Annotated in this window: 109 protein-coding genes, 1 tRNA gene, 1 other RNA gene and 1 pseudogene (2 of these 112 running past the window's edge); 58 read left to right on the top strand and 54 right to left on the bottom strand. The window is 65.5% G+C overall.

Annotated elements, in window-relative coordinates; translation table 11 throughout:
* The 6 genes in view from ACYQ0R_RS09790 to ACYQ0R_RS09765 are tightly spaced (at most 45 nt apart) and all read left to right on the top strand, a layout consistent with a single transcriptional unit that may run on beyond the window.
* Positions 1-1,674, top strand: partial view of an ABC transporter substrate-binding protein gene (locus ACYQ0R_RS09790; RefSeq protein WP_459823015.1) — the 3' portion only. The gene continues 24 nt to the left of window position 1, outside the view; only the last 1,674 of its 1,698 coding nucleotides appear in the window; its start codon lies beyond the left edge, outside the window; the stop codon is at positions 1,672-1,674.
* Between the two features lie 45 nt (positions 1,675-1,719).
* A complete protein-coding gene (locus ACYQ0R_RS09785) occupies positions 1,720-2,670 on the top strand; it encodes an ABC transporter permease (protein WP_459823013.1) in 951 nt (316 codons plus the stop codon).
* Between the two features lie 2 nt (positions 2,671-2,672).
* Positions 2,673-3,743: an ABC transporter permease gene (locus ACYQ0R_RS09780; RefSeq protein ID WP_459823011.1), complete on the top strand. Its 1,071-nt coding sequence runs from the start codon at positions 2,673-2,675 to the stop codon at positions 3,741-3,743.
* The gene (locus ACYQ0R_RS09775; RefSeq protein WP_459823008.1) at positions 3,743-4,816 is read left to right on the top strand and encodes an ABC transporter ATP-binding protein; all 1,074 of its coding nucleotides are present in this window, start codon (positions 3,743-3,745) and stop codon (positions 4,814-4,816) included. Before ACYQ0R_RS09780 ends, ACYQ0R_RS09775 begins: the two co-directional genes overlap by 1 nt.
* On the top strand, positions 4,800-6,116 hold the full coding sequence (locus ACYQ0R_RS09770; RefSeq protein WP_459823006.1) for an ABC transporter ATP-binding protein: 1,317 nt from the start codon (positions 4,800-4,802) through the stop codon (positions 6,114-6,116). Before ACYQ0R_RS09775 ends, ACYQ0R_RS09770 begins: the two co-directional genes overlap by 17 nt.
* Positions 6,117-6,158: 42 nt before the next feature.
* Positions 6,159-6,692, top strand: coding sequence for a DUF7974 family protein (locus tag ACYQ0R_RS09765; RefSeq protein ID WP_459823003.1), 534 nt, complete (start codon positions 6,159-6,161; stop codon positions 6,690-6,692).
* A gap of 36 nt (positions 6,693-6,728) precedes the next feature.
* Here ACYQ0R_RS09765 and ACYQ0R_RS09760 read toward each other — a convergent pair whose 3' ends face one another.
* Complete coding sequence (locus ACYQ0R_RS09760) at positions 6,729-7,100, bottom strand: winged helix-turn-helix domain-containing protein (RefSeq protein ID WP_459823000.1); 372 nt, start codon at positions 7,098-7,100, stop codon at positions 6,729-6,731.
* A 132-nt stretch (positions 7,101-7,232) separates the two neighbouring features.
* Here ACYQ0R_RS09760 and ACYQ0R_RS09755 point away from each other — a divergent pair, with 132 nt between their 5' ends.
* Positions 7,233-7,631, top strand: coding sequence for a DUF7975 family protein (locus ACYQ0R_RS09755; RefSeq protein ID WP_459822998.1), 399 nt, complete (start codon positions 7,233-7,235; stop codon positions 7,629-7,631).
* Between the two features lie 57 nt (positions 7,632-7,688).
* Here the strand turns inward: ACYQ0R_RS09755 and ACYQ0R_RS09750 are convergent, their stop codons facing one another.
* The 5 genes from ACYQ0R_RS09750 to ACYQ0R_RS09730 all read right to left on the bottom strand — a co-directional run bounded on the left by ACYQ0R_RS09750 (position 7,689) and on the right by ACYQ0R_RS09730 (position 10,873).
* Positions 7,689-8,234, bottom strand: a complete 546-nt coding sequence (locus tag ACYQ0R_RS09750) for a DUF1684 domain-containing protein (RefSeq protein ID WP_459822996.1) — start codon at positions 8,232-8,234, stop codon at positions 7,689-7,691.
* A 79-nt stretch (positions 8,235-8,313) separates the two neighbouring features.
* Entirely contained in the window at positions 8,314-9,018 is a 705-nt protein-coding gene (locus tag ACYQ0R_RS09745) for a helix-turn-helix domain-containing protein (protein ID WP_459822993.1), read from the bottom strand.
* 64 nt (positions 9,019-9,082) lie between these two features.
* Positions 9,083-9,355: a DUF7521 family protein gene (locus ACYQ0R_RS09740; RefSeq protein WP_459822991.1), complete on the bottom strand. Its 273-nt coding sequence runs from the start codon at positions 9,353-9,355 to the stop codon at positions 9,083-9,085.
* A 2-nt stretch (positions 9,356-9,357) separates the two neighbouring features.
* Positions 9,358-9,735, bottom strand: a complete 378-nt coding sequence (locus ACYQ0R_RS09735) for a helix-turn-helix domain-containing protein (RefSeq protein ID WP_459822988.1) — start codon at positions 9,733-9,735, stop codon at positions 9,358-9,360.
* Positions 9,736-9,808: 73 nt separating this feature from the next.
* Positions 9,809-10,873: an AIR synthase family protein gene (locus tag ACYQ0R_RS09730; RefSeq protein ID WP_459822985.1), complete on the bottom strand. Its 1,065-nt coding sequence runs from the start codon at positions 10,871-10,873 to the stop codon at positions 9,809-9,811.
* A gap of 329 nt (positions 10,874-11,202) precedes the next feature.
* Here ACYQ0R_RS09730 and ACYQ0R_RS09725 point away from each other — a divergent pair, with 329 nt between their 5' ends.
* Positions 11,203-12,039: a deoxyribonuclease IV gene (locus ACYQ0R_RS09725; protein WP_459822982.1), complete on the top strand. Its 837-nt coding sequence runs from the start codon at positions 11,203-11,205 to the stop codon at positions 12,037-12,039.
* Between the two features lie 173 nt (positions 12,040-12,212).
* Positions 12,213-14,036, top strand: a complete 1,824-nt coding sequence (locus tag ACYQ0R_RS09720; protein WP_459825734.1) for an SLC13 family permease — start codon at positions 12,213-12,215, stop codon at positions 14,034-14,036.
* Positions 14,037-14,073: 37 nt separating this feature from the next.
* Here ACYQ0R_RS09720 and ACYQ0R_RS09715 read toward each other — a convergent pair whose 3' ends face one another.
* Positions 14,074-14,493 (bottom strand): universal stress protein, encoded by a 420-nt coding sequence (locus ACYQ0R_RS09715; protein WP_459822978.1) that lies wholly within the window; start codon positions 14,491-14,493, stop codon positions 14,074-14,076.
* Between the two features lie 75 nt (positions 14,494-14,568).
* On the bottom strand, positions 14,569-16,686 hold the full coding sequence (locus ACYQ0R_RS09710) for a DUF7997 domain-containing protein (RefSeq protein WP_459822975.1): 2,118 nt from the start codon (positions 16,684-16,686) through the stop codon (positions 14,569-14,571).
* Between the two features lie 117 nt (positions 16,687-16,803).
* Here ACYQ0R_RS09710 and ACYQ0R_RS09705 point away from each other — a divergent pair, with 117 nt between their 5' ends.
* Entirely contained in the window at positions 16,804-19,107 is a 2,304-nt protein-coding gene (locus ACYQ0R_RS09705; protein WP_459822972.1) for an alpha-amylase family glycosyl hydrolase, read from the top strand.
* Positions 19,108-19,147: 40 nt separating this feature from the next.
* Here ACYQ0R_RS09705 and ACYQ0R_RS09700 read toward each other — a convergent pair whose 3' ends face one another.
* A complete protein-coding gene (locus ACYQ0R_RS09700; RefSeq protein ID WP_459822969.1) occupies positions 19,148-20,089 on the bottom strand; it encodes a glycosyltransferase family 2 protein in 942 nt (313 codons plus the stop codon).
* A 38-nt stretch (positions 20,090-20,127) separates the two neighbouring features.
* The gene (locus tag ACYQ0R_RS09695) at positions 20,128-20,400 is read right to left on the bottom strand and encodes a MarR family transcriptional regulator (RefSeq protein WP_459822966.1); all 273 of its coding nucleotides are present in this window, start codon (positions 20,398-20,400) and stop codon (positions 20,128-20,130) included.
* A 209-nt stretch (positions 20,401-20,609) separates the two neighbouring features.
* On the opposite strand from ACYQ0R_RS09695, the gene ACYQ0R_RS09690 reads away from it, so the two are divergent.
* Positions 20,610-21,323 (top strand): class I SAM-dependent methyltransferase, encoded by a 714-nt coding sequence (locus ACYQ0R_RS09690; RefSeq protein WP_459822963.1) that lies wholly within the window; start codon positions 20,610-20,612, stop codon positions 21,321-21,323.
* Here ACYQ0R_RS09690 and ACYQ0R_RS09685 read toward each other — a convergent pair whose 3' ends face one another.
* Positions 21,324-21,734 (bottom strand): TRAM domain-containing protein, encoded by a 411-nt coding sequence (locus ACYQ0R_RS09685; protein WP_459822961.1) that lies wholly within the window; start codon positions 21,732-21,734, stop codon positions 21,324-21,326.
* Positions 21,735-21,856: 122 nt separating this feature from the next.
* Positions 21,857-22,717 carry a YkgJ family cysteine cluster protein gene (locus ACYQ0R_RS09680; RefSeq protein WP_459822958.1) on the bottom strand — a complete coding sequence of 287 codons (861 nt, stop codon included), beginning with the start codon at positions 22,715-22,717 and terminating at the stop codon, positions 21,857-21,859.
* A gap of 189 nt (positions 22,718-22,906) precedes the next feature.
* Between ACYQ0R_RS09680 and ACYQ0R_RS09675 the strand changes: the two genes are divergently transcribed.
* Positions 22,907-23,350: a DUF5788 family protein gene (locus ACYQ0R_RS09675; protein WP_459822956.1), complete on the top strand. Its 444-nt coding sequence runs from the start codon at positions 22,907-22,909 to the stop codon at positions 23,348-23,350.
* 75 nt (positions 23,351-23,425) lie between these two features.
* On the opposite strand, the gene ACYQ0R_RS09670 is transcribed toward ACYQ0R_RS09675, so the two are convergent.
* The 3 genes from ACYQ0R_RS09670 to rocF all read right to left on the bottom strand — a co-directional run bounded on the left by ACYQ0R_RS09670 (position 23,426) and on the right by rocF (position 26,006).
* Entirely contained in the window at positions 23,426-23,896 is a 471-nt protein-coding gene (locus tag ACYQ0R_RS09670) for a Rieske (2Fe-2S) protein (protein WP_459822954.1), read from the bottom strand.
* 96 nt (positions 23,897-23,992) lie between these two features.
* Complete coding sequence (locus tag ACYQ0R_RS09665; protein WP_459822951.1) at positions 23,993-24,907, bottom strand: serine/threonine-protein kinase RIO2; 915 nt, start codon at positions 24,905-24,907, stop codon at positions 23,993-23,995.
* A 193-nt stretch (positions 24,908-25,100) separates the two neighbouring features.
* The gene (gene rocF, locus ACYQ0R_RS09660; protein ID WP_459822948.1) at positions 25,101-26,006 is read right to left on the bottom strand and encodes an arginase; all 906 of its coding nucleotides are present in this window, start codon (positions 26,004-26,006) and stop codon (positions 25,101-25,103) included.
* Between the two features lie 170 nt (positions 26,007-26,176).
* Here rocF and ACYQ0R_RS09655 point away from each other — a divergent pair, with 170 nt between their 5' ends.
* On the top strand, positions 26,177-26,710 hold the full coding sequence (locus ACYQ0R_RS09655) for an Rrf2 family transcriptional regulator (protein ID WP_459822946.1): 534 nt from the start codon (positions 26,177-26,179) through the stop codon (positions 26,708-26,710).
* Between the two features lie 193 nt (positions 26,711-26,903).
* Here ACYQ0R_RS09655 and ACYQ0R_RS09650 read toward each other — a convergent pair whose 3' ends face one another.
* Positions 26,904-27,635 carry a DUF5781 family protein gene (locus ACYQ0R_RS09650; protein WP_459825732.1) on the bottom strand — a complete coding sequence of 244 codons (732 nt, stop codon included), beginning with the start codon at positions 27,633-27,635 and terminating at the stop codon, positions 26,904-26,906.
* A 504-nt stretch (positions 27,636-28,139) separates the two neighbouring features.
* Between ACYQ0R_RS09650 and ACYQ0R_RS09645 the strand changes: the two genes are divergently transcribed.
* Positions 28,140-28,499 carry a helix-turn-helix domain-containing protein gene (locus ACYQ0R_RS09645; RefSeq protein WP_459822943.1) on the top strand — a complete coding sequence of 120 codons (360 nt, stop codon included), beginning with the start codon at positions 28,140-28,142 and terminating at the stop codon, positions 28,497-28,499.
* 3 nt (positions 28,500-28,502) lie between these two features.
* Entirely contained in the window at positions 28,503-28,832 is a 330-nt protein-coding gene (locus tag ACYQ0R_RS09640) for a hypothetical protein (protein ID WP_459822940.1), read from the top strand.
* A gap of 108 nt (positions 28,833-28,940) precedes the next feature.
* Here the strand turns inward: ACYQ0R_RS09640 and ACYQ0R_RS09635 are convergent, their stop codons facing one another.
* A complete protein-coding gene (locus ACYQ0R_RS09635; RefSeq protein WP_459822937.1) occupies positions 28,941-29,285 on the bottom strand; it encodes a DUF5615 family PIN-like protein in 345 nt (114 codons plus the stop codon).
* A 1-nt stretch (position 29,286) separates the two neighbouring features.
* Positions 29,287-29,580, bottom strand: coding sequence for a DUF433 domain-containing protein (locus ACYQ0R_RS09630; protein ID WP_459822934.1), 294 nt, complete (start codon positions 29,578-29,580; stop codon positions 29,287-29,289).
* A gap of 155 nt (positions 29,581-29,735) precedes the next feature.
* Here ACYQ0R_RS09630 and ACYQ0R_RS09625 point away from each other — a divergent pair, with 155 nt between their 5' ends.
* From ACYQ0R_RS09625 to ACYQ0R_RS09615, 3 genes are all read left to right on the top strand, one after another.
* Positions 29,736-30,233 carry a hypothetical protein gene (locus tag ACYQ0R_RS09625; RefSeq protein WP_459822932.1) on the top strand — a complete coding sequence of 166 codons (498 nt, stop codon included), beginning with the start codon at positions 29,736-29,738 and terminating at the stop codon, positions 30,231-30,233.
* 672 nt (positions 30,234-30,905) lie between these two features.
* Positions 30,906-33,284, top strand: a complete 2,379-nt coding sequence (locus ACYQ0R_RS09620; RefSeq protein ID WP_459822929.1) for a DEAD/DEAH box helicase — start codon at positions 30,906-30,908, stop codon at positions 33,282-33,284.
* Between the two features lie 63 nt (positions 33,285-33,347).
* Positions 33,348-33,785, top strand: a complete 438-nt coding sequence (locus ACYQ0R_RS09615) for a universal stress protein (protein WP_459822927.1) — start codon at positions 33,348-33,350, stop codon at positions 33,783-33,785.
* Positions 33,786-33,871: 86 nt separating this feature from the next.
* Here the strand turns inward: ACYQ0R_RS09615 and ACYQ0R_RS09610 are convergent, their stop codons facing one another.
* Positions 33,872-34,819, bottom strand: coding sequence for a D-2-hydroxyacid dehydrogenase (locus ACYQ0R_RS09610; RefSeq protein WP_459822924.1), 948 nt, complete (start codon positions 34,817-34,819; stop codon positions 33,872-33,874).
* A gap of 153 nt (positions 34,820-34,972) precedes the next feature.
* On the opposite strand from ACYQ0R_RS09610, the gene ACYQ0R_RS09605 reads away from it, so the two are divergent.
* Both ACYQ0R_RS09605 and ACYQ0R_RS09600 read left to right on the top strand, forming a co-directional pair.
* The gene (locus ACYQ0R_RS09605; RefSeq protein ID WP_459822921.1) at positions 34,973-36,151 is read left to right on the top strand and encodes a dihydropteroate synthase; all 1,179 of its coding nucleotides are present in this window, start codon (positions 34,973-34,975) and stop codon (positions 36,149-36,151) included.
* 95 nt (positions 36,152-36,246) lie between these two features.
* On the top strand, positions 36,247-36,957 hold the full coding sequence (locus tag ACYQ0R_RS09600) for a 6-hydroxymethylpterin diphosphokinase MptE-like protein (protein WP_459822918.1): 711 nt from the start codon (positions 36,247-36,249) through the stop codon (positions 36,955-36,957).
* A gap of 120 nt (positions 36,958-37,077) precedes the next feature.
* Here ACYQ0R_RS09600 and ACYQ0R_RS09595 read toward each other — a convergent pair whose 3' ends face one another.
* The gene (locus ACYQ0R_RS09595; RefSeq protein ID WP_459822916.1) at positions 37,078-37,437 is read right to left on the bottom strand and encodes a response regulator; all 360 of its coding nucleotides are present in this window, start codon (positions 37,435-37,437) and stop codon (positions 37,078-37,080) included.
* Between the two features lie 230 nt (positions 37,438-37,667).
* Between ACYQ0R_RS09595 and ACYQ0R_RS09590 the strand changes: the two genes are divergently transcribed.
* From ACYQ0R_RS09590 to ACYQ0R_RS09570, 5 genes are all read left to right on the top strand, one after another.
* Positions 37,668-38,699 (top strand): PhoU domain-containing protein, encoded by a 1,032-nt coding sequence (locus ACYQ0R_RS09590; protein ID WP_459822913.1) that lies wholly within the window; start codon positions 37,668-37,670, stop codon positions 38,697-38,699.
* Positions 38,700-38,836: 137 nt separating this feature from the next.
* Positions 38,837-39,019: a DUF7525 family protein gene (locus tag ACYQ0R_RS09585; RefSeq protein WP_459822910.1), complete on the top strand. Its 183-nt coding sequence runs from the start codon at positions 38,837-38,839 to the stop codon at positions 39,017-39,019.
* A 51-nt stretch (positions 39,020-39,070) separates the two neighbouring features.
* Entirely contained in the window at positions 39,071-39,295 is a 225-nt protein-coding gene (locus tag ACYQ0R_RS09580) for a DUF7123 family protein (RefSeq protein WP_459822907.1), read from the top strand.
* 89 nt (positions 39,296-39,384) lie between these two features.
* Positions 39,385-39,813 (top strand): SRPBCC family protein, encoded by a 429-nt coding sequence (locus ACYQ0R_RS09575; RefSeq protein ID WP_459822904.1) that lies wholly within the window; start codon positions 39,385-39,387, stop codon positions 39,811-39,813.
* Positions 39,810-40,616: a carbon-nitrogen family hydrolase gene (locus ACYQ0R_RS09570; protein WP_459822901.1), complete on the top strand. Its 807-nt coding sequence runs from the start codon at positions 39,810-39,812 to the stop codon at positions 40,614-40,616. Before ACYQ0R_RS09575 ends, ACYQ0R_RS09570 begins: the two co-directional genes overlap by 4 nt.
* A gap of 478 nt (positions 40,617-41,094) precedes the next feature.
* Here the strand turns inward: ACYQ0R_RS09570 and msrA are convergent, their stop codons facing one another.
* Positions 41,095-41,631, bottom strand: a complete 537-nt coding sequence (msrA, locus tag ACYQ0R_RS09565) for a peptide-methionine (S)-S-oxide reductase MsrA (protein ID WP_459822898.1) — start codon at positions 41,629-41,631, stop codon at positions 41,095-41,097.
* 259 nt (positions 41,632-41,890) lie between these two features.
* Here msrA and ribH point away from each other — a divergent pair, with 259 nt between their 5' ends.
* From ribH to ACYQ0R_RS09550, 3 genes are all read left to right on the top strand, one after another.
* Positions 41,891-42,295: a 6,7-dimethyl-8-ribityllumazine synthase gene (ribH, locus tag ACYQ0R_RS09560; protein WP_459822895.1), complete on the top strand. Its 405-nt coding sequence runs from the start codon at positions 41,891-41,893 to the stop codon at positions 42,293-42,295.
* Positions 42,292-43,494 carry a pyridoxal phosphate-dependent aminotransferase gene (locus ACYQ0R_RS09555; RefSeq protein WP_459822892.1) on the top strand — a complete coding sequence of 401 codons (1,203 nt, stop codon included), beginning with the start codon at positions 42,292-42,294 and terminating at the stop codon, positions 43,492-43,494. The genes ribH and ACYQ0R_RS09555 overlap by 4 nt, the downstream gene beginning before the upstream one ends.
* Before the next feature lie 73 nt (positions 43,495-43,567).
* A complete protein-coding gene (locus tag ACYQ0R_RS09550; RefSeq protein ID WP_459822889.1) occupies positions 43,568-44,746 on the top strand; it encodes a M24 family metallopeptidase in 1,179 nt (392 codons plus the stop codon).
* Positions 44,747-44,760: 14 nt separating this feature from the next.
* On the opposite strand, the gene ACYQ0R_RS09545 is transcribed toward ACYQ0R_RS09550, so the two are convergent.
* Positions 44,761-45,729 (bottom strand): D-2-hydroxyacid dehydrogenase, encoded by a 969-nt coding sequence (locus tag ACYQ0R_RS09545; RefSeq protein ID WP_459822887.1) that lies wholly within the window; start codon positions 45,727-45,729, stop codon positions 44,761-44,763.
* Between the two features lie 123 nt (positions 45,730-45,852).
* Between ACYQ0R_RS09545 and ACYQ0R_RS09540 the strand changes: the two genes are divergently transcribed.
* Positions 45,853-47,151 (top strand): amidohydrolase, encoded by a 1,299-nt coding sequence (locus ACYQ0R_RS09540; RefSeq protein ID WP_459822885.1) that lies wholly within the window; start codon positions 45,853-45,855, stop codon positions 47,149-47,151.
* Here the strand turns inward: ACYQ0R_RS09540 and ACYQ0R_RS09535 are convergent, their stop codons facing one another.
* Positions 47,152-48,513 carry an aminotransferase class III-fold pyridoxal phosphate-dependent enzyme gene (locus ACYQ0R_RS09535; protein ID WP_459822882.1) on the bottom strand — a complete coding sequence of 454 codons (1,362 nt, stop codon included), beginning with the start codon at positions 48,511-48,513 and terminating at the stop codon, positions 47,152-47,154.
* A 204-nt stretch (positions 48,514-48,717) separates the two neighbouring features.
* Positions 48,718-50,352 carry a BCCT family transporter gene (locus tag ACYQ0R_RS09530; RefSeq protein ID WP_459822879.1) on the bottom strand — a complete coding sequence of 545 codons (1,635 nt, stop codon included), beginning with the start codon at positions 50,350-50,352 and terminating at the stop codon, positions 48,718-48,720.
* Positions 50,353-52,102: 1,750 nt separating this feature from the next.
* On the opposite strand from ACYQ0R_RS09530, the gene ACYQ0R_RS09525 reads away from it, so the two are divergent.
* The gene (locus ACYQ0R_RS09525; protein ID WP_459822876.1) at positions 52,103-52,429 is read left to right on the top strand and encodes a cupin domain-containing protein; all 327 of its coding nucleotides are present in this window, start codon (positions 52,103-52,105) and stop codon (positions 52,427-52,429) included.
* Here ACYQ0R_RS09525 and ACYQ0R_RS09520 read toward each other — a convergent pair whose 3' ends face one another.
* Positions 52,430-54,592 carry a PGF-CTERM sorting domain-containing protein gene (locus ACYQ0R_RS09520; RefSeq protein WP_459822874.1) on the bottom strand — a complete coding sequence of 721 codons (2,163 nt, stop codon included), beginning with the start codon at positions 54,590-54,592 and terminating at the stop codon, positions 52,430-52,432.
* Positions 54,593-54,635: 43 nt separating this feature from the next.
* Positions 54,636-56,072: an IS66 family transposase gene (gene tnpC / locus ACYQ0R_RS09515; RefSeq protein WP_459822871.1), complete on the bottom strand. Its 1,437-nt coding sequence runs from the start codon at positions 56,070-56,072 to the stop codon at positions 54,636-54,638.
* Between the two features lie 987 nt (positions 56,073-57,059).
* Here tnpC and psmA point away from each other — a divergent pair.
* Both psmA and ACYQ0R_RS09505 read left to right on the top strand, forming a co-directional pair.
* Complete coding sequence (gene psmA / locus ACYQ0R_RS09510; protein WP_459822868.1) at positions 57,060-57,890, top strand: archaeal proteasome endopeptidase complex subunit alpha; 831 nt, start codon at positions 57,060-57,062, stop codon at positions 57,888-57,890.
* A gap of 86 nt (positions 57,891-57,976) precedes the next feature.
* Positions 57,977-58,894, top strand: coding sequence for an MOSC domain-containing protein (locus tag ACYQ0R_RS09505; RefSeq protein ID WP_459822866.1), 918 nt, complete (start codon positions 57,977-57,979; stop codon positions 58,892-58,894).
* Between the two features lie 72 nt (positions 58,895-58,966).
* Here the strand turns inward: ACYQ0R_RS09505 and pstB are convergent, their stop codons facing one another.
* The 4 genes from pstB to ACYQ0R_RS09485 are packed head-to-tail and all read right to left on the bottom strand — an operon-like array spanning position 58,967 to position 63,020.
* The gene (gene pstB, locus ACYQ0R_RS09500) at positions 58,967-59,896 is read right to left on the bottom strand and encodes a phosphate ABC transporter ATP-binding protein PstB (RefSeq protein WP_459822863.1); all 930 of its coding nucleotides are present in this window, start codon (positions 59,894-59,896) and stop codon (positions 58,967-58,969) included.
* A 24-nt stretch (positions 59,897-59,920) separates the two neighbouring features.
* Positions 59,921-60,952: a phosphate ABC transporter permease PstA gene (pstA, locus tag ACYQ0R_RS09495; RefSeq protein WP_459822860.1), complete on the bottom strand. Its 1,032-nt coding sequence runs from the start codon at positions 60,950-60,952 to the stop codon at positions 59,921-59,923.
* Positions 60,949-61,977 (bottom strand): phosphate ABC transporter permease subunit PstC, encoded by a 1,029-nt coding sequence (gene pstC / locus ACYQ0R_RS09490; protein WP_459822857.1) that lies wholly within the window; start codon positions 61,975-61,977, stop codon positions 60,949-60,951. The genes pstA and pstC overlap by 4 nt, the downstream gene beginning before the upstream one ends.
* Entirely contained in the window at positions 61,974-63,020 is a 1,047-nt protein-coding gene (locus ACYQ0R_RS09485) for a PstS family phosphate ABC transporter substrate-binding protein (protein WP_459822854.1), read from the bottom strand. Before ACYQ0R_RS09485 ends, pstC begins: the two co-directional genes overlap by 4 nt.
* Before the next feature lie 212 nt (positions 63,021-63,232).
* Between ACYQ0R_RS09485 and ACYQ0R_RS09480 the strand changes: the two genes are divergently transcribed.
* Complete coding sequence (locus tag ACYQ0R_RS09480; RefSeq protein ID WP_459822851.1) at positions 63,233-64,231, top strand: PhoU domain-containing protein; 999 nt, start codon at positions 63,233-63,235, stop codon at positions 64,229-64,231.
* A gap of 142 nt (positions 64,232-64,373) precedes the next feature.
* Here ACYQ0R_RS09480 and ACYQ0R_RS09475 read toward each other — a convergent pair whose 3' ends face one another.
* On the bottom strand, positions 64,374-64,631 hold the full coding sequence (locus ACYQ0R_RS09475) for a hypothetical protein (protein ID WP_459822848.1): 258 nt from the start codon (positions 64,629-64,631) through the stop codon (positions 64,374-64,376).
* A gap of 138 nt (positions 64,632-64,769) precedes the next feature.
* On the opposite strand from ACYQ0R_RS09475, the gene ACYQ0R_RS09470 reads away from it, so the two are divergent.
* The 4 genes from ACYQ0R_RS09470 (at position 64,770) to ACYQ0R_RS09455 (ending at position 67,871) form a co-directional block, all read left to right on the top strand.
* On the top strand, positions 64,770-65,585 hold the full coding sequence (locus tag ACYQ0R_RS09470) for an inositol monophosphatase family protein (RefSeq protein WP_459822845.1): 816 nt from the start codon (positions 64,770-64,772) through the stop codon (positions 65,583-65,585).
* A gap of 145 nt (positions 65,586-65,730) precedes the next feature.
* Positions 65,731-66,261, top strand: a complete 531-nt coding sequence (locus ACYQ0R_RS09465) for a DUF5817 domain-containing protein (RefSeq protein WP_459822842.1) — start codon at positions 65,731-65,733, stop codon at positions 66,259-66,261.
* Positions 66,262-66,359: 98 nt separating this feature from the next.
* A complete protein-coding gene (locus ACYQ0R_RS09460) occupies positions 66,360-67,433 on the top strand; it encodes a DUF7490 domain-containing protein (RefSeq protein WP_459822839.1) in 1,074 nt (357 codons plus the stop codon).
* Positions 67,434-67,448: 15 nt separating this feature from the next.
* Positions 67,449-67,871, top strand: coding sequence for a DUF8060 family membrane protein (locus ACYQ0R_RS09455; protein ID WP_459822838.1), 423 nt, complete (start codon positions 67,449-67,451; stop codon positions 67,869-67,871).
* Between the two features lie 20 nt (positions 67,872-67,891).
* On the opposite strand, the gene ACYQ0R_RS09450 is transcribed toward ACYQ0R_RS09455, so the two are convergent.
* Together ACYQ0R_RS09450 and ACYQ0R_RS09445 are read right to left on the bottom strand one after the other, a co-directional pair.
* The gene (locus ACYQ0R_RS09450; RefSeq protein WP_459822835.1) at positions 67,892-68,224 is read right to left on the bottom strand and encodes a DUF8113 family protein; all 333 of its coding nucleotides are present in this window, start codon (positions 68,222-68,224) and stop codon (positions 67,892-67,894) included.
* Positions 68,225-68,329: 105 nt separating this feature from the next.
* Positions 68,330-69,163 (bottom strand): ubiquinol-cytochrome c reductase iron-sulfur subunit, encoded by an 834-nt coding sequence (locus ACYQ0R_RS09445; RefSeq protein ID WP_459822833.1) that lies wholly within the window; start codon positions 69,161-69,163, stop codon positions 68,330-68,332.
* Between the two features lie 153 nt (positions 69,164-69,316).
* On the opposite strand from ACYQ0R_RS09445, the gene ppc reads away from it, so the two are divergent.
* Positions 69,317-72,019, top strand: a complete 2,703-nt coding sequence (gene ppc / locus ACYQ0R_RS09440; RefSeq protein ID WP_459822831.1) for a phosphoenolpyruvate carboxylase — start codon at positions 69,317-69,319, stop codon at positions 72,017-72,019.
* Positions 72,020-72,080: 61 nt separating this feature from the next.
* Here the strand turns inward: ppc and hemA are convergent, their stop codons facing one another.
* From hemA to ACYQ0R_RS09410, 6 genes are all read right to left on the bottom strand, one after another.
* Entirely contained in the window at positions 72,081-73,394 is a 1,314-nt protein-coding gene (gene hemA, locus ACYQ0R_RS09435; protein WP_459822828.1) for a glutamyl-tRNA reductase, read from the bottom strand.
* A complete protein-coding gene (locus tag ACYQ0R_RS09430; protein ID WP_459822825.1) occupies positions 73,391-74,053 on the bottom strand; it encodes a precorrin-2 dehydrogenase/sirohydrochlorin ferrochelatase family protein in 663 nt (220 codons plus the stop codon). Before ACYQ0R_RS09430 ends, hemA begins: the two co-directional genes overlap by 4 nt.
* Before the next feature lie 18 nt (positions 74,054-74,071).
* Entirely contained in the window at positions 74,072-75,157 is a 1,086-nt protein-coding gene (gene ahbB / locus ACYQ0R_RS09425; RefSeq protein ID WP_459822823.1) for a siroheme decarboxylase subunit beta, read from the bottom strand.
* 61 nt (positions 75,158-75,218) lie between these two features.
* Positions 75,219-75,686, bottom strand: a complete 468-nt coding sequence (locus ACYQ0R_RS09420; RefSeq protein ID WP_459822820.1) for a DUF7112 family protein — start codon at positions 75,684-75,686, stop codon at positions 75,219-75,221.
* A gap of 10 nt (positions 75,687-75,696) precedes the next feature.
* A complete protein-coding gene (locus ACYQ0R_RS09415; RefSeq protein ID WP_459822818.1) occupies positions 75,697-76,086 on the bottom strand; it encodes a 30S ribosomal protein S6e in 390 nt (129 codons plus the stop codon).
* 166 nt (positions 76,087-76,252) lie between these two features.
* Positions 76,253-76,987: a lipoyl protein ligase domain-containing protein gene (locus ACYQ0R_RS09410; RefSeq protein ID WP_459822816.1), complete on the bottom strand. Its 735-nt coding sequence runs from the start codon at positions 76,985-76,987 to the stop codon at positions 76,253-76,255.
* Between the two features lie 110 nt (positions 76,988-77,097).
* On the opposite strand from ACYQ0R_RS09410, the gene ACYQ0R_RS09405 reads away from it, so the two are divergent.
* Positions 77,098-78,366, top strand: coding sequence for an amidohydrolase (locus ACYQ0R_RS09405; protein WP_459822813.1), 1,269 nt, complete (start codon positions 77,098-77,100; stop codon positions 78,364-78,366).
* A 64-nt stretch (positions 78,367-78,430) separates the two neighbouring features.
* On the opposite strand, the gene ACYQ0R_RS09400 is transcribed toward ACYQ0R_RS09405, so the two are convergent.
* The 6 genes from ACYQ0R_RS09400 to rnpB form a co-directional block, all read right to left on the bottom strand.
* The gene (locus ACYQ0R_RS09400; RefSeq protein ID WP_459822810.1) at positions 78,431-80,764 is read right to left on the bottom strand and encodes a transglutaminase TgpA family protein; all 2,334 of its coding nucleotides are present in this window, start codon (positions 80,762-80,764) and stop codon (positions 78,431-78,433) included.
* The gene (locus ACYQ0R_RS09395; RefSeq protein ID WP_459822808.1) at positions 80,761-81,831 is read right to left on the bottom strand and encodes a DUF58 domain-containing protein; all 1,071 of its coding nucleotides are present in this window, start codon (positions 81,829-81,831) and stop codon (positions 80,761-80,763) included. Before ACYQ0R_RS09395 ends, ACYQ0R_RS09400 begins: the two co-directional genes overlap by 4 nt.
* Positions 81,832-81,949: 118 nt before the next feature.
* Entirely contained in the window at positions 81,950-82,975 is a 1,026-nt protein-coding gene (locus ACYQ0R_RS09390) for an AAA family ATPase (protein WP_459822805.1), read from the bottom strand.
* A gap of 852 nt (positions 82,976-83,827) precedes the next feature.
* Positions 83,828-84,997, bottom strand: coding sequence for a tubulin/FtsZ family protein (locus ACYQ0R_RS09385; RefSeq protein ID WP_459822803.1), 1,170 nt, complete (start codon positions 84,995-84,997; stop codon positions 83,828-83,830).
* A 176-nt stretch (positions 84,998-85,173) separates the two neighbouring features.
* Complete coding sequence (locus tag ACYQ0R_RS09380; RefSeq protein WP_459822801.1) at positions 85,174-86,145, bottom strand: radical SAM protein; 972 nt, start codon at positions 86,143-86,145, stop codon at positions 85,174-85,176.
* 169 nt (positions 86,146-86,314) lie between these two features.
* Positions 86,315-86,670, bottom strand: an RNA gene (gene rnpB, locus ACYQ0R_RS09375) — RNase P RNA component.
* Positions 86,671-86,833: 163 nt separating this feature from the next.
* Between rnpB and ACYQ0R_RS09370 the strand changes: the two genes are divergently transcribed.
* Complete coding sequence (locus tag ACYQ0R_RS09370) at positions 86,834-87,436, top strand: TIGR00296 family protein (RefSeq protein ID WP_459822800.1); 603 nt, start codon at positions 86,834-86,836, stop codon at positions 87,434-87,436.
* Between the two features lie 37 nt (positions 87,437-87,473).
* On the opposite strand, the gene ACYQ0R_RS09365 is transcribed toward ACYQ0R_RS09370, so the two are convergent.
* Together ACYQ0R_RS09365 and ACYQ0R_RS09360 are read right to left on the bottom strand one after the other, a co-directional pair.
* Entirely contained in the window at positions 87,474-88,640 is a 1,167-nt protein-coding gene (locus tag ACYQ0R_RS09365; protein WP_459822798.1) for a nicotinate phosphoribosyltransferase, read from the bottom strand.
* An 84-nt stretch (positions 88,641-88,724) separates the two neighbouring features.
* A complete protein-coding gene (locus ACYQ0R_RS09360) occupies positions 88,725-90,338 on the bottom strand; it encodes an Hvo_1808 family surface protein (protein WP_459822795.1) in 1,614 nt (537 codons plus the stop codon).
* 155 nt (positions 90,339-90,493) lie between these two features.
* Here ACYQ0R_RS09360 and ACYQ0R_RS09355 point away from each other — a divergent pair, with 155 nt between their 5' ends.
* The gene (locus ACYQ0R_RS09355) at positions 90,494-91,072 is read left to right on the top strand and encodes a cysteine hydrolase family protein (protein WP_459822792.1); all 579 of its coding nucleotides are present in this window, start codon (positions 90,494-90,496) and stop codon (positions 91,070-91,072) included.
* A gap of 96 nt (positions 91,073-91,168) precedes the next feature.
* Here ACYQ0R_RS09355 and ACYQ0R_RS09350 read toward each other — a convergent pair whose 3' ends face one another.
* On the bottom strand, positions 91,169-91,714 hold the full coding sequence (locus tag ACYQ0R_RS09350) for a DedA family protein (RefSeq protein WP_459822789.1): 546 nt from the start codon (positions 91,712-91,714) through the stop codon (positions 91,169-91,171).
* 246 nt (positions 91,715-91,960) lie between these two features.
* On the opposite strand from ACYQ0R_RS09350, the gene ACYQ0R_RS09345 reads away from it, so the two are divergent.
* The gene (locus tag ACYQ0R_RS09345; protein WP_459822787.1) at positions 91,961-92,491 is read left to right on the top strand and encodes a redoxin domain-containing protein; all 531 of its coding nucleotides are present in this window, start codon (positions 91,961-91,963) and stop codon (positions 92,489-92,491) included.
* Here the strand turns inward: ACYQ0R_RS09345 and ACYQ0R_RS09340 are convergent, their stop codons facing one another.
* Positions 92,492-93,670 carry a KaiC domain-containing protein gene (locus ACYQ0R_RS09340; protein ID WP_459822784.1) on the bottom strand — a complete coding sequence of 393 codons (1,179 nt, stop codon included), beginning with the start codon at positions 93,668-93,670 and terminating at the stop codon, positions 92,492-92,494.
* 167 nt (positions 93,671-93,837) lie between these two features.
* Between ACYQ0R_RS09340 and ACYQ0R_RS09335 the strand changes: the two genes are divergently transcribed.
* Positions 93,838-94,497: an alpha/beta hydrolase gene (locus tag ACYQ0R_RS09335; RefSeq protein WP_459822781.1), complete on the top strand. Its 660-nt coding sequence runs from the start codon at positions 93,838-93,840 to the stop codon at positions 94,495-94,497.
* 57 nt (positions 94,498-94,554) lie between these two features.
* Here the strand turns inward: ACYQ0R_RS09335 and ACYQ0R_RS09330 are convergent, their stop codons facing one another.
* Positions 94,555-95,070 (bottom strand): GNAT family N-acetyltransferase, encoded by a 516-nt coding sequence (locus ACYQ0R_RS09330; protein ID WP_459822778.1) that lies wholly within the window; start codon positions 95,068-95,070, stop codon positions 94,555-94,557.
* A gap of 87 nt (positions 95,071-95,157) precedes the next feature.
* Positions 95,158-95,907, bottom strand: a pseudogene (locus ACYQ0R_RS09325) (ornithine cyclodeaminase family domain); the annotation flags it as partial.
* Between the two features lie 130 nt (positions 95,908-96,037).
* Here ACYQ0R_RS09325 and ACYQ0R_RS09320 point away from each other — a divergent pair.
* Together ACYQ0R_RS09320 and ACYQ0R_RS09315 are read left to right on the top strand one after the other, a co-directional pair.
* Positions 96,038-96,967 carry a 1,4-dihydroxy-2-naphthoate polyprenyltransferase gene (locus tag ACYQ0R_RS09320; protein ID WP_459822775.1) on the top strand — a complete coding sequence of 310 codons (930 nt, stop codon included), beginning with the start codon at positions 96,038-96,040 and terminating at the stop codon, positions 96,965-96,967.
* 3 nt (positions 96,968-96,970) lie between these two features.
* On the top strand, positions 96,971-98,119 hold the full coding sequence (locus ACYQ0R_RS09315) for a mandelate racemase/muconate lactonizing enzyme family protein (protein ID WP_459822774.1): 1,149 nt from the start codon (positions 96,971-96,973) through the stop codon (positions 98,117-98,119).
* Positions 98,120-98,617: 498 nt separating this feature from the next.
* Here the strand turns inward: ACYQ0R_RS09315 and ACYQ0R_RS09310 are convergent, their stop codons facing one another.
* The gene (locus ACYQ0R_RS09310; protein WP_459822771.1) at positions 98,618-99,115 is read right to left on the bottom strand and encodes a redoxin domain-containing protein; all 498 of its coding nucleotides are present in this window, start codon (positions 99,113-99,115) and stop codon (positions 98,618-98,620) included.
* A 192-nt stretch (positions 99,116-99,307) separates the two neighbouring features.
* Here ACYQ0R_RS09310 and ACYQ0R_RS09305 point away from each other — a divergent pair, with 192 nt between their 5' ends.
* Both ACYQ0R_RS09305 and ACYQ0R_RS09300 read left to right on the top strand, forming a co-directional pair.
* Entirely contained in the window at positions 99,308-99,583 is a 276-nt protein-coding gene (locus ACYQ0R_RS09305) for a Sec-independent protein translocase subunit TatA/TatB (protein WP_459822768.1), read from the top strand.
* Between the two features lie 100 nt (positions 99,584-99,683).
* Positions 99,684-99,756 (top strand) — tRNA-Arg (locus ACYQ0R_RS09300).
* A 101-nt stretch (positions 99,757-99,857) separates the two neighbouring features.
* Here ACYQ0R_RS09300 and ACYQ0R_RS09295 read toward each other — a convergent pair.
* Complete coding sequence (locus ACYQ0R_RS09295) at positions 99,858-100,529, bottom strand: DUF1405 domain-containing protein (RefSeq protein ID WP_459822765.1); 672 nt, start codon at positions 100,527-100,529, stop codon at positions 99,858-99,860.
* Positions 100,530-100,691: 162 nt separating this feature from the next.
* Here ACYQ0R_RS09295 and ACYQ0R_RS09290 point away from each other — a divergent pair, with 162 nt between their 5' ends.
* Genes ACYQ0R_RS09290 through ACYQ0R_RS09260 form a run of 7 tightly spaced genes read left to right on the top strand, consistent with a single transcriptional unit; the run spans position 100,692 to position 109,157 of the window.
* Positions 100,692-103,583, top strand: coding sequence for a type II/IV secretion system ATPase subunit (locus tag ACYQ0R_RS09290; protein WP_459822762.1), 2,892 nt, complete (start codon positions 100,692-100,694; stop codon positions 103,581-103,583).
* A gap of 26 nt (positions 103,584-103,609) precedes the next feature.
* Complete coding sequence (locus ACYQ0R_RS09285; protein ID WP_459822759.1) at positions 103,610-105,643, top strand: type II secretion system F family protein; 2,034 nt, start codon at positions 103,610-103,612, stop codon at positions 105,641-105,643.
* On the top strand, positions 105,633-106,181 hold the full coding sequence (locus tag ACYQ0R_RS09280) for a DUF7287 family protein (protein ID WP_459822756.1): 549 nt from the start codon (positions 105,633-105,635) through the stop codon (positions 106,179-106,181). Before ACYQ0R_RS09285 ends, ACYQ0R_RS09280 begins: the two co-directional genes overlap by 11 nt.
* Position 106,182: 1 nt before the next feature.
* Complete coding sequence (locus ACYQ0R_RS09275; protein ID WP_459822753.1) at positions 106,183-106,809, top strand: DUF7288 family protein; 627 nt, start codon at positions 106,183-106,185, stop codon at positions 106,807-106,809.
* Positions 106,797-107,855, top strand: coding sequence for a DUF7261 family protein (locus ACYQ0R_RS09270; protein ID WP_459822750.1), 1,059 nt, complete (start codon positions 106,797-106,799; stop codon positions 107,853-107,855). The genes ACYQ0R_RS09275 and ACYQ0R_RS09270 overlap by 13 nt, the downstream gene beginning before the upstream one ends.
* Positions 107,848-108,330, top strand: a complete 483-nt coding sequence (locus ACYQ0R_RS09265; RefSeq protein WP_459822748.1) for a DUF7266 family protein — start codon at positions 107,848-107,850, stop codon at positions 108,328-108,330. The genes ACYQ0R_RS09270 and ACYQ0R_RS09265 overlap by 8 nt, the downstream gene beginning before the upstream one ends.
* Positions 108,327-109,157, top strand: a complete 831-nt coding sequence (locus ACYQ0R_RS09260) for a DUF7289 family protein (protein ID WP_459822745.1) — start codon at positions 108,327-108,329, stop codon at positions 109,155-109,157. The genes ACYQ0R_RS09265 and ACYQ0R_RS09260 overlap by 4 nt, the downstream gene beginning before the upstream one ends.
* Here the strand turns inward: ACYQ0R_RS09260 and ACYQ0R_RS09255 are convergent.
* Positions 109,147-109,536, bottom strand: a complete 390-nt coding sequence (locus ACYQ0R_RS09255) for a VanZ family protein (protein WP_459822742.1) — start codon at positions 109,534-109,536, stop codon at positions 109,147-109,149. The genes ACYQ0R_RS09260 and ACYQ0R_RS09255 overlap by 11 nt on opposite strands.
* Positions 109,537-109,656: 120 nt before the next feature.
* Between ACYQ0R_RS09255 and ACYQ0R_RS09250 the strand changes: the two genes are divergently transcribed.
* The 4 genes from ACYQ0R_RS09250 to ACYQ0R_RS09235 all read left to right on the top strand — a co-directional run.
* Positions 109,657-110,259: a metal-dependent hydrolase gene (locus tag ACYQ0R_RS09250; protein WP_459822739.1), complete on the top strand. Its 603-nt coding sequence runs from the start codon at positions 109,657-109,659 to the stop codon at positions 110,257-110,259.
* A gap of 80 nt (positions 110,260-110,339) precedes the next feature.
* A complete protein-coding gene (locus ACYQ0R_RS09245; RefSeq protein WP_459822736.1) occupies positions 110,340-111,065 on the top strand; it encodes a hypothetical protein in 726 nt (241 codons plus the stop codon).
* Positions 111,062-111,694: a DUF2238 domain-containing protein gene (locus tag ACYQ0R_RS09240; protein ID WP_459822734.1), complete on the top strand. Its 633-nt coding sequence runs from the start codon at positions 111,062-111,064 to the stop codon at positions 111,692-111,694. Before ACYQ0R_RS09245 ends, ACYQ0R_RS09240 begins: the two co-directional genes overlap by 4 nt.
* 118 nt (positions 111,695-111,812) lie before the next feature.
* On the top strand, positions 111,813-112,405 hold the beginning of the coding sequence (locus tag ACYQ0R_RS09235) for an aldehyde ferredoxin oxidoreductase family protein (protein ID WP_459822731.1). Its footprint extends 1,339 nt past the window's final position; 593 of the gene's 1,932 nt are visible here — the first part of the coding sequence; its start codon is at positions 111,813-111,815; its stop codon lies off the right edge, out of view.

The raw sequence follows: 112,405 nt of genomic DNA, 5'->3' as shown, positions 1-112,405 counted from the left end.
AGTACTCGCCGGCGAGTACTCGCAGCCATGGGTAGCGCGAGCGTCATCGGCGCAGCCGGCTGCGTCGACGACCCCGAGGAAACCGACGATGACGACGTTGACGACGACGATGACGAACCGGCAGCGAACGAGTTCGTCGCGGCGTCCGCCGCGAACCCCGGGACGTTCGACCCGACGGTGATCGCCGACGCCACCTCCGCGTCGACGGTCGGGACGCTCGCGTACGAGTACCTCGTCGAACCGACGTTCGATCTCGGGGAGTTCCGCGGGGAGCTCGCCGAGGACTGGGAGGAGGTCGACGACACCACCATCCGATTCCAGATCCGCGAGGGCGTGCAGTTCCACAACGGCGACGAGATGGACGCCGATGACGTCGCGTTCTCCATCGAGCGAACCCGCGGCACGACGAACGACGCCGCAGTCTCGTGGATCTCGGAGGTCGAGGTCCTCGACGACTACGAGATCGAGCTCCGCTCGGAGGAGCCGCGTGCGCCGTACCTCAGCGACCTGACCGAGGTCCCGATCCTGCCGCGGAACCACGACGGGATCAGCGAGAACCCTCAGGACGACGACCACCCGTTCGACGAGGAGACGATCGGAACCGGGCCGTTCGTGCTCGAGGAGTTCGCGCCGGAGGACCGCGTCGTGCTCGTCCCGTTCGACGACTACTGGTACGACGGCGATGACTACCCCGGCACGGCTCCGTGGGATCGCGTGACGTTCCGCATCATCACCGAGCAGGTGTCCCAGGAGGAGGCGATGGCCGCCGGTGAGCTCGACATGATCGACAACCCGGCCCCCTTCGAGCTCGAACAGTGGGACGACGAGACCGGCGAGGTCGTGAGCGGGCCGGCGGTCGGCTTCGACTTCATCACCTTCCCCGTTGGTGAATCCCCGTACGACAACCAGAAGCTCCGGCGTGGCATGACGCGACTGTTGCCGAAAGGGGACGTCATCGAGGCGGTGTTCGATGACAACGCGACCGAACTCGGCGGCCCGATCAGTCCCGGACTCGGACCCTACTGGGACGAGTCACACGAGCAGCGATTGCTCGACGAGTACGTCGGCGAGAACACCGAGGAGGGGCTCCAGCTCATCGAGGAGGCGTTCGAGGAGGAGGGCATCGAGCCGCCGTTCGAGCTCGAGTTCATCACGAACGTCAACCGGACGCGCCAGCGGTGGATGGAGGTCATCCAGCAGACGTTCGATAGCACCGACCTGTTCGACGCCGACCTCGACGTTCGCGCCTTCGACGACCTCGTCCCGTTCCTGCTCGATCCGGAGGGCGCCGCGGAGAGCACCGACATCGTCGGCATCGGCTGGACCGGCGGATTCGATCCGAACGGTCACGTCGAGGAGCTGCTCGACTCGGGAAACCACGTCCCCGACGGATTCAACTGGAACCTCTACAGCAACGACGAGGTCGACGAACTGATCGAGGAAGGAGCCACGACGCTCGACGTCGACGATCGGCGGGAGATCTACCACGACCTCCAGGAGGTGCTCGCGGAGGACGTGCCGTTCGCGAGCATGTGGACGGGCGACCAGATCGACGTGCTCGACCCCGGCGCGCTCGAGAGCCTCGACGAGTGGGCCCCCCATCCGAACTCCAGCTTCCGCTACTGCGCGCTGTACAAGCCGCACCTCGACCAGGTCGCGTCGCCGCCGCAGTAACCGTACTGCGACAGCTACCCCGAGGAATTCGCACTTACGCTTTCGATGAGTCTCCAACGATTCGTACTCAAACGCACGCTGCTCACGATCCCGCTTCTGATAGGGGTATCGCTCATCACCTTCGGGATGGTCCACGCCATCCCCGGCGACCCGATCGACTTCATCACACTGTTCACCGAACTTGACCCGCAGACCGAGGCGGAGATCCGGGCACAGTACGGGCTCGACCAGCCGGTGTACGTCCAGTTCATCGACTGGATCATCGGCGCGGCGACCCTCGATTTCGGTAACTCGATCATCACCCGACGACCGGTGACGACGGAGATCATGAACCGCCTCCCGTACACGCTGTTGATGGGGTCGATGGCGTTCGCGGTGACGGTGCTCACCGCCATCCCAGCCGGGATCGCGGCGGCGTACTACCGAAACACGATCGTCGACCAGTTCAGCCGCGTGTTCGCGCTGGTGGGGATCGCGATGCCGAACTTCTGGCTCGGGCTGATCCTGATCTTGGTGTTCGCGAGTTGGCTCGGGCTGTTCCCGGTGTTGCCGCCGACCGAGCGCGGCCTGTTGAGCGCCGACATGATCATCTACACGATCCTCCCGGCGATCGCGATCGGAACCGGAGCGACCGCGCTGATGATGCGGCTGATGCGGTCGTCGATGGTCGAGGAGCTCGACAAGGATTACGTCCGAACGGCACGCGCGAAGGGGCTTCCGGAGCGAACCGTCGTCCGGAAACACGTGCTCCGGAACTCGCTGATCTCGGTGGTGACGGTCGCGGCGATCCAGATCGCCTTTATCATCAGCGGCTCCGTCGTCGTCGAGATCGTCTTCTCGTACCCCGGGATCGGACGGCTCCTCGTCGACCGCGTCGGCAACCGTGACTTCCCGGTGATTCAGGGGATCGTCTTACTCATCGGGGTCGCGGTAATCGTCGCGAATCTCATCGCCGACGTGTTGTACGCGTATCTCGATCCCCGTATTCGATACTAACCATGGCAACTGAAGACAGACGAACGAGTCCCGACCGCGGGCGTATCAGGGTGACCGGCTTCGACGCGTCGGTCGTCGAGTCCCGCGAGCCGCTCTCCTCGTGGGAGCCGGAGCTGCAGGCCGAGGAGGGGAAAGGCCGGCTCCACTACGCGTGGAAGCGGTTCAAGAGTAACCGCCTTGCCCTGTTCGGCGCGGTCGCGATCGCCGTCATGATGCTGGTCGCGGTGTTCGCGAGACCGATAGCCGTGCCGAACGGGTCGCCGATTCTCGCCGGGCAGGTGGTCCAGCCCATCTCGCTCGCGCCGGCCGACCCGGCCGCACAGGATATTCTCACCGGTCACCAGCCGCCGACGACGGAGCATCTGTTCAGTCTCCAACAGACCGGGCTGCACCTGTTCGGCACCGACTGGGCGGGCCGTGACATCCTCTCCCGCGTGATGTACGGCGGCCGCTGGAGCCTCTCGATCGGCTTTATTGCGGTCGCCGTCGCGCTGCTCATCGGCGTCCCGCTCGGGTCGATCGCCGGCTACTACGGCGGCTACGTGGACGAGGTGATCATGCGAGTCGTCGATATGCTGTACGCGTTCCCGTTCATCGTGCTCGCGATCGCGGTGATCGCGATTCTCGGACGCGGCTACTGGGAGCTGATTCTCGCGCTGGTGGCGGTCGGCTGGCTGCCGTACGCGCGGATCATCCGCGGCGAAATCTTGAGCGTGAAGGAAAACGAGTACGTCACCGCGGCGAAGGCGCTCGGCGCGCGCGACCGGTCGGTGATCGTGCGCCACATCCTGCCGAACGCGATGGCTCCCGTGATCGTGCAGGCGACGCTGTCGGTTGGGACCGTGGTGCTCATCGCGGCCGGACTCGGCTTCATCGGCCTCGGGCTCTCGCCCGCGAGCGCGGAGTGGGGCGTCATGCTCAACGTCGAGCAGGACGCGATGGCACGCGGGCGCTGGTGGGCCGGACTGTTCCCCGGGCTCGCGATCTTCGTGTTCGTGATGGCGATCAACCTCGTCGGTGACGGCGTCCGTGACGCCTTCGACCCGCAAGGGGACGCGGGGAGGATGCGCTGATGGCGATGCTCGAAGTCGAGAGCCTGAACGTCAGGTTCTACACGGAAGACGGCGTCGTGAAGGCGACGAACGATCTCTCGTATCAGATCGAGGCCGGCGAGCGGTTCGGCGTCGTCGGCGAGAGCGGGGCCGGGAAAAGCGTCAGCAGCCTCGCGATCATGCGGCTCATCGACTCGCCGGGCGTGATCGAGAGCGGCGAGATCCGATTTAAAGGACGGAACCTTCTCGAGATGAGCGAGGAGGAGGTCCGGTCGCTGCGCGGCAACGAGATCGCGATGATCTTCCAGGACGCGGGGACGGCGCTGAACCCGGCGTACACGATCGGCGAGCAGATCGCGGAGGCGATCCGGCTCCATCTCGACATGGACCAGTCCGCGGCTCGGGAGCGGGCCATCGAGACGCTGGAGTCGGTCGGGATCCCCGACGCCGGAGAGCGGTACACGGACTACCCACACGAGTTCTCCGGCGGGATGCAACAGCGCGTCGTCATCGCGATGGCGCTGTCGTGTGATCCAGACCTCATCATCGCCGACGAGCCGACCACCGCGCTCGACGTGACGATCGAAGCCCAGATCCTCGATCTCCTGGCGGAGATCGCCGAGGAGTTCGACACCGCGATCCAGCTCATCACACACGATCTGGGCGTCGTCGCGGAGTTCTGTGACCGGGTTATGGTGATGTACGCCGGGCATCCGGTCGAGATGGCTCCCGTCGAGGAGCTGTACTACGACCCACAACACCCGTACACGGTCGGGTTGATGAGCTCGATTCCGCGGATCGGTGACGACCGCGACCGCCTCCAGACGATCCCCGGTCGGATGCCGGACCTGATCGAGATGCCGCCGGGATGTAACTTCCATCCGCGCTGTCCGTACGCGGAGGAGGCGTGTGCCCGAACCGATCCCGACCTCATCAACGTCGACACCGGTGAGCCGGCGAATCCGGCCGAACACGCCGAGCAGGCAGCCGCCTGTCTCGAGCACACCGGCGAGCTGTCCGGTGGGCTCGACTACGAGGTGACCGTCCGCGAGGGCGTCGACGCGGCGGATATCGGAGGTGATCGCCGTGAGTGAGCCGCTGCTGCGGATCGAGAACCTGAAAAAGTACTACGAGTCGGAGGCCGACTTCATCGACCGGCTGCTCGGCCGGAAGAAACACGTGAAAGCCGTCGACGGCGTCTCCCTGGAGATCGAGGAGGGACGGACGCTCGGGCTCGTCGGGGAGAGCGGCTGTGGTAAGTCCACGATCGGTCGAACGATCCTCCAGCTGGTCGAGCCGACGGACGGATCGGTGTACTTCAAGGGACGAGACATCACGGAGCTGTCCGGAAGCGAACTGCGGGACCTTCGCCGTGAGATGCAGATCATCTTCCAGAACCCGCAGTCGAGTCTCAATCCGCGGTTCACGGTCAACGACATCATCGGTGAGGCGCTCGACATCCACGGTCTGGAGGACGAGGAGGGGCGCGACGCCCGGATAAAGGAGCTGCTTGAGCGGGTCGGGCTCAACGCGAGCCATGCCAATCGGTATCCACACGAGTTCTCGGGAGGCCAGCTCCAGCGGATCGGCATCGCCCGCGCGCTCGCGGTCGACCCCGAGTTCATCGTCTGTGATGAACCCGTCTCGGCGCTGGACGTCTCCGTGCAGGCGCAGATCCTCAACCTGCTCGAGGAGCTACAGGAGGAGCTCGGGATCTCGTATCTGTTCATCGCGCACGACCTCTCGGTCGTCGAGCATATCGCCGACGAGATCGCGGTGATGTATCTCGGCGAGATCGCGGAGATCGGGACGCCCGAGGAGCTGTTCTCGCCGCCACAGCATCCGTACACGGAGGCGTTGTTGTCGGCGATTCCGGAGCCCGATCCGCGCTGGGAAGCCGACCGAATCCTGCTTGAGGGGACGGTTCCGTCGCCGATCGACCCGCCGGACGGCTGTAAGTTCCACACGCGCTGCCCGCGGGTGATCCCCCCGGCGGAGTACGCGTTCGAGGACGGCGAGTGGCGCTCGGTGCTGTCGCTCAAAACCCGGATCGAAGACGACGAGGTGCCGGTGGCGGCGTTCGAAGAGCAGGTCGAGAACGGTGCGGATCGACTCGCCGAGGCGGTCCGCGAGGAGTACGATGTCCCTGCCACGCTCTCCGACCCGGACGCCGAGCGCGTGCTCGCGGAGGCGCTGGATCGCGTCGTCGTCGGAGACCGAGAGGCCGCCGTCGACCTCCTCGGGTCGGAGTTCGTGACGCCGTGTGGCGTCTACAACCCAGAGCTTCGGCCGATCGAGCACGGACGAGCGGCGTGTCACCTGTTCGACCCGCGCTATCGCGACGGCCACGTGGACCCGGCGGGATCGGATGACGGCACCGCCAAAAGTGATTGAGCGCCCAACAGGGTTATCTTCGTTCCGGCACAAGCGACGGCGATGCGGCGCATCTACGAGTCGTCGGCGATCGATCGCGACGACGACGACCCGCACCGGCCGAGCGAGCGGGACCGCGAAACGAAACCGCGAGCCGCGCGGACGGTGCCAGCCGCGAAGCTGAGCAGGGCGCTCGTCCCCGACTGGCTCGTTCGACGCGGTGTCGCAGTCGATCTTTCCGTCCCGGATCGCGTGTTCGCGCGCGGCGAGTCCGTGCCGATGCACGTCGAACTCCGGAACGCGTTCCCGTTTCCGGTCGTCGTCCGGACGCGATCACCGGTGCTCTGGACGTGGCACGTCGACGGCCGTCGGGAGGCGTCGACGACGCCGGAGCCGCTCCCGGACCGCACCGGTTCCTTCGTGTTCGACCGAGGCGAACGCAAGCGGTTCACGCGCCGGTGGCACGGCTCAGTGCGAGTCGGACCGAACGAGTGGCGAGAGGCGGAGCCGGGCGAGCACATCCTCACCGTGCGGCTCGCGGTCGACGAGGCGGACGCCGGCGGACTCTCCGACGAGGCGACGATACGGATCGAGTGAGCGGGTCCGGTCGATCCGGATCCGCCTTACAGCATCTCAGGGGTCGTAGTATCGTTTCGTGGACAGCTCGGCGACGCGTCTGACCGTCTCGACCAGCTCGTCGTCGTCCGCGAGCGCGAACGTGGCGTCCGCGAACGCCTGTGAGTCGATCTCGCCATCCACCGACTCGTCCACCCCCGTTCCCTCCAGTTCGAGGACATCGAACCGCTCCAGCCGTTCGAGCGCCTCGAGGGTGGTGCTGCGGGTGATCCCGGCGCTGTCGGCGATCCGCGCGACGGATAGTGGCTCGTCGGCGTACAACAGCGTCGCGAGAATCCGTGCTCGTACCCTGTTCGCGAACAGTTTCACGAGGCCGTTCTGGTCGACGAGGCGCGTGATGTCCGTCGCCGCACCCTCCGGATCGGTCATACCCGCAGTTCCGCCGCCGACCGTATGACGACTTCGGTCCAGCGACCTCGTTCCACATACTCGACCGGGAGCTCCGCTCGCGTGTCGCGTCCGACCGGACACGCTAAGGATCCGGGCGTCCGAGACGGTGCCATGACGCGGTTCGACGCAGCAACCGAGACGGAGCGTTTGAAGCTGTTTGCGGACGCCGCGACGGCGCATCGGAACCGGTCGAGCGACGTGATGACGATCGACATCGACCCCGACAGCGACGTCACGGACGGAGGAGAGATCCCGCCGTGGATACAGCTCGCGGGGACGGAGCTCGTGATGGACTGCACTGACGAGGAGCTGGAACGGTTAAAAACACTTCTGGGAGAGTTCCCGGAGTTTCGGATCGACGACCTGGTGAGTCCGGACGAAGCCGAGGGCACCAACGCGGTCGTCTCCGCGCGCTCGGACGCGAACCGAGTGGCGGGGTTCATCGAACGCGCGTTCCGGGACGTGTACGAACTCGAGCCGGAGTACCGGGCGTGGGTGACACAGGTCTGAAAGCCGCCGTCCGATTCGATCGAACATCGCCTAGCTCACTCGAACGCGGCCGCCGACTCACTCGAACGTCGGCGTTTTTTCTCCGGCCGTCACGGTCGTCTCCAGCCAGTTCTCCTCGGGTGGGAGCGGACACGAAAACGTCTCGCTGTACGCGCAAAACGGGTTGTACGCGAGGTTGAAATCGATCGTGACGACGTCGCCGTCGGCCGGCTCCGACTCCGGCTCAAGCTCCATGTATCGACCCTGGTAGTACGTCTCCTGTCCAGTCGTCTTATCGCGGAACGGGACGAAGATCGCGCCGTCGTCTCCTTCCTGTCGGTAGCCCGCAAGAGTGTGTTCCGTCCCGTCGAACTCGAAGGTGAACGTGACGATCCGGAGGTATCTGACCGGGTTGCTCGCGGTCGTCTCCATCTCGACGGGGTCGGGCTCGTCATGCACGGTGACGGTCGCGTCCACCCGATACGCCGGGTCCGGCTCGAAATACTCGAGGGAGTCGAACGCCTCGCGATGCTCCGGTGGGATCGGCGACTGCGGATGCTCGGCGAAGAACTCGTCCTTCTCGCGCCGGTTCGCACGAAGGCGGTCGACGTAATCGCTCGTCATACCGACACGGAGACACGCCAGCGGTTTCAGCCGTCCGGTTCCGTGAGGGACGGGCGGAGTGTATCCGCGACGCAGCGAGCTACAGCTCCCGGAGATCGGCCAGACAGTCGTCCAGATCCCGGGTGGAGGTCGCGAGAGAGAACCCGTCGACGCGGGCGAGATCGCCGGCGTGTTCCCACAGGTCGTCGGCGTCGATCCCGTGCAAGAGCACGGCGTTCGGCGTGGGGCTGACGACGCGCATCGCGACCAGCGGTGACTCGCCGCGGGTGACTCGGGTGAACACGAGCGCGCGGTTCGTCGACTGGCCGTACAGCCGGTAGAACTCGTCGCTGGAGAGCCGCGTGATCGCCTGTATCGAATCGATCACCGTGTGGCCGTTGACGTGGTCTTGGTCGCCGCGGACGATCTCGGTCGCGCCCATCGCCTCGTAGAACTCCGCTAAGGGGATCGCCGTCGAGTACTCTCGGAGGTCGTGGACGATGTCGCTCTCGAAGCCGGCCGAGAGCACGCGGGCGTACTGTCTGAGCCGTCCGCCGCCACGCTGCTCGTCGATATCGAGCAGCGCGTCGACCGTTCGCCGCACCACCCCGATCCCGGGGCTCTCGCGGCGACCGCTCTCGTAGTCGGAGACGACCGACGAGGAGACCCCGAGCTGGTCGGCCAGCTCCGTCTGTGAGACGTCGAAGTCCGTCCGCCACTTTCGTAAGGTCGCACCGGGATCGTCGCTCAACGTGATCTCGCCGGCGATCCGCCGTGAGAGCTCCTCGCGTGCGGTCTCGCTCATCGGGCAAACTATGGCGAGAGCGCCGCAAAAGGCTACCGAAAACGGGGTACGTCGACCGTCGACATCAGTCGACGTACAGCGAGTAGACGATCACGCCGAATCCGATCGCGGTCAGCGTGCTGTCGATCGCGACTCCGATCGTGAGCCCGACGCCGAGGAACTGGTGGGAGACGCCGCCGACGAGCGCGCCAACGGTGACGATCCCGAACCCGACCCCGAGCGCCCGAAGCGACGGGTCGCCGGTCCGGGAGTACGCGCTCAGCGCGTAGTAGGTGATGCTACCACCCAAAAGGAGGATGGCGGTCTTTACACCGATGATGACGAGTTCGACGTGCATTGTTATGTTTCCTCCCGTAGTTCGGACCAGAGCTCGGCCAGTCGCTCGTCCCGTGTCCGGTCGGGACGCGTAAACTCGACCGCCAGTTCGCGGTCGTCGTCGACGGTAACGGTCACATCCTCGAACGCGACCGCGTACCGCGTGGTGTGTTGTCCGTCGCGCCGGATCTCCGTCGACTCCTCTAGCAGCGACGCGTCCGTGAGTTTCTCGAGTTTTCGGTAGGTCGTAGACAGCGGAACGTCACACTCCTCGGAGAGCTCACTCGCCGTCTTTGGCTCGGAGAGGGCAGCAACGAAACGCTGTGCGGCCTCGTCCGCAAGCGCGTCCACCACCTCCTGCGTCGACGGCGGCTCCTCGTCGTGTGACGGGTTCCGCACCATGCACTGGCGTTCCGACTCCCGGGGCTTAAAACGTTCATTTTCCGGTGACGGGCCCGAATCGGGCCGTACGCGCTCACGCCGACGACAGCTCGGCGTACACCGGCCAGGAGGCGTCTCCCTCGGGGGGTGACGTCTCCTCGTCGTCGACGAGCACGCCCGACCCGGACGCGACTGACCCGACGACCGCCGCGGGCGTCCCTCGACTCCGGAGCGTCTCCGCGACAGTCGTGGCATCGGCCGGCGCGACCGACGCGAGAAGCGTTCCCGACGTCGTCGCCCGCCACGGGTCCATCCCGAGCGCCTCACAGACGGCGTTGACGCCCGGCGCGACCGGCACCGAGTCGCTATCGACGACGAACCGGACGCCGGAGGCGCTCGCCGTCTCGTGGAGCGCCCCGAGCAGTCCACCCTCGGTGGCGTCGTGCATCGCGTGGACCGTTCCCGCCTCGCAAGCGGCGAGCGCGTCCTCGACCAGCCGAACGTCGTCGAGCCGACGCTGTGCGGTCGCAACCGTCTCCGCGGGACGGTCGATCGCGTCCGGAAACAGCGACGCGAACAGCCCGGTTGCCTCCACGGCGGGCCCTCGGGTGACCACGAGGCTGTCGCCCGGGCGCGCGCCGTCGGGTCGGACGATCCGCTCCGGCGAGCCGATCCCGAGCACCGTCGCCGCGCCGACCCACGGGAGTTCGGCACCGGGATAGCGCGCGGTGTGTCCCGTCGTCACCGCGATGCCGAGTCGGTCACACTCCTCGTGGATCGCGGTCCAGAGCGCCGTGAACGCCGCATCGTCGAAATCGGTCGGTAACGCGAACGCGATCGAGAGGTGTGACGGGGGGATGCCCGACACCGCCACGTCGGACAGCGCGATGTGGAGCGCGAATCGACCCGCCCGGTCGTAGCCCAGCGACGGCAACACGGAGATCGGATCCGTAGCGACGACGACCGCGTCCAGATCGGCGTGCCGACGGTCCGTACCCGGCCGGTCGTCGTTCGACCGGTCGAGGCTCTCACGTCCTGGCTCGATCACGCCGAAATCGCAGCCGTGTGCCGGTCCGAGCGTCACGTCCGGGCGGTCGGCTCCGAGCCGCGGTCGGATCCGCTCCTCGAAGAACCGTCGCCCGATCTTTCCCGACCCCATGTGGTTGCCCTCCCGCCGACCCAATAAAGACGTTCCGTCCCGCCGGGACAGCCGATCCGTGCGAGCGGTCCCGGGCATACGTCGCTCACCACCCTCAAGGACCCGCTACCGCCCTGATCGATCGTCGGTCAGTTCGATCTCTTCATTCGGCGTTCCACAGAACCGTTGCCATCGGTGCTTCTCTACAGTCGTGGTGTAAAACTGTCCGGGATCCGTGATGTCTCGACGGAGACACACGTGAAACTGTTCGGTGCCACTGCATTCGGTACGAGCCGCGAGCTGTCGACCGTTTCCGAAGCGGCTTTTTGAGTCCATCCCGTTGCAGTCGTATGAGCCTTCGAGTCGGTGCACACGTGTCGATCGCCGGCGGCGTCGACAACGCGGTCGACAACCAGGTCGAGGTCGGTGGCAACTGCGGACAGATCTTCACCCACTCCCCACAGGTGTGGCAGGATCCAAACATCGGCGAGGAGGAGGCCGATCGGTTCCGAACCGGAACCGAACGCGAGCTCGACGGGCCGTGGGTGATCCACACGTCTTACCTCGTCAACCTCTGTACGCCGAAGGAGGGACTCCGCGAGAAATCGCTCGACTCCATGCAGGCGGAGCTCGACGCGGCCGACCGCCTCGACATCCCGTACGTCAACGTCCATCTCGGCGCACACACGGGCGCTGGCGTCGACGGCGGACTCGACAACGCCGCGTCCGTGATCGACGACCTCGACGTGCCGGGCGACGTCACGATCCTCATCGAGAGCGACGCGGGGGCGGGAACGAAGCTCGGCGGCGAGTTCGAGCATCTCGCGGGGATCATCGACCGCACCGAGACGGATATCGACGTCTGTCTCGACACCGCCCACATGTTCGCTGCGGGCTACGACCTCTCCTCGAGCGACGCGGTCGACGAGACGATCGCGACGTTCGACGATATCGTCGGACTGGACCACCTCCGGTATATCCACCTCAACGACTCGAAACACGCGTGTGGCACGCACAAGGACGAACACGCCCACATCGGTGAGGGACACATCGGTGAGGAGGGGATGGAGCGGATCGTCAACCATCCTGATCTCGTTGAGGTTCCGTTCGCGCTCGAGACCCCGACCGAGAACGGGCGAAGCTTCGCGTGGAACATCCAGCGGGTCCGCGATCTTCGCGCGGAGTAACGGCTCTCGGACGAGTCTCCCCCGGCCCGGCTCGTGTCCGACGCGACCACAACACTCTTTTTTTCACTCGACGATCGGCGGACGTGACCTTCCTGATCGCGGCGCGGACGGGGCGGTTCGGTCCCCGGTCACTGTCGGAGCCGACGGCGTTGCTTCAGCAGGCGGAGCCGGCGATCCCACCGCTGACGGCGGAGATTCTGGTGGTGTTCGCGATCATTGCGGCTGCGCTCGTCCTCTTCATCACGGAGCCGCTCCCGATCGACGTGACGGCGATCGGCGTGATGTTCGCGCTGATCGTGTTGGAGCCGTGGACGCAGGTGGACGCGGCGACCGGTATCGGCGGCTTCTCCAGCTCCGCGACGATCACCGTCCTCGCCATGTTCGTGCTCAGCGAGGGGATCCGTCAGTCGGGGCTGATCAACGAGCTCGGGGCGTGGATCGCCGACCGATTCGGCGACAGCCCATTTAAACAGCTGGTCGCAGTACTGGGGCTCTCCGGCGGAACGGCCGGGTTCATCAACAACACCCCGGTGGTCGCGATCATGATCCCGATGGTGAGTGCCATCTCGAAGAAGACCGGCGTCTCGCCGTCGCGGCTGCTGATGCCGGTGTCGTTCATGGCGATGCTCGGCGGCATGCTCACGCTCATCGGCACGTCGACGAACATCCTCGCGAGCGACCTCTCTGCACGCCTGCTCGACCGCCCGTTCTCGATGTTCGAGTTCACACAGCTCGGACTCATCGTCCTCCTCACCGGCGGGATCTATCTCGCGACGGTCGGCCGGTATCTGGTCCCCGAGCGGATCCGGATGGATGACGAGCTGATCGAGGAGTTCGAGATGACGGAGTATCTCACCGAGGTCGTCGTCCGCGACGACTCGCCGTTCGTGGGCAAAACGGTGCACCAGTGTCTCGAACAGATCGATGTCGACGCGGACATCGTCCAGCTCGTCCGCGACGACCAGGCGTTCACCGAGCCGCTCGCCCGCAAGGAGGTTCGCGAGGAGGACGTGCTCGTGCTCCGGACCGACCGGGAGAGTCTCATGACGCTCATCGACGCAGAGGGGCTTGATCTCGCACCGGATGCCGAGGTGACGGACGCACAGCTCACGACGGAGGCGGATGCTGTCGAGGCGGAGACGGAACAGAATCTCGTCGAGGTCGTCATCTCGCCGGAGGCGTCGATCATCGGCGAGACGCTGGAGACGCTGAACTTCCGGAACCGCTATGACGCGACCGTACTCGCGATCCGCCGTGGCGGGCGGGTCATCCACGCACGGATGGACGAGCGCCAGCTCCGCGCCGGCGACACCCTGTTGTTGCAGGCGACGGAGGAGACGATCCAGCGGTTCATCAACGACCGGAACTTCGTCGTCGGCGGGCGGCTCACCCGGCCAGACTTCCGCACCTCGAAGATCCCGGTCGCTATCGCGATCGTTGCGGGAGTCGTCGCGCTTGCGGCGCTGGAGGTCATGCCAATCGTCGTGAGCGCGCTCGGCGGTATCGTCGCGATGGTGGCAACGGGCTGTGTAAAACCCACCGAGATGTACTCCGCGGTCGACTGGAGCGTGATCTTCCTTCTCGCAGGGCTCATCCCGCTCGGCGTCGCGATGGAACGAACCGGTGCGGCCGAGTGGCTCGCGAGCGGTATCGTCGTTTACTCGACCGGCCTCAACGTGATCGTCGTACTCGGGTTGTTCTACCTGTTCACGGCGCTTATCACGAACGTCGTGAGCAACAACGCCAGCGTCGTGTTGATGATCCCGGTCGCCATCGACACCGCCATGGCGATCGGTGCCGAGCCGTTCTCGTTCGTGCTCGCCGTGACGTTCGCGGCGTCGACCGCGATGCTCACGCCGATCGGCTACCAGACCAACCTGATGGTGTACGGTCCGGGCGGCTACCGGTTCGGCGACTTCTTCCGCGTCGGCGCTCCCTTGCAGCTGATCCTCACCGTCGTCACGACGCTCGGGATCGTGTTCTTCTGGGGCGTGTAAATCGGACGCTCCGGACCGTGCGTCGTCGGCGCCGCAGTCACCGAACGACGACGACCGGAACGGGTGCCCGGCGGAACACGGTCTCCGCGACGTCGCCGACGAACAGCCGGTCGACGATGGAGCCGCCGTGACTGCCGACGACGACCGTGTCGAACTCCGTCGACGCCTCGACGATCGTGCGCGCCGGATGGCCGATCCGCGTTTTCGTGTCGACCTCGACCCCACGCTCGCCGGCGAGTTCGGCTGCGATCTCGAACACCGCCTCGGAGCGTTCCTCGGCGGCCGCCCCAACGTCGTCCTCCAGTGCGATCCCGGTCGCTCCACCCATCATCGGCGTCGCCTCCCCGACGACGTGAAGGACGGTTATCCTCGCATCCGGGTAGGCGTCGAGCGCGTACTCCAGCGCCCGCCGTGCCATCTCCGACTCGTCCATCGGCACTAACACTCGGTCGATCATGGTCGTCTCATCGCATCGCGAACGTAAATAGGTGGAGCCATCGGCCGATCGACTGCTCGATACCGGAGCTCCGTCTCAGTCGTCGGCCGGGATCGGGTCGTTCGTGAGGAGGTCGTGGTCGTCGAGGATGGCGATCGTCGCCAGCCGGATGGCGTGGGGCCAGCCGAGCGGGGTCGCGCTGTCCGGCGTCCCGTCGTCGAACAGCTGCTCGGGGAGGTAGCTCGTCTCCGCACACAGCGACCCGCCCGGCGAGACGTGTGCGAGCAGGTCGCGGGCACGCTCGGCGAGCCGCTCCGCACGCGGGTCGTCGTGGTCCGCGAGCAGGACCGCCAGCTCCGCGCAGGCGTTGGCGCCCCACGCGGTCGACACCGTCCACACCTTCTCGGAGGCCTGTCCGGCCTGCCGCCACCCGTCGCCCTCGTACCGGATCAGTCCGGCGATCGCGTCCGTCTCGTGCGCGAGTCCGTCGACGATCGTCTCGACGTGTTCGACCAGCCGGTCGAGTCGCTCCTCGCCGACACCTCCCACGGCCGCTCCGTGGGTCGCAGCCGTCGACTCCGCCGTCCGAGACAGGGCGTCGAACGATCGGTGAGCCGCCGCCAGCGACAGGGTCGCGGAGTCGAGTCTATCGTCGACCGCGCCGTCGGGCGTCTCGCGAAGCGCGTAACATCCCCGCTCGTCGATCCACAGGTCGTCGAGCGCGTCGTACACCTCACGAGCGCGCTCCGCGGCGTGTGCGGCGGGATCGCCGTCGACGCCCGCCTCGACCTCGTCCGCCTCGAGTCGCGTCCCGTGTCGGGCGAGATCGCTGTACGCCTCGAGGAACGTCGCGGTCGTATGGGTGAACCGACCGTTCGTGTCCTCCCACGCGTTCTGACAGACTACGGGTCGCCCGTCGTCCGCGAGCGTCTCGTCGAGGCTGCCGAGCGCGCGGACCAGCGCGGCGTCGAGCCCGTCGATGTCGACGCCGGCCGCTCGGGCCCGCGAGAGGAACGCGATGACGCTGCCGGTCTGATCCGCTTGGTAGTCGACCCCGGAGCCATCCTCGATGCGGGCGTTCGCCCAGCCGGGGGCGAGCGCGCCGTTGCGCGGCCAGACGCGGTGTGGCCACGAGCCGTCCGGTCGCTGCGTCGCCACGTACATCCGGGCCGAGCGCTCGTGCCAGTCGCCGAGACCGACACCGAGCCGGGCGTCAGCGTCGAGCAGAAACGTCGATATCTCCGCGTCGTCGCGGAACCACGTGTAGCCGTAGCCGCCGGAGTGGAGGAAGTGTGGGTCGAAATCCGGACCGGCGATCCGGAGCCCGGTCGCCGCCGACAAAAGCGAGAGCACCCGGAGGTCGGCGACGATCGCCTCGCGCTCCGGCACCGAGTCCGGGAGCGACGGGGTCGCCTCGCCCGCGGCTTCGACGAGCGCGTCGAGATCGCCGAACTCGTCGAACAGCTCGTCGAGTCGGTCTCTCGCGGCCTCGCGAGTCGTTTCCGGCCGCTCGGTGAGCAGCGACCCGACGACGGTCGAGCCGTCCTCGAACGGAACGGCCGCGAGGAGCTCGCCGGAGAGCTGCTCCTCCTCGTACCGCTCGCCGTCGCGATCCCGGGGGAGGTCAACCGGGTCGGGGCCGAGGATCTCCGGGATCGTCATCGGAAGCTCGCCGCCCAGCGCGTCGAAGCCGGTTGCGCTCGCGAGGTAGTCGTGTTCGGTGTCGTGGTACACCTCCACCGCGTCGTCGAAGCGGAGCTGCCCCACCTGGTGCTCCCGACCGTCCGGCGAGAAGACGGCGTAAACCGCCAGCGAAAGCGCCGACGGGTCGACGTCGGCGTCCGGATCGGGCTCGACGGTCACGTGGGTGAGATGTGCGTCGCCGATCGTCAGGTCGTGTCGCCGCACCGTCGCGACAGCCGTCTCGTGCACCGTCCGTACCAGCGCCGTCTCGCCGACGTACGACTGATGCGTCTCGACGTCGTCAAGCCACGTCACGTCGCCGGCGACGATCAGGCCGAATCGCGCCCGCGTGAGTCCGGCGTGGCCGGTGAGCGGAGAGCCGAAATCGCGGAGCCTCCCGTCGGCGTCGACGTGGACGAGTCGCCCGCCGGTCCCGGTAAACCGCCCGGAGAGAGTCCGTCGCTCCCCGGGGAACCGGGTTGCATGGCCGACGTGGCGCTTGTGATCGTCGATAGCGTCTCGAAGTTGCATTACCGCTTCCTCGGTGTTCCGACGGTATCAACTTTTGGTGTAATTATTATTCACACGTTTACCTCGGAAGCTCGGGACGAAAGAAACGCTCAAGCCGGCCGGGACCGGGGTAGGTGTATGCACGAACCCGGTCCACCCCGGGCGACGAGCGTCGGCGAGCCCGTCGAGCTGGCACCGCGAGATCCGGATCCTGCGGGCACGTACACGTGGCGGCTTCGGGAGGCCCCCGACGCGAGCGTCGACGATAGCCGACCGATCCTTCGCGGCGGCGCGACGAGCCGGGACGACGACCCGGTCGTTTACCTTCATCCGGACGTCCCCGGAACGTACGTTCTCGAGCTCGATGCCCCGGACGGCACGCATCGCCAGCGCGTTCGGGCGTTTCCGGACGAGCGCCGACGAACCGAGATCCGCGTCTCGCACGACGAGCTTCTGGCCGCAGCGACCGACGAAGACGAGCGCTGCGGCGATATCGACCGCGTCTCGCTCATGTGGGCGCACAACGACAACCTGCTCGCCCGTGACCGTGCGGAACGCGACGGCGACGAGTGGGTCGTCGACACCCGAGTTCCGCCCGGCAGTCACGGGTTCGGGTTCGTCGTCGACGACGACCCCGCAAACCAGCATCGTGGCGTTCACGAGGTCCCCGGCCCCGGCCGACCGACAGCGTCGCTGTCGGCGACGGTCGATGGTGATACCCTGGTCGTGACGGCCGATCCGGCGTCTCCACCCGACGCCGAGTCGACGTCGGTCGACCGGGATAGCGATGTCGGCGTCGACTTCCTCATCGACGACCGCGACGCGGAGCCCGGGACGATCGACGCGCTGGAGGCACGGGCCGACGGCAACACGCTCTCCGTCCCGATCGCGGAGCTTCCGGACTCGGTCCGGATCCACGCGGTGCCACACGCAGCCCGATACGGCGTGATGAAGACGATCCGGATCGACGTGGTGGACGAGGGAGTCGCTGCCGAGGGAGTCGCTGCCGAGGGCACGCGACAGGTCACCGGAGACGACTCGCTTCCGTCGCTCACGGGGACGGACCCTTCCGTGCGTCCGGCGTGGGCGACTGCGCCGACGATCTACGAGGTGTACGTTCGGTCGTTCGCGGGAGAGACGCTACGGACGACGTTTACCGAGATCGAACGCCGACTCCCGTATCTGGAGAGTCTCGGGGTCGACGTGCTCTGGCTGACGCCAGTGCTGGCCTCGCCGACGGAGCACGGGTATCATGTCACCAACTACTTCGACACCGCGGACGACCTCGGATCCCGCGAATCGTTCGAGTCGCTCGTCGACCGCTGTCACGCCGCGGATATCCGCGTCGTGTTCGATCTGGTGATCAACCACACCTCCCGCGACCATCCGGCGTTTCAGCTCCACGCCGCCGGCGTCGACGCGTATCGAGACCACTACCGCCGAGCAGCCGCCGACGTCGACGTGAGCGACACCGACTGGGCCGCGCTTGCACCCGTCGACGGCCGCGACGCGGCTGCGAACGCGGCCGCCGCACCCGAGTACTACTTCAACTGGGAACGGATCCCGAACCTGAACTTCGACTCGCTCGCGGTCAGGACCTGGCTTCTCGACGTGATCGACGAGTGGGCAGCCGTCGTTGACGGGTTCCGTGCCGACGTGGCATGGGGCGTTCCACACGGGTTCTGGAAGGAGGTCGCCGACCGCGTACCCGACGGATTCCTGCTGCTCGACGAGACGATCCCGCACGACCCGTTCTACGGTGAGGGTGAGTTCCACCTTCACTACGACAGCTCGCTGTACGGAACGCTGCGGGAGATCGGCGCGGGTCGGGAGCCGGCGGACGCGATCGCGGGGGCGTTCGAGCGGGCGCAGTGGCTCGGCTTCGACGATCCGAGCGCACAGATGCGCTACGTCGAGAACCACGACGAGGAACGTTATATCGCGGCACACGGAGAGCACGCCCAGCGCGCCGCGGCCGCAGTCACGTTTACGCTCCCCGGCGCGCCGATGGTGTACGCCGGGCAGGAGCGCGGTGCCGAGTCGGCTCGCGGCCCGTTCAGCTGGCACGACGGCGACAACGCCCTCACCGACTACTACCGACGCCTCTCCGAACTCCGTGACGCCGAGCCTCGTCTCCGCACCGGCGAGGTCGTCTTCGACGGTCCGACGACGGATATCGACGTCGTCGACGGCGATGAGCGGGCGGTAACCGCGTACGTGCGGACGAGCGACGGTCCTGTGAGCACTGCGTCCGACGACGGGGCGCACGACGTCGGGACCGGGGCGGACGGGCTCCTCGTCGTCGTCAACTTCGGTGATCGACCGGCGACCGTCTCCGTGCCGGACGTCTTCACGCACGACCTGTTCGGCGATGACCCCGTCGAGCGCGGCGAGGTATCGGTCGACCACGCCGCCGTACTCGAACCGACCGAGCCGCCGTGAGACCGTTGGCTACACGCGACGGCGGACTCGACGTCACTCGCTACTTTTGTGTGGCCGGCGACTCCGATCGCTCGTCGTACGTGGCGACGGCGCGGTCCGCGCGCTTCGAGAGTCCGTGCGGGTTTCGCGCTGGCGACCGGTCCTTCGCTCGCGCGACCATCCCGTCGGAGCTCCCGGTGACGATGCCGCCGACGACGTCGCGACCGTTCCCGAGCCATCGTGACGGCGTTCCGTCACCACGGACGACGTCGCGGGCGGCGGAGACCGCGTCGGACACCGCGTGCGACGCGGTCCGCATGAACGCCGTGGGCCGAAGCCCGTAGTTCTTCAGTAGCCGGTAGGAGAGCGCCCGGTACTTCCATCCCCAGTCACGCGAGTCCCGCCCGCCGTCGGCCGCGGTTCGGGTCGGGATCTCCTTGGTAACCGCGAGCTCGGGCTCCCAGACCACCTCGTGGCCGGTGTTCGAGAGCCGATGGGCGGCGTCGCGTGCGCCCCCGGTGTGTAGATACTCGTCGAACCCGTCGAGATCCCGGATAGTCGACCGCCGGAACGCGACGTTCCCGCCCGCGAAGTACGTCACGTCGCGTCCCGCGATCGTCCGTCTCTCCGGTTCGTCGGTCTCGCCGTCGATGGATGCGTCGGATCGCCGAACCGGACCGGTCACGACGTCGCCGCGTTCCAGTCCCGCAGCCACGGCGTCGACCCACGACTCGCCGATCCGATTGTCGTAGTCGACGAGCCCGAGCACGTCTCCCGTCGCGACCTCAATCCCGGCGTTTCGTGCGACGTTGACGGTCCGGTCGGACGTTTCGACGAGCACGTCGACGTCGTCTCGGTCCCGCACCATCCCGGTGGTCCCGTCGGCGGACGGACCGTTTACCACGATCACCTCCGCACGCGGCGCGTGAGCCGCCAGCGCGTCGAGGCAGGCGGCCAGCTGGTCTCGACCGTTGAGCGTCGGGACGACGACCGAGAGGTCCATACCACCCGTTGCACGCCGAAGAGGTAAAAAGGGCTTCCTCAGACGGTCAGGAAGTACACCTGCTTGCGCGCGTCCTTGAAGCTGTAGCGGGAGTCGACGAGCCCCTCCTCCTCCAGCCGGTTGAGCGCGTACCGAACGGTGCGGTCGGGGAGCAGCGACTCCTCCGCGAGTCCGCCCTGTGAAAGCGGTGCATCGCCTTCGAGCACTTTGGCGACGAGCTTGGCGCTCGGCGGGAGCTCACGGAGCCGGTTGCGGTACTCGGATTCCGATAGGCGGTCTTGGTCAGGCGTCTCCACGTGACTGGTACTCATAATTCAGTGAAACTGTTTCCCGTTCGTAAAGGTTGTCTACATATGGGGGAATCTACTTGCAACAATATAAGGTACTAATATCACTTCTCGGCTTCTATTTATACTAATAATTCATAGTACATCTGATACACCGCGACGCGTCGCTCCTCGCTCGGTCTACGTCGTCATCCAGTACGGTTTTAGTCGTTCGGAGTGGATGACTGCTTAACGTGAAGGGACAGGACTGGTATCAGGCCGACGAGGTCGCCGAAGAGTACGACGACGTCCGCTTTTCCGGCGGCGGGACGCTCATCGACAACCGGGAGAAGGAGGCGGTGCTCTCCGCACTCGGACCGATCGAGGAGGGCCATCGGGTCCTCGAAGTCGCCTGCGGGACCGGCCGGTTCACCACGATGCTCGCGGACCGCGGAGCCGATATCATCGGACTCGACATCTCCCGTGAGATGCTCGAGCAGGGCAGAGAGAAGGCGGCTGCGGCTGGACTGTCCGACACCGTCGAGTTCATGCGCGGTGATGCTTCCCGGCTCCCGTTCCCGGACGACCACTTCGATTCGGTCGTCGCCATGCGGTTTTTCCACCTCATGGACGAGCCGCTCCCGTTCATGAAAGAGCTCCGCCGCGTCAGCAGCGATCAGGTGTTCTTCGACACGTTCAACCGACGGAGTCTCCGATTGTTGTACACCTGGCTGCTGCCGATGGGTTCCCGGCTCTACTCGGAACGGCAGGTCGTCGAGATGCTTAGCGCCGCCGACCTGACGCTCGCGGGAGAGGAACACGACTTCGTGTTGCCGTACGGGTTCTACCGGGAGCTTCCGGGCGCGATCGCGAACCCGTTCCGCGCCGTCGATACACTCATCGGCAACACGATCCCCGGGGATTACGTCGCCTCAGTCTCCTACTGGGACGCGAGAGTTCCCGAGTGATCACAGGTTCTCTTCGACGATCTCGCCGACCGCGAAGTTGGATTTCACTTCGGTCACTTCGATCTTCACGCGCTCGCCGACCTCGGCACCGGGGACGATGATGACGTACCCGCGCTCGACGCGGGCGATCCCGTCGCCTTGCTTTCCGAGATCCTCGATCTCGACGTAGCGCATCTCTCCGGGCTCGACCGGCGGCTGCGGGCCGTCGCCGGAGCGCGAGGGCGACTCCTCGGTTTCACGCGTTGACTCGCCGTCCCCTTCCGATCGGGAGATGAGCGCGATTCGATACGTCTCGCCGGGTTCGACGGAGCCGGTTTCGATCTCTCGGCGCGGCACCTCGACGACGTACTTGTCGCCGTCTTCACGAACATCGGCACTGAACAGACAGAGGAGTTTCTCGGAGATTTCCATAGTAGACTCCGCGTGCACGTTACGAACGGGTAATAATAGTAGTACCGCTGGCGCGACGAGCGACTCCCTCGACCTGAGACGCCTTCGCGTCGACGCTGGCTCCCACGCTCCGTCCCCGTCTCTCACGTCGTTCGCTGGTCGGTGGCGTGGGGATCGGTCTCGGTGTTGACATCGGTATCACTCTCGGCGTTAGCATTGCTCGCGCTGTCTATCGGCGTTCCGTCCCCATGTTTCGGCCCCTCCGAGTCGAACACGACGACGTCCACATCGGCCCGTTCCGCGGCGTTCGGATCGTACTCATCCCGGACGGCGATCGCCTCTGAGATCTCCCGGACTGCCCGCTGTTTGAGCGCGGCGGCGAGCCGCTCTGCCTCGTCTCGACCGATATCGCGGCCGAGCCCTTCACACTCGTGAGCGCGGACCATCCCCGCCTCGTCGACGGCCTCGCCCATCGGTTGGCTCGTTCCGCCGAGTGCGACGCTGAACGGATACGTCCGACAGACGAGCGGACGCGCGCCGTGGACGGTACACGCCCCTTGTCCATCGGTTTCCTCGTAGAACGTACAGTCGCCACAGTCGTCTGTCGCTATCGCCCACTCGAACGTCTCGCCGACCAAGTCGCCGTCGGCGTTCTCGTGGAGCCCGTACGGCATGGGTCGCGCGACGTCTCGCCAGTCGTACGTCTCCGCGAACTCCTCGCTCGCAGCATCGGCCAGCTCCCGTATCTCGCCCGGGAACGCCGTCGCCGTGTGGGGCTCCCGTTCGGCTTCCTCCCGGTCGGTGTCCACACGGTCCTCACCACGGGCGGGGTTATCTTCACCGTCTCTGTCGTCGTCGCTATCGCAGTGGCTTCCCGCCGTTTCGTATCCCGTACAACAACCCCCGCAGCGCGTACACTCGAATCCGATCGACTCGATGGCGTCGGCGAGCTCGTCGACGGCGAGCTCGCGTGCGCGTGCGAGCTCGGATTCGAGCGTCTCCATGGGTTCCCTCGGAGATGGCGGGAGTTAATACCGTCCCTCCGACGCCGCGAGGCGACAGTGTGCGCGACGGCTCGGCGGTCGTCGACCCGGCGCACCTATCCCTGACTTGGACGCATCTACGTCGGTCTCGAGTCGACCGCGACACCACCGACGAAGGAGCGAAGTGTTCGCGGCCCGTATCGGGCGTGCGTGAAGGAGTACGAACGAAAGGCGCTCCTCGAACGGGTCAACCGCGAGGCGGCGACGATCGGCGTCGACATTCCCGAGGAGATGTCGATCCGCGGCGAGACGATCGACCTTCGGACGTTCGTCTTCGAGATCGAGCGTCGCGACTCGATTCCACCCGGCGAACGCGACAGCGTCGATCGGGCCAAACGAAACCTCCGCCGCGAACGACTCGATCGACTAGAGCGGATCGAGGAGGGCGACGTGAGCTACGAGCGCGGCCAGGAGCTGGCGGCATCGATCATCGGTATCGACCGGGCGCTGGAAGCGCTAGAGAGTCTCGATGCTCCGGGACCGGAAGCGGAGGCGAAACGACAGGAGGCCGCCGACCGCAAGCGCTGGATGCACTTCCTCAAACAGGCGCTCGGTCGCGAGGAGTCGGGTGGCGGATCGCGGACGCGATTCTGACCCGAGGCGATTCACACCGCTCACTCACCGTGTTTAGCGTCGCTTACCGTCGTCCTTCGTGGGACCGCTCGGCACCTAGTTCCCGGTGAAGTCCATCCGTGTGTCGCTCATGTTCTCCGGAAGGTTTGCGGCTCCGACGCGGACGAACGCGTAGTCCTCGTCGACGAGATACACAGCTCCATCGTTGACCTTGATGTCGACTGCTTCGAGCACGGATCCCTTACACGGTCCGAAGTTGCAGTACCCCGTCTCCGTCTCGAACGTCGCGCCGTGTTTCTGACAGAAGACCTCTTCGTCGCGGACGAACGCCCCGTCACCCTTGTCGAGTCTGATGTCCGTCCAGTGTTGACAGTAGTTCCGATACGCGCGCACCACATCGTCGATCCGAACCAGGATCGCCTCCGCCTCCGTCGTTCCGTCCTCGGCCGCTCCCACGTCACCCTCCTCCTCATCAACTGCTTCCTCGTCGAGCGGTCGAAGCGTCACCAGTACCGTCCCCGCTTCGGGCACCTCCTCGGCGTCGACGATCCGTCGGTCGGCGTCCATACGCGAGCGTAGTCCGGTGCCGGTTTGAACGTTGTGCGTTCGGCTCCTCACGGACGTGCCGCTTCGAGATGCCGATTTGATATCGTTGTATACGGTTTACTGCCCCGCGATCTCGTCGAGATGCTCGAACGTTCCGTCGACGATCGCGTCGGCGATAGCGGTGATTTCGACGTCGTCGGGCGTCTCGTGAGGATACTTCCGCTGGAAGTACCGAAGCAGGTTCTCAACGTCGCGTTCGAGGAGCTCGCGCGCGTTGTCGTGATCGGTGGCGACGGCCTGTGGCCAGTCGAACACCGTAATTCCCGACTCCGCAACCGCGACGTTGTGTTCTGACATGTCGGCATGGATCCAGCCGTGTCCGTACGCCGTCGTCAGTTCGCGTAGGACCAGTTCGAGGACTGCGACCGCCTGCTCGGGTTCCAGCTTCGCGCGCGCGAGCTCGACCCCGTCGAACTTGTCCATCACGATGGCGTGCCGGTTGTGATCGACCGGACGAGGCACGTTTACGTCGGGGTACAGCGATTCCATCGCCTCGTACTCCCGTTCGGCCGCCTTCCGAGCGGTGTACATCCAGGAGACGTGGTTCCGGTCGGCGGTGTACTCGCGCTCCCTGTTCACCTCTCGGAAGTTGGTGTACCCCTCGCGATGGTACTTCAACGCGAGCGGCTTGAACGACTGTGCTTCGTACACGTCGCCTTCTTTCCCGAAGCCGAGCGGCGAGCCGACGCCGTCGATCGTCTCACGCTCCGCGAACGTGCGCAAGGCGAGCGCGTCGTACCCCTCGAAGGTGAGCTGATACCCCTCGTACTGGATCGTTTTCCGCTGGATTAGCTCGCGGTCGAGACATCGATCCAGCCGGTAGTCGACCTCCTCCGGTGTCAGATCGGCGTAGTCGGGAAGCTTATCGCGCCGAACCCACTCCGAGAAGCGCATCCCCTGCTCGACGCCCGAGAGAAGATAGAAATCCTCGGCGTCGAGTTCGGCCATGTCGGCGGCGACGTTCCGGACCATACCCGTCATACTCCGGCGATTCCTAAAAGGACCGCGTGTCGACTGCTTGGATGGATTGTACCGCATACCGCTATACAAAAATCAGATATCGCACCGTACGCAGCTCGCCGGCCCCACCGCTGTTCGATCTTCGCCCTCGACTGGTTGACTGGGTGTCGAGACGCCGGAGAGCGGTGCGTTTCGCCGGTGAGTCCTACAGCACCCGTTTTCCGAGGGCACTTGCGGCGAGCTCCGTCGCCAGCTCCGCGGTTTCGTTGTGTTGGTCGAGCGTCGGGTTCACCTCGACGAGCTCCATCGATCGAAGCGCGTCGGCGTCGTGAACGATCTCCATCGCGGTGTGTGCCTCCCGGTAGGTGACCCCGCCTCGGACCGGCGTCCCCACGCCGGGAGCCTCGTTCGGATCCAGCCAGTCGAGGTCGAGGCTGACGTGGACGCCGTCGGCGCCATCGTTCGCGGTCTCGATCGCCGCTTCGGTCACATCCGTGATCCCCTGCTCGTCGATGTCGGACATCGTGTACGCGGTAAATCCTCGTTCGCGAATCAGCTCCCGTTCTGCCTCGTCGACGGCACGGAGACCGACGAGGGCGACGCTCTCCGGTGAGAGCCCGGGCGCGTTCGCCCACTCCGTGTCGGCGAACTCGCCGAGTCCGAGCGCGGCCGCCAGCGACATCCCGTGGACGTTTCCGGAGGGCGTCGTCGACGGGGTGTTCAGGTCCGCATGCGCGTCGAACCAGACCACGCCGACGTCGGCGTCGCGGGCAGTTCCGACGAGCGAGCCGATCGCGATCGAGTGGTCGCCGCCGAGCGCGAGGGGGACTTCTCCGTTCGCCAGCGTTCCGGCGACCTCCGCGCCGAGCCGGCTGCAGACGTCCGCCGTCTCCCGAAGGAACTTCGCGTCGCCAGCCGTCGGCGGTTCGGCGTCGGGGTCACGCTCCTCCGCTCGCGGCACCGCGAGATCGCCGGCGTCGACCGTCTCGACGTTCGCACCCGCGAGCTCCTCCGCGAGCCCGCCATATCGTATCGCGGAGGGTCCCATGTCGACGCCGCGTCGGTTCGCTCCGTAGTCCGTCGGCGCGCCGATGATCCGTACCGTCGTCATACCGGGTCCGCGCGCCGACGCGGCTTCAATGGCGGGGGTCCGTACGCCGTCCTTTCGGGTGGATCCGTCAGCGTTTCCTCCGCGTTCGGGAGCTGCGAAGCGGCTAGCGGTCGAACGATTTAAACGCTCGTTCCATCGCATTTAAGCAGGCAGGCCATCTAGTCGGGCCTATGTCATCGATCGAGCTCACGTCGAGCCAGAAGACGATCCTCACGGCCCTTATCAACCTCTACGGGGAGGAGGAGGACGCCGTGAAGGGAGAAGCGATCGCCGGCGAAGTAGACAGAAACCCGGGCACGATCCGGAATCAGATGCAGAGTCTGAAGGCGCTCCAGCTTGTCGAGGGCGTTCCCGGCCCGAAGGGCGGGTACAAACCTACCTCGAACGCCTACGAGGCGCTTGACGTCCAGCGGATGGAGGACCCGGCGCACGTCCCGATCCAACACAACGGCGAGAACGTCGAAGGCGTCAACGTCGACGGGATCGACCTCTCCAGCGTCCACCATCCGGAGCTGTGTCGAGCCGAGATCCACGTTCAGGGGTCAGTCCGTGATTTCCACGAGGACGACTCGGTGACGGTCGGCCCGACCCCACTGTCGAAGCTCGTGATCGAGGGGACCGTCGACGGGAAAGACGACACCGCGAACGTGATCATCCTCCGGATCGACGATATGCGCGCACCCGCCGAGGAGCCCGCTCACTGATTGCATCCGTCGTCGCCTCGATCTCGGGACGGCTCTCCTTTTTCGTTGTTTTCCTTGCACACGGAGCGACGGCCACGGTTTTCCGGAGCGACGGCCACGGTTTTCGCCCGACACCGAGAGTTCGATGGTTACCTCGTTCCTCGTAGTCGACGGAACTGCTCGATCTTCGTGCTCTCGCGCTCGTTCGGCGATCTCACACGGCGTACGCTCGCGTCGCCGACACGAGCGCTTTCCGGTAGTCACTCTCGGAAGGGTCGGGGCCGAGCGCGAGGAACCGTCTTTTAAATGCGGCGACATCGACGGAGGGCGCGTCCGAACCGGCCGCACGCGCGAGGTCGTAGATACGGTGGCTCCGGGTGGCGAGGTCGTGTCGCTCCACCAGCGCGAGTGCGAACGCCGCGTTGACGGCGGTGATCTCCGGATCCGCGGTCGATGTCGTCGGTCGCGCTCCGTGCCGTGGCGGCCCGGGACGGTCCGCGACCGCTGCCGCCAGCGTCGACTCGAGAAAGCCGAGTAGCTTCCGTGCGGGTGCGACCGAGAGGGTGATGTCGTCCGCGTAGATATCTTTCATATGATTCGCTATCTGATAACAGTGCGCGAGCTTCCGCCGTTCGACCTCCTCGCCGGCGAGTCCGAGATACAGAGCCTCCTCCGTCGACTGAACGTGGGAGGCGTGGCCCTCCTCGTAACGCGCCATATGTGACAGTTCGTGGACCGCGAGTTCTCTGGCCATCGCGCTCGTCGCGGCCCGCTTCGAGACGTTCAGTACGTGGTGGTCGTCGTAGTGACCGGCCCACGTGCGCTCGTCGGGGTCATCGCGGATCCGGACGTGGACGGGATGTTCCAGCGAGAACTCGGTCTCGAAGAGGTCGGCGGCACCGAGAAACGGATCGGGGGGAACGTCCCCCTGCACGCGAAGGTCCATGTATGACGTTATCATGGTCTCGGTCGACAAGACTCTTATGTCGACGGTCGTGTGCAGATAAGCTGATTCCCTGCGAAGGGAAGGATCGGAGCCACTCGCCGGCGGTGTCTGCTTCGACGTTGCTGGAACAGCTTGATAAACGACAGCTTCCGGGTCGATCCGGAGAAGTTGGAATCGCTTTGCGAAGAGTTGTTCGAGGAGGTCAAAGCCATCGTACGCCAGCGAAAAGACCAGCACCCGGAAGCGATCTACGACGAGAAAAAGCGAGCTGCAGCAGTGGCTCGGCAACAAACCCACATAGCGATAGGCACACCCTGAGCGCCTGGAAACATCGGTATCTTCCTCACGGTCAGACGGCGAGCGAAGCGCTAGCGAGCCATAATGTACGCCCGGAACACTACCGGGCGAGAAACTACTAGTAGGCTCGGTGAAAGTGAACTCGCCTTTGACGGGTGATTTAGGCACAGCAGTACATTCATTACATCAGCATACTACGTACTGTGTATGCCCGTTCGTATCGAAGAGTTCGAAACAGGCGATCTTCCAAGTGGTCCGAGCGTTCCCAAGCAGGTACTCATCTACCTGTATACGAATCAGGACAAAGCGTTCACTCGGTCGGAAATTGCGACCGGAATCGAGGAAGACCCGAACACGGTCGGCACTGCCCTTTCCCGCCTGAAACGTCGTGATCTCGTCCGACATAAGGATGAGTACTGGGCGATCACGAGAGATCTGGAACGCGTACAGGATGCGTACGACCTCCATCGTGTGACGGAGCAGCTCAACGACGAGGATGGGGGAATCGACCCGGACGAGTGGGATGCGGCCGCTCCGGACGAGCCACATCCCAGCGAGAAGGACTGAGAAATGCAACCGGAACGAGGCGATGTCGTCCGCAGTTCCGACCCGTTCAAATCAGGTGAGGACAGCCAACGACCGTGGCTGATCGTCAATAACAGTTTGCACCCGTTCGCCGACGAGCAGTTCCTTACAGTCGCCGTCTCGACCAGGGAGTACGAAGACTCGCTTGCGCTGCGTTCCGAGGTGTGGGAAGTCGGCGGTGTCCCGCGCGAGTCGTTCGTCTCGCCATGGGCCGTTCACTCGCCACGGATCGAGGACCTGGTAGCGTGGCAGGGCCGGGTTACTGACGAATTCGTCGATACTGTCGTCGATAAAATAGAGACGTATCTACGATAATTCGAAATATACGCCCGGAACACTACCGGGCGAGGATCTACTAGTAGGCTCGGTGAAAGTGTATTAATCGCGCTGAGAGTCTCAAACGCGCAAAACCAGCACGTCTGTTCAAACCCATGGATCGAGTTCCTCACGCCCACCGAACGAATTTCGATCTTGGTACGTGTCGGTCATTGTAATAAGTCCAGCCGCAACCTGGTACGCTGGCGTCGTATCATCGTAGAGGAGAACGATGCCTGCGTGAACATCGGGTGGTAATCCACCGAAATCCTTCACGTCACTCGTCACGACAATCAGTTCGTGTTCTCGGGCGTACGGTAGAACATCCGCATCGTCATCTGCTCCCTGCCAGAGGACATCACGGACGTGCTCAGCGTGGATTTCTTCCTTCTCCAAATACGTCGCCGTCTTCGGATCGATGTTCTCGTCGAGTAGAAAGGCCCATCCGCTCATTTCACGCCGTGTCCGGATCGACGCCTTCAGGACGATTGATGGATCGTCGGAAGTCTTCCATAGCGTCTTCGCGTTCCTGTTCTACAGTATGCATCTCTCGCGGGTGGTCGTGATAGTACGCCAAGGCGTGGTACACATCAGCCACGTCGAGATCGTATCGATCAGCGACAGCCTCTGGATCTTCACCGCGCTCTTCGACGAGGGCGTACACCTGGCGGACGCTGATTCGGCGGCCACGGATGTGGGCTTCGTTCATCAGCTCATGTGCGACCCGCCGGGAGTCTCCCTCGGACATATATACACGTTGCTGCTACTCCCGCAAAAGCATACTGCTGACATCTCAACAAAAATATGACACCCGTCTTCAACTGTGTCACCCTCATCAATCGAGACGGTGGGGGTCACCGCTCTTCCGGACGTATTTGAGTGATAGCGCGGAGAACGATCCACGTGCGCGAAACGATAGAGGAGCGATCCGTAAACGGGTGTAAAGCTACGTTAGTATTCGACACCGGTGGGCCGGTCGGCAGTGACCACTTGATGATCGTCAAACCAGTCGGTACCGAAGCGGACTGGCTGATAAACCGGTGGTTCTACTTCGACGAGCAAACTGAGGCGTACATGTGGAACTTCGCCGAGAAAGTCTGTAGCGACGAAGAATACCGACAGCGGTCACTGGAAGAGACAGCGGACTGGAAGCGCGTCGCCAACCTGTACGAGCCACTCGCCCGCAGACTCTATCAGGAATTATCCTGCTCTGAACAGAGTGACTTTCCGATCATGAACGACAGCTCTCGGGCCGATTCGGAGAGGCTGGAATCACTTTGTGAAGAGTTGTTCGAGGAGATCAAAGCCATCGTACGGCAAGGAAAGGACCAGCACCCTGAGATCATCTACGATGAGAAAAAAGCCGAGCTACAGCAGTGGCTCGGCAACGAATCCACATAGCGACGGGCGCACCTGTGCGCCCGGACACATCGGTATCTTCCTCGCGGTCAGATGGCGAGCGAAGCGCTAGCGAGCGAGCCATAATGTACGCCCGGAACACTAACGACCGGTCTCATCTCCGGCGGCGTGCCGCGTCAACCGGGAAACCCTCGTGCCGGGCGACCGCCTGCGTGGCGGTGGACGCGTCGCGTGTGCGACGGCTGTCACGTGCTTGGGTTCTCCGCGTCGTCATCGCTCCCATACGGAAATACTCGCGCGGGGACTGATGGCACGCACGTACTGTAACCGGCCGAGCCATTTAAAAGACCGGTCGGTGGCCGTGGCGGTGTGAACGAAGAGGCGGTCAGCGTTTCAGCTGAGAAACACGGCGTTGACGACGCCCTGTTTCTCGTCGATGACGCAGACGATCTGATCGGTGGGCTCCGCCGAAGATAAACCATCGGCGGTGTACATACTTCGAGGAGTCGGAGTAACCGTTAAGGGGTATCGCGGAGACGCTCCGTATGATGAGCGCACGCACACCGTCCGGAGACCGGCTTGATGAGTGGGCCGAGCTGGTCGACGAGGACGTTCCGGAGGAGGTCCGCGCGGACGTCGCGGAGGAGGGGTCGGACCGATAACTTTCACCCCGCTTCGCGAAGCCTTTAGGCCGATGCCGGCGAAGAGTCGCCGATGGCGACCGAGGCCGCAGGAGTAGACGGTCCGCTGCTCGTCGATGGAGTTCTCCAGCGCCGGCAGTATCAGCTTCGGCTCGCGGAGTCGGCACTGGACGACCACACGCTCGTCTGTCTTCCGACCGGGCTCGGCAAGACGACGGTCAGTCTGCTCGTTACCGCCGAACGGCTGCACGAGACCGGCGGCACCGCGCTGTTTCTCGCGCCGACGAAGCCGCTCGTTCAGCAGCACGCGGAGTTCTATCGGGAGGCGTTGGCGATCCCCGACGAGGAGATCGTCGTGTTCACCGGCGACGTACGTCCGGACGACCGGGGCGCGCTCTGGGCGGACGCGAGAGTCGTTATCGCGACGCCACAGGTCGTCGAGAACGATCTCGTCGGAAGCCGGATCTCGCTGCGGGACGTCACCCATCTCACGTTCGACGAGTGTCACCGCGCGACGGGCGACTACGCGTACGTGTACATCGCCGACCGCTATCACGCGGACGCCGCAGACCCGCTCGTGACGGGGATGTCGGCGTCGCCCGGCGGGGACACCGAAGAGATCGAGACGGTGTGTGAGAACCTCGGGCTTCGGAACGTCGAGGTGATGACGGAGGCTGACGCAGACGTCGACGAGTACACCCACGACACCGACGTCAGGTGGGAGCAGATCGAGCTGCCGAACGAGGTGCTCGAGATTCGTGACGCGTTGAACGAGGTGATCACCGACCGCCTGGAGAAGCTCAAATCACTCGGCGTAACGAACACGACGAACCCGGACCTCTCCCAGCGGGACCTCAACGAGATGCGCGGAAAGCTCAAGCGGATGATGGACAACGACCAGTCGGAGGGGTACAAGGGGATGTCGACGCACGCGGAGGTGATGAAGCTCCGGCGGGCCGTCGAACTGGTCGAGACCCAGTCGGTTGAGTCGGTACGGCGGTACTTCGAGCGCCAGCGCAACGCCGCGCGGTCGTCTGGGGCATCGAAGGCGAGCCAACGGATGATCGCGGATCCGACGGTTCGCGAAGCGATGCGGAAGGCGGAGTCGTTCGACGGGCTCCACCCGAAGTTCTCGCAGGCGCGAATCCTGTTGGCCGAGACGCTGGGGATCAACGGCGGCGAGCGCGCGATCCTCTTCACGGAGTCGCGGGACACCGCCGAGGCGCTCGTGGAGTTTCTCTCCTCCAGTTTCGACGTCAGGAAGTTCGTCGGCCAGGGCGACAAGGAGGGATCCGACGGGATGAGCCAGACCCAACAGCAGGAGACGCTGGACGCGTTTCGTGCGGGCGAGTTCGAGGTGCTCGTCTCCACCAGCGTCGCGGAGGAAGGGCTTGACGTCCCCGAGGTCGACCTCGTCTGTTTTTACGAGCCGGTCCCCACCGCGATCCGGTCGATCCAGCGAAAAGGGCGAACGGGGAGACAGGCGAAAGGCCAGGTCGTCGTCCTGATGGCTGAAGACACCCGCGACGAGGCGTTCTTCTGGATCTCTCGAAGACGGGAGAAGAAGATGGAACAGGAGCTGTCGGCGCTCAAGGAGGCGACCGACGAGATCGAGGCGTCCGTCTCCGGCGAGGGGCAGGCTGACCTCGAGGCGTTCGCGGATGAGGATGACGAGAGCCCTGCCGTCGCCGCCGACGATGCTGCGACTGACCACGGCTCCGGTGACGCCGCGACCGAAGCCGACGGCGAGGCGGCCGACGAGACCGACGATAACGGGATCGTTGCTACTGCCGGCATCGAAGACGGCGTCGAGATCGTGATCGACCAGCGCGAGCTCGACTCGTCCATCGCAAAGGAGCTCTCGAAACGGGAGGGACACGTGACCCGGCTGGAGACGCTTGCAGTCGGCGATTACGTTCTCTCCGACCGCGTCGCAGTCGAGCGAAAGTCGGCGGCGGACTTCGTCGACTCGATGCTCGACGCGGACCGGTCGATGTTCGAGCAGATCGGCGAGCTGTCTCGGGCGTATGCCCGGCCGGTGCTCGTCGTCGAAGGGACGAATCTCTACGGGCAACGCGACATCGACCCCAACGCGATCCGTGGTGCACTCGCGTCGCTCGCCGTCGATTTCGGAATCAGCGTTCTCCGAACGGAAGACGAGACGGACACGACGGAGCTGCTGGCGACGGTCGCCCGCCGAGAGCAGGAGACACGAGACCGCGAGGTGAGCGTTCACGGCGAGAAGACGACGAAGACGAAGGCTGAACAACAGGAGTACGTCGTCTCCTCGATCGCCGACATCGGACCAGTCACGGCTCGCTCCCTGCTCGAACAGTTCGGGTCGGTCGAGGCGGTCATGACCGCATCCAAGGAGGATCTGCTCGACGTCGACGGCGTCGGTTCGGTGACTGCGGAACGGATACGGGAGGTCGTCGGTAGCGAATACGCGTGAACCGGCTCGGGAGCGACACGCCGCGACGCCCGGATTTTTATCATCGTCGGTCGAAGGCCACGTATGACGAAACGTATTCTCGTCGCCATTGACGGATCGGACGAGTCGGTGAACGCCCTTCGGTTCGCGGTCGACGAGTGGCCGGACGCCGAGACCACCGTCCTTCACGTGATCAATCCGGCCGACTCGACGACCGGCGCTGAGGGCGGGTTCCCCGGTGCCGTCGACCAGTGGTACGAGAACGCCCGCCAGCGAGGTGAACGGCTCCTCTCGACGGCCGCCGACGCGGTCGACGCTGACGTCGACACGCGGTTAGAGCTCGGTCGCCCGACCGCGACGATCCTCGACGTCGCCGCCGGAGATGTCGACGAAGACGACGATCCGTTCGACCACGTCGTGCTCGCGAGTCAGGGCCGAACCGGTCTCTCCCGAGTCGTCCTCGGTAGCGTCGCAGAAGGCGTCGTTCGCCGTGCCGACGTGCCGGTGACGGTCGTTCGGTGATTCGTATCGCTCCACCGCAACGGCCGTGCGTAAGGAACGTACTCAAAAGGGATGCGGGCGTACGAACGCGTAATCGACTGGGTGGATTACAGGACTCGGTTCCGAAGTTCGGAGTCACCCGTGAGCCGAGTGACGTTGTCGGCGAGTATCTCCGCCACCCGCTCGAAGTAGTCGGGCGTGTGTCCAGCGTTGTGCGGCGTTATCGTCACGTTACCGAGTCCCCACAGCGGATGGTCCTCGGGTAACGGCTCCGGGTCGGTGACGTCGAGCGCGGCGCTTCGGATCTCGTTGTTCCGGAGTGCCGAGACGAGCGCATCGGTGTCGACGACCTTTCCGCGAGCCACGTTGACGAGAACGGCGTCCGGGCGCATCGTTCGGAACGCGTCGGCGTCGACGAGTCGCTCCGTCGTTTCCGTGAGCGGACACGCGAGCACGACGTACTCCGCGTCCGAGACCGCCGCGTGGAACCGGTCGAACCCGACCACGCGATCCGTGGGACCACCTTTCTCCGGACTGTAGCGTACGCCGACGGTCCGGACGTCGAACGGTTCCAGCCTATCGACGACGGTGGTGCCGATCGCCCCGAGTCCGACGACCGCGACCGTCGACTCGAACAGCTCGGTCGAGGGAAAGCTCCGCCACTCTCGACGTGCCTGCTGGCGATATGCGCGGTGGAACTGACGAGCGTGACCGATCATCGCGCCGACGACGTACTCGGCGATGTTCGGGCCGTGGACGCCGGATGCGTTCGTGACGGCGACGCCGTGCGCCTCGAACGCCTCCATCGGGAGGTGGCCGGTTCCGGCGTACACACACGCGAAGAGTTCGAGGTTCTCCGCGGTCGCGAGCGCCGACTCCTCGACATCGAGACCCACCGCGACGCGTGCGGTTTCGAGGAGCTCCCGCTCCTCCTCTGGTGTCTCCGCCAACGCCACCTCGTGATCGGGGAGTCGCTCCCGAATCTCCGAGGCCAGTTCCGGCGCGCCGACGCCGTGGATCGTCTGCCGCAACACCGCGATATCTGGATCGCTCATGGGGGTCCGACGGCCGCCCCCGTGAAAAGGCTCCGCGTCCCGGACATCGAGTGCCGGAAGGCACGGATCCCAAATCGGCCGCCGGACCGCATACGTCCGGTTCTCGCCGACCGCTTCCGGACCCCATTTAACGGTGCCGCCCCTGATACGGGTATGCGAAACGTGGATGCGGCGGGGCTCGGGATCGGCGACGACCACCCACCACGGATCATGGGCGTGCTCAACGTCTCCGAGGAGTCTCCCTACGATCCGAGCGTGTACGACGATCCCGCCGACGCGGCGGCGTACGTCGACGAGTCGCTGATCGAGGAGGGGGCCGACATCGTCGACGTCGGTCTCGAATCGGCGAACAAGAAGTTCGAGGTGCTCTCCGCCGACGAGGAGCTCGAGCGGCTCGACACGGCGATCGAAACCATGGCGTCAGTGTCCGGGGATGTCGTCTGGTCGATCGAGACGCGCTACCACGAAGTCGCCGACGAGGCGCTCGCCCGAGGATTCGACATGGTTAACGACATCTGCGGATTTGCTGACCCGAAGCTGCCCGAAGTCTGTGCGAACCACGACGCCGCGGTCTCGAAGATGGCGTCACCCCCTGATCTCGAGCGACCCGGCGCGATCGAGGACGTCGACGAGATACACGACGCTCTCGCACGGAACGGGTTCACGGAGAAGACGATCCTCGACCCGGCGTTCGGCGGCTGGTCGGAGGCGAAAACCCTCGCCGACGATCGCGAGACGTTCCGCCGGCTCCGTGAGTTCCGTGGATACGGTCGACCGCTGCTCGTTTCGATCAACCGCAAGAACTTCCTCCGAGACGTGGCTGGACGGAGCACCGAGGAGGCGCTTCCCGTCTCGCTGGCCGCAACGTCGATGGCGGTCGAGCGGGGCGCACACGTAATTCGGACGCACGACGTCGCCGAAACACTGGATGCGGCACGTATCGGTGCCGAGTTCGCACGCAACCGACCCCGGCAGCGCGGCGAGATCACCGTCGAGGAGCTCGACGTGACGACCGCGCGAGAAGCTCGCCGACACTGTGACAGGCTCGGCGTCGATGCCGCAGTCGCCGACCGCGCCGTCGTACGGACGTTCGAGCTTGGCGGGCTCTCACCGGAGGCCATCGGGGGGATCCGTGCGGCGACCGCGGGCACGGACGTGACGTTCGTGACGGCATCCACGTCCGAAACGGCGTCCGATCCCGGAACGGCGTCGAACGGGTGCGGGCTCTTGGTCGGAACGACCGGCGGATTCGTCGAGATGCGACGTGCAGGTTCGGAGCTCCCGAACGCCATCGAATCGGTTCTGGCCACGATCGAGGATGCCCGTAACTAACGAGACGGACCGATGAGAGTGAGACGTATCGTTCGAGCTCGTGACGTTACCGGACAGCACGGCGTGGCGATCACGAACGTCAGGGAGCAGCGATCGTGAACTTCGAGACGTTCGAGCCGGTGTACGAGGCGATCCTCGACGACTTCGGGTTCGATCGGGCGGCGGACGAGCGAGCCCGCGATGTCGCCGCGGAGTTCGCCACGCCGTTCCCGCTCGACCGGTTCGGAGAGTGGACCGGTCGAACGGTGGCCGTCGCCGGCGCAGCTCCGTGTCTCGAAGCGGAGGTCGAACTCGCCCGCGATGCGGATGTCGTCGTCGCGGCCTCGACCGCCGCCGACGTCCTCGCCGCGGCAAACGTCGACGTCGACTGCATGGTGACGGATCTCGATAAGAATCCGGAGACTGCGTGGCGGTTGACGACACGGGAGGTGCCGGTGGTCGCACACGCGCACGGCGACAACGTGTCGGCCATCCGGGAGTGGCTTCCGCAGTTCGAAGCGGACTGGACGCTCGTGACCACGCAGGCCGCACCCCGCGGACCGGTTCGAAACGTGGGTGGGTTCACCGACGGCGACCGCGCGGCGTTCCTCGCGGACCATCTCGGTGCAGGGGAGCTGCTGTTTCCCGGCTGGGCGTTCGACGACCCGAACGTCGAGCGGATGAAGGCGCGGAAGCTCCGGTGGGCGGCCCGACTGCTCCGGTGGCTCGAACGGCGCCGCGAGGAGCAGTTCGCCGTCCTCGACGGGTGGCGGCACCGGATCGACGGCGGCTCGACCGTTGCGGAGGGTCGGTGGTCGACCGATTAGCCTGGTCGACCCTCTCCTGTTGGCGAGTGCCGCACTGTTCGTGTTCGCGGTATGACGTGAGTCGGTCAGCGCACACGGAGACCGAAGTGACTGCGATACGACGAACGCTACCTCCTCAGCTCAACGCAGTTGGCTTTCGAACTCGGCGACGAGCTCGTCGGCCTCGACGGGCTTCGTGACGTATCCGTCCGCGCCGGCTTTCACCGCCTCCATCATCTTCTCTTTCTGATCCACGCTCGTGCACATTACGACGGCCGTCTCCGGAGACCGCGATTTGATCTCGGCCGTCGCTTCGATACCAGTCATCTCCGGCATGACGACATCCATCGACACCGCATCAGGATCGTACTCCTCGAACATCGCGACCGCCTCCGCACCGTTTTTCGCCTCGGCGACGACGTCGAACGCCCCGGACAGCGCGTCACGGACGAGCGTCCGCTGGAACGATGAGTCGTCGACGACGAGGACACGCTCTGGCATATAGGACGTACCGTCTTCCGTCCATAAATACGAACGCATCTCGGTGACGCTGCGGACCGTTCGCGCGCGAGATGGTTCGTTCCCGGCGTGGGATGGTGTGTGGATCTTCGTTCCCGGCGTGGGATGGTGTGTGGATCTGTAACGATCGTCGATTAACACCTTGTATATTCTCGAGTGCGTATAATGACCATAGGGATAACGTTAAGGTCGATCCTGCGATACGGATACACATGGAAACGCGGAAGGTTCAGCGTCTGGGTCCGTCGACGCTGGCGATGACGCTGCCGGCGGAGTGGGCACAGGAGCATGGGGTGAACAAGGGCGACGAGGTGTCGATCCGCATGGGGGGGAAAGGCACCCTGACGGTGCTTCCGGAGTCGGTGAACACCGAGGAGTCCGAAGCGATCATCAGCGCCGACAACTTGGACGCCGGCGCGCTCGAACGCGCCATCGTCGCGCAGTACGTTCTCGGACGCCGCGTGATACACGTCACGAGCGAAGGGGCGCTCGGGAGCGACCATATCAACGCGGTTTATAAAGCGGAGACGCAGCTGATGGGACTCGGCGTCATCGAGGAGACGCCGGAGGACATCGCGATCCGGTGTTCCGTCGATCCGGAGGATTTCACGCTCGACAACCTGCTCGAGCGGCTGGAGAACACGGGGTCGACGATGCGGAGCGAAGGCGTGAAAGCCCTTGCTCACGGGAATCCCGACCTCGCACAGCGCGCGCTCAATCGCGAGCGGCAGGCGAACAAGATATTCGTGCTGCTGCTCCGACTGATCTTCACCGCATACCAGAACCCCAATCTCGCCCGTGCGATCGGGCTAGAGGAAGGGTTTCCGCTCATCGGCTACCGCTCGGTCGCAAAGAATCTCGAACTCACCGCGGACAATGCCGAGGATATCGCCGAGATCGTGATGGAGGCGGACGGTCACACGCTCGACGTCGACGGCTCCACGATGCGCCAGATCCGTGAGTTCACCGACCAGGTCGACGAGCTCACCGCGCTCGCGGTTCGCGCCGTCGTCGAACGCGACTACGACCTCACCGTAGAGTGTCGCGACCTGTTCGCGAAACTGGAGGACAGAGAACAGGAGATCCTCTCGGAGCTGCCGGACGAGCTCGAGAACTCGGTGCTCCTGATGACCCGTGAGGTGCTCGTAAGTCTGCAACACACCGCGGAGTATGCGATGCGAAACGCGGAGATCGCCGCGAACCTCGCGTTGAACGAGGAGTCCGAGCACGTCGAAATCATCTGATTCGCGACGAACGTGTCGAATTCGGAGCGAACGACCACGCATCCAACGTGGAGTCGCCGACCACGCAGCCCACTCGGTGTCCTACGAACCCTACCCGGTTCGTATGAACTAAGTGCCCACCCGCGGACCGTTCAGGTATGAGCGAGGGATCCATGGAGTCGGACAAGGGGCTCGGCGTGATGATCGCGTTCGCGGCGGTTGCGGTCGTCGGGGCAGTCGTGATGTACGGCGCGCCGACGCAGATGGGTCGTGCATGGGGGTTCGCCGCCGCGGTGATTTTCGCGCTGCTGGCCGTCGTCGCGGTCCAGCTGTTCGACTGAGCAGCGATCGACGAGAAACCGTTAAGGTCGTTTGACGCCTACGTTCTCGCGATGACCGAGTACACCGAGGAGGAACAGCGGATCCTCGCGTATCTCACGGACAGCGTCTCCCGCGGCGAGCGGTACGTCCGCTCGAAGACGATCGCCGACGCCATCGGTCTCACCGCGAAACAGGTCGGCTCCCGGCTCCCCCGACTCGCAGAGAAGTCCGAGGACGTCGACATCGAGAAGTGGGGGCGTGCGCGGTCGACGACGTGGCGAGTTACGCGCGGATGAGTCCACGACCCGCACGGCTTCCGGTGCCAGCTCCCATCGTGGTCCGCCGACTCCCGTCCTTTTAATCCCTTCCGCGCTAACGTCCGGCCATGACCGTCCGAGCCTCCCGGACGTTCGAGTTTGATGCGCCCGCCGAGGACGTGTGGGCGTTCATCTCGGACGCGGAGAAGCGCGCAGGGGCAATAAGCGTGGTCGAGACGTACGACGTCCACGGCGACGGGCGAGCGACGTGGCACGTCGAGCTTCCCATTCCGATGATCCGATCCACGATCTCGGTCAAAACCGAGGAGATCGAGCGTGAACCCCCCACCCGGGTGAAGTTCGTCGGGCGATCGAAGGCGTTCCGCGTGACTGGCGAGCACACGATCACGGAGACGGGGTCCGGCTGTCGGCTCGAAAACGAGTTCGTCGTCGACGGGACGCTGCCGGGCGTCGAATCATTTTTTAAGCGGAACTTCGAGACGGAGCTGGACAACCTCGAGGCGGCGCTTCGCCGATCGCTGGGGGCCAGCGCATGAAGCTCGCGTGCGTCCAGCTGGACGTCGAGGGGGGAGCGATCTCGGCGAACGTCGATCGCGCGCTCGACCGCATCAGGGAGGTGTCGGCAGCGGGCGCCGATCTCGTCGTGCTTCCCGAGCTGTTCGACGTGGGATACTTCGCGTTCGACGCGTACGAGCGCGCCGCGGAGAGCGTCCGCGGAGAGCGACTGGCACGGTTTGCGGACGTCGCCGCTGCGGAGAGCATCGTGCTCCTGGCCGGGACCGTCGTGGAGGATCTCGGCGCGTCCGCGGCCGACGGCGTCGACGTGCCGGCCACGGAAGGGTTGGCGAACACGGCAGTGCTGTTCGATGCGACGGGGGAGCGCCGGCTCGTCTACCGCAAGCATCACCTGTTCGGATACGGGTCCGAGGAGACAGAACGGATGGTGCCCGGCGACCGGATGCCGGTGGTCGAGGTCGCGGGCGTACGTGTCGGAGTGACGACGTGTTACGACCTCCGATTCCCGACGCTGTACCGCGAGCTGGTCGACGACGGCGTCGAGTGTGTCCTCGTGCCGAGCGCGTGGCCGTACCCGCGCGTCGAACACTGGCGAACCCTCGGTCGAGCGCGCGCGATAGAGAACCTCGCGTACGTCGCAACCGTCAACGGCAGCGGGCAGTTCGGGGACGATGCGTTGTGCGGCCGAACGAGCGTGTACGATCCGTGGGGAACGACGCTTGCCTCCGCCGGCGACGAGCCGACGACGGTGACCGCCGAAATCGATCCGGACCGCGTCAGCGAGATCCGGACGGAGTTCCCGGCGCTGCACGACCGCCGGTGACGTCATCGAACCTCCTACCTTTATACGTGTCAAACCCGTACCTGTGTTCGCCGAGGTCCGACGCTTTTCTCGTCGGAGTTTGGCATTCAAACCGCGCCCGTCCCGACCCTCGGGCGGTCCGGGTCACGCGCAGTCGGGGTCCGCTGTTCCGACCCGATCCGCCCACCCACCCGTCGTCCGCCTTGCCCGTCGCTCCACCACTCCGTCCCGACCCACTTTTGCTCGCGTATCGCCGGCTTCGACGAAATTCACCGACAGCAACACTCGGCTCAAAATATCCACTCTGATAATTCGCTCGATGGGTTCTTGTCGCGAACTCACCTCGGTTCGTGTGCCGCGGGCGAACCGGCCGGCCGCTCCTGACCGGGCACGGCAGGCCGGGCACTCGCTTCCACCGTCCGTCGTCCGCGGATCAGGGCTCGGGACGACCCGCTCCCACATCGCGTCCCGAGGCCGCTCTTCTCGTGTTCCGCTGTCGCTACCCCGTCGGTTCGACGAACTGTTTCCGAACCTTCTCGATCTTCGGATCCGCGTGGAACGTACAGTACGCGTCTCCCGGGTTCTTTTCGTAGTAGTTCTGGTGGTTCTCCTCGGCGCGATAGAATCGTTCGAGCGGCTCGACCTCGGTGACGATCGTATCGTCGTACGCGTCCGCGTTCTCGAGTCGCTCGATGTACGACTTCGCGGTCGCCGTCTGGTCGTCGTCGTGAGTGAGGATGATCGAGCGGTACTGGCTCCCCACGTCGGGACCCTGGCGATCGAGTTGGGTCGGGTCGTGGACGGTGAAAAACACCTTCAGGACGTCGGCGTACGACAGATCCGCGGTGTCGTACTCCACCTGAACGACCTCGGCGTGCCCGGTCGAGCCGGAACACACCTCCCTGTACGTCGGGTCCTCAGTGTGGCCACCGGCGTAGCCGGAGACGACGCCGATCACGCCGGGTAGCTCCTCGAACGCCGCTTCGACGCACCAGAAACAGCCGCCGCCGAGCGTCGCGGTTCTCGTGTCGGTCATGCCCACTCGTAGGCGTCCGGACGGTAAAGACGCGTCGCCCACGGGAGCACTGCGTCGGCTGGACGGTGAGACGCCGCGGCTTGGGATCAGCGGATCCAGCCGACCGGACCGGCGACGACCGATGGCGCTGATACGGACCACCGACCCCGATACGGAGCGCCGGCCCTCAAGCGGAGTTCGGACTTCGGAGGACCCGCCGACTCCGGCGATCCCGACGCGGAACGGTAAACCTTTGATGCCGCCCGCGTGAGCCATATATATGGTTACGCTGGGACTGGTCGTCGCGCAGTTCAACGACTCCGTGACGGAGCCGATGGCCGAGGCGGCCCGCGAGGCGGCCGCCGAGCGGGACGCGGTGGTCGCCGACGAGATCGCCGTGCCGGGCGCGTACGATAGCCCGCTCGCGGCCGATCGGCTGGCTCGCCGGACGGAGATCGACGCCGTCGCCGTCGTCGGCGCGATCGTCACGGGCGACACCGACCACGACCGCGTGATCGCCGAGGCGACCGCAGCGAAACTGACCGATGTCAGCCTCGACCGGGACGTTCCCGTCACGTTCGGCGTGAGCGGTCCGGGGATGTCCGGCGCGGAGGCCCGCGAACGGGTCGACAAGGGAGCGGAGGCCGCACACGCCGCGATCGACCTCGTGGAGGAACTCGAATGACCGATGCATACAACTTCTCGGACCGGATCGGACGCGTAGAGCCCAGCGCGACGCTGGCGATATCGAACCTGGCAGCTGAAAAGGAGGCCGAAGGCGCGGACATCGTCGATCTCTCGGTCGGCGAGCCGGACTTCGACACTCCGGAGAACATCGTCGAAGCGGGCAAAGCGGCGCTCGACGCGGGCCACACCGGCTACACCTCCTCGAACGGGATTCCGGAGCTGAAGGAGGCGATAGCCGAGAAACTCCGCGGAAACGGCATCGACGCGAGCGCCGACGAGGTTATCGTTACGCCCGGCGGCAAGCAGGCGCTGTACGAGATCTTCCAGACGCTGATCGACGACGGCGACGAAGTAGTTCTCCTCGACCCGGCGTGGGTCTCCTACGAGGCGATGGCGAAACTCGCCGGCGGGGATCTCTCACGCGTGGATCTCGCGCCGCACGGGTTCCAGCTCGAGCCGGCGCTCGACGAACTCGGCGAGGTCGTCTCCGACGAGACGGAGCTGCTCGTCGTCAACTCCCCGTCGAACCCGACGGGTGCGGTGTTCTCCGAAACAGCGCTCGAAGGCGTTCGTGACCTCGCGGTCGAACACGACGTCGCCGTGATCTCCGACGAGATCTACGAGCGGATCACTTACGGCGTCGAGCAGACCTCGCTCGCGAGCCTCGACGGCATGGCCGACCGGACGCTCACGGTCAACGGCTTCTCGAAGGCGTTCTCGATGACCGGATGGCGGCTCGGCTACGTCCACGCGACCGAGGAGTTCGTCGGGCAAGCCGGCAAGCTCCACTCACACTCCGTCTCCTGTGCGGTCAACTTCGTTCAGCACGCGGGCGTCGAGGCGCTCGAAAACACCGACGAGGCCGTCGCGGAGATGCGCGACGCGTTCCGAAGTCGCCGCGATCTGCTCGTCGATCTGTTCGACGAACACGGTGTCGACGTCGACGTCGGCGACGGCGCGTTCTACATGATGATCCCTGTCGACGACGGCGAGGCGCAAGGCGCCTCGGGTGCGAGCGGCGACCAGCCGCGAGCCGACGACCAGGCGTGGTGTGAGGCCGCCATCGAGGAGGCGTCCGTCGCGTGTGTCCCCGGCAGCGCGTTCAACGCACCCGGCTTCGCCCGGATCTCCTATGCCGCGAGCGAGGAGCGACTTCGCGAAGCGGTCGACCGGCTCGTCTCGAACGAGCTGTTGTAAACGAATTCCGTATCCTTCGTACACGAAGTATTTTTGTCGTTAGTGTGTGTCGGTACGCGTAGATCATCGGACCATGTCATACAATGTCTTTCCGCAGTCGGAGTACGAGCGTCGGGTCGAGAGGGCGAAAGCGCAGCTTCACGAGCGCGATCTGGACGCGATCGTCGTCTCCTCGCCCGCCAACATGAACTACCTCGCGGGGTACGACGGCTGGTCGTTTTACGTGCATCAGGCGGTCGTCGTCACCCGCGAGCGTGACGAGCCCGTCTGGGTCGGCCGGGACATGGACGGTAACGGTGCGCGCGCGACGACGTGGCTCTCGGAGCCGAACATCCGTCCGTATAGCGACGATCACGTCCAGTCCCCCTACGACCTCCACCCGATGGATTTCCTGGCGGACGTGCTCGTCGACCTCGGCGTCGACGGCGGTCGGATCGGGCTGGAGATGGACGCGGCGTACTTCACGGCGAAGTCGTACACGCGCCTCCAGTCGAATCTCCCGAACGCGGAGTTCACGGACACGACGCTGCTCGTCAACTGGCTCCGGGTGAAGAAATCCGACCGCGAGCTGGCGTACATGGCGGAGGCGGCGCGGATCTCGGAGGCCGCGATGCAGGCCGGACTCGACGCGGTCGAGGCGGGCGTCCCCGAGTACGAGGTCGCCGCCGAGATCTACGACAACCTGATCCGCGGTACCGAGGAGTACGGCGGCGACTATCCCGCGATCGTGCCGCTGATGCCCTCGGGCGACCACACCGGGACGCCGCATCTCACCTGGACCGACCGCGAGTTCGAGGCGGGCGACCCCGTGTTGATCGAGCTGTCCGGCTGTCGGCACCGCTACCACTCGCCGCTCGCTCGAACGACGTACGTCGGCGACCCGCCGGACGCGGTCCAGCAGGCCGCGGACGTCGTCGTCGAGGGGATCGAGGCGGGGCTGGACGTCGTCGAGCCGGGAGTCACCTGCGAGCGCGTCGAGCGGGAGTGGCGCGAGACGATCGCGCAGTACGGCGTCGAGAAGGAAGACCGGATCGGCTACTCGATGGGGCTCGGCTACCCGCCGGACTGGGGCGAGCACACCGCGAGCATCCGCCCCGGGGACGAGACGGTGCTCGAGGAGAACATGACGTTCCACATGATCCCCGGGCTCTGGGAGGACGAGTTCGGCGTCGAACTCAGCGAGACGTTCAGGGTGACCGCCACCGGCGCTGAGACGCTCGCCGACTTCCCGCGCCGGCTGTTCACCGCCTGATCCGCGCCGGCTGTTCACTCGGACGGAGCATCGACGAGGTTCCGGATCTCGCCGTCGGACTCGAGGGCGGCGACGTTGTCGGCGACGATATCGGCGAGTCGCTCCCAGTGTTTTGGCGTGTGACCGCCCGTATGCGGCGTGATGAGGCAGTTTTCCAGATCCCACAGCGGATGGTCGGCCGGCAGCGGCTCCGGGTCGGTGACGTCGAGAGCGGCCCCGCGGATCCCGCTCGACTGGAGGGCGGACACCAGCGCGTCGGTGTCGACGATACCGCCGCGTGCGGCGTTGACGACGACGGCGTGTGGCGGCAGCGTGGCAAGCTCCGCCTCGCCGATCAGCCCGCTGGTGAGGTCGTTGAGCGGACAGGCGACGACGACGTAGTCGCTCCGGGCGAACGCGTCGTGGATCGCGTCCTCGTCGAAGCCGACGACCTCGTCGGTCGGACCGCCCTTCGAGGGCGTGTAGCGGACGCCGATCGTCTCGACGTCGAACCCCTCAAGCCGCTCGACGACGTGCTGGCCGATGGAGCCGAGCCCGATCACGGTCACCGTGCTTCCGGTGAACTCGTACGACTGGAAGTGTCGCCACTCCGCGTTCGACTTCCGGCGCCACCCCTCGTGAAGCCGGCGGGCGAACACGAGCATGTTGCCGATCGTCTGCTCGGCGATCCCGGGTGCGTGGATCCCCCCGGCGTTGGTGACCGTCACGCCGTGGTCGACGAGCGTCTCGACGGGGACGTGGTCGGTCCCGGCGAACGTGCACGCGAACAGCTCCAGCCGGTCGGCGTCCGCGACGAGCTCCTCCGGGACGGTGATCCCGGTGACGACGCGGGCTCGCGACACCAGCTCGCGCTCGGCGTTCGGCGTACGGGCCAGCGCCACCCGGTGGTCGGGCAGCCGCTCTCTCAGCGTCTCCGCGTACGATTCCATCGATAGTCCCTCGGTCCCCTCGCGGAGAACGACGACGTCCGGATCTTCGGTCATTGATGAACACGCCGCCAGTGGCGGTGTGTCGGCGGGTTCGCCCGACGACTACTTACGCTTTTTCGTAGTTCGAATACACGATGATCGTGTACGCTTAAGTCGTTCGGCGAGTCACGACGACGCATGACAGGCTCCGTCGCCGAGCGTCTCGTCGAGCTTCGCCGCGGGTTCCATCGCCACCCCGAGCCGGGCTGGCGGGAGTTTGCCACAACCAGCCGTCTCGTCGAGGAGATCGAGCGGATCGGCGTCGACGAGCTGGCGGTCGGCCGCGAGGCGTACGACCCCGACGACCGGATGGCCGTCCTCGACGACGACGCCTACGAGCCGTGGATCGAGCGCGCCCGCGAGCGGGGCGTCCGCGAGGACGTCCTCGATGCCACGGCGGGCGGCGTCACGGGCTGTATCGCCGTCCTCGACCGAGGGGACGGTCCCGCGGTCGGCCTCCGCGTCGACATCGACGGACTGTTCATCGAGGAGTCGACCGACGCCGACCACCGCCCGGCGCGCGAGGGGTTCCGCTCCGAAACGGACGGAACGATGCACGCCTGCGGGCACGACGCGCACATGACGTGGGGGCTCGCGACGCTCGAAGCGGTGAAAGCAAGCGAGTTCTCGGGCCGGCTCGTCGTCTTTTTCCAGCCCGCCGAGGAGATCAGTGGCGGTGGACATCCGATGGCCGAAAGTCGCTTCGCCGAGGGACTCGACTACCTGTTTGCCGCCCACGTCGGACTCGACCATCCGACCGGAGCGGTCGTCGCCGGGATCGAGCGCCCGCTCGCGATGTGTCACGTCGACGCCGAGTTTCGAGGCGTCTCCGCACACGCCGGGAAAGCGCCCGAACAGGGCGAGAACGCGATGCAGGCGCTCGGGACGGCCATCTCGAACGCGTACGGGATCCCCCGCCACAGCGGGGGGATGACCCGGGTGAACGTCGGCTACGCGGAGGCGGGCAGCGCGAGCAACGTGATCGCCGACCACGCCCGCGTGGAAGCGGAGGCGCGCGGGGAGACGACCGAGCTGATGGAGTACGCGAAATCCCGTCTCCGGCGGGCGTTCCGCGGTGCCGCCGACTCGCACGGCTGTGACCTGGAGTTCGATGTCGTCAGCGAATCACCCAGAGCCGACAGCGACCCAGATCTCGTCGACCACGTCGCGACGGTCGCGCGCGACGTCGACGGCGTCACCGACGTCGTGCCCACCGCCGACTTCGGCGCGAGCGAGGACGCGACGTTCCTGATGGAGCGGGTGCAGGAGGACGGCGGACTCGCGACGTACCTGATCGTGGGGACGGACCACCCGACCGCCCATCACACGCCGACGTTCGACGTCGACGAACGGAGTCTCGAGATCGGCGTCGACGTGCTCACCGAGTCGATCCTGCGCGTCGACGAGGTCGATCGCGAGCACACGACCGACCGCTGACTACGCCGGAATCTCCGCGGAGTCGGCAGCTTTCGCCGCGTCACAGAAGATCGAGACGCCCAGTTCGATCTCGCGTTCCGCCGAGTCGAGCGGCGGGAGCAGCCGGATCGTCTTCTTGCCACAGCCGAGCGTGAGGAGGCCGCGATCCAGCGCCTCGGCGACGACCGCCTCCCGTCGGTCCGGCGTGTCGAACTCGACGGCGAGCATGAGTCCTTTGCCTCGGACGTCGACGATCGAGTCGGGGGCGTCGTCCGCGAGGATCTCTTTGGCCTGTCGGCCGCGCTCGATCGCGTTCGCGAGGAGGTCGTGTTCGTGGATCGCGTCGATCGTGAACGTCCCCATCATCGACCCGAGGAGATCGCCGCCGCCGAACGTGGAGCCGAGGCGATTCTTCTCCTCCGGGAACACGTCCGACCTCGAGACGGTCGCGCCGACCCGGAGCGCCTTCGCGGCGGCGATCGCGTCCGGCTCGATATCGTAGTGGTCGGACGCCCAGAACTTGCCAGTTCGGCCGATCCCGGACTGGATCTCGTCGACGACCAGCGGGATGTCGTACTCGTCGGTGACGGCGCCGACCTCGGCCATGAACTCCTCGCTTGGGAACCGATAGCCGCCGACGCCCTGGATCGGCTCGAGGATCGCGAAGGCGATCTCGTCGGGATTGACGTGTCCGCCCTCCGGCGCGAGCGCGTTGCGGAGTCGGGAGCCGCCGTCGGTGAAGAAGCCGCACGAGCAGGTGTCCGGCGTGCAGGTCCGGTCCGCACAGAACGGCACCGTCTCGACGCCGGAGATCTCCGGGTAGTGGCGCGTGTACACCTCCTTGGACTTGGTGAGCGAGAGCGTGCCGAGGGTTCGACCGTGGAAGCTTCCGCCGAACGTGTAGCCGTACTTCGCGGTGGGGTTGTGGTCGTGGGTGATCTTCATCGCGTTCTCGACCGCCTCCGCGCCGGAGTTCGAGAGGAACACCGTGTCCATTCCGTACTGGCTCGACACGTCGACGAGTCGTTCCATCAGGTGGCTTGAGCCGGGCACCGACGAAGACTCGGGGTCCGGCCCCGCACCGAAGTACAGGTCCTGCCCGGCGATCTTCATCGGCTCGACGAGATCGAACTCCCGTAGCTTTCCGAGCACCTTCTCGTTGTTGTAGCCGAGCGGTGCGGCCCCGATGTGACACGTGAAATCCAAGAGCACGTTGCCGTCGACGTCGGTGACGAACGGCCCGTCCGCCTCGCGGGTCACGTCCCAGACGAACTCGTGGGAGTACTCGCTCGGCGCGGCGTTCTCGCCATGAAACGCCACCCACTTCTCGGCGTTCGGCCCCGGCAATCCGCCGGTGTCCGGCTCCGCAGTGTCCCTGTCCATACACAGTAAGTGTGTACGGCGTTCATTAAAACCTTCTCCCGATCGGAGCCAACGGGAGTGGGTGGGGCCGGCGACCAGTCAGTTCAGACTGACCGTGCCGACGAGTAATCGGAAAATCGACCGTGTCGGCGGGTAATCGTCAGCCGACTACCGGTCGGTCATCGGCGGTCGGCTGCCGGTCGGTCATCGGCGGCCGACTGCCGGTCAGTCATCGTCGGTCGGCTGCGACGCGACGGGAGTTTCGTCCGGGGAGCCGTTCCCTTCGGGCGGGTCGCCGATCAGCCAGGACTGCTCCTGTAAGAGGAGCGGCTCGCCGTCGCGAGTGAACTGACGGATCAGGCCGAGCATCGCGATGAAACAGACGAACGCGAACGGCGCGCCGGTGATGATCGCGGCCGACTGGAGCGCGTCGACGCCGCCGAGCGTCATCAAAATCGCGGCGGTCATCCCGAGCACGGCACCCCAGAACACCCGGTTGATGTTCGACGGTTTCGCCTTGCCCCCGGTCGTCATCATCGAGACCGCGAGCGTTGAGGAGTCGGCGGACGTGATGAAAAACGTCGTGACGAGAATCATGAACGCGATCATGAACACGGTGCCGAGCGGGAACGCCTCGAAGAGAATGAAGCCGGACACCTCCGCGCCCAGCTCGAACGCCATCACCTGCGAGAAGTCGGCGACCGCGTTGTGCTGGAAGTAGACGGCGGTGCCGCCGACGAAGATGAACCACGGGATGGTCGCGGCCGACGTGGCGGCGATCCCCGTGAACGCCACCTCACGAACGGTGCGCCCGCGGGAGATCCGCGCGATGAACAGCCCGGCGAACGGCGACCACGAGAGCGCCCACGCCCAGTAGAACACCGTCCACGCGTTCATCCACTCCGTGCCGCCCTCGACGCCGGCCCCGGTGAACAGACTCATCGAGACGAAGTCGTTGAACATTCCGCCGATCGCTTCGGTCCCAGCGAGCACGAGGAACGCGGTCGGGCCGAGGATAAACGTCGCGAGCATGAGCGCGATGAAAAGCACCATGTTGAAGTTCGAGATGCGCCGGATCCCCCGGTCGACGCCGAGCACCATCGAAACCGTGAAAAGCAGCGTCATCCCGGTCACGACGAGGATCACCCCGGTCGTTCCCAGATCGAGGCCCCACTGGAACGCGAGCCCCTCGACGAACTGGCTGCCGATGAAGCCGAGCGACGTGGCGACGCCGCCGATCGTCGCGAACACGGCGAGCACGTCGACGAGCTTCGCCACCGGTCCGTCGAGGTTGTCGGCCCCGAGGATCGGGGTCAGCGCCGAGGAGACGCGCAGCGGGACGTTCTCGTAGTTGTATGCGAAGTAGCCGATCGCGATTCCCATGATCGTGAACACCGCGAGCTGGGGGATCGCCCAGTGGAACAGCGTCTGTTGGATCGCGATGGGGATCGCTTCAGCGGTACCGCCCTGTACGTCGAACAGCGGCGACGGGTTGTCGTAGTAAAACAGCGCCTCGGTCGGACCCCAGAACACGACGCCGGCCGCGAAGCCGGCGGAGTACAGCATCGCGAAAAACGAAAAGAAGCTGTACTCGGGGTCGTCGTCACCGAACTTGAGCCGCCCCCACGGACCGAGGATGAGGAACACGAGGAAGGTGACGACGAGGAAGACGATGACGAGAAGCGCCCAGTTGAAGTACTGCAGCATGAACGCGTCGAGCGTTGCGATCGCGCCCTCGACGCCATCCGGATTGAGGAAGTAAGTCAGGATGACGCCCAGCGTGAGTCCGGCTCCGAACAGGAAGACGATCGGGTCCAGCTCCTCGCGGAACCGGCGGAGTGCACCCTCCCCGTCGCTCATACGTGTTCACCTCCGCGAGCCAGTGCGGTCAATCTCCGTTGAAGCAGTCTCCGTCCCGATACCCTCCACCGTTCAGCAGCCATGCCGTGTGATGGCATACCCGTGTGATTGAAAGTATCACACATAACCATTTCCCTTTTTTGTATGTGCTATACACGAATTATGTGTATAAACGGGATGGACGACCGTGATGGTCAGGTTCGCGGTCGCGTGTGTTTCCGGACAGTGTTCCCTTTGCGGGAGATTCCGCTTTGAGGAGAGCCTGTTTTGAGGAACACCCCTACTGGGTGTCATACAACGGTTCTCATGCCTGCTACCCCCACCGCGAATCGGTCAATTCAGCCATCGTCGACGATCGATGGCGGGCGTATATTGCGCAGTGTGAGTTCGAGTAGACGCATATAAAGGCTCACTCGATGTGGAGAAGAGCGGTATATAAGTGAGCGGTGGAGAGGAGACTCCCTCGGAAGCCCCAGCCGCGACGGCTCGCGCGGCTCGCTGCGCGCTTCGGTCGCTTCGCTCCCTGCAGTGCTTTCGTCGCCGTGCGTCGCCCTCGCGGCTGCCCCTTCCAGTCCCACCCGACCGCCCCGCAGCCTCGGACCGCCCCAGCCTCGACCGGAGGGGGCCGCCGGCACCGCTCGGCGGCCCCCCTCCGGTCTCCCTCGCGCGCTCGCTCACGGGCCTCGGGCCCGCTCGCGGCGCGCGCCACCGCAACCACACCGCAGAGCATGATTCATGTATCAGGTAACGGCGGGCGGTCGGCGCGCGCCTCCGAGCGTCCTTTTTAGGGCGCGAGGAGCGCGTGCGAGGGAGGCGGCGGCGAGCGCGGAACGCGCGAGCCGCCGACGAGGCTGGGGAGGCGTGAGGTGCGGTTGCGGTGCGGTCGGGTGGGGTTGAAAGGGGCAGCCGTGATCCCCGCGAGCGGAGCGAGCGGGGGCTCGGGAGACGCAGTCTCCCGGTGGGGCGACGCCCGCCGCTGTAAGCACCACAGGGAGCGAGCACCGCGAGCGACCGAGGAGCGCAGCAAGGCGCGCGAGCCGTCGCGGCTGGGGCTTTCGGATCGTTCGTCGCGGAGCTATCGCTCTCGCGACTCACTTATAAACGAACACCAACCCCTCCACGGCATCGCTTATAAACCACCCATCCACCCTCGTGAGCGACGTACGCCCGACATCGATCGCCGCGATGGCTGCACTGAGCGGTTCTTGTGGCGGTGTGGGAACTGTGCTACGACATCCTCGTCGAACTTGTGAGACGTATCCCGTGTTCGGACTCGCGCGCGCCAGAGCGAGTTAGTTCCGTTCGCCGCCTTCGCACTCGTCGATCCATGCTTCGCGCTCGGTGGACGTCTCAAATCCGCTCGTGCCGGTTTATCGGGCTTAATTCGGCAAAAAACGGGTCAACCGCCGCCGCCATTAAACACGCTTCGGCTCCGAAGGAGTTCACGAACGAACGCCGTACGAACGATGACCGTCGCTCGCGTCTCGCTCCCCCGTTGAGGCCAGCTGGGCCTCGGGGTTAGGGCTGGGATCGATCCGGGAACCGGGGAGGTGACGCGTGTGACAACTCTGTCAGAGGCACGGTCTCGTTCCCTTTCGGGTCCGCCGGGCCCGCTCTCGAGCGGCGATTCGAATCGGTTGGTCCACCGACTCCGATCGCGGCTCGATCCACCGACTCCGATCGTCGTCCACCCAGCCGACGCGCATCGATATCACCGACGTTTTTAGGTATCACGCGTCGAGACGCACGTATGAGTCTTGACGAGTACGCCGACGCAGTCGACAGTCTCGATCCCGCCGACGGGGAGACCGCAACCGCCGAACTCGTCGTCACGGACGACGTGCTGGTGAAGGCGTTCGTGCTCACGCCCGGTGCCGAGATCGACACACACGAACACGCGGACGCGACGAACGTCTTCCACGTCCTCGAGGGCGAACCGACCGTGATCCGCGACGACGAGGAACGACGTCTCTCCGCTCCGGCGGTCGTGTTAAACGAGCGCGGAGCGCTCCATGGCGCGAGAAACGACACGGATGAGCGCGCCGTGCTCACGGCGAGTCTCTGCCCGCTTCCCTGATCACCGTCGGCGAGCGAGAAGCGAGATCGAGAGAATCGCGACAACCACCGCTGCCGGTCCGAATCCGGGAACGTCGTCGACCGTCTCGTCGATCCAGTCATCGCCACTGGATCGATCGAGGAAGCCGTCCTCCTTGACGTCGACCGTCGTGGACGCCTCGCTGTCGGCCGTGACGACCGCTATCGTCGTCGATCCGGGGTCGTCGAGCGATAGCTCTCGTTCCACCGTCGTCTCCCCGCCGATGTCGAGTCGTACCGACTCGCTTCCGACCGGTTCGCCGTTGACTCGGAACTCCGCGTCGCCACCCGCGGGAATCGCACCGTCGTTTCCGAACGCGGCGGTTACGGTGACCGTCTCGCCGACCGCGACGGTCCCGTCTTCTCCGACGGCGTCCGTTGCGACCGTGACGTCGCGGACCACGACGTTCGCCGGGTCCGAGACGACGACCGACAGCGTCTCGTCGCCGATCCGGAGCTCGTACTCGCCGGGATCCGCGAACGCATGCTCGAACCGCTCGATCAGATCACTGTCCGGCTCCACGGTTCCGCCTCGCGTTTCGACCGGTGCTCCGTCGACCGAGAGCGTCACGTCGTAGTCACCCGCCACACCGCCGGCGTTTCGAACTGCGAGGTCCAACGCGAGCGTCTCGCCGGCAACGAGCCGAATCGGATCCGAGTCGACCGGGCGATCCCGATACTCGCCGGTCGCTCGAACGCCATCATCGGCGATTCCGTAGCCGATCCGTGCCGGCGTCTCCCCGAACGCGGCCTCGTGCTCATCCCGTGTCCAGAGTTCGGGGACCGCCTCCGTCGTCGTGTACCGTTCGGCATCGGCGCGGATCGCGGCGGCACCCTCGTCGTCGCCACCGTCGGCAGCGGCCGACGCGACGGCGTCGAGGAACGTCTCGATCGTGACCGGCTCCGACGCCTCGTTCAGCTCGCGGAACACGGTCGCGAGCGACGCCTCGCCGTCGGTCGCGGTCCGGAGCTGTCGATCGATCTCTCCCGCGACGAGTGCGCCCTTGGTGTAGTCAGCACGGCCCTCCCACGTGGCAGGATTCGCGAGGACGGCCGAGGCGTCGGGCTCTCGCTCCCCGCGGGCGGGGACGCTTCGGAACTCGTCGAAGTCGGCCTCGCCGCGCTCGAGGGCGAAAAGAGCCGCATAATGCATCGCGCTCGCTTCGGTGAACCAGTACACGCTCTCGTCTGCCTCGTATGCCTGGCGGGTGTGAACGTACTCGTGGGTCCAGACGTCGTCGGCAGTGCCGGCCGGCTCGTCGGCGACCACCCACAGGTCGGCGTCGCCGATCTGGAGGCCGCGAGGACTCCAGTCAACGGGGCCCGCCGGCGCAGCGATGGCGATCACCTCCTCGTCGCGGGCACCGACCTGCAGCGCGGACGAGGCGTGCTCGAACGCCTCGAACACCCGTTCCGGCGATTCCTCGAGGTCGCTGGCGTCGGGGACGACGAGACGGTATCGTTGGCTGTGACCGTGATACACGTACGCCTCGTGACTGCCGAGAAACGCCATGGCCTGCGAGGCGACGCCGGGTCCGTCGACCGTGTTTTCGCGAACGACGCCGGTTCCCGGCGGTCCTCGCCACGAGACGTCGAGAACCGGCGTCTTGACGATCGCCCAGTCGCCGACATCGGCGAAATGATACGTTCCCGTCGTGGCTAGCGGCCCCTCCGGATCGGCGGTGACGTTCGCATCCATCCGATAGGTGACGGATGGACGGTCGGTGTCGCCATCCCACTCCACGACCGGATTGCCGTCGTCGTCGTTTTCGACGCGCGTGAACCCGTCCATCTCGATCGGCGCATCGCTCGCGCTCCGAAGCGTCATCCGAAGTTCGGAGAGACGGTCCGGCGTCCTCACCGTCGTCGTCACTCCGATGGTACCTCGGTCGCCGGTAAGAAACAGCGCGTTCGTCACCGTGATATCGGTGTCGGTGCGCTCGATCCCGACACGCTCGACCCCAGCGTGGTCGGCCGTAGCGCGCTCGATCCCGGGTTCGTGACCGTCGAGTCCGGAGGCCGAGGCGTCAGGCGAGATGTCGTGAGCCCCGACGACGCCGAGTGCGACTCCGGCCAGCACGACGAGCAGCGTGAGTCCGACGCATGCGACGATCGTTCGGGATGAGCGGGCTCGTACCGATCGCATACCCTGAACACGTCGTCGGCTGAGTTATAAAGAATGTATGTATTTACCCCGAGGACGCAACAGCGGGCACTGCCTGAGTTCGTGAAATCATCTCATTGTTTCGAGCGATTCGCTTGAATTCTTCGTAGGGATTACGTCCCTGCTGGCGACCTGCCGCCAGCAGGGACAGCAGCGTCTCATGCACGAACATACCGCGGTCGTTCCGGAGCGTTCCAATGATCTTCCGGAGAACCACCGGCTCACGAAGCGCGTTTTCAGCCGCGTTGTTCGTCGGAGAGACCGCTGGCTCACCGATGAAGGTGAGCCAGTGGTCGAGGCCTCCTTCGATCTTCCCGAGTAGTGTTGCCACTGGTCCGTCGGGCACTGACCGCTCTATCAGCGACTCAAGCTCTCTCCGGGCCACATGCTGGAGTTCTGCTCGCTCACGAACTGTCAAGTCGCTCTCCAGTCGAATCTGGAGAGCGACGTACAGCTGTTTGAGAGCACGGTGGATCGGTTCGCCTTCCGGTTGCTTCTCAGCGGCGTCTTCAGCCTCCCGTAGAATATGCGCCCAGCACCGCTGGAGGTTGCTGCTGAAGGCCGGATACGCCGTCCAGCCATCACAGACGACCGTTCCCGCGAAGTCCTCGCCGAGGACTTCTGCGGGAACATCGCTTCCTCGACTCTCCCTGACCGCGTACAGCGTATGTTCCTCGGTAGTGAACGTCCAGATCCACGCCTGTTCGCCGTCACGTTTGATTCCAGTCTCGTCAACGTGGACAACGTCGGCTTGCTGGATCTGGTGGCGGATCTGCTCGTACTCACAGCGACCGGCGCGCGCAGCGCGCTCGGTCGCGTGCCATGCAGACGCGCCAGACAACTCCAGTCCGTGGAGCTGTTCGAAGCGGTCGCCGATCTTCCGGTATGGAAGACGGTGGTCGTACCGAGAGAGCGCTGCCTGTGCGATGACGTTCACCCCGAACTGCCCCTCATCGGGGCAGTCGGGGTGTGAGGCGACGGTTTCAGCTCCACAGGAGTGACACTCGTAGTGGTGCCGGTTGTACTGAGTGACTTCCGGTGGCTGTGGGTCAGGGAGTTCCTCGACGAGTCGGGGGCTGACGCCCGCCGACTCGTCGAACGCCTCACCACAGTCTGGACAGCAGTCACAGGTGACCTCGATTTCTTGATCTGGATCGGGAGCGTCGCGCCATTCCGGGTCATGTCCGGACTTTCGGCCGGGCGTGCCACCGTCAGTACGGGGCTGTTCGTCGTCCTCGTCCCCGTCGGACGAGGACGACTCCTCTTGCTCCGACTGGTCCTTGCTCGGCGGTGTATGTGGTCCTTCGTACCATCGGATCTTGGCTCTGAGGCGCTTGTTCTCTTTACGGAGTTGCTGATTTTCTTGCCTCAGTTCTTCGTTCTCCTGCTCAAGTTCATCAACGCGGTTTTCGAGGGCAGTGATCCGCTCAAGCAGTTGCTTCACTTTCTCATCAGTAACCATCAGAACCCCCCTCGGCTAGTGCAGAAGACACGGGACGGTCTCCCTGCCGGAGACCGTCCCTCGGGGAATACCCTGTCGTCTGCATTGCTCTACTACGAGGTCAGGGGCAACTTACGAGAGAGTGGCGAAATCGTTCTGGGGGTAAACACGTACTAAAGAATCAAGGAGAATACCTGCGGCTTCAGCCGCAGGATGAATCCGACAACTCGGAAGCAATCCACGCTGCAATAGCCACACTGAGATTTGGCAATCCGTAGCTTGAAGTGACAGGCAATCCTACATATCGGTAGGAATCAGGCTGGGAACGGAGCGATTCCCGCCAGTCCTACGATGGCGGCCTGTCCGCCCCAAGCAATAAGACAGTAATCGGAACCAGTCAGGTGAACGGTCGGTTCCTATAATGAACCGATGCAGTGCCCGACTGCTGTAGGCACCACAGAAAGTAACTCCAAGTCCGTCGAGATCTGCCGGACTCCCCAAGGCAAAAACAACTTCGGGAGTCCATATACGATGGAGGATAGGAGTACCGGGGGCTTGGCACTCCCAGCAGTCCCACCCGCCACAGTCCGTGAACCTCACACGGAGTCTCACCGTACTGAGGTTCGGTGGAACTGCAAACCTGAAATCTCCAACGCTCAGGATTCCTCCGCGTTTACGCGGAGGAGGATGTCAAGTATATCCGTTGTGGCTTGCGGATCGACGTGGCTGGACGAGTCGCGAATCGACGTGGCTGGACGAGTCGCGAATCGACGTGGCTGGACGAGTCGCGAATCGACGTGGCTGGACGAGTCGCGAATCGACGTGGCTGGACGAGTCGCGAATCGACGTGGCCGGCGTCGTCGTGAACCGGCTCCATGGCCACCACACTGCCATACCGGTTAAGGAGGGTTTTTCAGTCGTCCCCCGTTACTGGGTGGTAATGAGCGACGATGGAGTGACCGAGCGCGTGAAGACGCGAGCGGGTATTCGAGAGACCGGTGATCGACGATGATGGGCGGTAACGACCAGCAGGCGTACGATCGTGGAACCTCGCTGTTCTCTCCCGACGGTCGGATCTATCAGGTCGAGTACGCGCGGGAGGCGGTCTCCCGCGGCGCGCCGAGCGTCGGCGTACGGACCGCGGAGGGCGTCGTGTTCGTCGCGATGTCGCGTGCGGCCTCCTCGCTGATGGAGGCGGAGAGCATCGAGAAGCTACATAAGCTCGACGACCACGTCGGCACCGCCAGCGCGGGCCACGTCGCCGACGCGCGACAGCTGATCGACTTTGCTCGCCGACAGGCACAGGGGAACCGCCTGCGGTACGGCGAGCCGGTCGGCGTCGAGACGCTCACGAAGTACGTCACGGACCACATTCAGGAGAACACCCAGCGCGGCGGCACCCGCCCGTACGGGGCCGCGCTCCTGCTCGGCGGTATCGAGAACGGCGATCCACGGCTGTTCGCGGCCGACCCATCGGGAACGCCGAACGAGTGGAAAGCCACCGTGATCGGCGGCGGTCGAAAGACGATCCAGGAGCGCCTGGAGGAAGAGTGGAGCGACGAGCTCTCGCTCGACGACGGGATCCACCTCGGTATGCAAGCGCTCGCCACCCACGAGGACGAGCTGAGCGCGTCCGACCTCGCCGTCGCGACGATCACCGACGCCGACGGCTACCGCACGGTCCCCGAAGCTGAAATCGTCGACGCGTTCGCGGCGGCCGGACTCGACGAACCGGCCGACGCGGACGGCGACGCGGCCGACGCGGACGGCGACGCGGCCGACGCGGCCGACGCGGACGGCGACGCGGCCGACGCGGCCGACTCGGACGACGAGGAGTAACGCTCACCGCGTCGGCTCCGAGCCGTCGATTCGCTCGGCCGGTCTCGCGGGCGAGTCCTTTTATTGACCCTCGCCGAACGCATCCCATGAGCCGAATCGACGAGCTGGTCGCGTATCCGATAAAGTCGCTCGACGGCGTCGCCGTCGACCGTGCCGAGCTCGGGGCGAGCGGTGCGCTTCGTGGGGATCGGACGTACGCGTTCGTCGAGGCCGGCGTCGATCCACACGAGGCATCGGTCGGCGGAGGTGGGGGATACGTCAACGGCAAGAGCGAACCGGCGATCCACGGACTCCGGGCGAGCTACGAGCTCGCCGGCGCTGCAGACGCGACGCCGACGGCCGTCACGCTCTCCCGACCGGAGCGTGCGGGGGACGTCGCCGTCGACGCGGCCGAGCGGACGTTCGCCCTGCCGGACGACCGCGAGGCGATCGAGGCGTGGGTCGGCGAGTATCTTGGCTACGACGTCGATCTGGTTCGAGAGCCGGACGGTGGTTTTCCCGACGATCGCGAGGCCCCGGGTCCGACCGTCGTCTCGCAGGCGACGCTCGAGACGTTCGCCTCCTGGTTCGACGGCGTTGCTGACGCGACGGAGGCCCGGCGACGGCTCCGACCGAACGTCGTCTTCGGGGACTGTCCGGCGTTCTGGGAGGACCGCCTCGTCGCCGACCGCGACTCGCGGGTGCGTTTTTCAGTCGGGGGGACGACAGTTCTCGGCGTCAACCCGTGTCAACGATGCGTCGTCCCGTCGCGGGATCCGGAAACTGGCGCGGAGCTGTCCGGGTTTCGCGAGACGTTCATCGAGAAGCGGCAGGAGACGATGCCTGCGTGGTCCGGCGGCGACCGGTTCGACCACGCGTTCCGCGTGATGGTGAACACGGTCGTTCCGAAGCCGTCGTGGGGGAACGTCGTCTCCGTCGACGACCCCGTCAGGATCGAGGAGACCGTCGCCGTCGACGAGGCGACTGACGGCGGCGAGGCGGCTGACGGCGACGATCCCAGCTAAGCCGCTCACCGCACGGAGTGACACACGCTTGAGTCGACCGTTGGCGTCGACCCGCCGGACGATCCGGTTCGACTATCCGAACTTCCCGGTGATGTAATCCTCAACGCGCTGGTTGTCCGGATTCTCGAATATCCGGTTCGTGTCACCGAACTCGACGAGCTGTCCGCCGGTGAGAAACACGGCGGTCTTATCGGAGATGCGAGCGGCCTGCTGCATGTTGTGGGTGACGATGACGACCGTGTACTCCTCGGCGAGCTCGTCGATCAGGTCCTCTACTTTCGCGGTCGCGACGGGATCGAGCGCGGACGCCGGCTCGTCCATCAACAGCACTTCGGGATCGGGCGCGATCGCGCGGGCGATACAGAGTCGCTGTTGCTGCCCACCCGAGAGATCCAGTCCGGAGGAGTCGAGCTGGTCGCTCACCTCCTCCCACAGCGCGGCTCCACGAAGCGCTTCCTCGACCCGGGCGTCCATATCCCCGTCGTACCCCTGGATCTTCAGTCCGTAGGCGACGTTGTCGTAGATCGATTTCGGGAACGGGTTCGGCTTCTGGAACACCATCCCGATCTTTCGACGCAGTGCGACGGGGTCGACGTCGTCGTCGTACACGTTCTTGCCCCGAAACCGAAGCTCACCGCCGACCCGCGCCGCGTCGACCATGTCGTTCATTCGGTTGAGACAGCGAAGGAACGTGGATTTTCCACAGCCCGACGGTCCGATGATCGCCGTCACTTGCTGCTCGGGTAGACGGACGTTCACCGGTTTAAGCGCCTCTACGTCGCCGTAGTGGACCGTAAGATCCGCCGCCTCGATCACCGTGTCGGCGTCGGGGATCCGCTGGATCGACGGCTCGGTTTCCGCTCTCGTCCCGTCGACGGGATCGGCGGTGGTCGCGGACGTGTCGGAGTCATTGACGGACGCGTCGGAGTCATTGACGGACGCGTCGGAGTCATTGACGGACGCGCCGACATCGGTCTCTTCGGTGGTGTAACTGTCACTCATGTGGTGTGGAAGTCGTTCATGGGATTATCGCGTTTCGTACTTGTTTCGGATCAGGATGGCGGTCGCGTTCATCAACAGGAGGATCGAGAGCAGGACGACGATCCCGGCGGCGGCAACGTGCTGGAAGTCGCCCTCCGGCAGTCGAGCCCAGTCGAAGATCTGCATCGGCATCGCGGCAAACGGACCGAACAGGTCCGGCACGGGCACGCCGGCGACGTCCTCGACCGGTGCGCGAAACATCGACGTCGCCGCGCCGACCATGATCAGCGGCGCGGTCTCGCCGATGGCGCGCGACAGCGAGAGGATCGTGCCGGTCATGATACCGGGCAGCGCGGCGGGGAGCACGACGTCGCGGACGACCTCCCAGTCGGTCGCGCCAACGCCGTAGGCGGCCTGCCGCTGGGAATCAGGCACCGCGCGCAGCGCCTCCTGTGAGGAAACGATGACGATGGGTAAGATGAGCAGCGTCAGCGTCAGCGCACCGGCGAGGAGGCTCTCGCCGAGTCCGACGAACCGAACGAACACCGCCAGCCCGAGCAGCCCGTACACGATCGACGGAACGCCGGCGAGGTTGGCGATGTTCGCCTCGATAAAGCTCTTGAAGCGGCTCTCCGTCGCGTACTCTTCCAGATAAATCGCCGCGCCGACGCCGAGGAACATGGTGAACACGGCGGTGAGCGCGATCAGCAGGATCGACCCGACCAACGCGGGGTAGATCCCGGCACCACGGCCGTCTGGATAGTAGTTCTCAATGAACCGCGAGGGGGGATACGTGAGGAAATCCAGCGTCACCCACCCCCACGCCTCGTACAGGACGTCGCCGAGGAGCGCGACCAGGGCGACGATCCCGACGAGCGTCGACGCGCCACAGATCGCGACGAACACGCGACCGAGCCGCTGTTTCCGTTCGATGTTGCTGCCGACGGCGGCGAACGGGTCGGACGACTCGGCCGACTTGCCGCCGTCGGTTCGTGTGGTGTCCGAGTCACTCGTTTGGGCTCCGGAGCGTTCGGACGGTGACCCGGCATCACCGCCGATCAGCGGGATGCGGCTCATCGATACGCCTCCTGATAGCGGCTCTTGATCCACAGGCTCAACAGGTTCATCGCGAGCGTCATCACGAACAGGAGGAGGCCGACGGCGAACAGGCTCTGATACCCGATCGAGCCGACCGAGACGTCGCTGATACCGATCTGGACCATGTACGCCGTCATCGTCTGAGCCGGTTCGAGCGGGTTCAGCGTAACGTTCGGCTGCATCCCGACCGCCAGCGTGACGGCCATCGTCTCGCCGATGGCGCGGGAGATCGCGAGAATGTACGACGCCATCACGCCCGACAGCGACGCCGGTACGACGACGTCAGTCGACACCTCGAACTTCGTCGCGCCCAGCCCGTACGCGGCGTTCCGAAGGTCGTCGGGCACCGCGGACATCGCGTCCTCGGACAGCGACGACACCATCGGGATGATCATGACGCCGACGACGATCGCCCCCGCTGCCGCGTTGAACGTGCCCGTCTCCGGGAAGAACCGCTGTATGAGCGGCGTGATAAACGATAGCGCGAAGAACCCGTACACGATCGTCGGGATCCCGGCGAGGATCTCGAGCGTCGGCTTGATCACCTTCCGGACGCGCCGGTCGGCGTACTCCGAGAGATAGATCGCGGTCGCGGTGCCGACGGGAAGCGCGATGAGCGCGGAGCCGACGACGATGATCATCGTCCCCCACAACAGCGGTATCACTCCGTACGACCGGGGACGGATGATCGGCGACCACTCGGTGGTGAACAGGAACTCGGTGACGGTCACCTGCGCGCTCAGCCCGGAGCGAAGCGCCGTCCACGCCTCCGTCGGACTGCCTGCGAGGAGGCCGCCGAACACGCCCGAGAGGACGCCGAACAGCGTCTCCTCACGGAAGAACCCGAGCGCACCGTCGACGAGGACGACGATGATCCCGAGCGTGGTGAGCACCGTGATGAGCGCGCACGCGAAGAAAACGGCGCGGACGGCGAGGTTCTTCGCGACCGGGATATCAGAGCCTTCACGCGTGAGCTCGCTCGCTGCGTCGGTCGCCCCGCTCATTCGACCCTCGCTATCGCGTCGTCGAGTTTCGCTCGGCTCGCCTCGACCGTCTCGTCGGGGATCGCGTAGAAGCCGACCTTCCGTGCGGCCCACTGTGTCCACGTCAGCGTCTCACCCGGATCGACTATCGACCGATCGGCGTCGTCGTCGATCTCCTCGAAGAAGAACTTCGCGTACGCCCGGAACTCGCGGCGACGAAGCTCAGGGATGCTCAGATAGACGAACATCGGCCGGGAGAGGGGCGTGTACTCGCCGCTCTCGATGGTTTCTCTCGTCGGACGAACGCCGCCGTTGTCGTCGTCGACGGCGACGAGTTTCAGATCGTCTTCGTTCTCGTAGTAGTACCCCGCACCTCCGAACCCGATCGCGTGTCGGTTCCCGCGGACGCCGCGGACGATTACGTTCGTGTCGGCGCTGGCGGAGTAGTCGGATCGGATGTTCCCGTACTCGCCGTTTATCGCCTGTGTGAAGTAGTCGAACGTGCCGGACGCGGAGTCGCGACCGTACAGGGCGATCTCCTCGTCGCCCCACGGCTCGTCGGCCCACTCCTCGCGGAGGTCTCCCCAGGTCTCCACGTCGGATCCGGAGCGCCAGAGCCGGTTGAGCTCCGCGACCGTGAGCGTCTCACACCAGTGGTTCTCCGGATGCACCCAGACCGCGATCCCGTCGAGCGCCGCCTCCAACTCGAGGAAGTCGACGCCGTTGGACCCACACAGGGCGACCTCGTCGTCGAGTATCGCGCGACTGGCGTTCTGGACGTCGGTGTCGCCGGCACAGAACCGCTGGAATCCGGCTCCGGTTCCCGACCCGCGGACGGGGATCCGAACGCGGTTGTTTCGCCACTGGAACTCCTCGGCGACCGCCGCCCCGTGTGGAAGCAGCGTGTTGCTTCCGTCGACGACGATCCGCCCGTCGAGCTTGCGCTCTCCCTCCTCTCCACGAACGAGACAGCCAGAGAGACCGGCGACCGCGCCGCCGACGGCGGTCAGATACGCCCGCCGACCGAGCCCGGACCGGACCCCGTCGGTGGTGTCACTATCCATCGATCCAACAAAGGGATCCTGAGGACTAAATACGCTACTATAATATCTATATACTACTATATACTACTACGTTGTAGAATCAGTGTATCGATCGGGACACCGTCGAAGACTGGCTACATAGGAGCGTTTCGCGTCTTTCAGTCGATTCAACGGCCGATTTGAAAGTATATATCTTAATCAGCCTTAAGGTGATGCGGCGATCATATCGCTACATGGAGACGCGGAAGGTGCAAGTCACCGGGGGCTCGACGTACACCGTCTCGATCCCGAAATCGTGGGCGACCAATAACGACGTCGCCGCCGGCAGCGAGGTCGAGTTCTATCCGGACGGCGACTCGCTCTTTCTCACACCGAAGACGGAGACGGAGCGCACCCGCGGCCGGCTGGACGTCACTGACCTCACCGGGCAGGCGCTCACGCGCGCCGTCACGACGATGTACGTCAGCGGATTCGAGGTGATCGAGCTCGAGGGGACGCCGATCACGACCGAACAGCGGTCGACGATCCGAGAGTCGGTCCAGAGTCTCGTCGGGCTGGAGGTGTTAGAGGAAACGCACGACCGCGTCGTGATCCGCGATCTGCTCGACTCCTCGGAGCTGTCGATACACAACGCCGTCACTCGAATGCGACTGATCTCCCTGTCGATGCTCGACGACGCGATCACGGCGCTCTCGGAACTCGACCACGACCGGGCTCGAGACGTGATCGACCGCGACGACGACCTCGACCGGCTCTGGCTCGTCGTCTCCCGGATCTTCCGTGCGACGTTGCGGACGCCGAAGACGGTCGAGGAGCTCGGATTGCCCCGGGAGACGTGTTTCGACTACCACTCCAGCGCTCGCCAGCTGGAGCGGGTCGGCGACCACGCGACGAAGATCGCGCACCTCACGTTGAAGATCGAGGAGCCGCTGCCGGATCACGTGATCGACGCCATCGACGACCTCCACGACGACGCGGTCGACGTGATCGACACGGCAATGGACGCGCTGTTCGAGGCCGACAGCGATGCGGCGACTCGACAGGCGAACGACGCTCGCGCCGGCGTCAGGGAGATCGACGAGCGGGTCCGGGCGATCGACGAACTCCTCCGCGATCTCGACCCGGCACGCGCACAGCTGCTCGGGCTCGTCGTCGATTCCGTGCTCAGGTCCGCCGATTACGGCGGGAACATCGCCGAGACGGCGCTTCAGAACGCCGCTCCGACACCGTGAGCTCATGCTGTAGGCATCAGGCCGTACCGTAACACTGTAGACGTGACACGGTCTCCCCGTTCGAATCGCGTCTCAGAAAACCGTCTCCGACGCCGTTCTCACAGCTGCTCGCGCCACGTGCACCGTCGACGTCTCGAACTCGTTATCGGCCGCCGTCAGTGTACGCGAAATCGCGGAGGAGACGGTCGGCTGCGGCGTCCGCCTCCGCCGGCGTCGGCCGGTCACCCTCGACGACGTCCGCCGTGAGGTCGCCGGCCAGCGCATACACGGCGGAGCCGTCGGCCCGCTCCGCGACGCGCTCGAACGTCGGGCGGTAGCCGGCGGCGCTTCGTTGTCCTTCCTCGTCGAGGGAAGCGTCGATGGCGTACTCGAGCTGACGGACGGCTTCTTGGGGCTGCATACGAACGATGATACCCCCTCCACCCTCTTAAGTGTACTCGAATTCGGAACTGAGTTAATTCCGCCGAGTCCGCCGATCCGGGTAGCGAGCACATGCGGGGATCGACGGCTATTCCCCGCCGGACGAGTGATCCGGACCATGAGCGATCGAGACGAGCCCGCCGCCGCGGACCGCGCGACCGTCGCCGAACGCGCCGCGCGGGCCGGCGCACGGGTAGCCCACGACCGTTTCCGGACTGGCGTTGCGGTCGAGGCGAAAGGCGAAGACGACGTGGTGACCGAGGCCGACCGGGCGGCACAGCGCACCGTGATCGAGACGCTCCGTGAGACGTTTCCGGACGACGCGGTCGTCGGCGAGGAGGAGAAGGAGCGCAAGACGGTCCCGGAAGCGGGTCCCGCGTGGGTGATCGACCCGATCGATGGAACGCACAACTACGTCCGCGATCTCCGGACGTGGGCGACCGCGGTCGCCGCGGTCGTCGACGGCGAACCCGTCGCCGCGGCGACCGTCTGTCCGGCGCTTGGGGACGTGTACACCGCCGACGAGAACGGCGCGTACCGCAACGGCACCCCGATCACCGTCAACGACGTGGCGGACCCCCGGCGGGCCGCCGTCGACCCGACGATCTGGTGGGCGTTCGACGACCGCGAGGCGTACGCCCGCGCCTGCGAGGCGATCGTTACCCGATTCGGTGATATGCGCCGGTTCGGCGCGGCACAGGCCGTTCTGCCGATGGTCGCGGCGGGCGGGCTGGAGGCCACGATCACGAACCTGCAGCCGAACCCGTGGGACACCGTGGCCGGCGTGTTCATGGTCCGGCAGGCCGGTGGCCGCGTCACCGACCTCGAGGGGAACCGCTGGCGACACGACTCGACCGGGCTCGTCGCCTCGAACGGAACGCTCCACGAGGAGGTGCTCGCCGCCGCCAGATCGATCGAGCGACGTGACGGCTAGTCGGACGACTGGAGATATGACGGCTAGTCGGACGACTGGAGATATGACGGCTAGTCGGACGACTGGAGATGTGACGGCTAGTCGGACGACGAGAGCGTCGGTACGCGTCCGAGGGTTCAAACCGGATCCGGTCGTACGCCGCCGTATGTACGCGGTCGTCGGCTGCAATCGATGCTCGAACATGTGGCTGCTGCAGAACCCGCGGACGAGCGAGTCCGCGCAGTGTCCTCGCTGCTCGAAGACTCATCGAACGAGCAAGCTGAAACGCTTCTACGAGTCCGAGGACCGCGAGGCCGCACGCGAGGCGCGAGCCGCGCTGCTGGCGGAAAAACACGGGGACAGCGAGGCGTTCGCCGATGTCGACCACGTCGCCGAGCTGGAGCGTGCGGTAGAACGGGCGGGGATCGACGACCGCGAGTATCTCGAACGCTCGGGCGTCGACGCTGACGCCGCGTTCGCGGCCGGATCCGAGACGACCGGCGGCGGCTCCCGCTCGCGAAGCCGAACGGAAATCCTCCGTGATGCCGTCCGTGAGGCTGACGAGCCGGTCGAAGCGGAGATCATCGGCTACGCGACCGACCACGGCGTTCCCGAAGACGCCGCTCGCAACCTGCTCACGAAGCTGACCCGACGCGGAGAGCTCTCGGAGTCGCAGGGTCGCTACCGAGTGGTATGAACGGAGACGCAACCGACGACGTCGAAACCGGCCCGAAGGCGACGAGAGTCGTTTGTCCCTACGGAAGACATTTATGACAGCCGACGGGTCTCTCGACCATGGACACGCGAACCGCCCTCCTCTCCGCTGGAGTTGCCCTCCTCGTCGTCGGTGCGATCGCGGTCGCCGCCGTTCCCGGCGCGCTCGACGACCCGAGAGCCACCGACGACCCCGACCTGCCGACGGAGGTGAGCATCGCCGACGTTGCCGTTCAGCCGGGCGAGGTCGGGGGCGCGACGACCGAGCTCGACGTGACCGTCGGCCTGCAGCACCGGGGCGCAGTCGCGGAGAACGTCACGGTCAGGTACCGGGCGATCGACGCGGACTCCGGACTACTCGCGGACCAGACGACGGTCGACGTCGGTGACGTCGAGACGGATCTCGGAGACGTAGCCGGTGACGACCGGGCGGCGATGCGCGAGGCGATGGAGACGAGCAGCGAGCGTCCGGTCGAGGGAACGCTCGAGGTGGAGCGCTCGGGCGGCTATCGGCTCGAGACGGTCGTCTTCGTCGACGGCGAGCGACGGGTCGAACGGTCGACGCGCGTCGACGGCGTCTCCGCGCTCACGCCGTCGTACGCCGACTCGCACGTCGGGTTCACTGACGGCAACGTGTGGCCCACGCTGACGGTCTCGGTCGTCGACGCCGACGACGGGACGGCGACGCTGGAGCTGGCCGCGTCGGTGACGAATCGCGGCGACGCGGCGTCCGACGCCGTCGACCTCCGTCTGCTCCTCCGGCAGGCCGACTCGAACGTCGTCGCTGACGACGCCGAGGTGACCGTCGGCTCGGTGCGCCCCGGTCGAACCGACACGGTGACCGCGACCGTCGAGGTGCCGGACGGCTACAACTACTACGTCGACGCCGCGCTGTGGGACGACGATGTGCTCGTCGACGAGACCCAGAGCGTCGCGAACCTCGATCCGCAAGAGCGGATCGCCGCGAACGAGACGGTCGAGGACGTCGAGTTCTCGGTCGAGGAGTTCGCGGAGGAGGACGCCGCGGACGCGCCACCCCCGCGTCCGGAGGAAGAGGAGGTTGCAGACACCGGCGAGGACGCACCCGGGTTCGGCGTGGTCGTCGCGCTGTTCGCCCTCCTCGCTGCTGCGCTGTACGCACGGAGAGACGGCTAACACCACGAGCAAACCATGACACACGACGAAACGGACACCACGATACCAGACGGGACGCACGAAGAGCGTAGCGAAAACGCCGGAACTGCCGCCGGCGGGTCATCGTCCGACCGATTCGGTCGGCTGTCGGCAGCCGACGTACGGGGGCTCCTCGATCGGGTCGCGCTCGCGGCGCTGGTCCTGCTCGCGCTGATCGCCGGCTGGAACCTGTACGAGCATCTGGGCACTGCGATCCGGACGTGGATCGACCCGGCGTATCAGTCGATCGCGCTTGCGGGGCTCAATCTTGCCGTCCTGCTGATCGCGCTCGGCGGGGTGGTTCACCAACTCCGACGGATCCGGTCCGATGAGACAATGGGCCGTGTGGCGCCAAGCGACGAAACGGGAGGCGGCGGAGCCGCAAACGACGAACTGGGAGGCGGCGGAGCCACGGAGTGACCGACGGTCCGCCTCGACCGCTACTCGTCGGGGAGCCGATCCGTGTTGGCCGGGATCTGCTCGACCTGACCGGCGAGCGTTGCGGCATCGGCCGCGACGGTGGACGCCTCGACGCCGGCCTCGTTCGCGACCAGCTGGACGTGTGCCGCGAGCAGCGCGAGCGCGCGAAGCCCCTCGTTCTCGGGGTCGTCGGCGCTCCGCTGTGTGAACGTCGTGTCGACCTCGCCGTCGCGGACGACCCCGACGTGAACCGCCTCGATATCCTCGCCATCCAGGAGTTCGCGGGCGGCCGCTAACTCGGCGTCGAACGCGTCCGTCCCGTCCGGACCGGACGCTCCATCGTCAGAACTCATACGTACCTTTCGGAGCGGGAACGACAAAAACCGACGGGTCGACGCGCAGCCGGTCGTCGACGCGCAGCCGGTCGTCGACGCGCGGTCGACGTCCGATCGCGGTCGTCAGTCGGGTCGTGGACGGGCGACGAACAGCGCCTCCTCGAGCGTGAACGGATCGTACGTCGACTGATGACAGACGCAGTACGCGCCGTCCTCGGCGTCGTACCGGGCCGACTCCTCGAGCTCCTTGTATCCGGGAATACAGCAGAAGTGGGTACAGACGTTGAGGTACGCCATAAAGCCCTGATCCGTGGAGGCGGCGAGCCACTCGTTCTCCTGAGCGGCCTCCTCGATCCGCGGTGAGCGGATGACGACCGCGTTGAGGTCGGCGTCGGCATCCTCGGACCGCCACGTGCACGTCGCCGGCTTACCGACGCCGTCGTTGCCGACATTGTTACCCCACGTCTCGTAATCGTCGAAGTCGTCGGCACGAATCCGGTCGCCGGCGTCGTACGTCTCGTCCTGCCAGTCGTAGGAGCCGGGGTTCGCCCGGAACACGTTGTCCGACTCGAAGTTCGGCTCGACGTTCTCCTGTGATTCGATGCCGCAGTACTGGAACCACTCGCCGGCGTACGTGCGGCCGCCGAGCTCCTCGCGAGCGACCTCGAACTCGATGCCGCCCTCCTCGACGGTTTGGACATCGGGCCAGATCCCCTCGAGGAACCCGTCGTCGTTCACGCGGATGGGAATCTGCGGGAGGCCACGCGGTGCCGGGCCGCCGGTGTGAGCGATCGTCATCGCGACGGTCTGTCCGCCACCCACGCCGCCCGCGGTCGTCAGGGAGTTCACGGTCGCCGATCCCGCTGCGCCGACGCCCGCAAGCGCGGCACCACCGACGACACCCTTCACGAACCGCCGCCGGCCGGATTCGGCGGGATACTTGTCGGACTCAGTCATACCTCCCGTTCGGCACGGATTAGTAAAAAGGGTGACGAACCGGATACCGCCAGTGCGACCGGCGGTCCGGGGCGTTCAGGAGTTAACTCGAAGGTGAGGCAACATTCGTACCGGGCGGCGGATTTAACGGCTTTCGACAGTACGGCATATGGTATGCAGTTACACAACAGGAATGTGCGGACGGACGTACGCGAACTCGGTGCGCTCCTCGGCGACGTGCTGGCTGAACAGACGTCGACGGAGGCGTTCGAGACGGTCGAAACGCTCCGTAACTCCGCCATCAATTACCGACGAGGCGAGATGGACGACCGGTCGGAGCTCCGCCGTTCCGTCGGGGAGCTCTCGACGACGAGAGAGGAGATCGTCGCTCGCGCGTTCACGACGTACTTCGAGCTCATCAACCTCGCAGAGGAGCGCGAGCGCGTCCGCGCCGTTCGAAGCGCCGACGCCGACGGCTCCCTCCACGACTCCTTCGAGAACACGCTCGCGAGTCTGTCGGACGCGGGCGTCGAGGCGGACGAGCTCCGAGAGATTCTCGACGACGTGCTCATCGAGCCCACGTTCACCGCCCATCCCACCGAGGCCCGACGGGCGACCGTGAAAGCGAAGCTCCGATCGATCGCGACTCACCTCGAAGAGCTCGACGAGCGCAACCTCACCGACAGAGAGCGGGACGCGATCTGGCGTGACGTCTCCGCCGAAGTGACAAGTCTCTGGGGGACACGACAGGTGCGGCAGCGACGCCCGGAACCCGAGGACGAGGCGCGAAATATCGGCTGGTATCTCGAGAACATCCTCTTTGATGTCGTCGGCGACGCATACGAGGAGTTCGAGGAGACGATCTCCGCGGAGTACGACGATATCGACTGCCCGAAGCTGTTCGAGTTTCGCTCGTGGGCGGGCTCCGACCGCGACGGCAACCCGTTCGTCACGCCCGACGTGACCGACGAGACGCTGGAGCGACAGCGCGCCGTCGCCATCGAAAAGTACCGCGACCGGTGTAAGCGGCTCTCGGCCGTTTTGAGCCACGATGGCGAGCGGTACGCCGTCGGCGACGAGCTCGAGCGCTCGCTTGCGGCCGACGCTGACCGCTTCCCGACGGTCGTCGAGGAGGCACGGGAGCGGTATCCGGACGAGCCGTACCGCCAGAAGCTCCGTCTGATGCGCGAGCGACTCGACCGCGTCGACGACGTCAGGCCCGGCGGCTACCCCGACGGCGAGGCGTTCCTCGAGGATCTGGACGTCATCGCGTCGTCGCTGTCGAGCGACCGGAACGACGGGGTCCGGGAGTCGTTCATCGAGCCGCTTCGTCGACAGGTCGACACGTTCGGGTTCATGCTCGCCTCTCTCGATCTCAGGGATCATCGCGAGAACCACACGGAGGCCGTCGCGGAGCTCGTCGCGACCGAGGGCGTCGACTACCGCGAGAAAGACGAGTCCGAACGAGCTTCGTTCCTCACCGAGGCGATCCTGCAGGAGGATCCGATCGTCGACGTCGACGAGCCGGGCGACGTCTCCGAGACCGCCGATCGGGTTCTCGAGCGATTCTCCGAACTCGCGGAGTGGCAACACGAGTACGGGACGCAGGCGATAGACACCTACTGCATCTCGATGACCGAGGAGCCGAGCCACGTCCTCGAGGTGTTGTTCCTGGCCGACCAGGTCGACGTCGTCTCCCTGCCGGATCACTGCGGGATCGACGTCGTTCCCCTGCTGGAAACGGAGTCGGCACTCAACGGTGCCGAGCGTATCCTCGGAACCCTGTTCGAAAACGAGGCGTACGGAGCCGCGCTTGCAGCCCGCAGCGAGGTGCAGGAAGTGATGCTCGGCTACTCGGACTCCAACAAGGAGAACGGCTTTCTCGCCGCGAACTGGGACCTGTATAAAAATCAGCGACGGCTCGCGAGCTTCTGCCGCGAGGAGGACGTCACGCTCCGTCTGTTCCACGGTCGCGGGGGATCGATCTCGCGCGGCGGCGGCCCGATGAACGAGGCGCTTCTGGCGCTCCCGAACGAGACTGTCACCGGACAGGTGAAGTTCACGGAGCAGGGCGAGGCGATCGCCGAGAAGTACGCCAACCCCCGGATCGCCGAGCGGGAGCTCGAACAGATGTTGGACGCTCAGATCCGCGCCCGACACGAGGCGATCGAGCATCCCACCGAGGAGGTTCCGGACGAGTGGGTCGAGGCGATGGAGACGATGAGTGCAGCCGCCAGGGACGCCTACCGGGGACTGTTGAACGAGGAGGGGTTCGTCTCCTACTTCGAGCAGGCGACCCCGATCACCGTCGTCGAGGATCTCAACCTCGGCTCGCGTCCAGCATCCCGGTCAGGCGAACGGAGCGTCGAGGACCTCCGCGCCATCCCGTGGGTGTTCTCGTGGACTCAGACCCGACTCATCCTTCCCGGCTGGTACGCCGTGGCATCCGGGATCGACGCGTATCTCTCCGAGGTCGGCGAGAAACAGGGTATCGCGACGCTCCGTGAGATGTTCGAGGAGTGGCCGTTTTTCAGGACGACGCTCGATAACGCGTCGCTGGCGCTCGCACGAACGGAGCCCGAGATCGCGAGCGAGTACGCCGACCTCGCGGCTGACGAGCTTCGAGAACGGTTCTATCCACGACTCGTCGATGAGTACGACCGTGCCTGCGATCTCGTGCTGGACATCAGCGGACGCGACACGCTCCTCCGTCGCGAGTGGCTTTCCGAGAGTCTCGACCGGCGAAACCCGTACGTCGATCCGCTTAACATGCTTCAGGCTGACCTGCTCGGCCGCACACACAGAACTGACCAGGAGGAACGAACGCTCCGGCTCACGGTCAACGGGATCGCTGCCGGAATGAAAAACACCGGGTAGCGGCGTCTGGGCGTTTGGCACCGTTCACGACGATCGGATCGTCTATTTTCCCGAATCGGCACTAATCGTCGACTTCCTCGGCGAAGGCGGCGGGGGATGACGCGTCGAACTCCTCGGACGCCGTCGGCGTGTCGTCGAACTCCGGATCGAACAGCTCGAGCGCCGTCTGGATCGTCTCCCAATCGTCCTCACCGGCGGCGTCCCGAAGCGACCGCGTCGGCGCAGCGAGCAGCTGTCCAACCAGCGCGTCCGCCATCGCCTCGATCGTCTCCCGCTGGTCGTCCGTGAGCTCGCCTTGCGCTTCGAGCTTCGAGACGGCGTCGTCGACTTCCCTGGCTTTCACCCGGTCCGCCGCGGCGTACATCGTCGAGATGGCGTCGTCCGCCCGTTTTCGCTTGTACGACTCGAGCAGCCGGTCGAGCTCCTCGTCGATGATCGCCTCGACGGTCTCCGCTTCCGTCGCGCGTTGTGCGCGGGTTCGCTGTGTCACGCTTTCGAGCGCGTCGATGTCGAAGAGCGCGACGCCCGGCAGCTCCGACACGGAGGGATCGACGTCGCGTGGCTGTGCGATGTCGATACAGACCAGCTCGCCGGCGTCGGCGAACTGTGGGCGTTCCAACACCGGTTCGGGGCTTCCGGTCGCGGAGATGACGAGCTCCGCTGTCGGGAGGAGACGCCCGAGGTCGGCGAGGGGAGCGGCGGCGGCTTCGGTTTCGAGCTCGCCTGCGACGAACTCCGCGTTCGGGATCGTGCGGTTAGCGACGATCACCTCCTCGACGGACGTGTCGTCGAGCGCTCGAGCCGCCAGCGTTCCCATCTCCCCGGCACCGACGACGACGGCGGTCGTCCCTCGAAGCTCCGTCTCGTCGGACGCGAGTTCGACCGCCGCCGACCCCAGCGAGACGACGCCCTCATTTATCGAGGTCTCCGTCCGCGCCCGCTCGCCGACGTGGATCGCCTTCGTCACCGCGTCCTCTAACACCGGACCTATCCCGCCCGCCGAACGGGATTCCTCATAGGCGGCCCGGATCTGTCCGATGATCTGGTCCTCGCCGAGGACGAGCGACTCCAGTCCGGACGCGACACGCATCAGGTGTTCGAGGCTCTCCTCGTGGCCGAGTCGTCGAACGGCCCCGCCACGAACGTCGGGCGCGAACGACGAGAGCGCCTCGACTCCGTCGGCCCGCCGATCGACGACCGCGTACGCTTCAGACCGGTTGCACGTCTGTACGGCGAACGCCTCGTCGACCCCCTCGCGAGCGAGCAGGTCCGAGACGGTCGCACGGACCCCGTCGCCGCCGGCGGCGTCGATCTCGTCGACCGTCGCGCGGCTGAACGCAACCGAGACGCCGACGATCACACCGGTCTCTCTCATTCGTTGAGCACCCCTTCGATCACCCTCTCGGCTTCATTTCGGCCCTTGGATCCCCCCTCTTGTAAAGCCTTCCAAACCGGCCCCGATCGCACGACGGCCCGGATCGCGGCCCGCCTCCGATCGGGGTCGACATCCCGGTCTTTGAGCTCCTCGCGGAGGGAGCCGGAGAGCTCCGCCATCGCTCCAGCGCCCTCGATCTCCGCCTGAATCCGTTCGCGCAGCGCCTTCGAGAGTGCCGGACTCCGCCCGCCCGTCGATATCGCGACTCGTACCGGACCGTCCTCGACCGTCGCGGGCACGACGACGCTCCCCGAGTCGCGCTCGCCGGCGCGGTCCGTTCTGTTCACGAGCACGCCGGCGTCCGACGCTGCCGTCTCGACCGCGCCGTTGATCTCCGGGTCATTGGTGGCCGCGATCGCCAGTGCGGGAGACGTTCGTTCGATCCAGTCACGAACGGCCGCGGCGTCCGGGGACCCGCGAACGAGTTCTATCGACGATCCATCGTCCGCCGCGGCCGTTTCGAGCGACTGGTGAAACCGCGGGCTGACAACGATAACGCGCGCCTCCGCAGCGAAGCGATCGACTTTTCGTGCGCCGACCGACCCGCCGCCGAAGACGAGAACGAGCTCGTCGTTCAGGTCGTGAAACAGGGGTATCATACGGAGGAGTCTCGCCGATTACGCAGTGTTACCGTCCGCCCGCTCGTCGATCCGAATACCCGTCTTTTTCAGAATTCGTGTCGAGAACAGCGTGTCCCAGTCCTCCTCGTTTACGTCCCAGTAGTCGTTCATTAGATCCCGCACCTGTGACACCCGGCGCTCGCTCTCCGCTTCGGTCCGACCGTGCGTCATCGCAAAGAAGTTATACTCCCAGACGCCGGCGTGTCGCGGACGCTGGTAACAGTGAGTGACGAAATCGAGCGCGGCGACTTCGTGACCTACCTCCTCGAGCACCTCCTCCGGGACGTCCCACACCGTCATCCCGTTTTCCGTGTATCCGAGCGCGTAGTGGTTCGGAATCACGCCGACGCGCCGCACCTTTCCCTCCCGGTTGAACCGGTTTATCGTCCGAATAACCCAGTCGACGTCGGCATCGAGCCGTTCGGCCACGTCCGCGTACGGCGTCTCGGTCACCGGTAACCCGCCCTGAATCTCGACGACGAGGTCGCGCTCCGCCGCCGTCAGCGTCGTTCGATCGCTTGGCTCGACCGCCGGTCCCAGATCCGAGAGGTCCACGTCGCCGTCCGGGACCGGCCCCTCGATGAGGAACTTCGCACCGACGTGGAACTCCCGCTGTTTCGGCAGGTTGTACGTCTCCTGACCGGTCGCCGCTTCGATGTCGGCGAGCACCTCCTCGATCCGGTCGGCGGCGGTTTTATTAGGGTCCGGGTGGTCGGCGACGCTCACCACGAACCAGACGTTGAGGTGGGGGTGCTCCCGCTCGTAGTTGTGTGCGACCTCACGGAACTCGTTTACCTGCTCGACGACCTCGTCGAACCGTTCCTCGGGCGCGTGCATCGCGACGAGCGAGGCTGCACCACCGATCTCCTCGGCTTTCACCAGCGCGCCGAACCGGGAGAGCGTACCCGCCTCGTCCAGCTCACGGACTCGTTGACACAGTTCGGGGCCAGTTACATCGACGCCGCGTTCCCGAAGCGCGGCCGCAGCCGGCTCAAACGGGCGTTCCGTAACGGGAAACCCGCCCTGAAACGCGTTGATGATCGCCCGGTCGAGCGTCGAAAGCTCCGCGTCGACCTCCTTCATGTGACGACGTGGGGGACGCGAGCGAATAAGCGATTCGACCTGACGCGTGCGGACCGCGCGGTCACTCGCCGAGATCGCCGGCGATCTCCGAAAGCGACGTTCGCGGGCCGCGCCGCACGTCGTAGACGGTTCGATCGCCGGGGCGTCTGAGCCCGTACGATTCGCCGGACACGAGCACGTCGAGCAGTATCACGTCGCCCTCCTCACCGTCGTGTTTCCCGATCCACTCGAGGAGTCGGTTCTCCCCTTCTCCCGTGGTTCGAGCGAGCCGTCGGTTGTCGAACGCGCCGCTGATGAACCGTCCCCGAGAGCCCGACTCGACGCGTGCGTGATGCGTCTCGCGGTCGAACGTCACGCGGACGAGATCACCGGCGGATATATCGAGAGCCGTCAGGCTACCGGAGTCGAGTCGGGAACGCACCGCGTCGTCGTCGGGGAGACGGACACACAGCCGACGGGTCCCGCCGGTGCGTGCGAGCGCGGCGCGCACGGACGCGACGCTCTCGTCGTCAGAAGGGACACGCGGCATCGACGTGGCGTTATTCCTCGTCGCCAGCGCCGAGGGCGGACGCGACGCCATCGTCGCCGTCAACGACGGAGACGTTGATCTGTGCGACATCGTCGTCGACCTCACGGCCACGGACGGTGATCCGCTTTCGCTCGCCCTCCCGGGACGGTTTGAACCCGACGCCGCCGTCCAGAAGAAGCTCCTTCAGGCGGGTGCCGGAGACGTCCTTCCGCATCGGTCGGCCAGTCTCGTCGGAGCCGCCGGTGATCTCGATCGTGTACCCGTCGAGACCGACGGCGTCGCCGCCGATCTCGTCGCCGAGTTCACGTCCGAGGAATCTGTTCGCGTCCTGTCCGTCGACCTCGCGCTGGACCGTCTCGCCGGTGTCGGGGTCGGCGACGACGACTTTGAATTCAGCCATGCAGGAACTGTGACCGCCGCCGATAAAAAGCACGTCGAAACCGAGAGCCGCGTGCCGTTCCTTCACAACGCACCGTTCGAGCCACAAGCACCCGTCCGATTCGCTCGACTCACACGCACCAGCCGTGGACACGCACCAGCCGTGGACACGCACCAGCCGTGGACACTCACCAGCCGTGGACATCGTCCGCGCGCGTGTGTTGGCCCCGATCGGCCGTGTCGGCGTCACCGTCGCCCCACGGTGCGTCGAGAAGCGCGTCTTCCAGCACGCGTTCGACCCGGCTCGGGTCGTCGGGACCGCCGGCGTCGGCAACGCTCCCCACGGATGAGGGATCGAACGGCAGGTCAAGCGCACGATACACCCGGTCGAGAACCGAAGCGATCGCCGCCGAATCGGCCGCCGAGACGATCACACATCCCGCGACGAGCGCGGCGTCGGCTCGAACCCGTTGAGCGATCCCGGCGACCTTTCCGCCACCCGTGATGCGGACCGAGTGGTCACCGGGACAGAACGTCGCGTCCGGCTCGCCGGAGGAAACGTCCGCACCGGTCGCTCGGAGCGCTTCGACGACCGCCGTGGTCGCCGTCTCGTATCGGGGCTCGATCCGGGTTCGCGGCTCCGCCGACGGAAGAGCGACCGCGAACGACAGCGTCCGTCCCGTGTACGCAACTGCTCTCCCGCCGACACGTCGCTCTACCGGCTCGAACCCGTTCACTCGGGCGATCGACCGTGCCCGATCGTAGCCGTCACGGGTTGTGTCCCGTCGCCCGAACACGACCCGTCGGGGAGGAGTCCGGATGCTGACGGAGGCGACTCCGTCGTCGGCGGCGCGCGCAAGCATCGCCGACGTTGCCCGTCCGTCGCCCTCGATATCGGACGGAGAACCGCGGAACTCGGCCATATCGACGCTACGACCCGGACTCACAAGTCGTTTCCTCCGGTCAGGGGTTCCAAACGATCTCCCGCGCGTCCACACCGACGTTTTTTGCAGTACTCGCATAACTGGTCAGCATGGACGCACTCGATTCGTTCACCGACGTATCGCTTCGGGACGTGCGCCGCGATCTGCACTCCCGTCCGGAGGAAGGCTGGAAGGAGTTCCGGACGACGGCGCTGCTTGCGGACGCGCTGGAGGATCTCGGATACGACGTGCTGGTCGGTACCGAGACGACCGAGCCGGACGAGCGGATGGGGGTGCCACCCGCCGACGAAATCGCCGCCGCACGCGAGCGAGCACGGGATGCGGGTGCGCCGGAGGCGTATCTCGACGCGATGGGGGACGTGACGGGCGTCATCGCCACCCGAGAGTTCGGTGACGGACCGGTCGTGGGACTGCGAACGGACATCGACGCGCTTTCCCGACAGGAAGCGATGGACGATGACCATCGCCCGGCCCGCGATGGGTTCGCGAGCATCCACCCCGGCGAGATGCACGCCTGTGGACACGACGCACACGCGGCGATCGGCCTCGGCGTGGCTCGGACGTTCGCGCGTGACGGCTTCGACGGAACGCTGAAGCTGTTCTTCCAGCCTGCCGAGGAGGGTGGTCGGGGTGGAAAACCGATGGCGGAGTCCGGCCATCTCGATGATCTCGATCATCTCCTTGCAGTCCACGTCGGTCTCGACGAACCGACCGGAACCGTCGTTGCGAGCTACGACGCACCGCTTGCTAACGCGAAAGTCGACGTCACCTTCGAGGGGGAGCCGGCTCATGCGGGCGGCGAACCGAACGCGGGCCGAAACGCGCTCCAGGCGGCGTCGGCAGCGATCGGGAATCTGTACGGGATCGCACGGCACGGTGATGGACGGACTCGAATCAACGTGGGCCGGGTCAGCGCGGATAACGCACAAAACGTCATCTGTGAGGAGGCGACGATGCGCGTCGAGGTTCGCGGCGGGACACACGACCTCAACGAGTACATGCTCGACCGTGCGCGCGAGGTGATAGATGGCGCGGCGACGATGCACGATGTGGACTACACGACGAGTCTCTACGGAAAGACGACGACGTTCGAGAACGACGAGTCGGTGATCGAGGTGGTCGAGGCGGCGGCGAACGCCGCGGACGCCGTCGACAGCGTGACCAGAACGGAGTTCGGTGGAAGCGAGGACGCCTCCTACCTCATCCGTCGCGTCCAGGAGTCGGGCGGTACCGCGACGTATCTCGGTATCGGAGCGAGCAACCCATCGGGCCACCACACGGCCTACTTCGACATCGACGAGACGGCGATCGATATCGGCGTGGACGTGATCGTCGACGCGATCGGTCGACTGAGCTGACCGGTGACGACCCGCTGACTGCGCTCGTCCGAATCTATCGGAATCAACGCTGGACCACCGTCCGTCACTGCTCGAACCGCTTGCCGATCACCGGTGTCGCCTCTAGAGCCAGCCTGCGGACCGTCCGCCGGGCATCGTCCGCCTCCGCACGGCTCACCCGACCCGCATAGACGGCCCGTTCGTAGACGGCACCCACCTCGTGGACACGGTCGTCGACGCCGTACATTCGGAGGGCATCGAGATACTCCCGCGACGTTTCGCCGGCGCGTCGCCGCCGATACCGCCGTTCGAGCAGCCATTCGAGATCCGCGAACGCGCGCTCGACATCGGACGTCGGCGATCGGCGTCGTGCTGGCAGCCGAACTCGGAGGGCACGTCCGACCCGTGTCGTCACGCCGGCATGGTGGGCGGCTGTGACGGCGACGACGACGAGGAGCAGCCCGTAGCCGAGCGTCTCGCGCGACGGCACCACGATCCGGTCCACAGGAGACGGTTCGGTGTCGTCCGCCTGGCTCCCGGCGTCCGTCCCGAGCTCGTCGGGCACCGGTCCGTCACCGGCGATACCCTCCAGTGCCGCATCGGGGATATCCGAACCGTTCACCCCGTCGGCAGCGGACTCGTTCGCCTCGTCGGCAGCGTCATCGATCTCGTCGGCGACGTCGTCATCGATCTCGTCGGTACGTTCTTCACCCTCGAGAATACCCTCCACGCCGCCGGGGTCGGAGCGATCGATGTCGACGTTTTCAGCGTCGTCTGCGCGCGCCTCCGCCAGCCGGGTTTCACGAGCTTGATCGCGCTCCGCACTCGGGGTCGGATCGAACGCAACCCAGCCGTGCTCCGGGAAATACACCTGCACCCAGGCGTGTGCATCCTGTCCGCGGACGACCCACTCGTCGTCAGCGATCCGCTCGCCGCTCCCGTATCCCGTGACGAACTGGGCGGGGATCCCCTGTGAACGGAGCATTGCGACCATCGTCGTCGCGAAGTACGTACAGTATCCCGCGTCCATCTCGAAGAGGAACGCATCGGCGACGTCGCCGTCGGGACGCTCGACGGTTAGCGAGTAGTCGTACTCCGTGATCAGGTAGGATTCGACGGCAACTGCGGCGTCGTATCGGTTCTCCGCGCCCGCGTCGTCGAGTATCTCCGCCGTCCGGTCACCGACACGGTCGGGGGTGCTCTCGGGCAGCTGCGTGTATCGCTCCGCGATCCGACCGTCGTGTGTCTCGTTGGCTTCGCGTAGTTCGTCCGCGTCAGCGTCGAGGACGGTGCTTCTGACCGGAACCGAGTCACCGGACCGAATCGGCGTCCCCGGTCGAAGGGTACCTCGATCGTCGACCTGCATGCTCCCGCTGACCGGCCCACCGGCCTCGACGGCCTGCCACGGTGCGGGCAGTGCGCGCATCTCTGTTTCGGGAACGATCGTCGACTCGACTTCGACGGTGCGGCCCGGCGGCCCGGAGAGCGGATCCTCAACCGGCTCTTCGTCGCCCGACCGGACCCATCCGTCGCCGGTGTAGGTGTCGTACGCTCCGGTGTGCCAGTTCGACTCTACCTCGCTCGTGATCGTGAACCGTACCTCCGGCGAGAGCTGCGTGGACCCGACGATAGTGAGCTCGTCATCGTCGACGAGCGTCGATTCGAGCCCGGGCGTGCCGCGATCGGCCCCCCACGGCTGGCCCGCACCCGCCGGGATCAGGGTGACGGTCGCGCTCGCAACGAGCATCACCGCCAAGAGGAGCGCGAGCGTGTCACCCCGCTCCGAGAACCCCCCGGGTGCCCGAAGCGTCACGGCGCCCGTGACGAACGCCGCGCCGAGCACTCCGACCAGCGTGACGATCTCACCCGCGTCGCCGGTCAAGACGAGGAACCCGAGGGTGCCGCCGGCCACCGCCGCGGCGAGGACGTGCCGGCACCGACCGACCAGGTACGCCACGAAAAACGTCGGAACGGGCGCAACCGCGATCACCCACACGTCGGCAGCCGCGAGCCGCAACACTGAGAGCCCCGTGAGTAGCGATATCGTGTCGAAGAACGCGCCACGAACCGAGAAGAGCGCCCGCTGGCTCTCGGGGATGGTGAAGTAGTATCCCGTGAGCGAGACGACGAACAACACGAGCGTGACCCGTATCGCGGTCCGCTCGTCGAACAGTCCGGAGCAGCCGACCCCGACGACTCCGGCCAGCGCGACGACGGCGACGAGCCGGGCGCTACCGCCGACGATGTCGGTGACCGAGAGAAACACGTAGAGGTACGCGGCAACGACGGCCGTAACGCCGACGGTCGCCGGATCGATCACCCCCGCGGGAAGCCACCCATCGTGTACGCCATCGGAGACTCCGCTCACGTCGCTGATACGGTCGATCGCGTCGCCGACCACCCGAGTTCTCCGACTCATTTCGATGTTCCTCCGTTCATGATCGTCGTCGGCGACGGCACCTCCCCCGGATCTGCGGGCCCGTCGGCATCGGCGTCTTCGGCCGATCCCGTGGTGGCCGTTGTCACTGCCGAGTCAGGCTCCTCGACAGCCTCCGCACGGAGCTCCGAGAACTGGACTGTCCCGCCGTCGGCGTGGATCCGCGCGTCCGTCGCGTCAGCGACGATGCGCACGTCCGCCTCGAACTCGCCAGCCGGCGTTCCGGGTCCCGTACGTGCCGTCAACGCGAGTGTGTCGCGTCTCCCCGACGGCTCGGGATCGGCGGCCACCGCACCGTCAGGAAGGCGGACGTCGACCGAGACCCCGTCCGCGAGCAGCGCGAGTGCAAGGCTGACCGTTGCGCTCGCAAGGACGTCAGCAGCCTCGTCGTCGGTCGTATCAACGGTCCGGCCGGCTACGGTGGCGCGCCGCTCGGGGGCGTCCGACGCGAACTCCTTGACGATCAGCTCGTCGTGTTTTGCGGTCGTGGGCCAATGGATGTCGCGAAGCGAGTCCCCCCGCGCGTATGCACGGACTCGATCGAACTCCTCCCGGCGACGGCGTCGACCGAGCATCTCCTCGCCGAAGAGCTCACCGCGGAACCGTGACGGGATCGGGTGACGTTCCGGATACGCCAGCACCGTTTCGTGGTCGTCGACGACAAACGTCCGCGTGAACAGGCCAAACACGTCCGTCGGTTCGATCCGCACCGGGCCGAACCGTCGCTCCCCTCTGGCGGCATACGCAACGGTGTAAGTCGCCGGCTCGGCACCGACCGTCGTCCGAACTCCGTCGGCACTCCCGCTCAGTCCGTCGTCAGTCGCATCGAACACGCGCGCGACGAACGTCGATGACGGCGACCCCCGACCGTCGCCATCCCCGAACGAAAGCGAAACGTCCCGCCGCTCTCCGACGAATCCGGGTGAGATCCCCGACCGTCGAACGCGAGGTCGAGAAGCGCGTGCGACCTGCAGATACCCCGCAACGAGGGCGACGGCTCCCGACAGCACCACCGCGTTGAGCGCACGACCCCCACCGATGACGGACATGAGTACCCCGAGGACACAGACCGCAGTTACGATGCGGCCGCGTCGAGTGAGTCTCGTCGAGTTCATCGGTCGCGTCGAGTTAGCTGTCGCGTTTTGCTCTATGGATTCGGTACGTCGATCACTCCACCGGGACTGAACTGAGCGCCTCGTCTACGATGTCGGTGCCGCTCGTACCGCTCGAATCGGCCCGGATGCGGTGTGCGAGCACCGTCTGCGCCTCACGCTGTACGTCGTCGGGAACGACGTAGTCACGGCCGTTCAGCACCGCTCGTGCCTGTGCCGCTCGCAACAGCGCGAGACTCCCCCGTGGGCTCACGCCGAGCGTCGCGTTGCGTCTGGTGTGTGCCGCGAGACGAGCGACGTATCCACGCAACGGGGCGGTCGTCTCGACGCTCGCGGCGGTTGCACGTGCCTGACGCAGCGTCGTAACGCCCGCGACCGAATCGATCGACTCGACGGGGTGGCCGACGCGGTCGTCGACCATCCGGCCGAGCATCCGTGACTCCTCGTCGGTTCCCGGGTATCCGAGCCGGACCTTCTTCGTGAACCGATCGACCTCCGCGACTGGCAGGTCGTACGTCCGTCCCGGCTCGACATCGTTCTGGGTCGCGATCACACAGAATGGGTCCGGCAGGGTCCGAGTCACGCCGTCAGTCGTCACTTGTCGTTCCTCCATCGCCTCCAACAGCGCAGACTGCGTTTTTGGGGGAGCGCGGTTGATCTCGTCACCGAGCACGAAGTTGGCGAACACCGGCCCCGGCTGGAAGTCGAACTCATCCGTCCGCTGGTTGAACACGTTGACGCCGGTGATGTCCGATGGAAGGAGATCGGACGTGAACTGGACCCGTTTAAACGAGGCGTCGAATGAGCCGGCTATCGCCTTTGCCAGTGTGGTTTTTCCGACGCCCGGCACGTCCTCGATGAGGAGGTGTCCCCGTGCCAGGACGGTAACGAGGACGTCCTCGACGACATCGTTTTTCCCGACGATCACATCGGTGACGGTATCGATCACGCGGTCGGTGAGTTCGGAGGCTTTCGTCGTGTCGAGGGCGGAAACGTCCGCCGTCTCGGCGTCATTGGCATCAGTCATCGTCCCCGTCTCCCGTTCCACCGCGAACGCTGTCACGGAAACCCGATCGTCCACGAACACATCCGAGCGAACTGCCCAGCCGGACCGTCGGGTACCCGTCCGTTCCCGTTCGGTCCGGCGCGGCTGAGTCCCTCGCGGCTGGGTCCGGCGCGGCTGGGTCCGGCGACGCCGACTGACTCACGTCGATGATACGTCCCATGTGAACAGTACACATTCTGTGTGACGTACGTCGTCATACGGATGACTACATCGTGAAGTACCACGGGCGCGGTGGCCCGTGGCTTCCGTGTTTAGGGCCGCACTGCACCGGCAACGGAATTTAATCGCCCTCGCACTCCCACACTTCGTGTGTGTGGTCGTGCCCGGGACGGGTAAACACCCGAACACGTAACGTGTCCGTGAGGGTCTGGGCCTCCACCAGCCCACGACAACTCCCGTCTCACCGCCGTAGCGGGTTTTGAGAGGAGTCGCATTTTCATCCCTGCCGAACGACCAGCGAAGGAATTGAGGTCTTCAACTCCATACTTTGAGGGGTCGTTTTCTGGTCGTTATCAGTGTGTTATCCCCCAAGCACTTGAATTTGTGTGATATTGGGACGCGCTTCACCCACGGGCACGGTGGCCCGTGGTACTCGCGCTATCTCTTTTTATAGACGTTGCGCCGCCGAGGCGGGCGAGCAGCTCATCGTTCCCCATCCGCTTCGATCCACGACGATATCGCCTCGTAGCGCCGAGCCAGCTCACCGATCGCCGTTCGATCGAGAACGCCCCACCCGCATCCGGAAACTCGATCCCCACCGTCAGGTCGTCGCCGTCGAAGCGCTCCGTACGACGGATGGTTAATACAGTCGTTCCGGCAGCGCAAGGATACGAGCACCTGCCACGGTCGTCCGACGACTGTGGGGGGTCAAAAAAGTGACTCGAGCTCGTCGTCGGTGTCCATGAGCTCGCTAAATCGATCCTCGCTTTCATCGGTGATCTCGTCGAGATTGTTCTGTGCCTCGACTGCGACCTGCTGGAGCTCTTTGACCCGCGGCACGTTCGTGATCCCACCGAGAAGCACGAGCACGGCGACGGTGCCGTCCCCGCGGCGCGGGTAGTCGCCACCGCGAACCTCCATCGACCCCGTCTGCTCTTCGAGCCATTTGCGGCCGTGTTCGATGCCCTTCCGGTTCAGGTACTCGGGCGGACCGGCGACGATGAGCAGCGCACGCTCAGTGCCCTCCACCTCACACGGGAGGGTAAGTCGTCCGAGCGTCGCCTTCCGGACGAGACTCGTGATCCGGTTGGTCGCTTCCGTGCTGTCGGGTGTCGTGTCCTCTGTACGGAAACGCGAGAGGAGCCCGCCACGCTCCGGCTCGTCCACCTCGACCTCGGCGTATCCAACCGTCGAGATGCCGCCACCGGCAAGCGTGTTGATGATCTCCGAGGAGTCGACGACGCTCTCGGCGACGTCACCGCCGTGCTGTATCTCGCCGGCGCTGAAGAGGACGCCGAACCGCTTTACCAGGTCCGCGTTGAGCGCGTCGTACCCCTCCTGGACGGACTCGCCGGTTTTGCGCCACGCGTCGTTGTCGAAGACGAGCAGGTTGTCCACCTCGTCGACGAACGTCTGCAGCGATCGTGCCGCGTTGAGCGTGTAGATCCCACCCTCGTCCGTTCCGGGGAGGATCCCGAGTCCGTACACTGGCTCAGTGTAGATCCGCTTGAGGTGACGGGCAACGACGGGTGCGCCGCCGGAGCCGGTTCCGCCGCCGAGGCCGGCAACGACGAGGAAGGCATCGATCTCGTGGGTCGGTACCGAGTCGAACGCACCCTGAATCTCGTCGATATCCTCCTCGGTGATCTCCGCGCCGAGTTCGTTATCCGCACCGACGCCGTGACCCTTCACGCGTGCCTGTCCGATCAGGATGCGTCGGTCCTCCGGGAGATGGTCGAGACCTCGGAGGTCGGCTTTCGCGGTGTTCACTGCGAGCGCTCCGCGGACGACATCTGCGCCCGTGTCCGCGTCGTACGCGAGGAACTCGTCGACCACCTTCCCACCCGCCTGTCCGACCCCGATTAACGCGAGTTTCATGAGAACTACCCGCATGAATCTACACGGGCGAGCCCGATAAAGGTTGGAGCTACAGAGGCTCCATGGCCAGTACGGCCCCAACTCTGCGCGCCCTGTCCGCTCCCGGGCGGCCTGACTGTCCGCGCGTCATCTCGAAACGATCGTTGCGAGTATCGAGTACAACGCGAACGTCGTGCTCACCGCAGTCGGTGACCTGCGTCGCTTCTACCGGCCATCACGGGGTCGTACTCGATGCGCTCGAGTCCCACCTCGCGGGCGTGGTCGAGCACGGACCGGTACTCCTCGGGCGTGACTCGTCGGTTGATCTCGCTGTACCGGTCGGTCGACTGAGCCTTATATGCCGGCCGGTACTGACCCATCACGTTCACGAACGTCTCCCGACTGATCTCCTCAGCAAGAAACGTTAACACGCCTCTGGCGTTCTCGACGTGTCCCGGCATGACGAGATGCCGAACGAGCAGCCCACTGGTGGCCAGCCCCGTGTCGTCGATCTCGAGGTCGCCAACCTGGCGATGCATCTCGCGAAGCGATTCCGTACCGTTCGACCAGTATTCCGGCGCTTTCGAGTACCGGGCGGCCGCAGCGTCGTCGCTCCATTTCACGTCCGGCATGTAGATGTCGACGATGCCGTCCAACAGTTCGAGGGTCTCCGTCCGTTCGTAGCCGCCGCAGTTCCAGACGACGGGCACCTCCAAGCCACGATCACGGGCGATCCGGACTGCATCGACGAGATGCGGCGAGTAGTGGGTCGGGGAGACGAAGTTCACGTTGTGACATCCACGGTTCTGGAGCTCGAGCGCCATCTCCGCGATCTCCTCGGAGGTGACGGCCGCGCTTCGTGGCTCCTGGCTCGTCTCGAAGTTCTGGCAGAACACGCACGTCATGTTGCAGTGTGCGAGGAAGATCGTCCCGCTGCCGTTGTGGCCGCGAAGGACCTCCTCCTCGCCGTGATGGTCGAAGTACGAGGAGACGGAGACCGTGTCGTCGACGCGACAGGCACCCGTCTCACCCGCCGTCCGGTCGACCCCACAGTCGTACGCACACAGGTCGCAGTCGCCGTACCGGTCCCGAAGCCCGTCGACGCGAGCCCGGAACTCCTCGTCCGACAGCCGCTGGTAGTTCGGTGTGGTCGCCGGGCGAGCGCTCATACGTGATACTAGTGAACGACTGCCAAAGAGCGTGTCGACGGTTCGTCGCTCCAGTCAGTATCGCTCCCCGAACGCGAACTCGAGGGTCTCGTCAAACCCGATCGTTTCGTTCGACAGTGGCTCCAAACCCATCGCCCGGGCGATCGCTTGGCCACTCGGGATCTGATCGGACTGAGGGGAGTAAGCCCCCTTCAGTTCATCCCGACATTCGGCTGAGCGTCAGCGCCGTGGCCGGACTACCTATTGGCGCTGACTTGCACCGGCGAGGATTCGCCGTTCCATCCGTTCCCACCCGTCTCCCTCCCGGCGGAGCCGGTCGGGCAAGCGTGGCGTCGCCACGCCGTCTCGGTCGGTTAACTCCCTTCCCTCGCGGGTCGGTTCGCGGACCTCACGGATCGGGGCGGGGGGTGTCGTTGCTGTTCCAGAGCCAGCCGTCTCCGACTCCGGGCGTGTACCCGGTCGCCCGTCCGGCCGGTGGGGGGACTTTCCTCATGCCAAAGGCACGGGAGTCGGGCTCCCTCTGTCCGTATATAAGTAGCCGACGACGACTGATAAGGAGTTCGGTGCGATCCCAATCGATTCCGTGCGCTGACGGGCCCGTTCGTCATGATCGACGGGGGCTGGCTGACCCTCACGGTTCCTCATCGATAAGGGAAGCGTTCAAGTCACAAGCACCTCTATGTGATGTATGTCCGAGGCGCAGACCGTTCAGTTATCCTACGACGACGGGGCACGAGCGGTCGAACTCGCACGCGAGGCGGTCGAATCGTTCGTCCGACAGGGACAACGGGAACAGCCCGGAAGTATGCGGGAGGCGTTTTACGCTCGAACCGGCGCGTTCGTCCGCCTGGAGTCGACGCGCGGCAGGGGTCGACTCCGCGGATGCGCCGGTGCATGGGAGACGTCCGACCAGCTCGGACACGCGATCGTCGAGGCGGCGATCCAGGCGGCTTCGGAGAGCTCCTGCGGCTCGGAGGTCGAACCACAGGAACTCGACAACATTACCGTCTCGGTGTTTATCGTCTCGAACACGGTGTTGACGAACGATCCACTCGGTGACCTCGAGATCGGAACACACGGCGTCGCGGTCGACGGCGGCAGCTCTCACGGATGGCTGTATCCGACCGTCCCGGTCGAGAACGGCTGGTCCGGCGCGGAGTTCCTCTCGCGGGCCTGCCGGAAGGCGAAGATCTCCCCCAACGCCTGGCAGGAGGACGACACCATGGTGACGCTCATCGAGGGGCAGGTGTTCCGCGAGCGCGCCGACGGTGGCGCGGTCGAGGAACTGTAGCGCGGCCGAGGGCTGTAGCGCGGCCGAACGGGCCGATCTACTTTTCAGCGCCGTAGCCGACGCGATCCGCATCCGCGAGTGCGCGCTCCGTTGCCGCGTCGAGATCGAAGAGCTGCTCCGCGCCGTCGACGAGCTGGCCCTCCCGAAGTATTGGCTTCATCAGCGACTCGGCGTCGGCCGGTCCGTCGCGGTCGGCGAGGGCGACTGCGTGGCCTCCCTCGCCGGTTCGGTACACGTCCTTCCGTCCGGAGAGCTTTCCCCGCTTTGCGGCAAGCTCGCCCTCGATGGTGACGATATCGAGCGCGAAATCGATCGGGTCCGCGTTCGAGACGTAGCCGCCGACGCCGAACCCGTCGGCGACGTCCCGAAGTCGTCGGAGGTCGTCCGGATCGAGCCCCCCCGAGAGGTACACGTCCACGTCCTCGTGTTCCCGGGCGTCCAACTCCCAGTTCACCTCGCGGACGATGTGTCGGAAATCCCCGCGTCGCGAGCCGGTCGTGTCGAGCCGGACGCCGTCGAGCCGGTCGCCGAGCGCGGCCACGGCTCTGAGCACCTCGTCGCGCTCGTCAGTGTACGTATCGCACAACGCGATCCGCGGAACCGCCTCGTCGACCGCCTCGTCGAACGCACGCCACGCCGCTTCCTGATTCCCCTCTCCGAAACAGATCACCAGCGCGTGCGGCATCGTCCCGGACGCCTTGCGTCCGATGAGGTCGCCGGCGGCGACGTGTGAGAGCCCGTCGAACCCCCCGACGAGCGCCGACCGTTCGACGGTCGCGGTCATCGATGGATGGACGTGCCGCGCGCCGAACGAGAGCACCTGCGACTCCGGCGCGGCGACGCGGCAGTCGAGCGCGGCCGTGGCGATCCCGGAGGCGTGTGAGAGAAATCCGAGAAGCGACGTCTCGAGCCGAGCAAACTCCAGATACGGCCCCTCGATACGCATCACGGGACCGCCATCGAACAGGCGACCCTCCGGGATCGCGTCGACGTCGACGTTGCGTTCTTCCAGCAGCGCGACGGCGTCTTTCAGGCCGGCGAACAGCTCGAACTCACCGTCCGGGAACTGGTCGGCCGTCACCTCGGCGACGACGTGCGGGTTTCGGTCGGTCGCACGCAGGGTGGCCTCCGTTCGATCGAAGTAGGCGTCAGTCGCCCGTCCCTCGCGGATGGCGTCCGCGTCGACGATGTCGAACTCGGTCATGACCCAGGCTTGGCTCCGCGCCGTGGTAAAACCACTCGGGTTGGCGGCGCGGTGACGAACGACGAGAGGCTACCGCCTTCCCGATCATCGTCGTCGTGCGATAGCGAGCGCGGCGAGGATCGCGACGGTCGCGACGAGGACGCCGAACCCGGGTGCCGGGTCCTCCGATGTGTCGTTCGGATCGGTCGGCGTGGCGGGCTCGGCAGTCTCACCGGGGGCGTCCGGCAGATCGAACCCGTCGTGGTCGTTCACGTCCGGCTCGTCTAGTTCGATGTCGGGACGCAGCTCGAACACCGCGTCGGGCTCCAGCGCGTGTGCGATCGTTATCGTCGTCCCGTTTCGCTCGACGCCGTACGCGCCGCGGAACCGACCGTCCGACACGTAGTGGACGCCGTCCGGTCGGTGGGTCGCGTCGTGGGCGTCGAGCACCCGCTGATACGCGGTGTGGAACTCCGCCGCGTCAGTCTCCGTCTCCCACTGTATCACCCAGACGTAGCCGTCCCGCTCCTCGCCGTCCGCGTCGTTCCGGTACGGATACAGTTCGTCGTTCGCCCATCCCGTCGTGGCCGGATGGGCGTAGTTGTACGTCCGATACGGGTGCGTCGTCTCGTACAGCACGTCACGATCGACGACGCCCGCGTTGTAGTTCACCGACTGATACCACATCGAGACGAAAATCGACGCCTCGCCGACAGTGTCCGATCCGTTCACACCCTGCTCGTCGTACGTCTCCCACTCTCCTTCGGCGGTGTCGTCGAACTCGATCGGGACGGGGTCGAACGGCTCGCGGTGGATCGTCTCTCGGGTCGTCTCGGGTGGGTCGGCCATCAGATCGTCGACACCCTCCCATCCTTCCGCCTCAAGCACCTCGTCGACGTACGGCGCGCCGTCGGAGTACGGCTGGAGCACGGTGAGCAGCACGCCGAGGTTCGGGTCGGAATCGTCCGCGGCCCCACCCGTGGCGTCCCCGCCGGACGGCTCCGCCGTACACGTCCACTCCTCCTCGCAGCGCTCTGCGTACACCTCCTCCATGTAGACGACCTCGCCTTCGACGATCCCGTCAACGCCCAGATCCGCATCCTGAGTGGCTCCGCTGTACCGCGGGTCGCTGAGGTTCTCGTACTGGTCTTGCATCGCGTGCCCGAGCTCGTGGAGCAGCGTCGTCGAGGAGACTCGAAGCGCGTCGCCCTCGTCGACGACGATCGTGATCTGATCATCCGCGGGCGAGTAGAACCCGGCAACTGCGCCGGAGAACACCTCGTCGATCACCGCCTGGCTCGACTCGTCTTCGCCGATCACGAACAGCGCCTTCCACACCTGGTCGTTCCACCGATGGAACTCCTCGTCGGACTCGCCGTCGAGCCCCTGCTCGGCGAACTCCTCACGCGTGATGACCTCGACCGGAACCGCCGACTCGAACGGTCGCTCGCGGATCGCCTCCACACGAGCCATCTTGAGGTAGGTCATGTTCTCGAGGTCGGCCTCGCTCAGCCCGTCGCCGTCACCACTCTGATCGATCCCGAGGTCCGCGGGGTCGTCCGTGTGGTGGGTTCCGTTCCAGCACCCCACCACCTCCGTGGTCGCGTTGGGGCCGCAGTCCTCGGCGTCACCTACGGGCGACTCCGCGGCCACGACGCCCGTCCCGAACGTGAGCGCGAGCGCGAGCGCAACGACCGCGACGACGAGTGCCCGTCGCATACAGGCCGTTACGGACCCCCGCGTAAGTAGCTTACCGGTGTGTTCCCCCCGAACACGCGCCGATCATGTTACTGGGCGAGAACGATACGCGGTGCTGAGCGAGAACGATACGCGGGCGAGTCGTCTTTTTGAGGCCGGAGGACGAACGCCCATGCATGACGTACCACTCGAGCGACACCGCAGTGATCGTCGTGGACATGCAGAACGGGTTCTGCCATCCCGACGGGAGTCTCTACGCGGAGCCGAGCGAGGCCGCGATCGATTCCGTCACCGAGCTCGTCGACCGCGCCCGTGAGGCGGGCGCTCAAATCGTATACACGCGGGACGTTCATCCGCCTGAGCAGTTCGAGGACACTCACTACTACGACGAGTTCGACCGGTGGGGCGAGCACGTCGTCGAGGGGTCATGGGACGCCGAGCTCGTCGCGGAGCTGGACGTTCGTGACGACGACCACGTCGTGGAGAAACACACGTACGACGCCTTCTACCGAACCGATCTGGAGGGGTATCTGGACGCTCGCGGCGTGAACGATCTGCTGATCTGTGGCACGCTCGCGAACGTCTGCGTGCTGCACACGGCCGGAAGCGCCGGCCTCCGTGATTACCGCCCGGTCGTCGTCGAGGACGCGCTCGGATACATCACCGACGATCATAAGTCGTATGCCGTCGAGCACGCCGACTGGCTGTTCGGCGAGACGACGACGCTTGCGGACGTCTCGTTCGCCCAGTCGTAGGGGGTGGGTGGCGTGCGCGAACGATCCGCGAGCAGAGTTCGAACTGCGCGAGCGGAAGGTACGAACTGCCCGCGCGAGCGACCCAGCGCCGCGCGACTACGCGACGACGAGCACCGCATCGCCCACGGGCCCCGAGAGCTGTCGGACCCCGCGTTCGAGCCCGATGGCGACCACGACGAGCGCGGTGGTGTACGTCGCCGAGCCGGCGAGCGAGGCGAGCGCGAACTGCGGCGCCGACACCGAAGACGTTGCCGTCGGGAGCGCGAGCCAGCCTCGAGCCCCGGGGATCGCGTTCGTCACGGCGACCGCGGGCAGTCCCCACCGATCGAACCAGCGGTCCGCGCCGTCGAGTCGATCGTCGGTGACCGGAACTGCGTCCATCGCGGTGGGATCCACGTCGTAGTGGCGAACCGAGACGAACAGGAGGAGCTGACCGATCGTCGCGCCGATGACCGCGGCCGCCGCCACCGGGAGAAACGCGAACGCATCGGAGCCGACTGCAAACACGGCAGCGATGAACAGCGTCCGAGTCGGGATCAACTTCCCGACTAGCGCACCCTCCAGCACGAAAACGAGGAGGAGAACGACGACCCCGTAGGTGGCGACGAGGTCGAACGCAGTCGTCAACAACACGTCCGTCACGCTCCGAGTTACGTCGTCATCGCTTAAAGCTCTTGTAGGGTGGGTGACAGTGTCCCACGTGGTCGATGGGATGGACCCTCACGGTGGGGGATGCAGGTCACGATCGGAGCGAAGGATGCGGGTTTGTGACCGTGCGGATTGTGGATCACGGCTGCGCGGGCGTGGACCACCACTGGGAAGTTTTGGATCGACGCATCCGTCGTCCTGAGCGGGATAGTTTAAGTGCACCACGGAGTGAGTGAGCGTATGATCGATGTCGGCGTCAAGGCTCCCGACTTCATCGCGCCGGCCGTCTCCGAGGGAACGGGCGTCGAACTGGAGCTGTATCGACTCGTGGAGAACCACCGCGCGGTCGTGCTCTCGTTCGCGCCGGCAACGTTCGTTCCGAGCTGTACAGCCGCGTTCGTCGCGCTCCGGGACGCGGGCTGGCACGATACACGTGATCTCGCCGTCGTCGCTGTCACTGGTGACTCGCTGTTTTCGGGATTCGCGTACGCCGATCGGTTCGACCTGCCGTTTCCGATCGTCTCGGACTTTCACGGCGGCGTCGCCGAATCGTACGACTTGCTGGCGGAGTCGTGGGAGGGTCATTCCGAGATCTCGCGTCGCGCGACCGTCGTCATCGACGACGACTGGACCGTTCGGTTCGCGGAGGCCACCGCCGACGCCCTCGACCGGGCGGAGCCGGCCCCCGTCGAAGCGGCGACCGAACCGCTGCGTGAACTCGGCGTCGACGTCGACACGCCACGAGTAGCGTACGACCGAACGCTCGGCTGATCAGAAGATGTTCGCCTGTCGGTACACCGAGATCCCCTCGTTCGTGATCTCGTACGGCTTCGTCTCCCGCGAATGGTTCGCATCGCGGATCTTCTGTATCTCGACGGCGAGCCGGGTTTCCTGATAGTTCGAGGAACGGACGTACTGGAGGACGAAGACGGCGTCCGTGAGGTACTCGACGATTCCGTACCGCGAAGTGTACGGGTTGTCGTCGCTCGCCTCCGAGGTCAGAAGCGTCGTCACGCCCGCCTCTTTTAACGCCCGAGTGAACTCGAACACCTCCGACCGACGCTTCGCCGGATGGTCATACATCATCTCGAGGAGCGAGACGGAGTCGAGAACGAGTCTGTCGGCCTCAAACGCAGCGACGAGACGTGGAAGGTCGTTTCGGATCGATGCCAGCGAGTTCGCCATATCGATCGGATCGATCGCGATGACCGCGAGTCGCCCCTCGTCGGCGTACTCGCGGAACGGCCAGCCCTTCTCCTCGGCGGTCGAGAGGATCGACTCGCGGCTCTCCTCCAAGGTGAGGTACACGCCCGCCTCGCCGTTTTCGATCGCGTCATTCAGAAACTGGAGCGCGAACGTCGTCTTTCCGGTCCCCGCCGAACCGATCACTGACATCAACGCCGTCCGTGGGACCCCTCCGAGAATCAGCTCATCGAGTCCGTCGATACCGACGCTGACGCGCTCGATATCGGAGTCGAACTCCACTTCCTCTTCGCCATCGAACTCGGGTGACTCCTCATCCGAACTGCTGAAGTCGGCGAATCCGAAGGCATCGGTTTCGCCTCCGCCGAACGGATCGTCACCGCCGCCTCCGCCGAACGGATCGTCGCGATCATCCATACCCGCGGACCCAGCTGCGTCCGGGGAAGCATCGATGTCCGAGTCGTTACCCGTACTCACGGAGTCGAACTCACCGCTCGGTGACCGTTCAGCCTCGGACGCTCCCGGCTCCGGCGCTGCCTCAGGATCGACCTCGACCCCCGTCTCCGGATCCGATTTCGCTTCGGGAGCCTCCTCGGACTCCCCGTGCTGTTCTGACTCCTCGGACTCCCCGTGCTGTTCTGACTCCTCGGACTCCCCGTGCTGTTCTGACTCCTCGGACTCCCCGTGCTGTTCCGACTCCTCGAGTTCGCGAAGCTTCCGCTCGAACCAATCGTCCCCGTCGCTCATGACGTTCGTCGACCTGTGAAGGTCGCCATGGCACGTACAACGGCTGCCGCCGGCTTGAAGCTTTCCGGGGTCGCTCGGCACGACCGGACCACCGTGAGGGAGGTCCATCGAGATGGGCCGTGACGGGGGCCGAACGCCTTTGTCGATGCGGAATCAACTGCCTCACGGTGAGTGAACGCGTGCCCATTCCGGGCGGACGCGACGTTCGCGCGTCGCTCGACGGCGCGGATACGGGAGACGAGGCTTCGGACGCGCCTACTCCGGCTGACGATCCCGGCGCGAACACGGTCGTCGTCGCGTGCCCGCCGCATCCACAACACGGGGGTCACCGTGGTGACGAGCGACTGACGGCCGTCAGCGACGCGCTTTCGGCCGCCGGCATCGACTGTCTTCGATTCGATTACGGCGCGTGGGACGAGGGGTACGGTGAGACGACCGATGCGGACAACGCCGTCAGGTGGGCGCTCGACCGATACGACCGCGTCGGGCTGTTCGGATTTTCCTTCGGCGGCTGCGTGGCGCTTGTGACGGCGGCCACTCGCCCGGAGCTGGCGGGCGTCTGCGCGCTCGCCCCGACCGCTGAGCTCAATCCGGACGTCGACGCTGTCGAGTCGCTATCGACCATCGCCGACACCGGGCTTCCGGCTCGGATCGTGTACGCGACACGGGACACCACCGCCGAGTGGCGGCCGGTCGTCGAGCGCGCGGAGACGCTCGGCATCGAGACCGTAGCGATCGAAAGCGACCACTTCTTCGTCGGCAGGACTGAGACGGTCGCGGCGGACGTCACCGACTTTCTTGTTCCCGTGCTTTCCCGCGCGAACTGACGATCGACGGCGACGTCGGTCGTCGAGTCACTCTCGACGGGGATGTCGGTCGTCGGGTCACTCCTCCAATGGTCGCGCGATTATCTCACCCCAGTGGTCGAAGCCGTACCGATCGTAGAACGCTCGTGCACGCTCGTTCGCTCGGTCGACATCAAAGACGAGCCGATCGAGCGGGAGATCCTGATCGGCGGCGAGATCGAGAGCCGCGCCCATCAGATCGTCCGCCACGCCCGTTCCGCGGTACTCCGGCGCGACGTACAGCTCGTTTATCACCGCAGCGTCCCAGATAAACGCGAGCCGCTCCGGGAGACAGAACACGTATCCGACGACAGTCGAAGCGTCGCTTTCGGCCTCCGGCTCCGCGACGGCGACGGTGACACAGCGAGGATCGTCGTCGACACAACGCTCGACCCACGAGAGCCACTTCTCGCGATACCTCTCCGTGAGCTTTTCCTCGTACTGCTTCGCCTTTTCGGCACCGCCGGTGTCGACGCCGATCCCGCGCTCGAACGCCAGCTTACACTCGTACAGACCTGACCGGTCGGTTTCGGGATCATATGGTCGAAGCTCCATGGAGGTCGTCTGAGTGGTCAGCATGTATTGGTTACGGAGCATCGAGGAGAAAACCCCGCGCTTCCCCGCGCTTCAGTGCGGCGGAAATGTCGCGAACCCGTTTCCCGCCGAAAGCGAATCGACGTAGCCGGCTGCGACGAGGTCGGCGAGCGCGTCGCCCGCACCGGAGTGGACGACGGCCGGCCCGGGGACGACCATCACGGTGCCACCGCGGGCTTTCACCTCGCGAAGCTCGGCCGCGACTTCCCGAATCGTCGACTCCGACGGTCGCTCAGCGGAGACCCCACCCTGCATGAACCCGAACGCTCCGCCGCCGCTTCTGGGTCGTTCCGGGGGGTGAACGCGGATCCCCGACTCGTCAGTGGCGACGAGATCACCCTCCTCGATGGCGTCGAGCACCTTCGTGTACGCCAGCGGGTCGCCGTCCGACCCTTGTGAGGACTCACCGTCCGGCTCGACGACGAGCGCACAGTCCATCTCGATCCGTTCGACCTCGATCCACTCGCCATCGTATCGGATCTCCGTCGGATGGTTGGTCGTCGAGTAGAAGCCGGGCGGCACGACCGTATCCTCCGGTGCGGCGACGAGCGTGACGTCCGAGGGATCCTCCAGGACGGCTCCGTTCTGGTGCAGCTCGTGAAGGATCGCCTGCAGCGTCTTCTCGTCATCCGCCGAGACGGTCATTCGGCAGTACGACTCCTCTCCTTTGTGTTTCCCGACATCGAACTGCTCGACTTCGAAGGAGCCGCCCAGATCCATCACCGCCCCGAACGCGCGCTGTATCGTCCCGCTGTCGATGATATGCCCCTCGAGTTCGACGATGCGAGAGCGGCCCATAGCAGTCCGTCACGGCCCGGGAGGAAACGCGTTTCCCTGTGGGTTTTTCGATACCCACCATGACAAGGGGTTTATTGCACTATCGCCCGCGATGGTAACGTTAAGGGACGCGACGACCCTACGGGGAGTAATGAGTACCGAGGTGTCGCGTCGCCGGGCGTGGCTGATGGCTGCCCGTCCGCAGACGCTTCCGGCCGCCGCCGCCCCGGTGATCGTCGGGGTCGGCCTCGCCGCCGATGCGGGCGTGTTCGCGCCGCTGCCCGCACTCGCCGCGCTCGTTGGGGCCGCACTGATCCAGATCGGGACCAACTTCGCGAACGACTACTACGACGCGATTCGGGGCGCGGACACCGACGACCGTGAGGGGTTTACCCGTGTCGTCGCCAGCGGCATCATCGATCCCCACGAAGTAAAACGGGCGATGTGGCTCACGTTCGCGGCCGCGATACTCGTCGGCACGTATCTCGTCGCCGTCGGTGGCGTCCCGATCATCGTCATCGGCCTCGCCTCCGTCGCCGCCGGGATCGCGTACACCGGCGGTCCGTACCCGCTTGGCTACCACGGGCTCGGCGATCTGTTCGTGTTCGTCTTCTTCGGCGTGATCGCCGTCACGGGAACGTACTACGTACAGGCGGCTGCGCTCGTGGGAGGCCACTTCCCGCTCTGGATCCCGGAAGGAACGGTGCCGCTCGCGGTGGTCGTCGCCAGCCTTCCTATCGCGGCGTTGTCGACGAACATCCTCGTCGTGAACAACGTTCGTGACCGCGAGGAGGACGCCGAGACGGGCAAGCGAACCCTCGCCGTTCGGTTCGGCTACCGGTTTTCCAGACTCCAGTTCTTCCTTCTGCTCACGGTAGCGTACCTCACCCCGCTGTGGTTCCTGTGGTCGGGGTACGGAGCCGCCGTCCTGTTACCCCTGCTTACGCTGCCGCTCGCCGCGACGGTGACACGAACCGTGCTCACGGAGACGTCCGGCGCGGCGTTGAATCCCGCACTCGAATCGACCGGCAAACTGCTCGCCGCGTACGCGGCGCTTTTCGCCGCCGGACTCGCCGTCTGACCCATGCGGATCGAGCCCTTCTCGCTTCGACTGTCGAGCCCGCTAAACACTGCTCGTGCCGAGCTGCTCGACCGCGAGGGGTTCCTCGTCGGCCTCGACCCCGATGTCGACACCGGGGTGACGAGCTCGGGGGTTGGCGAGGCGACGCCGATACCGGGCTGGACCGAATCCGCAGCGGACTGTGAGCAGGCACTCCGAGAGATCGGACCGGTCAAGAGTCACGGGAATGCGGTCGACGGGATCAAGGACGGCGGAAGCGGACACGACGGAATCACGGCTCTCGCCACGCTCGATCCCGAAGAGACGCCCGCCGCGAGACACGGCGTCGCGCTCGCGCTCGCGGACGCCGACGCCAGAGATCGAAACGTTCCGCTGGCGGAGCGACTCGCCGACCGCGCCGGACTCCCGGCACCCTCGACGTCCGTTCCGGTGAACGCGACTATCGGCGACGGTGACGTCGCGACGGCCGTCGAGACGGCCGAACGCGCCGTCGACGACGGCTACTCGTGTCTCAAACTAAAGGTCGGCGCGCGGCCGATCGACGACGACATCGAGCGGCTGCGGGCGGTCCGACGAGCAGTCGGTCCAGCAGTCGAACTCCGCGCCGATGCCAACGGCGCGTGGAGTCGGAAGACGGCGCGTCGGGCACTCAACCGCCTGCGACGCGTCGACCTCGCGTACGTCGAGCAGCCGCTCCCGGCGGCCGATCTCGACGGTCTCGCTCGACTCCGCGAGGAGTGTCGCGTTCCGATCGCCGTGGACGAATCGCTTTCGACGGTCGCAGTTTCGGACGTGCTCGCGGCCGAGGCGGCCGACGTCGTGGTGTTGAAGCCGATGGCGCTCGGCGGTCCGATGGAGACGCTCGCCGCGGCCTGCCGGGCCCGGGAGGCCGGCGTCGACCCGGTGATCACGACGACGATCGACGGCGTGGTCGCGCGAGTCGGCGCGGTCCACATCGCGGCCGCCGTTCCCGATGTCGGAGCGTGCGGACTGGCAACTGGATCGCTTCTCGCGGAGGATCTCGCTCCGGACCCATCACCCGTCGAGGACGGCACGATCGAGGTTCCCGAGGGTCCCGGACTCGCTGGCGGTCGATTCGACGACGCACTCGACGTCGAGTCGAACGACGCAGCAAACGGACGAGAGTCGTAGCGGTGTTACTGAATTTCAATGCGAAACCCTGTGTTCAGCGCGAGGATGAAGCCGACATGATATGCTACAAACCACGCGACACAGACAGTCTGTAATCTCAACGGTTATTTTATGCGAGATACTATGAAATGGCAGACATGCGACATGCTGCTGCGGGGAACGTGCTCACGCTCAAGATGGCCACGAGTGCGTCTCACCACTCACACACCTTCACAGCCCAACCAGCAGCGGTTGGCATGTCATCAACCGACTCTCTCACGGTGGCTGCAACGGAGAGTCAGGCCGATGGCCCGGCCCGCTGCTCACGGTGCTGGACGCCCGTGAATGCCACTCACTCAACCACGGTGAGGGTAACACCGATCGGATACGACGACCCAAAATGTCACACTCTCAACACGAGGGACGAGGGTACGTCAGCGAACCCGCACGTTCACAGCCGGGGGAATCCAACAGGGATTACCCACGGAGGAATCTTCGCCCGTTAGGGCGGAGAGGAAGTCAATCGACATCCTGTGCCGTGTTCGTCGCCGCGGCGACAGCCTCGGCAACGGCATCGTACTCCGGCTCCTTGCCGGGGTGTTCGGCAAGCCACCGATACGTGACGACCCCGTCGTGGTCGATCACGAACACGGCACGGCGGGCGACCGTCTCGACGCCGTACTGCGCGAAGCTCTCGACGACGTCGTACGCCTCGATCGCCTCGTGGTCCGGGTCGGCGATGAGCCCGAACGGAAGATCGTACTCGCGTCGGTACGCCCGCAGGGCGTGTGGCAGGTCGGTGCTGACGCCGTACACGGTTCCACCGACCGACTCGAATCGATCGAGGCCGTCCCGCAACGCACACATCTCGTCGGTGCAGGTGTTCGAGAACGCGGCCGGAAAGAAGGCGAGCACGACGACGCCGTCCCCGAGCTGGTCGGAGAGACGGAACGGTTCGATCCCACCGTCCGCAAGCGAGGCTGTGAAGTCGGGAGCGTCGTCCCCGATGTCGACCATACGAGACGGTCGGACCGGTAACGTATCACCGTTTCGCCGAGAGGCGGCCGCTGACGACGGACTGAACGATGCGTTCACGACGTGCGGCGCGATTTCGACGCGCTTCGGGGGCTGAGATGGCCTATCGTGGATTCGACCGGCTGCACTGAGGCAAAAAGACTATAGTCGCCACAGGGTTACGACCGGGTAGAGATGGCAAGCGCGATTCCACTGATCGGCGGCATTCCGGCCGGCCCCGAGCTCCTCATCATCCTGCTCGTGCTGGTGTTGTTGTTCGGCGCGAACAAGATTCCGAAGCTCGCACGGTCGACCGGACAGGCGATGGGCGAGTTCAAGAAGGGCCGCGAGGAGGTCGAAGACGAGCTGAAACAGATGCAGGAAGGTGAAGATACCGACGAGGAGACCACGACTGACGCCGCATTCGACGAGGAAGACGAGGAGCTCGAGACGGACGAAGAGACCGCGTAACGCGGCTCCCTGAGACGGGCACCCCGACAGGATCTCGGGTTGTCGAGTTCGATCCCGTCCGACCGGACCTCACCTGATCTGTACACTCGTTTCTCGATGTGGGCGCGTGGCCTAGCGGACAGGGCGAGAGGTTCCTAACCTCTCGATCGCGGGTTCGAATCCCGCCGCGCCCGTCGTTCACCCCGTTCGCCCACGGGCACGGCTGACCTTCGCTCGCGAGGACCTCGCCGCACCCCTTCTGCGCTTTCGTTCAGGTTGGACCAAGCACGACCGGTCAGTCTCGCTCCAACCGGTCGAACGACCGACTCGCGAGCCAGACGGCGAACAGGCCGAGACCGAGCGTCAAGGCGGCGAGTCCGATCCCCGGCTCGTACAGCAGCGGCGGATGGTAGCCGAGCCCGTAGTCGACGATGAGGTTACAGGTGACGAGTACGAACGCCAGTATCAGCGCGCCACGAGTCGTGCGGCCGAACGTCGGGAACAGCAACGCGAGCCCCGCGAACGGTAGATGGGTCCCGATCACGCCCCAGTAGTAGATCCACGCGTCGGGGGCGGCGAGATACGCCTCGAACGCGAGGTTCAACGAGACGAGCGGCCAGAGCCCGAACTGGACCAGCCAGACGAACGCCACCGTGTGGAGATACGCGAGTGGTCGGGTCATCGGAGCGTCCCCTACATCACCACCGTCGAGGACCGTCGGAACGAGCGTGAGAAGCGACAGCGTGCCGAGCGCGACCGCAACCGCCGAATCCGCGTACAGCGGCCACAACGGGATCGGTACGTCGCCGGCGGTCGGTCGGTAGTATGCGACCCCGACGAAGAACATGAACGACGTGAAAAACAACACGGCCGCGAGACTCCTCGGACGCCCGAGCAGCTCCGCGGCGACCGCGTCACGAACCCGTCGTCGGACACGGCGACTTCGCAAGCGACCGAGCGAGGGCACGTCTCTCCATTCAGCTCTCGGCCATCATAAGCATCTCGTCATGATGAAATGTATGAGACACATGAGATACACGATGCGATCGGGTGCAGTGACCACCGTCTAATTATCAAGCTGGATGATCTGCGAGGAACCTTTTTCAACGCCCCGGCAGTGGGTCCGGATATGGTACTCGAGGACGCCGACGGTGCTCCCGTGAACGGGGGCTCCGAGGAATCGGCGTCCGATGCGAAGGTATCGGTGAACGCGGAGTCGCTCGTGGACCACGTCCGGAGGGCCGCCCGGACTGGCGAGGAGCTCCGCAAGCGGTGTGAAACCCAGCAGGACCTCGCGGCGGTGCCGGTTCGAAAGGGCGACTACACCTGGACGGAGTACGAGAACGAGTTCTTCCGCGACGAGGAGGGAAATCGACCGACCGACGACGAGGGGAACCCGCTGTCGTTCACCGACGTAAATAAAACGGAGGCGCTCGGATTCGACCCGAGCCGAACCGAAACCCTGCTCGCGGGCGGTGCGGACGGTACGGCGGTGCTGTCAGATATCATCGACCGGCGGACGGTTACTGTCGATCCTGATCTGGACGAAACCGAGTTCTTCACGACCGACGACGGGCGTTCGACGCTCGTGACACGGTACGACCTCGAGAAGGCGGTGCCGATGGGGAAGAAGACGCATTTCCGGGAGGAGGAGCGGTACTGGGTAAACGAGCCGTACGCGTTCATCGTCGTGTTCCACTCGACGAAGGAGAACGAGAAGAAGTACTACGCGGTCCAGCCGCACCTGACGGGGATCGAAGCGGAGTTACAGGAGTTTCTCACCGGCAAGCTCCGTACCTCGATCAAGTACGCCGACGAGTCGATCGCCGGCGGGGACGAGGCGTTCCGGGAGGAAGTTATCGTCGAGGAGACGCGAACCCTCCTCGACCGATACGATCTCGTCGACGGCGACGGTGAGGCGGGCGGGTTTCTCGGTGAGATCGCCGAGTGGTTGCGGGAGCTCGACGACCGGATCGATCGGTTCGATGTCGATCCCGAACGCGGGAGCGTGGGGCGTATCCTGCAGAAACTGGGATACTCGCCGTCATCATCGTCGGGGGAGGGACTCGCCGGGAGTGCGGTGCGTCCGGAGCCCGCAGTGCTTGCCGAGAATCGGGAGACGCTGACCGCATACCAGGTGGAGAAGCTGCTGTACTACCTCCGGCGTGATTTCATCGGTTACGAGCGGATCGACCCGATCAAACACGACATCAACGTGGAGGATATCTCCTGTGACGGGTACGACTCACCCGTCTTCGTCTACCAAACCGGCTACGAGCAGATCATCACGAACGTCTCACACGGCACCGACGAGCTCGACGATTTCGTCGTCAAGCTCGCTCAGCGCTCGGGAAAGGGGATCTCCAAGCGTCGTCCGCAGGTCGACGCGACGCTGCCGGACGGCTCTCGTGCCCAGCTCACGCTCGGCAGTGAGGTGTCCGATCACGGCACGAACTACACGATCCGGCAGTTCAACGACGTCCCCTTCACGCCGATCGACCTGATAAACTGGAAGACGTTCTCGCTCGACCAGATGGCGTTCCTGTGGCTCTGTATCGAGAATCACAAGAGCCTGCTTTTTGCCGGCGGCACCGCATCCGGAAAGACGACGAGTCTGAACGCGGTCTCGCTTTTCATTCCGTCGAACGCAAAGATCGTCTCGATCGAGGATACACGGGAGGTCGAGCTCCCGCAACGAAACTGGATCGCGTCCGTCACTCGGCCGTCGTTCTCCGACGACGACAAGGGTGATGTCGACGAGTTCGACCTGCTCGAGGCGGCGCTTCGGCAGCGTCCCGACTACATCGTGATGGGCGAGATCCGCGGCGAGGAGGGTCGAACCGCGTTCCAGGTGATGTCCACGGGTCACACGACGTACACGACGTTTCACGCGGACTCGGTCGGCGAGGTGCTCAAGCGGTTCACGACCGACCCGATCAACGTCTCGAAGACGATGTTCACGGCGCTGGATCTCGTCTCCGTGCAGTCGTCGACGCGGGTGCAAGGGAAGAAGGTTCGCCGGAACAAGTCGCTCACGGAGATCAACCACTACGACGCCGAAAACGACGAGATCAACGTCCAGGACGTGTACCAGTGGCAGGCGGAGACCGACGAGTTCCTCCAGATGGGCAACTCGAACACCTTAGAGGAGATCATGTTCGACCGCGGCTGGAGTCGGGCAACGCTCGACGAGGAGCTCCGAAAGCGCCGAGTCGTGTTAGCGTACCTGATTGACCGCGGGCTGAACACGTACGCGGAGGTGGCGGCGACGTTCCAGGCGTTCATCAACGACCCGGAGACGGTCCTCGCGTTGATGGCGACGGATCAGCTCGAGCGATCGTTGGAGGATCTTCGGGAGATGGAGTCCGTCCTGATCGACGTCGACCCGGAGACCGAGGCGATGGTGCCGCGACCCGACCCCGACGAGGCGGGGCGCGAGGAGGCGGCGTCGATCCTCCGCGACGCGACGGCGCTGTTTGATACCTATCGAGGCGAGACCCCGGACTCCGTCGCCGACGCCTTACTGGAGACCGAGCCGGCCACCGACGTGAGCGCACAACCCGGTACGGAACGTGAAACCCTCGCCGCGAACGCCCGGGAGGCCGAATCAACGGTCGAAGGTCGACGCGCCGGAGACGAGCAGATCGACACGTATCCACAATCCACTCCGGAGTCCGAGGGCGGACGCGACGAGGAACACGACAAGAAACGACACGACGAAGATGACGAGGAAGACAGTAAAGAGAGTGAGGATGCAACGTCGGCGTCTTCAAACGGAATCAACTTCGGGAAACCGTTCGATGACGGTGTCGACGTGATGGGTCCGGTCGGTCTTTCCACGAGTGAGAAGAGCGAGGATAAGACACGTGACGATGACGGTAGCGAGACACAGGTGGACGCAGACCCCGAACTACCGAAACACGATGGGCCCGAGCAGTCGGCAACCGACCCCGAGCCGTCGGCAACCGACCCCGAGCCGTCGGCAGCCGACAAGACGGAACGACCCATGGAGGAGGACTGATCCGTGCGATCGATCCGGTGGTGCGAATGAGCACCGATCTCGGGCGTCGTGGCGAGGAGGTGTCGGACGACCTCCTCGGCCAGCTGTTCTACCCCGTGTTCCGGGTAGCGTTCGATCCGGCGGGCGACTTCGTCGCTGACGTAGAGACCAAGCTGGCGGAGGCACGTATGCCGGACCCGGTCGAGATGTACGTCTCGCGGTCGCTCGGCGTCGGACTGCTTGTCGGAGTGACGCTTTGGATCGTCGGAACTCTGATCGGCTACGGCGTCTTCGCGATTGGACTCGTGGATCCGGAGACGCTGTCGCTCGGAATGCCGTCGCCGAGCCCATCCGTCACGGCGGTGCTCAGGTCGCTCGTCGTACCCGTCGCGGTGTTAGTAAGCGGGCTGTTCTTCGGTACGGTCGGGTTTCTGCTCGGGTTCGGCGGGCTGGTCGCGCTCCCGTACTCCCGGGCGTCGACTCGGAAGCGGGAGATCAATATTCTGCTCGCCGACTCCGTCTCCTTCATGTACGCGCTCTCGGTCGGCGGGCTGAATCAGCTCGAAATTCTACGGGCGATGGCGGACGCCGAGGACACGTACGGGGAGGTGTCCCGCGAGTTTCAAAGCATCATCAACGAGACGGAGTACTTCGGGACCGACTATCGGAACGCGATCCGACAGCAGTCGCTGGAGACGCCGTCCGACGAGCTGTCGCAGTTTCTGGCGGATATGCTGTCGATCGTCAACTCCGGCGGTGATATGGAAGCGTTCCTTGCGGATAAAAAGGAGAAACACCTCCGAACCTCGAAACAGGAACAGGAGACGACGCTGGAGACGCTGGAGCTGTTTGGCGAGATGTACATGACCCTGTCGCTTTTTCCGCTGCTTCTCATCATCATCCTCGTCATCATGGGGATGCTCGGGGAGTCCGACGAGTTCCTCCTGTACGCGACCGTGTACGTGCTCATCCCGTTGACCGGGCTCGGCTTCCTCGTGTTGGTGTCGACGGTGAAACAGGACGAACTCGGGGACGGGTATCTCCGACCGAACGGGGGGAACGATCGGCTCAGAGAGACCGAGCGCGAGAGTCTCGTCCACCTCGGACTCGTCGAGAGCTACGTCGGCGAGTTCGACGTGTTCGATCGGGTGAAGGGTCGCGAGGGAACGCACAAAACGAAACGGCTGCTCGCGGCCCCACACCACTTTTTCAAGGAGAACCCGCTGTACTCGCTCGCGTTGACGGTGCCGACCGCGCTCGTACTTGTCGGCGTCGCTGCGGTCGGCGGGAGCGCGCCCGTGAGCGTCGATGGGTGGGTGAGCCGGCCGGTGTGGTCGGCGTTCATCTGGGTGTATCTCCCGCTGTACCTCGTGTTGATCCCGCTCGCGATCTTCCACGAGTGGAACGAGCGATCCCGGCGAGCGATCACCGGAAAACTCTCGGAGAACCTCCGGAAGCTCTCCTCGGCGAACGACACCGGACAGACGCTTCTCGAGTCGCTGGAGACGGTCGCGAGCACCTCCTCGGGCAAACTCGCCGAGGAGTTCGAGGTGATGCATGCGAAGGTGAACTACGGGATGAGCCTTCGCGAGGCGATGGTCGAGTTCAACAACGCGTACGCGGTGCCGCGGCTCGCACGAACGGTGAAGCTCATCTCGGAGGCACAGGAGGCGTCCTCACAGATCACGGACGTGTTGACGACGGCGGCACAGGCGTCGGAAAACCAGGACGACATCGAGCGCGAGCGCCGGTCCCGCACCCGGATGCAGGTGGCGATCATCATGATGACGTACGTCACCCTGCTCGGCGTGATGGCGATCCTCCAGACGCAGTTCATCGACGTGATGGCGGATCTCGTCGAGCAGGGCGGCGACGGCGGCGGTGCAGCCGACGCCTCGTTCGGTGGTGGCGGGGTCGACCCGGACATCCTCTCCATGCTGTTTTTCCACGCCGTCACGATCCAAGCGATCCTATCGGGGTTCATCGCGGGGTACATTCGGAACGCGGACATCATCTCGGGCGTCAAGTTCGCGGTGTCGCTGATGACGCTCGCGCTGGGGGTGTGGATCTATGTCGGGTGACCGCCTGCTCCCCGAGACGTGGCGGGCGGGCCCAACCCGGATCGACCGGGGTCAGACGGTGCTCGACTTCGCCGTCGGGATGTCCGTGTTCCTGCTCGCCGTTGGCTTTACCTTCGCGTTCGTCCCATCGCTTCTGGAACCGTTCTCCGCGGGCGAGGGCGCGCGAGTGATCGTCGCCGAACGCGGCGCGGCACACCTGACCGAGACGTCGCTGTCGGCGGGCTCAGCTCCCGGCGTGCTCTCCGCGGCGTGTACTGTCGGGTTCTTCGACGGTGCCGACCCGGCCACCGTCGACGAGGACTGCGGCTGGGTCCACGACGAAAGCGATCTGAACGCGGAGCTCGGCGTCGCCGGCTACCTCGGGCTCAACGTCACCGTCTCGCAACGCGGGGACGTCGCGTCGCTCGACGGAGACGGTGGCGAACCGGTTCCACTGGCCGGTGGCGACGCGCCACCGCCCGGCGCGAGCGTCTCGACGGGCAGCCGGATCGTCGCTATCGACGGGGAAACGTACCGGCTCACCCTGCGGGTGTGGTGAGATGTTCGTCGAACAGTTCCCGGACGACCGCGGACAGGCGCACACCCTCGAGGCGTTCGTCGCCGCGCTGCTGCTCGTCGCCGGGCTGATCTTCGCGACGCAGGCGACCGCGGTGACCCCGCTGTCGGCGAGCACTTCGAACCAGCACATCGAGAACCAGGAGGCGGTCGGCGCGGCCGACGTCCTCGCAACGACGAAGGAGCGTGGAGACCTCAAACGCGGGCTGCTGTACTGGGAGGACGGCGAGTTCGTCGAGTCGGGTGACCCCGGCTACTACACGAGTATGGTGAACGAGACGCATCCGCTGCACGCTCCCTTTGACGAGGCGTTCGACGCGAGACGCGTCGCGTTCAACGTCGACGTGTACGCTCTCGAGGGCGGCGACAGGGAACGACAGCGCGTGGTCGACATGGGCGAGCCGAGCGACAACGCGGCCACTGCCTCCGTCCGACTCCCCTTATATACCGACGATCGGCTCTGGGAGAGTGAGGAGGCAGGCGACGGCGCGTTCACCGGTCCGACGCTCGGCGACACCGCCGATCACGACTACTTCGCGTCCGCCGGCGGGGAAGACGGTGACATCCTGTACACGGTCGTGGAGGTGCAAATCACCGCATGGCAGATATGAGTCCGTGGAACGGAAGCGACAGCGGGAGCCGCGACGACGACGATGATCACAACCACCGCACGGACCGCGCACAGCTCATTCTGATCACCGGGCTCACGCTCGCGGTGCTGCTCGTCGCCGTCGTCCTGCTGTTAAATACGGTGATCTATACGGAGAACCTCGCGACGCGCGGCGTCGACGCTGGCGGGGCGGAAGCAGCCGAGTTCCGCGAGGGGACCGCTGCGGACGTCGGCGAACTGCTCGACCGGACCGACTGGTCGACGTCCGACACGGCAGCGTTCGAGTCCGATCTGTCCGCGTACGCCACGACAGTCCGGGACCATCGCCGTCACGACGGAATCGTCGCTCGGATCGAAAGCGAGACGACATCGGGGGCGTACGTCGCACAAGACGCTGAATCGCGACCGTTGATCCCGTCGGACGCGTACATGGACGAGACGGGTGCCACCGGGGACGAGGAGTGGCCGTTGGTAGAGGGTGCGACGCGGACCCGTTCGTACGTTCTCGACGTCACCGTTCCTGACGCCGGAACGGTCGAGAACGACACGGTCGTCGAGAGCGACGCGTTCCGAGTAACCGTCGAGGCCGCAGACGGCAGCGACGAGTGGACGCTGTACGTGTATCGCGTCGACGGGAGCGACGATGCGGTGGTCCGCGTCGACGACGGCGTCGGCGACTCGGAGAGCGTCGTCGACGACCGAACGGCTCGGATCGACCTCACGAACGGCTCGGTCGACGGAGAGCAGTGGGAAGCGCTCGTCTGGGCCGACGGGGTGGAGGACGACGGGTCCGAGACCAACGACCGGACCGAATACGATATCAGATACGCCAACGGCGACACGGTCGAGGGAAGCTACGCGTTCGTCGTCGACGCGCCAGACGGTGTCGCTACGGCGTCACCCGCCGAGCCGCTCCACGACGCCCCTGACGACTCCCTGTACGCCGTCGAGGCCGTCTACGACACGCGGCTGACGGTCGGCCACCACACGCCCGACCTCCGCTACGAGGATCGGGTTCGGGTCGCCCCGGGTGAACGCGATGACTGAGCGCAACCTCCACGGCGGAGTCGATCAGGACCGTGCCGTCTCGGTGACCGTCGGCTACGTGCTCAACCTCGCAATCGCGTCGCTGCTTTTGACCGGGCTGTTCGTCGCCGGCGGCTCCTTCGTCCAGAGCGAACGCGAGGCGGCTATCGAGGGCGAGCTAACGGTTGTCGGCGAGCGCGTCGCCGCCGACCTGATGACCGTCGACCGCCTCGCGAACGCCTCCGAGAACCCGTCTGAGCTGACGGTCGAGCGCCGCGCCGAGTTACCGACCCGGGTGTCGGGCGTCGAGTACACGGTCTCGCTCGTGCCGGACGGTGGTGCGGACGGCGCCCACCTCCTCAGGCTGGAGAGCGACCGCGTCGACGTCGTCGTCGAGATCCCGGTTCGCGCGGCGGAGCCCGTCGATGAGACGACCGTCGAGGGCGGCGACGTCACGATCGAGTGGGACGACGGGGCGGTGGTGATACGGTCATGACCGTCGGCCCAGACTACGAGTCCGCCGACGGCGGAGCGACCGTCGCGAGCGACGACCGCGCGGTCAGCGAGACGGTGGGGTTCGTGCTCGTGTTCGCGTTGATCACGACGACGATCGCGGTAACTTTCACCGTTGGTCTCGGCGGGCTCGAGGACGCACAGGTCGCCGAGCGAGACGCCAACGTCGAACGCGCGTTCGACGTGCTCCACGACAACCTTCGGGACGTCTCCCGGGAGGGCGTCCCGAGTCGTGCGACGGAGATACGGATCGCCGGCGGTGAGCTCGCGCTCGCGGAGCGAACCACGATACGAATAATCGACGCGGAGGGCAACGTCACGGTCGTGGAGCGAACGCGACCGATCGTGTATCGCGGGAGCGGCGACACGGAGATCGTCTACGAGAACGGCGCGGTGTTCCGGTCCAGCGGCGACGTCGCAGTTCCCCTGAACGACCCCGATCTGGTCATCAACGGCGACCCCGGAGACCGGACGGTCATGTACTCGCTGGTCCGCACGACCGGCCAACCACAGGCCGTCGCTGGCGATCGAACGACGCTCGTCGTCGGCTCGACAGTCAGCCGCGAACTCGTCGAACCCGACAGGGAGCCGAATGAAAACGTAACACCCGAGAATAAAAACGTAACACTCGAGATCGACTCGCCACGCGCGGACGGGTGGGAGCGGCACTACGAACGGCTTGCGGCGGCAGACGACGAAGTCAACCTGGATCCCGACGGCGACGGCGACGTGACGGTCGACTTCGAGCTCGAGGACGGCGACGAGTTCCTGATCCACCGGACGACGATCGACATCGAGTTCAGCGATTGAGTTCGACGGCGACGGCCGTGACACCGAAGACCGCTCCGATCGCGTTGAGCAGCACGTCGAGCCACGCGAACGACCGCCACGGGATCGGGGCTTGCAGGAGTTCGATGCCGAACCCGAACGCGGTTGCGACGCCGGCTGCCACCACGAGTCCGACGAGCGAGGGACTGGTCCCGCGCGTGAGCAAGGCGGCGAGGATCGCGTATCCGACGACGTGAAACACGGCAGTCACACCGAGGCCGGCCGCCGCAGACGGTTCGGAGGCGGCGCCGGGAACCGGGACGACGGAGACAACGAGAACGACGACGCCGAACGCGATGGCCGGTCGCAAGTGGTCGAAACCAGGTGGTTCGATAGTTGTGTCGCCGGAAGGCGTCGTCACGGCGTCGGATACGTCCGGTCGGCAATTAGTTGCCCCGATCGAACCCGGCGTCCGAACGGACTGTCGAGCCGAGACGGATAAACGTCCCCGGCGTGTACGAAAACCGAAGGTGGATCCGAGATGATGTTACCGACGCACGCCGCGGTCGGGCTGGCGCTCGCAGCGCCGCTTGCGATCGTCGCTCCGGATCTCGCGACGGCCGTACTCACCGGCTCTCTCCTCGGGAGCGTCTTCCCAGACCTCGACCTGTACGCCGGTCACCGCCGGACGCTACACTATCCGACCGTGTATCCGATCCTTGCGGGTGTCGCCGCCGTCGTCGCGTTTCTCCTCGGAACGGCGCTCGCCGCGGGGGTCGCCGCGTTCCTTCTCGGTGCGGCCGCCCACTGTCGCATGGACCGGTACGGAGGTGGGCTTGAGCTGCGTCCGTGGGAAGGAACCTCGCAGAGAGCCGTCTACGACCACGTCCACGGACGATGGCGGCGGCCGAAGCGGTGGATCGAGTACGACGGGTCGCCCGGCGATCTGTTGCTGCTCACGGTGCTCGCGCTTCCACTGTTAGTCGTACTCGACGGACCGTTCCGGCTCGTCGTCGTCGCCTGTCTCGTAGTCGGTGTGACGTATGTGCTTCTTCGGCGGCGGCTCGCCGCGATCGCCCCGGTCGTGTTCGGTCTCGTGCCAGCACGGCTCGCCCAGTACGTCCCCGAACGATACCGACCGTGACTCGGTTCGAAGCCGGGGTTCGGTACGCCTCGGTGCACGTCTGAGGTTTTATGAAGGCCGGCAGCCAGTGACCGATAACGATGGACGACGGAACGGCGGACAGCGATGCTGAATCGGGGGCCGTCTCCGATGGTGATCGCGACGTCGGGCGGGAGCACGAATCCACTCACGTGGCGGACACCGACCAGTCAGAAGACGTGCTCGCGCGGCTGTTCCGCAGCGGCCGGTACAACGCGTTCGTCTCGTGGGCGCTCGTTCTCCTGCTCGCCGGCGTGTTCGTCGAGAGCGTGCTCGACGCCGACTGGCTGTGGACGCTGTTCGTCGTCTGTGCCGGAGTGCTGGTGTTGACGCCGCCCGTCGTGCGACGCGACTGGCGGATGATGCTCCCGTGGGAGCTGCTCGTGGTGGCACTGCTCCCGATACTCGTGCGTGCGCTATTCGGCGGCGAGATCGGCACGTTCGGGTACTATCTCTCGGTCGCGGGACTGGCGCTGATCCTCACCGTCGAGCTTCACATGATGACCGAGCTGAGGCTCACGCACTGGTTCGCGGTGTTTTTCGTGATGCTCACGACGCTGGCGTCCGTCGCGGCGTGGTCGATCGTTCGCTGGAACGCCGACCGGGTGTTCGGAACGACGTTCCTCATCGAACCCGGCCAGTCCCAGGACGCCGCAAACGCCGCACTGATGGTCGAGTTCGGCTACGTTACCCTCGCCGGGCTCGCCGCCGGGCTCCTGTTTAACGCGTACTTCAAACGCCGCGGCCGTCGCCTCCGTCGCCACCTTCGGCAGGTGGTGTTTCGATGACGCTCCTGCCGCGCCCGTCGGTCCGCAACCAGCGGCGGCTCACGCGGGGGATGCAGGTCGCTCTCGCGGGGATCGTCGCGTACGGGGTCGCCTTCGGGGAGCCGAAAGCGATCACGAACGGGACGCTCGCGCTTCTGATCACGTTCGCGCCAGCGGTGTTCGAGCGCAACTACGAGATCCCGCTCGATCCGTGGCTCGGCCTCTGGATCACGCTCGCGGTGTTTTTACATACGATGGGCTCTGCGGGGCTGTACGCCGCGATCGGCTGGTGGGACCATCTCACCCACGCGATGTCCGCCTCGGTCGTTGCGGGGATCGGGTACACGTTCGCGCGCGCCGTCGACATCCATCACGACGAGATCCATCTTCCCACAAAGTTCGCGTTCGTGTTCATCCTCATCGTCGTGATGGCGTTCGGCGTGATCTGGGAGCTGTTCGAGTTCGGGCTCGACGTCCTCGCCGACGAGACTGGGATCGCGATGCCGCTCGCACAGCACGGTCTCGACGACACGGTCCGTGATATGATGTTCAACACGCTCGGCGCGGTCGCCGTCGCAACGTTCGGACAGGTCCACCTCTCGGGGGTTGCGGAGTCGATCACCGAGGAGCTACTCGGGCGCGATTCCTGAAACGCACCGTCACCCCGTTGCACATCCGGAGCTCTCCAGTATGATGTAACTAAAAGTGGTTTCACACCAACGTGAACAGCTAACACCCTGTAGTACCATTATAATACGTGAGCATTACATGACCGACTTAGGTGGATACAGGGACCGAGTGGCACAGGTCGATCTCACCGATGGGGCGGTGAACTACCACGGGATCGACGACGAGGACGCCGAGAAGTACATCGGCGCGCGCGGACTCGGCGTCAAATACGTGTTCGAAGCGGGGCCGGACGTCGACCCGATGGGTCCGGAGAACCGGCTGGCGTTCATGACGGGGCCGCTCACGGGAACCCAGACCGTGATGAGCGGACGGATAGCCGTCGTAACGAAATCCCCGCTCACCGGGACGGTTACCGACTCTCACCACGGCGGCTGGTCCGGTGCGCGGCTGAAATGGGCCGGCGTCGACGGCGTCCTGATGGACGGCAAAAGTGACGAGCCGGTGTATCTGTACGTCGAGGACGGTGACGTCGAGATCCGTGAGGCCTCCCACCTCTGGGGGAAGGACGTCCACGAAACGATCGACGCCATCGGCGAGGAGGTCGACGGCTCCGTCGGCAAGAACGTCTCCGTGATGGCGATCGGCCCCGCCGGGGAGAACGGCGTGAAGTTCGCCAACGTGATGAACGAGGACGACCGATCGTCCGGGCGTAGCGGCACCGGCTGTGTCAT

It is taken from the genome of Halorubrum luteum, assembly GCF_054652935.1.
This window is presented reverse-complemented; position numbering and strand designations above follow the sequence as displayed.

Bases quoted from the DNA above. Each gene is read 5' to 3' on its own strand.
- psmA (WP_459822868.1), top strand. From the start codon at position 57,060: ATGATGGGCGGTAACGACCAGCAGGCGTACGATCGTGGAACCTCGCTG.
- pstB (WP_459822863.1), bottom strand. From the start codon at position 59,896: ATGAGTGACAGTTACACCACCGAAGAGACCGATGTCGGCGCGTCCGTC.
- pstA (WP_459822860.1), bottom strand. From the start codon at position 60,952: ATGAGCCGCATCCCGCTGATCGGCGGTGATGCCGGGTCACCGTCCGAA.
- ACYQ0R_RS09485 (WP_459822854.1), bottom strand. From the start codon at position 63,020: ATGGATAGTGACACCACCGACGGGGTCCGGTCCGGGCTCGGTCGGCGG.
- ACYQ0R_RS09265 (WP_459822748.1), top strand. From the start codon at position 107,848: ATGACTGAGCGCAACCTCCACGGCGGAGTCGATCAGGACCGTGCCGTC.
- ACYQ0R_RS09755 (WP_459822998.1), top strand. From the start codon at position 7,233: ATGACGCGGTTCGACGCAGCAACCGAGACGGAGCGTTTGAAGCTGTTT.
- pstC (WP_459822857.1), bottom strand. From the start codon at position 61,977: ATGAGCGGGGCGACCGACGCAGCGAGCGAGCTCACGCGTGAAGGCTCT.
- ACYQ0R_RS09445 (WP_459822833.1), bottom strand. From the start codon at position 69,163: ATGACTGAGTCCGACAAGTATCCCGCCGAATCCGGCCGGCGGCGGTTC.
- ACYQ0R_RS09760 (WP_459823000.1), bottom strand. From the start codon at position 7,100: ATGACCGATCCGGAGGGTGCGGCGACGGACATCACGCGCCTCGTCGAC.
- ACYQ0R_RS09725 (WP_459822982.1), top strand. From the start codon at position 11,203: ATGAGCCTTCGAGTCGGTGCACACGTGTCGATCGCCGGCGGCGTCGAC.
- ACYQ0R_RS09750 (WP_459822996.1), bottom strand. From the start codon at position 8,234: ATGACGAGCGATTACGTCGACCGCCTTCGTGCGAACCGGCGCGAGAAG.
- ACYQ0R_RS09365 (WP_459822798.1), bottom strand. From the start codon at position 88,640: ATGACCGAGTTCGACATCGTCGACGCGGACGCCATCCGCGAGGGACGG.
- ACYQ0R_RS09640 (WP_459822940.1), top strand. From the start codon at position 28,503: ATGCAACCGGAACGAGGCGATGTCGTCCGCAGTTCCGACCCGTTCAAA.
- ACYQ0R_RS09555 (WP_459822892.1), top strand. From the start codon at position 42,292: ATGACCGATGCATACAACTTCTCGGACCGGATCGGACGCGTAGAGCCC.
- ACYQ0R_RS09465 (WP_459822842.1), top strand. From the start codon at position 65,731: ATGTACGCGGTCGTCGGCTGCAATCGATGCTCGAACATGTGGCTGCTG.
- ACYQ0R_RS09405 (WP_459822813.1), top strand. From the start codon at position 77,098: ATGGACGCACTCGATTCGTTCACCGACGTATCGCTTCGGGACGTGCGC.
- ACYQ0R_RS09395 (WP_459822808.1), bottom strand. From the start codon at position 81,831: ATGTCCGTCATCGGTGGGGGTCGTGCGCTCAACGCGGTGGTGCTGTCG.
- ACYQ0R_RS09275 (WP_459822753.1), top strand. From the start codon at position 106,183: ATGTTCGTCGAACAGTTCCCGGACGACCGCGGACAGGCGCACACCCTC.
- ACYQ0R_RS09305 (WP_459822768.1), top strand. From the start codon at position 99,308: ATGGCAAGCGCGATTCCACTGATCGGCGGCATTCCGGCCGGCCCCGAG.
- hemA (WP_459822828.1), bottom strand. From the start codon at position 73,394: ATGAGAGAGACCGGTGTGATCGTCGGCGTCTCGGTTGCGTTCAGCCGC.
- ACYQ0R_RS09385 (WP_459822803.1), bottom strand. From the start codon at position 84,997: ATGAAACTCGCGTTAATCGGGGTCGGACAGGCGGGTGGGAAGGTGGTC.
- ACYQ0R_RS09550 (WP_459822889.1), top strand. From the start codon at position 43,568: ATGTCATACAATGTCTTTCCGCAGTCGGAGTACGAGCGTCGGGTCGAG.
- ACYQ0R_RS09785 (WP_459823013.1), top strand. From the start codon at position 1,720: ATGAGTCTCCAACGATTCGTACTCAAACGCACGCTGCTCACGATCCCG.
- ACYQ0R_RS09630 (WP_459822934.1), bottom strand. From the start codon at position 29,580: ATGTCCGAGGGAGACTCCCGGCGGGTCGCACATGAGCTGATGAACGAA.
- ACYQ0R_RS09775 (WP_459823008.1), top strand. From the start codon at position 3,743: ATGGCGATGCTCGAAGTCGAGAGCCTGAACGTCAGGTTCTACACGGAA.
- ACYQ0R_RS09370 (WP_459822800.1), top strand. From the start codon at position 86,834: ATGTCCGAGGCGCAGACCGTTCAGTTATCCTACGACGACGGGGCACGA.
- ACYQ0R_RS09695 (WP_459822966.1), bottom strand. From the start codon at position 20,400: ATGAGTACCAGTCACGTGGAGACGCCTGACCAAGACCGCCTATCGGAA.
- ACYQ0R_RS09650 (WP_459825732.1), bottom strand. From the start codon at position 27,635: ATGGACCTTCGCGTGCAGGGGGACGTTCCCCCCGATCCGTTTCTCGGT.
- ACYQ0R_RS09340 (WP_459822784.1), bottom strand. From the start codon at position 93,670: ATGAGCGACGGGGACGATTGGTTCGAGCGGAAGCTTCGCGAACTCGAG.
- ACYQ0R_RS09360 (WP_459822795.1), bottom strand. From the start codon at position 90,338: ATGCGACGGGCACTCGTCGTCGCGGTCGTTGCGCTCGCGCTCGCGCTC.
- ACYQ0R_RS09745 (WP_459822993.1), bottom strand. From the start codon at position 9,018: ATGAGCGAGACCGCACGCGAGGAGCTCTCACGGCGGATCGCCGGCGAG.
- ACYQ0R_RS09580 (WP_459822907.1), top strand. From the start codon at position 39,071: ATGACCGAGTACACCGAGGAGGAACAGCGGATCCTCGCGTATCTCACG.
- ACYQ0R_RS09430 (WP_459822825.1), bottom strand. From the start codon at position 74,053: ATGATACCCCTGTTTCACGACCTGAACGACGAGCTCGTTCTCGTCTTC.
- ACYQ0R_RS09260 (WP_459822745.1), top strand. From the start codon at position 108,327: ATGACCGTCGGCCCAGACTACGAGTCCGCCGACGGCGGAGCGACCGTC.
- ACYQ0R_RS09535 (WP_459822882.1), bottom strand. From the start codon at position 48,513: ATGGACAGGGACACTGCGGAGCCGGACACCGGCGGATTGCCGGGGCCG.
- ACYQ0R_RS09765 (WP_459823003.1), top strand. From the start codon at position 6,159: ATGCGGCGCATCTACGAGTCGTCGGCGATCGATCGCGACGACGACGAC.
- ACYQ0R_RS09410 (WP_459822816.1), bottom strand. From the start codon at position 76,987: ATGGCCGAGTTCCGCGGTTCTCCGTCCGATATCGAGGGCGACGGACGG.
- ACYQ0R_RS09460 (WP_459822839.1), top strand. From the start codon at position 66,360: ATGGACACGCGAACCGCCCTCCTCTCCGCTGGAGTTGCCCTCCTCGTC.
- ACYQ0R_RS09545 (WP_459822887.1), bottom strand. From the start codon at position 45,729: ATGACCGAAGATCCGGACGTCGTCGTTCTCCGCGAGGGGACCGAGGGA.
- ACYQ0R_RS09685 (WP_459822961.1), bottom strand. From the start codon at position 21,734: ATGGAAATCTCCGAGAAACTCCTCTGTCTGTTCAGTGCCGATGTTCGT.
- ribH (WP_459822895.1), top strand. From the start codon at position 41,891: ATGGTTACGCTGGGACTGGTCGTCGCGCAGTTCAACGACTCCGTGACG.
- ACYQ0R_RS09320 (WP_459822775.1), top strand. From the start codon at position 96,038: ATGAGTACCGAGGTGTCGCGTCGCCGGGCGTGGCTGATGGCTGCCCGT.
- ACYQ0R_RS09400 (WP_459822810.1), bottom strand. From the start codon at position 80,764: ATGAGTCGGAGAACTCGGGTGGTCGGCGACGCGATCGACCGTATCAGC.
- ACYQ0R_RS09735 (WP_459822988.1), bottom strand. From the start codon at position 9,735: ATGGTGCGGAACCCGTCACACGACGAGGAGCCGCCGTCGACGCAGGAG.
- ACYQ0R_RS09245 (WP_459822736.1), top strand. From the start codon at position 110,340: ATGGACGACGGAACGGCGGACAGCGATGCTGAATCGGGGGCCGTCTCC.
- ACYQ0R_RS09505 (WP_459822866.1), top strand. From the start codon at position 57,977: ATGAGCCGAATCGACGAGCTGGTCGCGTATCCGATAAAGTCGCTCGAC.
- ACYQ0R_RS09380 (WP_459822801.1), bottom strand. From the start codon at position 86,145: ATGAGCGCTCGCCCGGCGACCACACCGAACTACCAGCGGCTGTCGGAC.
- ACYQ0R_RS09645 (WP_459822943.1), top strand. From the start codon at position 28,140: ATGCCCGTTCGTATCGAAGAGTTCGAAACAGGCGATCTTCCAAGTGGT.
- ACYQ0R_RS09285 (WP_459822759.1), top strand. From the start codon at position 103,610: ATGAGCACCGATCTCGGGCGTCGTGGCGAGGAGGTGTCGGACGACCTC.
- ACYQ0R_RS09525 (WP_459822876.1), top strand. From the start codon at position 52,103: ATGAGTCTTGACGAGTACGCCGACGCAGTCGACAGTCTCGATCCCGCC.
- ppc (WP_459822831.1), top strand. From the start codon at position 69,317: ATGCAGTTACACAACAGGAATGTGCGGACGGACGTACGCGAACTCGGT.
- ACYQ0R_RS09450 (WP_459822835.1), bottom strand. From the start codon at position 68,224: ATGAGTTCTGACGATGGAGCGTCCGGTCCGGACGGGACGGACGCGTTC.
- ACYQ0R_RS09310 (WP_459822771.1), bottom strand. From the start codon at position 99,115: ATGGTCGACATCGGGGACGACGCTCCCGACTTCACAGCCTCGCTTGCG.
- ACYQ0R_RS09620 (WP_459822929.1), top strand. From the start codon at position 30,906: ATGGCGACCGAGGCCGCAGGAGTAGACGGTCCGCTGCTCGTCGATGGA.
- tnpC (WP_459822871.1), bottom strand. From the start codon at position 56,072: ATGGTTACTGATGAGAAAGTGAAGCAACTGCTTGAGCGGATCACTGCC.
- ACYQ0R_RS09655 (WP_459822946.1), top strand. From the start codon at position 26,177: ATGTCATCGATCGAGCTCACGTCGAGCCAGAAGACGATCCTCACGGCC.
- ACYQ0R_RS09740 (WP_459822991.1), bottom strand. From the start codon at position 9,355: ATGCACGTCGAACTCGTCATCATCGGTGTAAAGACCGCCATCCTCCTT.
- ACYQ0R_RS09420 (WP_459822820.1), bottom strand. From the start codon at position 75,686: ATGCCGCGTGTCCCTTCTGACGACGAGAGCGTCGCGTCCGTGCGCGCC.
- ACYQ0R_RS09250 (WP_459822739.1), top strand. From the start codon at position 109,657: ATGATGTTACCGACGCACGCCGCGGTCGGGCTGGCGCTCGCAGCGCCG.
- ACYQ0R_RS09480 (WP_459822851.1), top strand. From the start codon at position 63,233: ATGGAGACGCGGAAGGTGCAAGTCACCGGGGGCTCGACGTACACCGTC.
- ACYQ0R_RS09240 (WP_459822734.1), top strand. From the start codon at position 111,062: ATGACGCTCCTGCCGCGCCCGTCGGTCCGCAACCAGCGGCGGCTCACG.
- ACYQ0R_RS09530 (WP_459822879.1), bottom strand. From the start codon at position 50,352: ATGAGCGACGGGGAGGGTGCACTCCGCCGGTTCCGCGAGGAGCTGGAC.
- ACYQ0R_RS09670 (WP_459822954.1), bottom strand. From the start codon at position 23,896: ATGGACGCCGACCGACGGATCGTCGACGCCGAGGAGGTGCCCGAAGCG.
- ACYQ0R_RS09315 (WP_459822774.1), top strand. From the start codon at position 96,971: ATGCGGATCGAGCCCTTCTCGCTTCGACTGTCGAGCCCGCTAAACACT.
- ACYQ0R_RS09705 (WP_459822972.1), top strand. From the start codon at position 16,804: ATGCACGAACCCGGTCCACCCCGGGCGACGAGCGTCGGCGAGCCCGTC.
- ACYQ0R_RS09470 (WP_459822845.1), top strand. From the start codon at position 64,770: ATGAGCGATCGAGACGAGCCCGCCGCCGCGGACCGCGCGACCGTCGCC.
- ACYQ0R_RS09615 (WP_459822927.1), top strand. From the start codon at position 33,348: ATGACGAAACGTATTCTCGTCGCCATTGACGGATCGGACGAGTCGGTG.
- ACYQ0R_RS09280 (WP_459822756.1), top strand. From the start codon at position 105,633: ATGTCGGGTGACCGCCTGCTCCCCGAGACGTGGCGGGCGGGCCCAACC.
- ACYQ0R_RS09715 (WP_459822978.1), bottom strand. From the start codon at position 14,493: ATGATCGACCGAGTGTTAGTGCCGATGGACGAGTCGGAGATGGCACGG.
- ACYQ0R_RS09700 (WP_459822969.1), bottom strand. From the start codon at position 20,089: ATGGACCTCTCGGTCGTCGTCCCGACGCTCAACGGTCGAGACCAGCTG.
- ACYQ0R_RS09680 (WP_459822958.1), bottom strand. From the start codon at position 22,717: ATGGAGACGCTCGAATCCGAGCTCGCACGCGCACGCGAGCTCGCCGTC.
- ACYQ0R_RS09610 (WP_459822924.1), bottom strand. From the start codon at position 34,819: ATGAGCGATCCAGATATCGCGGTGTTGCGGCAGACGATCCACGGCGTC.
- ACYQ0R_RS09455 (WP_459822838.1), top strand. From the start codon at position 67,449: ATGACACACGACGAAACGGACACCACGATACCAGACGGGACGCACGAA.
- ACYQ0R_RS09520 (WP_459822874.1), bottom strand. From the start codon at position 54,592: ATGCGATCGGTACGAGCCCGCTCATCCCGAACGATCGTCGCATGCGTC.
- ACYQ0R_RS09575 (WP_459822904.1), top strand. From the start codon at position 39,385: ATGACCGTCCGAGCCTCCCGGACGTTCGAGTTTGATGCGCCCGCCGAG.
- ACYQ0R_RS09710 (WP_459822975.1), bottom strand. From the start codon at position 16,686: ATGCAACTTCGAGACGCTATCGACGATCACAAGCGCCACGTCGGCCAT.
- ACYQ0R_RS09345 (WP_459822787.1), top strand. From the start codon at position 91,961: ATGATCGATGTCGGCGTCAAGGCTCCCGACTTCATCGCGCCGGCCGTC.
- ACYQ0R_RS09780 (WP_459823011.1), top strand. From the start codon at position 2,673: ATGGCAACTGAAGACAGACGAACGAGTCCCGACCGCGGGCGTATCAGG.
- ACYQ0R_RS09330 (WP_459822778.1), bottom strand. From the start codon at position 95,070: ATGGAGCTTCGACCATATGATCCCGAAACCGACCGGTCAGGTCTGTAC.
- ACYQ0R_RS09355 (WP_459822792.1), top strand. From the start codon at position 90,494: ATGACGTACCACTCGAGCGACACCGCAGTGATCGTCGTGGACATGCAG.
- ACYQ0R_RS09475 (WP_459822848.1), bottom strand. From the start codon at position 64,631: ATGCAGCCCCAAGAAGCCGTCCGTCAGCTCGAGTACGCCATCGACGCT.
- ACYQ0R_RS09730 (WP_459822985.1), bottom strand. From the start codon at position 10,873: ATGGGGTCGGGAAAGATCGGGCGACGGTTCTTCGAGGAGCGGATCCGA.
- ACYQ0R_RS09585 (WP_459822910.1), top strand. From the start codon at position 38,837: ATGAGCGAGGGATCCATGGAGTCGGACAAGGGGCTCGGCGTGATGATC.
- ACYQ0R_RS09570 (WP_459822901.1), top strand. From the start codon at position 39,810: ATGAAGCTCGCGTGCGTCCAGCTGGACGTCGAGGGGGGAGCGATCTCG.
- ACYQ0R_RS09540 (WP_459822885.1), top strand. From the start codon at position 45,853: ATGACAGGCTCCGTCGCCGAGCGTCTCGTCGAGCTTCGCCGCGGGTTC.
- ACYQ0R_RS09415 (WP_459822818.1), bottom strand. From the start codon at position 76,086: ATGGCTGAATTCAAAGTCGTCGTCGCCGACCCCGACACCGGCGAGACG.
- rocF (WP_459822948.1), bottom strand. From the start codon at position 26,006: ATGACGACGGTACGGATCATCGGCGCGCCGACGGACTACGGAGCGAAC.
- ACYQ0R_RS09595 (WP_459822916.1), bottom strand. From the start codon at position 37,437: ATGCCAGAGCGTGTCCTCGTCGTCGACGACTCATCGTTCCAGCGGACG.
- ACYQ0R_RS09270 (WP_459822750.1), top strand. From the start codon at position 106,797: ATGGCAGATATGAGTCCGTGGAACGGAAGCGACAGCGGGAGCCGCGAC.
- ACYQ0R_RS09590 (WP_459822913.1), top strand. From the start codon at position 37,668: ATGGAAACGCGGAAGGTTCAGCGTCTGGGTCCGTCGACGCTGGCGATG.
- ACYQ0R_RS09665 (WP_459822951.1), bottom strand. From the start codon at position 24,907: ATGGTCCGGAACGTCGCCGCCGACATGGCCGAACTCGACGCCGAGGAT.
- ACYQ0R_RS09605 (WP_459822921.1), top strand. From the start codon at position 34,973: ATGCGAAACGTGGATGCGGCGGGGCTCGGGATCGGCGACGACCACCCA.
- ACYQ0R_RS09635 (WP_459822937.1), bottom strand. From the start codon at position 29,285: ATGAGCGGATGGGCCTTTCTACTCGACGAGAACATCGATCCGAAGACG.
- ACYQ0R_RS09290 (WP_459822762.1), top strand. From the start codon at position 100,692: ATGGTACTCGAGGACGCCGACGGTGCTCCCGTGAACGGGGGCTCCGAG.
- ahbB (WP_459822823.1), bottom strand. From the start codon at position 75,157: ATGAAGGAGGTCGACGCGGAGCTTTCGACGCTCGACCGGGCGATCATC.
- msrA (WP_459822898.1), bottom strand. From the start codon at position 41,631: ATGACCGACACGAGAACCGCGACGCTCGGCGGCGGCTGTTTCTGGTGC.